A 115,343-nucleotide genomic window follows, 5' to 3' on the forward strand; every position below is an offset into this window, starting at 1 on the left:
ACCAGAAAGCGCCCAAAAACAACGTCGGTATCACGTCAGTATCGTAGAGGTATCACATAGGAGCAGGCTTGGGGAAGTGGCGCTGGCATTTCAGAACAGTGAACACTGCGGGCGAGGCGGGTGGACTCTGTGAATGATGACTAGCCTCCCGTGCAAGCGTACGACCAGACGCACGTGACAAGCGGGCCTTCACAGGGAAGACGCACAGCCAAGCCCAATCAGCCAATGCCTCAAAGGGGCCAATTCGTCACAAACACCCCAATGGTGCGGGCAATGTGAATCAGCCCCGTCATTGAATATGGTGCACTGAGGACGGTGCGCCGCAAGCCCCTCCTCATGGGGTCAAAGCGTGGTGATCTGCCGTGTCCGTGCGAGGCAGCACAGATTGATGTCGATCCGTTCTATCTGCCAGTTGGGCTGGTCGGCGCCACCAAACGACCACGCCCCGGAATGCAACACTATAATGACACAGCCTAACGCGACAGCCCGTGCGCTACCCCAACGACACCCACGCCGCGTTCCTTGCCGAGCTGCGCACGCAGGCATCAATAAACGCCATCCCCAGCAAGCCGTCCTCTATGCCGGGAAGCATTGAAAGCGCGCGCGCTTGTTTCCCCGCTTGCCTGTCCCGAATGCAGGTCGCTGTTTCCAGGTAGATATTGGCAAAGCCTTCCAAATACCCTTCCGGATGTCCTCCCGGAGTGCGGGTGAGATGATCCGGCTGACCAATTGCCCCTGCTCCGGCCCGTGTCAGCAGCCGAGTCGGTTCGCCAAAAGGCGTGTGGCGCATCACATTGGGGGTTTCCTGCTCCCATTCGATGCCGCCCTTGGAGCCGTAGACCCGCAACCGCAGCGCATTTTCGTTGCCGGGTGCCACCTGAGAACACCACAGCATGCCTCGTGCGCCTTCCTTAAAGCGCAGCATCACATGGGCGTTGTCATCCACTTGCCGCCCATCCACAAAGCTCTGAAGGTCCGCACAAAGACTTTCCGGCGTCAGGCCTGTTACGAAACAGGCAAGATTAAAGGCATGGGTGCCAATGTCCCCCGTTGAGCCACCGGCCCCAGACCGGGCGGGATCGGTACGCCAACTGGCCTGCTTGTTGTCATCCGGTTGGGGCTCGGTGAGCCAGTCTTGCGGATACTCGACCTGCACCACGCGGATGTCTCCCAAGTCACCATTGGCAACCATGTGCCGTGCCTGCCGGATCAGCGGGTAACCGGTATAATTGTGAGTTAGAACAAACAGCGCGTCCGATTTCTCAACCGCCTGCGCCATCTTACGTGCATCGGCCAAAGTTGAGGTCAACGGTTTGTCGCAAATCACATGAATGCCGCGCTTTAGAAACTCCCGCGCCGCGGCCATATGGACATGGTTTGGTGTGACAATCGCCACGGCCTCGATGCCATCTTTTAATCGTGCCTCGCGGATCGCCATGGCTTTGAAATCATCATAGCTCCGGTCAGGCGCAAGGCCCAAAGCTTGCCCAGACGCCTGCGCTTTTTCCGGCGTCGAGGACAGTGCCCCGGCTACAAGCTCAAATTGGCCATCAATGCGGGCCGCAATGCGGTGTACCGCACCAATAAAGGCATCATTGCCGCCGCCGACCATGCCCAACCGGATTGGTCTCTCAAACTCACTCATTACAAAATCCCCAGCATGCGTTTGTTGGCGTCTTCATCGGTGCCGCCATCGGCGAAGTCGTCAAAGGCGGTTTCGGTCACGCGAATTATGTGGTCGCGCACGAACGCCGCCCCTTCGCGCGCACCGTCTTCGGGATGCTTTAGGCAGCATTCCCATTCCACCACGGCCCATCCATCAAAACTGTTTGCTGCCATCTTGCTAAAGACCTTGCCAAAATCAACCTGACCGTCACCAAGGCTGCGGAACCGCCCAGCGCGATCGACCCAACTTTGATAGCCGCCATAGACGCCCTGTTTGCTGGTTGGATTAAACTCCGCATCTTTGACATGGAACATCTTGATACGGTCGGCGTAGTCATCGATGTGACCGACGTAGTCCAAGCACTGCAGCACAAAGTGACTGGGATCATAAAGCATGTTACACCGCGCATGATTGTCCACACGCTCAAGGAACATCTCAAACGTCACCCCATCGTGCAGGTCTTCGCCCGGGTGGATTTCATAACATATGTCCACCCCCATTTGATCCGCGTGATCCAGGATCGGTCGCCAGCGTTTGGCCAACTCGTCAAAGGCTGTGTCTATCAGCCCCGGTGGTCGTTGCGGCCAAGGGTAAATGTAGGGCCAAGCCAAGGCACCGGAAAACGTCACGTGGGATGTGATGCCAAGGTTATAGCTTGCCGTAATCGCCAATTTCATCTGCTCCACGGCCCAGGCTTGCCGCGCCTTAGGATTGCCGCGCACTTCGGGGGCAGCAAAGCCATCAAACGCTTCATCATAAGCGGGATGCACCGCCACCAATTGGCCCTGCAAATGTGTGGAAAGTTCTGTGATTGCTACGCCGTTCTCGCGCGCCACGCCGACCAGTTCTTCGCAATAGCTCTGCGAACTGGCCGCACGGGCGAGATCAAAAAGGCGTGCATCCCAGCTCGGCACCTGCACGCCCTTGTAGCCACAATCAGCGGCCCATTTGGTGATGCTGTCCCAGGAATTGTAGGGGGCCTCGTCGCCAGCAAACTGCGCCAGAAACAATGCGGGGCCTTTGATTGTCTGCATGATTTTTCTCCTGTTTGAAGAAGAGGCCCCTTGGGAGAAAGGGCCTCTTCTCGGGTACCCGAATGGCGCTTTAGAACGGCGAATCCGGGAAGTAGAAGCTCGCCGCGTTCTCAGGTGTGATCAGCGTCGCACCCAGGATGTAGCGCCCAGCCACAGGGCCGTTTGATTTGAACGCAGACACGGTCACATCCATCGCGGTGGCAATCATTGCTGGCGGATAGAGCACGTCCACTGGCACCAGTTCGTTGCCATCCATGATGCCTTTGATGGTCTCTTTCATGCCGGCGCCACCAACAACAAACATACCGTCACCATCACGACCTGCCTGTTTCAGCGCGGCAACAACACCAATGGCAATGTCATCATCCTGAGCCCAAACAGCGTCGATGTCAGGGAAGCGCGACAGGAAATCCTGCATCACTTCAAAGCCGTCATCACGGTTCCAGTTGGCGTGCTTGTGATCCAGTACGTTGATGCCGGAGCCTTCGATTTCGGCCATGAAAGCGTCAAAACGTTCGTTGTCGATCAGCGTCGGAATACCGCGCAGAACAACAATGTTGTCGCCATCCTTCAGACGTCCCTTCATGTACTCCGCCGACACACGACCCAGTTCCGGGTTGTTGCCCGCGACATAGATGTCCTCAATGCCTGGCTGGCTTAAGCCACGATCCACAACTGTGATCAGCGCGCCGGATTTTTTGACATTCAGCACCGGATCGGTGAGCGGCTCACTTTCAAACGGCAGCACCACAAGCGCGTCGATCTGATGCACTGATACGAGGTCTTCCAATGCGCTGGCTTGTGCGGATGGATCAGGCGAGTTCACCAGGATCAAATCCACATCTGGATAGAGCGTTTCCAGCCGTTCTTCGGCCTTTTCAGCATGCCAGTTCATACCAGCGGCCCATGCATGGGTTGGGGTTGGGTAACTCACGCCGATCTTGATGGTTTCGGCACTTGCCCAGCCCGTGAGGGCGATGGTGGCCGCCGTGGCCAAAGCTCCAAATTTGGTAAAGGTCTTCATGTTTTCCTCCCTAAAAGTCCAGTGTCTTCCCTGTGTTTTGGACGCACCTCTCCTCTCCGGTGACGCCCGGTTCTTTCGCGCAAAGCTCTGCGAGAAATTCTTCGTGTGGTGTGTGTCGGCGCTTAGTCTGCCGACGTGTTGCGGCCCCAGTCTCCGCGTTGCAGCCAGACGGCCACGATGATGATGAGGCCCTGCATGGTCCCGTTCAGATAGTTGGAGATCATGTCAGTGAAGTTCAGAATGTTGCCAATAGTGGTCAGGATCAGCGCGCCCAGAATGGTGCCTCCAATCCGGCCATAACCGCCCTTGAGCACTGTGCCGCCAATGATCACAGCGGCGATGGCCTCCAGCTCCCACAGCACGCCAGTTGAGGATGACGCAGACCCCAGACGCGGCACATAGATGATGGTGGCCAGCGAGACACATAGGCCCTGGATCACATAGGTCAGCGTTTTTACACGGTCGACTTTGATCGCGGAGTATTTTGCCACGCTCTCGTTGGAGCCAATGGCTGTGCAATAACGGCCAAACGCTGTGCGGTTCATCAGGAACCATCCGGCGACAGCAACGACGATGAACACCCATACCGGGATCGGCAGGCCAAAGAAGCTGTCGTAGTAAACCGGGCGATACACGCCACGGATGTCATAGTTCAGAGAGAGTGTGCCACCGTCCGCAAAATAAGTCACCAACGAACGGTAGATGCCCATGGTCCCTAGGGTGACAATAAAGGCTTCAATCTTGCCCTTGGTGGTCAAAAAGCCGTTCACCAGACCTGCGCCCAGGCCAAGAATAATTGAGCACCCACAACCGATCAGGACTGTGGTGACGCCAGTTCCAAAAGTGTCCACGGCGCTGTTCATCACAATGATCATCACCCCGGCGATGACGGCAGCCATTGAGCCAACTGAAAGGTCAATCCCGCCCGCGGTGATCACAAAAGTCGCGCCTACCGCAATGATGCCAATGAACGCGGACCGTGTGAGCAAGTTGGTAATATTGCCTTCGCTCAGGAACGCCGGATTGAGCAGAAACCCAATCACACAGAGAATGAGCAATGCAATGGCGGGACCCGCAGCCTTAAGGTCAAAGCCGCGCAAAATCGAAGGTTTGGCTGTACTCATGGTTGTCTCGGTCATTACTGGTGCTCCCGCTTAAGTCCTGCGGCGTAGCGCACGATTTCAGTTTCGTTGATATGGTCGCCGGTCACGACTCCGGTGATTTCACCCTCGCGCATCACCACCACGCGGTGGCACAGACCTATGATTTCCGGCATTTCAGAGGACACCACCACAACCGACACGCCTTCAGCTGCGATCGCCGCGATAAAGTGATAGATTTGCTGTTTGGTGCCGACGTCGATCCCCCGTGTGGGCTCATCGATAATCAAGACGCGCGGGTCGCACTCCATCACTTTGGCGAGCAACAGCTTTTGTTGGTTGCCACCGGACAGGTCTCCCACGTTCACATTTGGGTCGCGCGCGCGGATATCAAAGCGGCGAATGGCCCGTGCCAATGCGGCGTCTTCCGCCTTGCGATCCACGCTCAGTCCTTTGACAAACTTCGGCAAGGCAAAGAGGGACAGGTTGGGTCGCATCTTCTGTCCCAGCAACAGGCCTTTCTCTTTGCGGTCCTTGGTCAGGTAAACAACACCTGCATCTCGGGCCTCAGCCACGGATCCGAATTGAGCGGGCGCTCCATCAAAGTTGATGATGCCGTGCGTGCGCGATGTCAGGCCGCACATCGCCTCAAAAACCGCTGTACGCCCGGCGCCGATCAACCCTGAAAACCCAAGGATTTCCCCTTTCCTTAGGTCAAAGCTGACGTTGTGCACGCCGGGCGCCACCAGATCACGTACCTCAAGCACGCGTTCTGCATCCACATCCACTTCGTTCATCGGTGGGTAAAAGTCGCTCAACTCGCGCCCCACCATCATTTGCGCCATCGTATCCGGCGTCACGTCTTTCGCCGCATGGGTGCCAATCCATTGGCCATCGCGCAGCACGGTCACCTGATCGGAAATCGCGCTGACTTCGGCCAGCTTGTGGGACACAAAGACAATCGCGGTGCCGCGCGCCTTCAAGCGGCGCACCTGCGCGAAGAACAGCTCGGTTTCCGCTTCCGTCAGGACCGCGGTTGGTTCGTCCATAATCAGAACTCGCGCATCGCGACTAATGGCTTTGACAATCTCCACCATCTGCTTTTGGGCAATCGAGAGATCGGAAATCCGATCTTCGGGCGAAATGTCGAGACCGATGTCATCCAGATAGCCCCGCACCATGGCGCGCATTGTGGCCCGATCCAACACACCCCGGCTCATGATTTCGCGCCCAAGAAAGATGTTTTCCTCAACCGTCATCTGCTCGGCGAGATTGAGTTCTTGGTGGATCAAAACAATCCCCAAGGTCTCGGACTGACCATTGCCAGGCAACTCTGTGTCCACGCCGTCCAACCGAATGTGCCCTGACGTGGGCTGCAAGAAGCCGGAGAGAATTTTCATGAAGGTGGACTTACCTGCCCCATTCTCTCCAATAAGCGCATGCACCTCGCCAGCGCGAACATCCATGCTGACGCTGAACAGAACCGGGACCGAGCCAAATGACTTACTGATCCCGTCCGCCGACAAAATCGGCACACTTATAGACTGGCCATCCGGCACGGCGTCTCCTCCCTGAATTCCCACCCCACTTTGGGGGCGTTGATTGACTTATGTAAACGTTTTCATCTTTCATGTAAACCTTTACATCACGCACTGTAAACCTTTTCACAATGCCGCATTGCGGCTATAAGGCTCCTAACCGCCTTGCGCGTATAAACAAAAACACCAAACCAACAGGCGCGCCCAACGTGTCATTACCACCCAAGAAATCTGCCACAATCGAGGACGTCGCCAAGCTTGCCGGCGTCTCCATTGCCACGGTCAGTCGCGCGATTCGGAACCCGGAAAAGGTGGCGGAGAGCACGCGCAAGAAGGTGACCAACGCGATTGCGCGCACCGGGTACACCGCCAATGTGATGGCGCAGAACCTGCGCATGAAACGCTCTAAAATGGTCATGGTGCTGACGCCGTCCATTGCCGACCCGAATTTCCCAGGCGTCCTGATCGGCCTGGAGAAAGAAGCACACGCGCGCGGCTACGGCGTGTTGATCGGCAACACCGAGGGCGCGATTTCTCTGGAAGAAAACCACATGCGCTTCTTGGCAACGGGTGTGGCGGATGGGCTTGTTCTGCTAACCGGGCACCTGCCCGTCGCAGGCGCGCCGCAAGATCCGGTCACGCAGCTCCCGCCCCTGGTGGCTGTGGGCCGCCCACTGGAAGCCACCCAAACCGACTTCGTCGGGGTGGACGACGTGGCCGCCTCCAAAATGGCAACCGAGTATCTGGTGTCTCTCGGCCATCGCCGCATCGTGTTTGTCGGCGGCGGCACCGGCGATGTGCTATCCGACTTGCGCCACGACGGCTACCGAAAAGGTCTGGCGGAATGCGCCGAAGAACTGGCCGATTGGCGCATCGAGGGTGATGGCAGCAGCGAAGGCGGCCGCGCTGCCGTGGAACGCCTTTTCATCAAGGATACACTGCCGACAGCCTTCTTCTGTTTCAATGACAACACCGCCATTGGCGTGATTGCCGCCCTGCGCCTGCGTGGGTTTGATGTGCCCGGGGATTTTTCCGTGATAGGCTTTGACGACATTCCCTTTGCCAGCAACATCACCCCAGCCCTGACCACGATCCGCCAGCCGCGCAACAAGATTGGCGAGCGCGCCATGGCGATCCTTCTGGATGGGCTGGAGGGACAAAAGGCCGAAAAGACGAGCGAAAAGTTACACGGCGACCTTGTTGTCCGGGAGAGCTGCGGACCTGCTGGGCGCAAATAGCAAAGCCCGTTACCGATCCACTTTTAATCCACTGGGAACCTCTTCCGGGATGCGGCTTGTTTGTGCTTTGGCCGCTGCCCCGGTCAGACTTTCAAGAAAAGCCACCAATGCCGCAATTTCGGCGTCACTGCGGGGCGGAATGTGAATGTCACGGTGGTTGGCATGCCGCGCCATTTCGATACGGTCCTGCTGGATGACAAAATCGATGCGGCTTAGCCAAGGCACGTCGGGCAATGTCAGATCAGCGACTCTCCAATTGGCGCGCGCCGCTGGGGGATCGAGGTGATGCCGGATCATCCGCTCCAGCGTCGGGTACGCGCCATTGTGCCCGTAAGGTGCTGTGAGTTCGACATTTCTGAGTATGGGGGTCCGGAAGCGATACGCATCCGCAAGGTCGTCCGTTTCCCCCATGCGCCCGACATCCCGCGCATAAGGGTCAAACCTTCGGGTGCGGCCTGGCCCGAAGGCCGGCAGCCCCAAAGCATGAAACTGTTGATTAGAAAACAAGTTTCCGGAGTGACAATTGCTACATCCCGCCTTGCCAAAAAACAGCTCCATGCCTTGAACTTGCACTGCGGATAGAGCCTGATCTTCCCCCGCCAAATAAGCATCAAACGGGCTGTCAAAGGACGTGAAGTCTTGCACCATGAAATGGGCCAAGGCGTCGGCGATTTGGACAATCGACACCTCCTCGGCTGCGCCAATCTCGTCGAATGCCGAGACAAAACCGGCGCCATATCTCGGGATCGTTCTGACTCGTTTTGCGATGATTGGCCAAGCCGCATCAATCCTATCCCGCGTCGCGCCAACAACCTCGTTTTCGCCGACATTCCCCGCCATCTCAAACCCAGATGTCATCGGGAAAAGCGCCTGCGCCGCCAGAACGGACTTTAGCCCATCGGGAAGCCACTCTTCTGCGGGCGTATTGAAGCCATTTCCAAATATGGGGTCCACGCTGACCCGGCCATCATGCATTAACGTGTCAATGGTGTTGGCACCCAGGTTCCATAGCGCGGGCGCATTGCGCGGAATACGTTTTTGGACCTTGTTTGCCCCCATATCGGAGACCCGCTCCGGCCCAAGCCCATGCCCGCCTTCCCCCAATCCGAGCGACAATCCATCAGAGGTTCCAAATCGCGGATGATGGCAGGTTCCGCAGCTGATATTTCTGTTCCCGGACAGGATCTTGTCGTAAAATAACAGGCGTCCCAGTTCGGCCTTTTCGGCATCCACACCCATGAAGTCATTGGCGCTCAACGGTGTTGGCAACGCAGGCAACTCGGCGAAAGACGGGGCGGCAAACAGGATCACGGAGAGCGCATGCGACACCCAACAAAAAAGCTTCTTCTTGCGGCCGCGTTGGTCGTAGGAACGACCCAATGTGGCCTCGCCGAAATTGAAGCCGCGCGCGATCTTATGGAGGCCGGGGATTTTGAAGCCGCGCGTGAAGCGATGTGGCCGGCGGCCCGGTCGGGCAATGCCGACGCCGAGGAATTGATCGGCGTGATGTATGCGATGGGACTTGGCGTTGAGCGGGATGATCAGCGCGCGTTTGAATGGTATCTGCGCAGTGCCATGAAAGGTCATCCCGGCGCGCAATCTGGAATTGGCTGGTACTATGAGGTCGGGCGCGGAATGCCCGCGCCGGATTTGGTCCGGGCCTATATGTGGTACACGCTGTCGGCGATCGGCGGAGACCCCGACGCGGCGATCAGCCTTGAAGAGGTTGTGAAGAAAATGACCAAGGAAGAGATTGATAAAGCGCATATTCTGGTCGAGGACTACCGCGTGTGGATGTATCCGTTCCGGTAACTGCCGGACAAAAGGCGGCGCGAGGGACTGCCCCCGCGCCGTTTGAGCTTAGTTCAGATCTGCGTCACGCGCGCCGTTCACGTCCGCTTCAGCTGCTGCAACCGCATCGGTCAATGCGGTGAACACCTCATCGCCACGGGCCACGTTGGATTTGAACCAGTCATAAACAGGGGAAGCCGCTTGTTTGAACGCGTCTTTCTCTGCTGGGGTTGGGACATAGAGGTCCCCGCCACCGGCAACGAAGTCTTCATAGGCTTGAATCGACTTACGCTTTGGCGAAGCAAAGGTGGCCTGTTGCAGGGCATAGAACCCGTCCACCACCACGCGGCGCATGTCTTCTGGCATATCCATGAACGTCTGGTTCGACATCCACCACAGCGCACCCATGTAGGCGTGGCCATCCAAGGTCACATACTGCAGCCCCGCATCTGGGAACTTCATGCCCATAATATCAGTGATGCCGTTTTTGGAGCCTTCAACAACACCGGTTTGGAAGCTGGTGAACAGTTCAGGCCATGGGATTGGCGTAGGTGACGCGCCAAGCGCTTTTACAAGCTCCTGCGGCAGGTCAGCGACAACGGTCCGGATCTTCAGACCTTCCATATCGGCAGGTGCCGCCACACGGCGTTTGGTGTTGGCAAAGTTGCGCCAGCCACCGGTGTTGCCAATGGTCATCAGGCGGATCGCGTCACCGCTGTCCTCCAACGCCATTGCGCGCATTGTGCGGGTAAAGTCACCGGACAGCACATGTTCCGCAATGCGGTCATCCGCCATCAGATACGGCAGGTCGAGAACTTGCACATACGGGAACAAACCGGACGCGCCGCCAGAGGTTGAGATGTAGACGTCAATGGACCCATCCGCCACGCCCTGAAGGCATTCGGCGCCGTTGGAGCACAGTTGTGTGCCGATAAACAGTTCCACCTCGATGGCGCCGTTAGAGGCGGCTTCGACATAGTTTTTGAAGACAACAAGACCGTCATAGTCTTCATCGTTTTCATTCGAGTTTGCTGTTGCACGGATCGTGTAGTCGGCCGCACTCGCCGTCAGCGCGGTGCCGGCCATCAAGGCCGACAGTGCCACCGTCTTTGCCAGTTTCATAAACATGCGTGTTTCCTCCTGTTGCACGTCGTTTTTTTGGTGTCAGTTCAAGAACCCCGTTAGTTTCGGAACGGTCAGTGAAATTTCAGGCACAAAGGTAATCAGGAAGATCACCGCGACCTCTACCGCCAGGAATGGCAAGATGGCTTTTGCGATGGTCGTCACCCGTTCGTGAGAGACAGAGGCGGCGACAAAGAGCACAAGCCCCATAGGGGGCGTGGCTAGTCCAACGGTCAGATTGACGCACATGATGATCGCAAAGTGTACGGACTCGACTCCGAGCCCTTCAAAGACCGGCGCCAAAATGGGGCCAAGGATGATGATCGCGGGCCCCGCGTCCAGAAACATACCCACCACAAAGAGCAGCAGGTTGATCAGGAACAGCAGGATCAGCGGGTTTTCCGATAAGGTCAGAATGAACTCGGCTAGGATTTCCGGTGCGTGGCTTAGGCTGACCACCGTTTTGAACGACATGGCCGCACCCACCAACAGCAGCACCACAGCGGAGGTGATGCCAGCACGGGTGAAAACCTCCGGCAAGTCTTTCAACCTCATGGTCCGCAGCACCAGAAACCCAACCAACAGCGCATAGGCAACTGCGACAGCTGCGGCTTCGGTGGGTGTGAACACCCCGGCCAAAATGCCGCCCAGGATCAGGATCGGCGTCTGCAACGGCACCACGGCGCGCTTGCAGACAATGCGGAATTCGGGGCTGACCACTCGGCGCAGTCCCAGCATCAATCCATGCGCCAGTAGCACCGCGCCCAGGAATGTCAGCCATTTGGACAGGGTTGTGTCAGCCGCCGGGGCAAATTGCGCCAGCAAAAGCCCGAGGTTCAGTCGCACCAACACAAAGGAAACCCAACTTTCCAAACCGCCGATATCAACGTTCTCAAACGTCACACGGCGCGCCGCGGGCAGATCGTATTTGTCGGCCATGACGCGGACCATTACCATCAGGCCAACGCCCACCAGGATGCCCGGCACAATGCCCGCCAAGAACAACGCGGCGACGCTTTCGCCCATGACGTAGGCATAGATAATCATGATGCCTGAAGGCGGAATGATCGGCCCAATAACAGAACTCGCAGCGGTCACGGCGGCGGCAAATTTCCGGGTATAGCCTTCTCGTTCCATCGCCGGGATCAGCATGGAGCCAAGCGCAGAAGTGTCTGCGACCGCTGAACCAGACAGCCCGGCAAACAGGATCGACGACAGGATGTTCACCTGAGCAAGCCCGCCCCTCAGATGGCCCATCAAGGCTTGCGAGAACTCAACCAGGCGCACGGTGATCCCGCCCCGGTTCATCAGCTCACCCGCCAACATGAAAAACGGGATGGCCATCAGAGGGAAGCTGTCCATCCCGTTGTAAAGGTTGCGGTACAGCAACGTGATGTCGCGCTCTTGCCCGTTGAGCCAAAGCAACGCGCCGGGCGCGGCCAAAAGGCAGAAAAACACCGGCAGACCCACCAGAAGAAGGAATAGAAACAGCGGAAGAAACCAGATCAGCATTACTCAGACCCTCCGACGGGGAGGCCGGACCGCGCAGGCAAGCGGCCGCCCATGCCCAGAAGCCGGACAAAGCGCTCCAACAACAACTCTATGTTCACCAGGATCAGCAGGACAATGCCCACCAGAAGCGACAGCATCATCCAACTGCGCGGGATCCGGTACCAGTCGTCAAACGTCAGAGAAGTCGGCAGATACAAAGACGCGGTGGTGAAACGCCCTCCAAGCCCGGTGACCTCTTTGTAGCCGATCTGCACCCCAACGATCAGGACAATCAGGCTGATCAATAGCAGGACAAGCTGCAGAAGATGCATTGTCTTGCCTTTGATCACCGCATCAATGAAGTCGATCGCCACAAAGCCGCCATTGCGGAACGCTGTGGGCGCCATCAAGCCTGTCATCCACAACATGAAAAAGCGTGCAGCCTCGTCGGGCCAGGGCAATGCGCTGCCCAACACGTATCGAAAGAAGACTTGGATCAGGATCGCCGCGACCATCACGCCAATGGCGAATACGCCCAGCCAACGCCCGACTGCCAGCAGTCCGGAGTTCAATGGACGCAACAGATTCAAGACAGCAAAGACTGCCTTCATCGTGTCTTTCTCCTCCCGTTTTGCATTCTGTCCTCATCAGAACGCGGGCCGCCGATCTTATTGTTTTACGGCAGCAATCTGGCCCATTTGGCCCTTGTAGAAAGTCAAAGCATCTCCGTCTTCGCGCATGGTTGCGTGATCAACATGTCCAAGAACAATCGCGTGATCGCCCCCTTCGTAAATCGCAGAGCGAGTACACTCGAACCGCGCAAGACAATTGTCCAAAATAGGCACGCCCCAATCGTTCACTTGGTGCGCGACATCCGCCAAGCCAAAGGCATCTTTGGCCACCGTCCAGCAAAGATCGTCCTGTTCGGCCGACAGCACGTGGATCGCATAGTGATCTGCGCGCTCAAAATGCGGAAACCGGCGCGAGTTCTTGTCAGGGGACCACAGCACCAAGGGCGGGGTCAATGACACCGAGGAAAAACTGTTGGCGGTGATCGCCACCGGACCGTTTTCCGAGGCCGCCGTGACAATGGTCACCCCGGTGGCAAACCGTCCAAACGCGTCACGCAACAGCCGTGTGTTGTTCGGGTCGGGCACAAAGCTCAGCTTTCCCCCGACAGTGTGCGCAGACATCATGGGACCTCCTTGCCGAGCGCGGCTTCGTAGAGAGAGAACCAGGTTTCGCGGTCCAGTGTGACCTTCTCCGCGTCCGAAATCATCTTGATACGATCTAGATTATTGGTGCCCAATACCGGCAGGATGTGGGCCGGATGGCGCAAAAGGAACGCCACGGCCACGGCCGCACGATCCACGCCCTGCACTGCCGCAATTCGGTCCAAACGGTCCGCCAAATCCCCCGTTCCGGTCATCAGGCCGCCGCCACCGAGTGGTGACCACGCCATGACAGGGTGGCCATGCTGTTGATGAAAGGCCAAGTCCCCATTTGTGAACGGGGACAGTTCCGCCAGCGAAATCTCGATTTGGTTGGTGACCAGCGGGGTCTTCATCGCCGACTGCAAAAGCTTCCAGTCCCACGGGCGGAAGTTCGATACGCCGACGGCGCGCACCTTGCCCGACGCCACCAGATCATCCAGCGCTGCCCCGGTTTCATTGTGATCCATCAAAGGATCGGGGCGGTGGATCAACAGAAGATCCACATGATCTACCCCCATCTCACGCAAAGACCGGTTCACCGAGGCTTCGATGTGGGCGCGTGACGTGTCGTAGTATTTGACCGGCTTGTCCGCATAAATCCCGATGGGCGCGACGATATCGCACTTTGTCACAATCTCGATCTGATTGCGCAACGCCGGGTTGGCTTTTAGTGCCCCGCCCAGCACGGCCTCGGCACCGTAGTCACCATAGATGTCCGCCTGATCAATGGTGGTGATCCCTTGATCCAGACAGGCTTGGATTTTTGCCTCTACGTATTCTGGCGACGTGTCCGCATCATCGGCCACACGCCACATGCCATAAACCAGACGGCTGAAAGTCAGCCCGTTTGCGATCTCGACACGGTTCATCAGCGACGTTCTCCGATACCAAGGGGGGTTTGCGGTGTGGATGCCGGCACGCGCCCATAGGCATGTGGCAGCGATACAGTGTTGAGATGCGGCATCACGCGGGCGCCAAAATGCTTGGCCTCATCCACATGCGGGTAGCCAGACAAAACGAAAGCCCGCATCCCCATCTTTTGATAGGCCTCAAGCTTGGACAAAACCTGATCGGTCGACCCGACCAGCGCCGCACCACAGCCGGATCTCGCCCGGCCCACGCCGGTCCAGAGATGTGGCTCGATAAAGCCATCGTCGTCGGCCACATCGCGGTTCTTTGCCTGATGCGACACGCCTAGAGACTTGGCGTCCAGCGCACGCTCCCGGATGGCGCGCCCCTGCTCGTCATCGAGTTTAGACACAATGTAGTCGGCATATTCACGGGCTTCAGCCTCGGTGTCCCGGACAATCACATGCACACGCAGGCCGTAATCGAGGGTCCGGCCATAGCGTTCCGCCACCGCGTTCACCGCCTTCATACGCCCGGCCAGCTCGTCCATCTTTTCTGGCCACATCAGGTACACGTCGCAATGCTGCCCGCAGAGCTCCAATGCATCCGGCGAATAGCCACCAAAATACAGCAATGGCCCACCGGTCTGATAAGGCACCACAGGATCAGTTGTCAGGCCCTGGAAATTGTAGACCTCACCGTTGTGGTTGATCTCGCCTTGGGTCCAGGCCTGCTTGAGAATCTCGACAACTTCACGCGAGCGCTGGTAGCGATAGCTGCTCTCATCCTTTTCACCGGGAAAGTCGGACGAGATGATGTTCACGGTCAGCCGACCTTCCAACATGTGGTCCAACGTCGCCAGTGTACGGGCCAGCATGATCGGCTGCATCTCTCCACAGCGCACGGCGGCCAGCATGTTGATCTTGCTGGTGATCGGCGCGCAGCCTGCCACGAAGCTCAGCGTGTCCTGCCCCACCTGATAAGAAGACGGGCACAGAATATTGCGGAAGCCTTGCGCCTCAGCTTCTTTCACGATGCCCGAGCAATGCGCCCAGGACGACCGCAGATCGCCATCTGGCACGCCAAGAAATTGGTAGTCGTCTGAGCACAGCGCGGCAAACCACGACACTTCCACAGCATCCAGATCAGCAGATGTCACCGGCACGATGGTCATCGAGTTCCTCCCAAAATCTCGTTTTCCTTACCTCTTGAATAAACTGCGATTTGATGTAGATCAATGGTGTATCAATTTTGCGGGATGATCTATGTCAAATCCAGACCTCTCCAGTTCGGCGCTGCCGCTCTATTTGCAGATCAGCGAAACCCTGATCCGAGAGATCGCGGCTGGCCGTCTGGTGGACGGAGAGCGCTTGCCGCCTGAGCGCGAGCTGGCCAAGCAATACGGAACCACCGTGCGCACACTGCGCAAATCCCTTGCCGAACTGGAGAAGCAAGGCATGCTTGAGCGCGTACAAGGATCCGGCAACTATGTGCGCGCCACGCAAAGCGGGCGCAGCGTCTACTCCATGTTCCGATTGGAGTTGCCGGGGGGGGGCGGATTGCCCACTGCGGACATCCTCTCGGTGCATGACATGGACAAGCCTTCCGGCCTGCCAGCCTTTGGCACCTCGAATCACGGCACACGGATTCGCAGGTTGCGCTATCTGGACGACGTGGTGATCGCGGTCGAAGAAATCTGGCTGGACGGCGACGCCGGCAAAGTGGACCCGGCCAAACTGTCGGAGTCGCTGTACCACTATTATCAAAAGCAGCTTGGCTTCTGGATACGTCGCGCCGAAGATCGCGTCTCCATCGGGCACGTGCCGCACTGGGCGCCAGAAGCCTTCGGCCAACTTCCTGGGGCAGTTTCTGGTTACATCGAACGCCTAAGCTGGTCGCAAGCCAGCGCTCCGGTCGAGTTTTCACGCACCTGGTTTGACCCGGAACACTCTATCTACATCCAACGCCTGACTTAGGAGGCATTATGACGAAACCCACCACCTACGGGATCATCGGCTGCGGCATGATGGGACAAGAGCATCTGCGCAACATTGCACTCCTCCCGAACACGGAAGTTGGGGCCATCTTCGAACCCAACGCCCAAATGCGCACGGAGAGCGCGCGTTTCGCGCCCGATGCGCAGTTTGTCGACAGCCTGGAAGAGCTGCTGGCCGTCGACGCTCTGGACTGCCTGCTGATCGCCAGCCCGAATTTCTGCCATGTAGCCCAACTGCAAGAGATCGCCCGAATCCGCCCCCTGCCGATCCTTGTCGAGAAACCGTTGTACACGGATCCGCAGGACCTGGCCGAAATCGATGAATTCATCGCCAGCTATCCCGCCGCGGCCTGGGTTGCGATGGAATACCGCTATATGCCACCAGTCGCGGCGTTCCTTGAAAACGCAGCAGATGTCACTGGCGGCATCAAAATGCTGACCATCCGTGAACACCGCTTTCCCTTTCTGGAAAAGGTCGATGACTGGAACCGCTTCAACGCCAAATCCGGCGGCACCTTTGTGGAAAAATGCTGCCATTTCTTTGACCTCATGCGCCTGACGCTTGGGTCAGAACCCGTGCGCGTGATGGCCTCGGGCGGGCAGGACGCGAACCATCTGGACGAAAGCTATGATGGGCAAGCGCCGGACATTCTCGACAATGGATATGTCATCGTCGATTTCGAAAACGGCGCCCGCGCGATGCTCGAACTTTGCATGTTTGCCGAAGGCGCCGAATATCAGGAGGAAATCGCAGCGGTCGGTCCAAAAGGCAAAATCGAGGCGCTGGTCCCCGGGCCGGGCCGCTTCTGGCCCGCGCACCTTGGCGCCGCGCCTACCCCCAAGCTCATCCTGTCTCCGCGCGCGCCCAAGGGACCCGTTGAACAGGAAATCCCTGTGGATCCGGACATCCTCGATGCAGGCGACCACAACGGATCAACCTTTTACCAACACAAATATTTCCTGGAGTTGGTGCGCGGCGAGCGGTCCACATCCGAGGTGAGCCTGACCGACGGCAAAATGGCTGTCCTGATGGGCATTGCGGCGCAAACATCCATCCAAGAGAAGCGATCTGTCGAGATGTTGGAGATCACCTAAACGGCTCAGGCGCGTGGCTTCCGTTTGGCACTGCATCGCCAACGCCCACGCGCCGATCACCTTCGTCGAGGGACTGGCAAGGCATAAGGTTGACGCGCTCACAGGCCACCAAGCTGAGTGACACCACATCAGAACCGCAGTATCTCCAAATGCGCTTCCCACTATACTTTCGTGCGCGCCTAGACCTTCAGCAACACCGCCATACTGATCCCATATCAGTAGGAGGTTGAAATGTTCCACATGCTCAAATGTCTCGCGGTAGGCTGTGCCGCTGTCGGTGTGATCGGCCTGCCACAAGCCTACGCAGAGACACCCCCGAAAACGCTCTATAACGAGGCCATGGCATCCCTCGAGGATGCGCCGAAAGAGGCTATCGACATCCTGCAGTCGATTTGTACCCACGGCTATGCGCGGGCCTGTGATCGGTTGGGCTACTTTAGTTTCAAAGGCATCGGCGGAGATCAAGACACCGCGCAGGCCATCTTTTACTATAACCAGGCCGTAGAACTGGGACAAAGCAAGTCCCTTGTGTCCTTGGGCAAAGTGCACCTGTCGTTACAGGACTACGAGGCTGCACAGCGGAGCCTGTTAGCCGCCTCTGCGCACGACCTTCAGAAAGGCGACGCGGTTCTTGCCTGGGCCCATGCAACGGGGAGATTGGGGCCTCTGTCCGATCCCCGTTTGGGAATTCCAACATTGGCCGAGTTGGCAAAGGCAGACAGTCGCGATGGCCAGATGCTGTTGCTGGACGCCTTAACGCGGGACCTTTCGCAACGGGTTGATGTGACCGACACTCTGACCCAGCTCCACGCGCGGCATGCGGATGGCGACCCCAAAGCGGCAGAAGCCTTACTGAAGTACTATCGGGTTGTCGGACATGCGCGCGGCACACTCGCCACCCGTGACAGGCTTCTGCAAACCGAAGGATTGCGCGCAAAAATCCAGGTCGAAGAAGGGTTGTATCTGGCGCGCGATCAAAACCCCGCTCAGTTCTGGCGTGCCTCTGAAGAGATCGTGCGTGCGGCGCCAAATGATGTGTTTGGGCGTGGGCTCTCTGTGGCAGCCAAAATCAACAAAAACGCCTATGTGCGGATTGTGCAGATGGAGCTACGCGATCTGGGTTATGCAGTGGGCCGTGCCAGCCCATATATGAACCGCCCTTTGATCCGGTCCATCAACGCCTTTTGCCGCGATACTGGTCAGGAAAGCGCGTGCCTCTATGGACCATTAAAATCCAAAAGCATCAAAGCTGTCGCGGGAGAATTGGCGCAGGTGCGCACAGAGCTCTGAACCTCTCACAGACACACATGAATGGGCTCACGTTGCGCCCATTCTGCGTTTTAGGGCTGATGTATTTGATCCGGGAACACACGATCAAATTCGAACTGCAAGTGGTGGAGATGTTCACCCCAGTGGTCGTCCGGTGCGTTTTGCACCGCTTGTAACGCGCTCCAGAGGTCCATCCACCCCAAGACCGCTGCGGAACCGGACAATCGGTGCGCCTCTTCTCTTTCCGCTTTGGTCAACGGATGGGAGGCCTGCTTGCCGGTCAGGAACTGCGAGATCTCGCCCTGGGTTTCCCGTACGGCTTCGGTGTAACGTTCGAGACCAAACTGCTTGAGAAATTCTGGGGCGTCCTGCGTCGCTTCGGTGAACTCCGCACCACTGCCTTGCACGCCAAACACGTCAGCCAGAGCGGCTTGGATTTCTGCGCGCCGAACCGGCTTTAGGATCAACGTCTGAAAGTCTTGCGACAGAATAGCCTCATGATCACTTGGCGCGGCGTGTGCTGTGACCGCAATAGCGGGGGTTGCGACATTTGGTGAGGCACCTTTTCTGATGCGCTTCAGCGTTTCCAACCCGTCGATACCCGGCATACTGATATCCAAAAGCAAAACGTCAAAATCCGCAGCCTCACATATCTCAATGGCCTCAAAGCCGTTGCTGGCCGCCTGCGTTTTCCCTCCCAGATCACGCACGATATGCGACAGAATTTCACGATTGATGTCGTTGTCGTCCACAACCAAAGCCCGAAATCCCGCCGGCAGCTCCGGCAGGGATTGCCTGTCAGGATTGGTTGGAAGGCCCACCAATTCCGTCGTGATTGGCAGTGGCAAGCGGAACGTGAACAGGCTGCCTTCGCCCAACAAGCTGTCGGCCTCCAGTTCCCCACCGTTGCGCTCAATCAGGCGCTTGGTGATCGCGAGCCCAAGGCCGGTGCCTGAGTTCTCCCGGTCAAAGGCCGTGTCGATCGTGACAAACTCTTCAAAAATCCGGCTGAGGTTTTCCGGCGCGATGCCCACCCCGGTGTCCGCCACACGAAACTCTACCACATCGCCCGAGGAAAGACGTTCGATTTCAATCGAGACACTGCCATCACGCGTGAACTTCAACGCGTTGCCAACCAGGTTCACCATACAGCGCTGCAGCGAACTGCGGTCGCCTCTGACATCCTGCAAATCCTCCGTCAGAAAATCCACTGTGAGCATATTTGCGTGCTGAGACGCATTGCTTTGCAGACTGTCCACCACGTCCTGCACCAATGCCCTGAGATTAAAAGGCGCGTGCTTCGGGGCCGCGGCCTCGGACGTCAAGGCGGACAAATCCAGCACATCGTTCACATGGGACAGGAGCAGTTCGCCAGAAATGCCTATCGACGCCAGATACCGCCTTTGCGCATCGCTTAGATTTGACTGATCCATCAACTCCAATGACCCCAAAATGCCGTTGAGTGGCGTGCGCATTTCGTGGCTCATCACCGTCAGCAAATTGGATTTTGCCTGCTCACCAACCTGCGCTTTTTCAAGCGCGTCTTTCAGATCCTCTTCGGCTTTCAACTCACTGGTGATGTCGCGCAGAAAAGACACAAACACCGTTTCTCCACTGGCTTCTGACAGCGATATCGAAAGCTCTACAGGAAACACTTCTCCGTTAGCGCGCAGCCCCTGTAGCCGGAGCCGGCCAGCGCCAATCACCTTCTTTGTACCGGTTTTTAGAAAGCGTTTTAGTCCAGCCCGATGAGCCGCGCGCAGGTCCTCTGGCACAATCACATCTGCCATATCGAGCCCAAGGACATCCTTGCGCGCGTAGCCAAACACGGTTTCCGCCGCGCCATTAAACTCCACAATGTGCCCGCGCCGATCTACAACAAGCACCGCATCCAACGACGACGACACGGCCGCCTCAAAACGGGCGCGGGCTTGTTCGCTTTTTTGAGAGGCCCGCTGGCCTAGGCGGAAAAGCTGGATCAGGCTGGCGAGCGCGAGGAACAACACCGCAATCAAGGCCGTCAGCCCGTAAGCCAACCGTTGCAACGTGACTGAGAGGCGGTTTCGACCGGCGGTTTCCTGCGTGGTGAAATGGTCAACACCAGCAAGCGCCAGAGCCCGCATTTTAGGGCGCAAGGCGTCAATGTCGGACAACAGGGTTGGCAGGTAGGCGCTCAACGCCTCATCCGCACCGTCAATCAATGGAACTGTTCGCTCAAGAAAGGCCGTAGCGTCCGCGGTACTTCTGGCGACTGTTTCCTCTTGGGAAATGGGTCTGAAGAACGCGCTTTGGCGGACGTTTGAGACTCGACTGTAAAGAATGTCGAACCTCTTGCGGACGTCGCTCAACGGCAGGGAGGCCTCAGTTGCGGCAGATTGGGCCGCCATTTGCAGCCGCAACAGCTCCACCTCGAGCTGGGACATGCGCCAGCTTACATCATCGTTTTGCGCCGTGGACAAAACCCGCAGGTCCGTGAAAACCGTGCGCCCCAAGCCACCAACTAAAAGCAAGCTTGCCAGAAGCAAGCCTGCGAAGAGGACAAACGGCCATCTGCCATTCATAAGAAGGTGCCTGATGCGCGTGATGGGGGCCTCAAATCACTCATTGGCAACAACCTCAATGCGATCAAGTTGCCAAATACTGCGGGAATAATACTCTTCTGTTTTATAGGCGACGTTGCCTGCGAATGGGTAAACGATCCACAATGGCCCCTTGTCACGCAAGGACATTTTTTCACCGTTGCGCAGATAGGCAATCATCGGGCCATTCTCCACCGCGTCCGACGTGGGGATCGAGACGGTGTAGTCGTTGGCGGCCGTGGCCAACAGATCGCCATCTCTGGCACCAACATGTGTTAAAAGAGCGGTCAAGGACACCCCTTCGAACACCTGTGTCCCTTCGGTCCAAATCGTATCGGTTTCAAACCGCACCAGGGGCAGCGCACGCAGGTCACTTTCTTCAAACTGCCAGGTCCGTCCCGCATCCGACTCTGAGACATCTCCGCTGACGGTCAACAAAGTGTCAGCCATGGCCTGAGACGCCACCATGGCGAGCAAGATGACGCCAGTCAAAAAGCTTGGCGTGGCGGGGGCGGCGAGCAGTTTTTTGAAACGGTACATGGGACACTCCGAATAATTGGTTGGCGTGTCTCTTTCTGACATGCTCGGGTGAGGCGCGTGTTTGGGCATCCGTCTAGGTCCCTAACCTTTGGTATAGTTTGCCTGACCCTTCGCCGGTCGGCGGTCATCTGATGCACCCACGGGTTTTGCCTAAACTATGCGAATTTACCTGCAGTTATCCTGTTGATGCCAACATCGGTTCACCAGGGCACATGGTTGAAAAGGAACTTGGTATGTCGCAAGATTTACAGCAAAGTCAGGGTGTCACGACTGGTTTACACACGCAGGGCCTCGTAGGGTCCTCCCAAAACCCAAGAGTAGGACGCCCCGTTTCTATGCGTATTTTGTTAGCTGATGACCACGGGATGGTTCGCGAAACCATCTCTGCCTACCTCACCTCTGAAGGCCGCGCCGCCGTTGTGGCCGGATCAGATTACTTCGAAGCCATGAAACTTCTGGAACAAAAAGGTCCCTTTGATCTGGTGTTGCTGGACTTCAGCATGCCTGGCATGAACGGGCTTCAAGGCCTTATCGATGCCGTCGCGGCCTATCCAGATCAGGCGTTTGCCATTGTCAGCGGCACCGCCCCCAACAAAGTGGCCCAAGATGCATTGGAAGCCGGAGCCATTGGCTTTTTGCCCAAGACCATGGGAGCCAAGTCACTGGTCAACGCGGTGCGTTTCATGATCGCAGGCGAGACCTTTGTGCCGGCCAGTGTGCTTGCTGCCGGCGGAGAAGCGGAAGAAAGCGATTTTGAGAAACAGCTGAGCCAGCGTGAAAAACAGGTGCTGACCGGGCTGTGCAAAGGTCAGTCCAACAAAGAAATTGCGCGTGACCTCGATTTGCAAGAAGTGACCATCAAGCTGCACGTGCGCACGCTGTGCAAAAAGCTCAACGCAAAAAACCGCACGCAGGCGGCTTTGATCGCAAAAGAGGCAGGCTTTGAATAAGCCCGCCTCTGTGCCGTTTTGCTAGAACACAAAGCTGTCTGAGAGCAGCGCCAGGTCATCCGCAGTGCCCTGCAACAGAAGCGTTGTGTTGTTGCCGAGCTCTACCGTGACATCCTGTCCGCTGACGCTGACATGGCTGGCAAACCAGGCGGCATAGTCACTTTCGCTGTCCCCAAGGTCCAGACCACCCAGATGCAGCCGGTCTCCTTCGGCAACCGTGTAGTCCAGAATGAGGTCTTGCGACCCGTCTAGATCGTCGTTGCGGAAAATGAAGGTGTCGGCGCCGCTGCCGCCAGTGGCTACGTCATCCCCTGCCCCCAGATACAAGCGGTCGGAGTCTGCGCCCCCATCTAGCGTATCATCGCCTGTCGCACCGCTGAGATAATCGCGGCCCGCGCCACCCGACAACTCGTCATTGCCTCTGTCTCCGCGCAGGCTGTCTCGGCCTTCGCCGCCGGTGAGTACATCGTCATTCGCGCCGCCACGAAGGTTGTCGCTTCCCAAACCGCCATCAAGGACGTCATCGCCAGAGCCGCCGCGCAGGTCGTCATCGCCAGCACCACCGTTAAGCGCATCTTGCCCGGAGCCACCAACCAACTGGTCGGCACCTTCTCCACCGTTGAGCGCATCGTTGCCGCTGCCACCGGTCAGCTCATCAGCGCCTCCATCGCCTGACAGGCTGTCATTGCCGGACCCGCCTTCCAATTGATCATCGCCCACGTTTCCGGAGAGGTCATCGTTTCCAGAGCCACCGTGCAAAACGTCAGCTCCAGATCCGCCTGAGAGCACATCGTCTTGTCCACCGCCAGACAGCGTATCGTCACCGGCGCTGCCAAAGAGCATGTCAGACCCCGATCCCCCTCTCAAAACGTCCGAGGCCTCGCCGCCGTCCAACGTGTCATGACCTGCAGAGCCTTCCAACGTGTCGCTGCCTTCACCGCCAAGCAGGAAGTCATCGTTTTCCGGCAAAAGGTTGCCAAATTGATCGTAACGCAGACCGTCGCTGTCGTAGTAAGACACAATCGTGCTGTTGCCATCCGGGCCTGCGCCGCCGTGCAAATAGTCATCGCCGTCACCGCCCAACAGCGTGTCGCCAAGACCACCACCAATCAGCTCATCTTCGCCAATACCACCGTCCAGCGTGTCATTGCCGCCGTTGCCTTCGAGCGAGTCGTCGTAGGTCAGCTCGCCCTCGGTCGTCGCAACGAGGCTCAGGTCCCGGATCAAAACGGAGGACGACAGATCGACCTCGACAAAGGGGCTTTCCGCGGTTGGATCCGCTGCGCCGTCGTTGGAGTAGGAACTGGGCGCTTCGGTCAGCAACACAAGGCTGGCTTCGCCGGTCGCCGGGTCGATCACCACCTGATAGATGCCACCGCTGTTGCCTGTGGCGTTGTTCATGTCATGGTCACCAGAGTTGCCGCCGACAAACAGGTTGCCGTCTGCATCCATGATTGCCGCACCAAAGGTCACGGCCGGCGCGCCGTCCAGAGTGACTCCGTCCACAACCGTCGAGGTTACAGGTACCATAGTGAATTCCGGTGCGCCGCTGGAGATATCGACAACCAACAGGATCGTGTCTGCACCTTCGGATGGCGGACGCGCCACGCCGTAGAAGCTTTGGGTGTTGGCATCAAAAGCCACGTCATAAACACGATGGCTAACAAGATCGCTGGGGATTTTGTGCACTGTCACCACTGGGCTTCCATTGGCGTCCAGCTGGTCGACGTCGATCACCGCAATCCGATCCATGCTGGATTGGAACGACCAAAGGTTGCCTTGGTCATCAAAGTCGCCGGTCCAGGACCGATACGGCGTTTCACCAATCCGGTAGCTGTTGCCTTCGGCATCCAGCATGATCAGGTCGGAGCGCTGCACCGCGTTGCCAAGGCTGTCAACACCGGTCCCAACAGCGATGGCATACAACAGATCGTCCTGCGCATTGTAGCCCATGGAGTTCACGTTCACGGTGCCCGCTGCACCAGCAACCTCATAGGTCTGTGTTTCCACATCAAACACATGCAGCGTACCGTTCAGGACTTGATAGAGGTTGGCCTGTCCGTCTGCAAAGGCGGCCACCTCCACCATTTGTCCGCCGATCTGCATCTCGCGCGCGTAGTGGAAGATTGGGCCGGATGTGTCTACCGGCGGACCTGTGTTAGGGCCGTCAATGGACCGCAATGTGATCTCGGTTTCCCCGCCAACCGCGGTGAAGCTTGTGTCAAAACCATTATAAGCGCCGCTTTCCGTGGAGTACGTCCCCACCACAGCTCCGTTAATGAACACTTCAACCGTGGCGCCGGGCTGTCCCGCGGCAAAGTTGGCCGCCAAGTCGAAGGACAGGCTGTAGACGCCGCCAGCTTCGGTGGTGATGGTTTGGCTCATCTGTTGATGGCCGCCCTCCAGAGCGGACACTGTCCAATTTCCGCTGTTGGCGTAGTCGGTGAACCCGGTCGCGTTGTCGGTGCCATCCAACAGGTTGGCCTGCTCATAGTCGCCATGAAGAGCATCGTTGCCCGCGCCGCCGGTGATGCTGTCATCGCCGGACAGTCCGGCAATGAGGTCACCTGTGCCAGTTCCGTCGAGCACATCGGAGAGGCCCGTTCCAGTGATGAGATTTAGGTTGCTTGGGGGCATGTTATGTCCTCACATATATCTGAAAAGGTTGAGACTTTGGCCGATCACCAGCCGATGCCGTTGATCGCGAGATCCTGCGGCGCGGCATCAAACAGACGCACCACATCCACCACGGACACGTTCTTGTGGCGCTGCACCGCGTCTCGGTAGGTGTCATTGGCGTGGCACACGATCACCACATCGGCCTCTGCCATGACGCTGTCGACATCGTCACGCAGCATGTCGGACAGGCCTTCCGCCAATTTGGCCAGACCTTGGCTGCCGTATTTGGTGTAGCTCGCCAGCCCGTCCAGAGGCGTGTCCTTGGTCACGGCCTCATCATGGGCCAGCAGCTCAACGCCTTGTTGTTGCAACGTCGCCATGGCCTCCAGAATTGGGCTCTCGCGCAGATCGTCGGTGCCGGGCTTAAACGCCAGCCCCAGAATGCCAACCCGCTTGGCGCCGGTTTTCTGCACCATCTCCACAGCCTGTTGGATTTGCTCCGCGTTGGACTGTTCCAGTGCACCGATCATCGGAAGATCAACACCAAGGGTGCTGGCCACATGCTGCACCGCGCGCACCTCCTTTGGCAGGCAAGAGCCGCCATAGGCAAAACCCGGCTTCAGGTAATAGGCGGACAGGTTGAGCTTCTGGTCCTGCGTGAAGATGTCCATCACCGCGTGGCTGTCCACCCCCAACGGCTTGCACAAACGCCCAACTTCATTGGCAAAACACACTTTGGTGGCGTGCCAAACATTGTCGACGTATTTGATGGTCTCAGCCACCTCGATGGTGGTCAGGATCGGCTTGTTATCCACCGGCGCATAAATGCGGCGCATGATCTCTGCCGTGGCAAAATCGGTGGTCCCGATCACGGTTTTGGGCGGGTTGTGGAAATCGTCAATCGCCACACCCTCGCGCAGGAATTCCGGATTGAAACAGATGCCAAAATCGCGGCCAACCACTTTGCCCGACACGGCCTCCAGAATGGGCGCCATGACCTTCATCGTTGTGCCCGGCGGGATGGAGCAGCGCATGGCGAAGACGTGAAAGCCATCTTTGTCGCGCAGACCCTGAGCCATCGCGTCAGACGCCAACTTGATGAAGTTGTAATCACAGCCGCCATCCGCAGCAGTGGGGGTGCCCACTGAGACAAAGGTCACGTCCGTATCGATGACCGCCTGGCGCAGATCATCCGTCGCGCTGATCAATCCGTCTGCAACACCCGCAGTCAGGGTTTCGGCGAGCTGATCTTCGTGAATGGGGCTTTGACCGCGGCCAATTTGATCCACTTTGGTCTGGTCCAAATCCACGCCGATCACCCGATGGCCCAAAGACGCCAGGCACGCGGTTGAAACCGCGCCAACATAGCCGAGACCCACAACACTGATGCTGGATTTTTGGCGTGGGGCTGGGACGACAATCTCTGCGTCCTGTGGTGAAAACTTACGGTATTCCATAATGTCGTCCTCCTGATTGAGTTCAATTTAGAGGATTGTTTTCATCAAATTTTCTGGAAATAGGTCAGCCTGAACGCCCCGAGGGTCAGCCCGCTATTCTTTCGAGAGTCCCTCCTTCTTGGAGCCTCAAAACAACAAAACCTGCATGGAGTTCCATGCAGGTTTGTCGCGTTCGCCAAGCGGGGCAGGCTATGATCTGGCGAACGATCCCGAGGGAAGGGATCAGGCAACTTCGGCGCGGTGATAGATGTCTTCGTAGCGAATGATGTCGTCTTCACCGAGGTAGCACCCTGATTGGACTTCAATCAGATGCAGCGGCAGCTTGCCTGGGTTCTCCAACCGGTGCACCGCGCCAAGCGGTATGTAGGTGCTCTCATTTTCCGTCAGTAGTTTGACGTCGTCGTTCACAGTGACTTTGGCGGAGCCGCTGACCACCACCCAATGTTCAGCGCGATGCACATGACTTTGCAGGGACAGCTTGGCACCGGGTTCCACCATGATGCGTTTCACTTGGAACCGCGGGCCGAGAGACAGCGTTTCGTAGTACCCCCATGGGCGGTAGCAGCGTTTGAACCCATCCGCTTGAGTGGCCCCTTCGGCCCGCAGCGTTTCCACCACTTGGCCGACATTTGCGCTTTCAGAGCGATCGGCGATCAGGATGCCATCATCCGTGGCAACGGCCATGATGTTTTTGAGGCCCAGCCCCACGAGCTTCACATCCGGGTTTTCGGACTTCAGCAAGCTGCCCTCACAGTCAATTGCGGTGGCATTGCCGGCAGTCACCGTGTCTTGGCTGTTTGGTTCGCCAATATCCTTGAGCGCTTGCCAGCTGCCCAGATCAGACCAGCCGCAGGTGAGCGGCAGCGCTGCGCATTGCTGAAGGTTTTCCATGACCGCATGATCAAAGGAGATATCCGAGCAGCGTTTGTAGGCCTCGGCGTTCAGACGGGTGAACCCGAGGTCTTCCCCACCCAGCGCCATCGCCGCCTCCGTAGGGCCAATCAAGTCCGGCGCGTGGGCTTCAAAGGCCCTCAGAGCCGTATCTACGCGGAACAGGAACATGCCTGAATTCCACAGCCAGTTGCCTTCCTCCAGCATCGCGGTGGCAGTGTCCTCATCAGGTTTTTCCGCAAACTGAGAAATCATCAAAGCGTCATCATTGCCGCCCTCGACACGCAGATATCCAAAGCCTGTCGCAGGGTGATCTGGCTTGATACCCAAAGTCACGATCAGACCTTTTTGTGCAACACGCGCTGCCTTTGCAATCACCTGACGAAAAGTGCGATCGTCAGTAATCTGGTGGTCGCTTGGCACCACAAGCAGCACTTTGTCAGGCGTGTCCTTGTGCACCAAAGCGGCGGTCAAAACTGCTGGCGCGGTGTTGCGGCCCTCAGGCTCCACAATCAAGGCACCACAGGTGGCCTGCATCTCCGTCATCTGCTTCTGCGCAATGAAGCGGTAGTCTTCGCCGGTGATCACCGTGGGCTCTGCAAAACCGGGGGCCATAACTCGATCAACCGTGCGCTGAAACAGGCTTGGACCATCAAGCAGATTGGCAAACTGCTTTGGAAAACTCTTGCGCGACACGGGCCACAGACGGGTGCCGGACCCTCCGGCGAGAATGATAGGCGTGATCATAAAAACATCCTTTCGTTGTGTGTTGAGATCAGCCTAGCTGCGCCTGTGACGGTGATTGGGCTGTCGGAGGGGTAAGGAGATGCGCAAAAGGATAGCCGCGCCTCAAAAGGGCAGCTCGATGAGCCCCACATACAGCATCAACAGAGTGAGAAAGGCCGACGTGGCTGTGACCAATTGGAACAACGCGAACCCATTGCGCAAACGATCCAGCACACTCGTGCCTTCACCGGCGCTTTGGTTGCCGCGATTGGACCACTTCTGTTTGGACAGGTGAAAGATCATGTAGATCTTCACAGACGCGTTAATCACCTGATTCAGATAAAGAATAAATGGCCAGGTCATATCCGCCCGGCGGCTGTAGCCGATCAAGAAGAGGCACAGCACCACGCGGGAGAACAACACCCAGATCAGGCAATTCCAGAAATATCCGGGCGCGATCATGCTGCCCAGCACGGCCATGATTGGGCTGACCATCATCGTCCACATGGCGAGGCGCTGATCCACCACACACCACCAAATGAAAAACGGCATCCGGCGCGGGCCCAGCGCGATGGCGCGGCTGCCATTGCGCAGCATGTTGCCAGACCAGCGGCGGAAGTTCTGGATCATCCGCATCAGCCCGTTCTCTTTGATCACCTCAATGGTGTAGACCGTGGCATCCGGCACATAGGTCATCTTCGCGCCCACACTCAGCAAGCGGTACCAGGTTGACTTGTCATCCCCAGACAAGAAGCGGAACCGGCCCCAAAGCCAGTGGTTCAAGTGATCAGCCTCAATGGTGCGGATGAACTTCGGGTCCACGATATGGCGTGCACGAAACACGCTCATGCGACCGGTCAATGTGAGAACACGATTGGACAAGGCGTGGCTCTGCATCGCCAGTCGACGTTGGGCAAACCGCATGTCGAGCCATTTTGCGATCCACTGCGGACCGTAACAGATCACCTCTTCATCGGTGGTGAGCGCCTGCAACTCTGGGTCATAGGCAAACATCGACAATGTTTTCTTGAGCACGTCGTCCCCAAACAAGGCATCCCCATCCATGAAGATCACCATGTCTTCGGGATCGGCTGCCGTGCGGCTGATTGCGCGCAGGATCAGGCCGATGGCCATGCGCTTGCCGGGCTGGTTTTGGCGGATGAACACCAGTTCGGCGAGATCATCGGGGATGTCCTGCGCGTACGTCTCCACAAACTCCCGGATGATCATTTCGTCATAGGCGCTGCCGGTGCCGATATAGAGCGTGGTGGGGATACGTTCACGCCGGATTTGGCCCAGAATGGAGCCGATCACCCGTTTGGTGATCGAAGGCTCTTCGTAATAGGTGGTCATCTGGATATGCAGCCGCTTGGGGCGCCAGCCCGCCTCCCAAAGCGCATCCGCCTGTTGGCGCATGCCGGGCCATTTGAAACGGGCATAGATCATCGCGCGGATGGAGTGGGTGAACCACCAGCCAAACCGCCACAAACCCAAAGTCCCAAGCACCACCGTGATATGGCCTGCATTTGGATCAAGGAACCGGTTGGGCACATTGGCGAGCAGCCAATAAAAGGCCGTGATCACTGCCAAAAGTGCCAGCACATGCGGGAGAGACCATCGTGCCCAATAAGGTTTTATTGGTGTCTGCAGGTCCCGCAACCGGTTTGTCAGATCTTTGTCAAAGGCATATTCGGACTCTGGTTCATACATCGGACGACCACAGTGTTTTGACGCGGTCAATCAGCCGCTGCGCCCAGGGGCGACGTACCTCGAGGTTGACCGGGGCATCGCGGCGCAGGGCCACTTTGGTGTCCGCCGCATTCAGGTCGCGCGGCGTAACGGTGACGATGATGCCAAACTCACCCGGTCGACGGGGATCCGCACCGGCCTGAACATCCGTCACCACGCCCGGCAAAGACTGCTTCTGCCCCATCGCGTTGATCCCAATGCTGGCGGGCATGCCAACAAAGATCGTTTCCGCAAAGCGCTCGCTGACCCAGCCCTGTGCCACGCGCGGCGTATCGCCTTCAAACACCACAGCCATGTCATCATGATCATAGGGCTGACCCTTGCGCACCAGAACCTCATGCACCACACCATCAGAGGGCGCGCGTACGTGACTGAGCGAGATCGCGGCTTTGTGCGCATCCCGCGTTGCCCGCAAACCGCGCACTTTGGCCAATTGCGCGGCCTCCACCTCTCTCAGGCGGGTCACGGCAAACTGAAACGGGTCCAGCGCAATGGCCGCCTGCGGGTTTTTCGCCAGCATCGCCTTCCAACGGTCCCATAGGGTGTCAAAGCCACGATCCCCAACAAACCGCGCATAAGCCTGCCCCACTGCCGCCGCCCGCACCTCCGCCGCAGCAACCGTGTGATAGGCCGTGAGCGCTTCGAGCGTTCCGGTGATCTGAAGCAGCTCGTTTTGCTCCTGTGCCAGCTTCGCTCGCGCCAGGTCCAACTTGCCCTCAGCCAGAGGGTCTTTCAGCCGCACCAGGACTTGCCCAGCGACCACGGCCTCGCCCGGTTCCACAGAGATCGACTTCACGTAACCTTCGCTGGCAGGCAGCTGTTCCGCGATTGGCGCCACCACCCGCCCATGTTGCACATTGATGCGGGTGACGCTGTTAAACACAGACGCGCCAAGAACGGTGGCCACCGTCAGGGCGATCACGCTGTAAATCAAAACATGCAGCGCCACGCGGATTGGCGTGGGCCAACGTCCTTTGATACTGGCCTCTTTCTCTTCTTCGGTCTCGCTCATCGGGACAAGGTCGACCGGCGTGTCCAAACTGGTAATCACATCCCCGCTGCTAGCCATTTGACCAGACAGCAACGCGCGATAGAACAACGCGAGAGTTTCCCTCTGGCGCCCACTCAAACCTTCAAATTCGGACAGATTGTCATCGCTTGATTGGGTCAACCGCACAGGGAAACGCACATCCACCCCCTGAAACGGCACGCTCAACACGCCAGTCTGGGGACACTCCCCAGCCTCTTCTGGCCAGTGCAACCCTGCCAGCGACCACGCCTCAATCCGCACAGCCTCTCCTGCTGGCGTTTCAAACGTCAGCGGGGCTTGCACGGTCCAGCTCATGTCAGAGCCAGCAGGTTGGTGTCGAATTTTCACAGCGACCTCGATTGATGTTCAAGATCAAACTAGCGCCAAGCGTGCAGCCCAGCGCCCGCGCGGCTGTATGGAACGTCGATCTAAAGAGAAATCAACTAACCCAAAGGATAGACCGCCGGTGTTTCGACCCCGCATGGGGCAGTCATTGGTATAGTTTGCGGGCACACAAGCGCGACCGCCCGTTTTCACATGTTCAGGTGCTCAAGCACCCAACGAAGCATTCACCCCAACTTTCAAACAGCCAGAAGAGTAAATCCCACGCAAACAGTCAGATTATTATTGATATGATATAACATATACTATAGGGCGAATTTCATCATAAACTTGGTTCAAGGGAACTCCATAATGTCGATTGTATCGCCGAAATTTGGCCGGTCTTTGTCTGTATCTCTTTTGGCAATTGCCACATCCATTGCCTCCCTTTCCGCCACCCAGCTTGCAGCAGAAGACACCATGGTTGTTGCTGCGCCATTTGGCCCGAAAAGCAGCATTCCTGATCCGCGCGCCCGTCAAAACGGCTGGCTGAGCAACCGCGCCGGTGTGTCTGAAACCCTGATTGGCCTGGGCTATGACATGTCGATGCAGCCGCGCCTCGCTGTGTCTTATGAAAACCTGTCTCCGACAGAATGGCAGCTCACACTGCGTGACGGCGTGACGTTCCACGATGGCACCCCCGTCACCGCACAATCCGTGAAAGACTCCTTTGCCAAACTGGACATTGAAGGCCATGCGGCTCACAATCCGCGCCTGTCCAAACTGCTGGGCATTGCCCACATTCAGACCCCTGACGACAAAACGCTGATCTTCCACACCAAAGAGCCGAACTCCGCATTCCTGTGGTCCCTGACCGAGCCATCTGCGGCTGTGATGAAAGAAGGCACCGACGCGTTGCCTTTGATCGGTACGGGTCCGTTTGTGTTTGTGAAGGCCGAGGCCGAGAAATCGTATGAGGTGAAAGGTTTTGCCGACTATTGGGGCGGCGCACCCAAATTGGACAAGCTAAAGATCGACGCGATTACTGATCCGTCTGTGGCAGCATTAGCACTTCAGGCCGGTGATGTGGATCTAGTCACCAACTACCCAGAGCCGGATTTCGCAAAACTGAAAGAAAGTGGCGAAGGACAGTTATTTGCGGGCGCCACAACCCGTCTATTCTTTTTCCAACCCAACATGACCGATGGCCCATTGGCAAACCCCGCGCTGCGCGAAGCCGTGTCGCTTGGGCTGGACCGTGAAACCATCGTCGCCGCTGCGCTTGTTGGTGTGGGCGGCTCCCCGGCAAACGCACTCTTCCCAGCCAACATGGCGTCATGGGCCAACGCAGACCTGTCTCTGCCCTACGATCCCCCCAAGGCGGCTGACATCCTGGACGAGGCTGGCATCGTGGACACCGATGGCAACGGCATTCGCGAACTGCATGGCAAGGACGTGGTGCTGAAACTGCGCAGCTACGAAGGGCGCGCGGCCCTGCGTCCAACCTTGGAGATCTCTCAAGTGTTGTTGCAACAGATCGGCCTGGGTGCAGAGATCGCCATGGGGGAGTTTGGCGCAAACAATGATGCGCTGAAAGCCGGTGAGATCGATCTGCATTTGCAGGCCTGGGGCTCCGCACCACAAGGAGACCCGGACTATTTCCCAAGCACGCTGGTTGCGACCGGTGCAAGCTACAACGTGTCCGGCTACTCCAACCCGGAGCTGGACGCGCTCTTGGAAAAAGGCCGCAGCCTTTTCACCACTGAAGAACGGCAGCCGATCTACGCGGAGGTACAGGAGATCATCAACCGTGACTTGCCAGTGATCCCCGTGTTCCACAAAACGCAGGTGTCCGTGGGCAACGGTAAAGTGGAAGGCTACCAAATCCACCCGGCAGAGACTTATTTTGCCTCACCGGAGCTGGCGATTGCCAAGTGAGCCCATGGCGCTTTTGACAATTGATGCCCTGTCTGCCGCGATTGGCAGGCAGGGTGTCCTGCATGACATCAATCTCGCGCTTAACGAAGGTGATTGGCTGGCCGTTGTTGGCGGCTCCGGCGCGGGTAAATCGACTTTACTGCGGTTGATCATGGGCCTGCGCAAACCTGCGCGCCCCTCGGCGGGGCATATCACCTTTGATGGGCAACACTGGAATTGCACCGCGCACTTCGTGCCGGATCGCAAAGGGACCGCCCTGGTTCCGCAAAGCCCCGCACATGGGTTTGATCCCTTGCGGCGGCTCGGCTGGCAGTGGCGGCAGGTCGCCAAACGGAAATCGCCGTTAAGCGTCGCGGAGCAAGACACAGTGATCACATCCCTTGGCTTACCTCCGCTGGATGAAAGCTTCCCGCATCAATGGAGCCGTGGCATGCAGCAACGCCTGCTGCTGGCTATGGCATTAATTGAGCAGCCCAAGCTGTTGATTTTGGATGAGCCCACCTCCGCCTTGGATCCGCTGATCGCTGCGCAGGTTCTGGAAGAGGTGCGTCAAATTGCGAAGGTACAGGGGATCTCTGTTTTGATGGTGACCCATGATCTTGGCATGGCCGCCCAATTTGCCAGCCACATCGCAGTGATGGCAGAAGGGCGTCTTGTGGAAACCGGCGCAACTGAAGCCCTGCTGTCCCAGCCCCAAGCCACCTACACAAAAGACCTAGTAGCGCATCGCCATTGGCAAACCACCTCCGAGGACCTGTGCCGTGCAGCAGAATAAGCCGCTGATTTCCGTATCCAACTTGCAAGTGTCTGTGGGCGACAAACAGCTTCTTTCCGGTGTGTCCTTTGACCTGCGCGAAGGCGAGATGCTCTGCATCGTCGGGGAAAGCGGCGCGGGCAAATCCACGTTGGTCAAAGCCCTGCAAGGCATGATGCCCGCACACTGTGATCGCTTCACCTATGCTCCCTCCAGCACCGAGGTTTGTGGGGCAGTTCCTTCCGGGCTGGGATTGGCTCAAGCCCGGTGGGTAATGCAAGATCCACTCGCCGCGTTGAACCCGCGCCAAACCCTTGGACGGTCCATTGCAGAGAGTATTCACAGGGAAAAACTATCAAGGGACCACCTGAGCAAACGTGTGCTCTCGGCATTGGATGACGTCGAGCTGACATCAGATTTCTACGACCGTCTCCCGTCCCAAGTGTCTTTGGGACAGGCGCAACGGGCGTGTTTGGCCCGCGCGCTGATTGCGCGGCCGAAACTGATCTTCTTTGACGAGCCGCTCAGCGCGCTGGATGCCTTAGTACAGAAAAAGATTGCCCAAAGAATGGAAAGCCTGCGCCGGGCCACAAACACCACCTACATCGCCGTCACACACGATCTTGGATTTGCCGCTGCCTATGCCGAAAAAGTGCTGCTGCTGCGCGAAGGCACCGTCTCGGCGTATCAAGCGCGCACGGCATTTTTTGCGAACCCGCAAAGTGACTATGCCAAAGACTTGGTCGCTGCTGCGCAAAGCCTCGGCGCACTACCGGAGGCCGCCGCATGAAAACGCTACTTATTCGATTTGGCGGCCTGTTGGCGGTTCTGTTCGGGATCACCCTGATCACGTTCACCCTCAGTTACTTCGCCCCCGGCGACAAAGCGGAGGCGATTGCCCATGCCCGCTACCCGGGTGATTTTGGCATCGCGCCCGAGGTGCTTCAGGGCATCCGCGAGGAGTTCAACCTCGATGCGCCGTTCTTTTCCCAATACACCCATTGGCTGGCAGACGTGTTGCGCGGAGATTTTGGCATCTCTTACTCATCACGCACCTCGGTTTGGGTGATCTTTGTCGACAACCTTGGTGAGACGGTCACGCTCACGCTGACCTCTTTGGCCATTGGGCTCGCTGCGGCCTTCTTGTTGTCCGCTGTTGCGGTTCGCTATCCAAACACCATTTGGGATCGCGGCGCGGTGATCATCTCTTCCATTGGCGCCGCGATGCCCAGCTACTGGCTTGCTTTGCTGCTTATTCTGGGCGTGTCCGTGCACCTCGGCTGGCTGCCCGCCTATGGCACGGGCACTCTTGCGCATCTGATCCTGCCCGCTGCGACGCTGGCCTTTTGGGTCATGGCCTCGCAAACCCGCCTTCTGCGCACATTCATGCTGGAAGCTTACGACCAACCTTTCATCGAAACCCTGCGCTTGCGTGGCATTCCGGAGCGGGAGATTTTTTCCCGCCATGTCCTGCGACACTCCTTTGTTCCCGCGCTCACGATGATTGGTCTGGATATGGCCAGCCTGCTCGAAGGCGCCATCATCGTGGAACTGACGTTTTCCCGCTCTGGTCTTGGTTCTGTCCTGGCAGGCGCGGTGCTGTCGCGCGATCTGCCTGTTGTGATGTTCCTCGTGATGTTTTTTGCCACCGCTTATGTGGTCATCAACTCCATGATTGATGGGGTTCAACACCTCTGTGACCCACGGAATTTGAAGAAGGTGAAAGCATCATGAGCATGAGCCGAACTTTTGCCATCTCCAGCAGAGAAACCCTGGACCCATTGCGTCGCTTCAAAAGGCGCGTTGCCTTTGCAGCTTTCATCCTTCTTGGCCTGTGGAGTCTCTCCCTTTGGTTGACACCCTATGAACCTGCCGCAGCCGACTTCTTAGACCGCCTGGCCCCGCCAAGCGCAGCACATTGGGCAGGCACAGACCACCTCGGACGCGACATCGCAACGCGATTGCTCTACGGTGCTGGCTGGTCTTTGGGGCTGTCACTTGCCATCTCACTGACAGGATTTGTGGTCGGCACGCTGGTTGGCATCTTTGCCGCCCGCTCTGGCCCGGCGGGCGACTTTGCCGTGATGCGCGTGACCGACAGCTTCTTTGCGTTTCCCGAGTTGATCGCGGCGGTGACCTTCGCGGGCTTGTTTGGTCCCAGCACCACCAACCTTGTGATCGCGCTGATGATGGTCAGCTGGATGAAGTTTGCCCGCCTCGCCCGCGCGCTGACACTCAGCCTTGGCGACAGCGATTTCATCACTCAGGCGCGTTTGAATGGGCTGAGCAGCCCGCTGATCCTGTGGCGGCACCTATTGCCCAATATCCTGCCATCCCTATTGGTGCTTTGGACAAACAGTTGGTCGCGCACCATTTTGTCCGTCTCCGGCTTGAGCTTCCTTGGATTTGGCGTACAACCGCCCTCAGCCGAGTGGGGCGCCATGCTTTTGGATGGCAAAGCCTACATGCAAACCGCACCGCACATCATGATTTTCCCGGGCCTCGCCGTTTTGTTAGCGGTGATGGCGATCAACCTCACCGGAGACCGTTTGCGCGATCTCATGGCAGGCAAAACCTAACCTAAAAAGAGCTCGCTATGGATACGACAGGCATTGCGCTGCGCATTGGCGCCACGTTGTTTTTCACGTTGATGGTTGTCTGCGTGAAGTTTTTGTCAGGCACAGTCCCGCTAGGGCAAATTGTCTTTTTCCGCAGCGCGGTGGCCTTGGTGCCATTGGTGCTGTTCCTCATGTGGACAGGCGACTTCCCCGGCGGGCTGCGCACCAAACGCCCGCTTGGGCATATCCTACGCTGCTTATTGGGCTGCGCTGCGCTATTCGCCTCCTTTGCCTCGTTGGAATACCTTCCCCTCGCGCACGCCTCAATCATCGGATACCTCGCGCCGATCTTGGCGGTGATCCTGGCACAAATGTTCCTTGGCGAACAAATGACACCTGCCCGTTGGGGCGCCGTAGCGCTCGGATTCTTGGGCATGTTGGTATTGGTTGTCCCACAAGCCTCCGCGACCACTGTGGATACGTCTTATCTCATCGGTGCTGGACTGGCCTTAACAATGGCCATCTTCACCGCTGGCGCCAAAGTGCAAATCCGCAGCCTGGCCCAAACCGAAAACGCGGGTGCCATCGCCTTCTATTTTGCCGCGACCTGCTCGGTTGCCGGGCTGGCAACGGTGTTCTGGGGCTGGTCTGCTCCAACACCAATGGCCTGGGTCTGGCTCTGCGGTGCGGGTCTGTCTGGCGGCGTGGCGCACATCATGATGACATTAGCCTTACAGCACAGCGAAGTCTCCAAACTGGCCCCGTTTGAATATTTGTCGCTGGTGTTTGCCGTGTTGGCAGACCTCACGCTGTTTCAGATCGTCCCCGAAGCCGCATTTTACTTGTCTACGGCCCTCATTATTGCGGCACTTTGGCTGAATGTCACAGAAGGAAAGCTCATTTTTAGAAGGCAAACCAACAGAGCTGGCTGAGCAGCATGGTCAAACTAACCTGACTGTAAGTAATCCCAGCACCAAGGCGCGCTTTACTCACTATCAAATCAAAGCCCCTTCCAACACTGTTGGAAGGGGCTGTCTTTTTTAGGATGTTGAGCCGCGGCAAACCAAACGAGCCTATTAAACGGTACCGCCCAGACTGCCTTCCAGCGCCACCAATTCTTGTCCGCCAGCCATCATGTCTTGCAGCTCATCAGGAGTGATTTGACCGCGTTGAGACGTACCCAGCGTTTGGCCTCGGTTCAAAACTGTGAACCGGTCCCCCACGGCCATGGCGTGACGCACATTGTGAGTGATAAATACCACAGCCACACCCTGTTTGCGCACCTTGTCGATGGTCGCCAAAACATTTGCGGTCTGACGCACACCAAGAGCGGATGTTGGTTCGTCCAGAATGAGCACTTTGGCCCCAAAGTGGACCGCACGTGCGATGGCCACAGTTTGCCGCTCACCGCCTGACAAAGTACCAACCGCCTGATCCGGGCCGCGAAGGTTGATGCCCATTTTGCGCATTTCATCCATCGTGACATTATTGGCGTAGTCGTGATCGAAGAAGTTCATCGGACCAATCTTCTTCACCGGCTCGTTGCCCATGAAGAAGTTTCGGCTCACCGACATCAATGGGATCATGGCCAGGTGTTGGTGCACCGTCGCGATCCCGGCAGAAATCGCATCACGCGGATCGGCAAAATGCATCTGCTGACCTTCAAACAGGATTTCACCTTTGGTCGGCTTATGCACACCGGACATGGTTTTGATGAAGGTCGACTTGCCCGCGCCGTTATCACCAAGCAGACAGTGACATTCACCGGGGAAGATATCGACCGAAACACCAGCCAATGCGATCACGCGGCCAAAGTGTTTCTCGATGTTTTTCATCTGGATGATGGGAGCATGTTCAGGGTTCATATCAACGCTCCCCTGTGATGATGCGACGGATGTAGGTGTTCAGGATCACCGCTCCAAGCAGGATCACCCCCAGGAACACGCGGAACAGAGAGCTTTCGACACCGGCGAAGAACAATCCCTGTTGCACCACGCCGAAGATCAAAGCCCCTAGCGCGGCCCCGATGACAGATCCGTATCCACCGGTCAGCAGCGCGCCACCGATGACCACTGCAATGATCGCTTCAAATTCCTTGAGCAAGCCGCGGTCTGCACCGGCAGAGCCAAACTCCATGACCTGACACACCGCAAAAACCGTGGCGCAGAAGGCGGTACACATGAACATCAGGATTTTGACCTTGTTCACCGGCACGCCGGAGTTCCGAGCGGCTTCTGCATCGCCACCAGACGCATAGATCCAGTTGCCAAATTTGGTCTTGGTCAGAATGATATGCCCGACAATCACCAATACGATCGCCCAGACGATCAGCATCGGCAAACCCTCGACCACTGGCTGACCTTTACGGGTGCCGCGCTCGAACACCGCGATGATGCCGTTGTCGCCCATCCACTGGAAAAATCCTGTGAAAATTTTGCCACCAAAGACCGGAGCCAACCAGTCTCCCTCGGCAACATCGCTCACGCCGCCAATGATGGTTTTGCGCTCGATGGTCTGCGGCAGGTAGATCGCAAAGCCGCGTAGGATAAACAGGAAGGCCAAGGTCACAATAAAGCTCGGCAGCCCCGTGCGCACCACAATGAACCCGTTCAACGCGCCAATCGACACTGCAATCACAAAGGTGACAATGATCGCGAGCCAGACCGGCCAGCCAAGCGTAACGCTGAAAATCGCAATCAACATGCCCGCGAAACCGATCATCGAGCCAACCGAGAGATCAAACTCCCCTGCGATCATCAGCAGACAGGCCCCGACAGCAATAATCATGAATTGCGCCGAGATCTGGCTCCAGTTCATGATGCCCTGGCTGTTGAACATGCCACTGTCAAAAGCGAACAGTAGGAAAAAAGTGAACACGGCGATGGTGCCGACAATCCCGCCCAGCTCTGGGCGGATCAGTGCATTGCGGAAACTGGAGATTTCCTTAACGCGTTCGTCGGAATTGGCCGTGGGTTGCGTCGCGCTTGTCATGCGACATCTCCCATTTGATCTGAATTGTAGGATTTGCAGTACAGAGTGCGCGGGGCGCTATTGCAAGCGCCCCGCGCGAAGTGAGTGACGCTTAGCGGTATTCGCCTGCGAACTCTTCAACTTTCTCCAGGCCGTCTGCGGTTACAAAACCAGGACCGGAGTTGATGTTGTTGCCCGGCAGAACGCCATAGCGGTGGTAGTTGGTGAGCACCACAACCGGCAGATAGGCCTGCAGGAACGGCTGCTGGTCGATGCCCCAGTTGATCACGCCGGCCTTAATGCCCTTCACGATCTCTTCGCCGAGGTCAAAAGTACCAAAGTAGATGTCACCCGCCATACCGTTTTCATCCAGCGCCAACAGAGTTGGGTCGGCAGATGTTGGGCCAAGCGTCAGGATTGCGTCGGTTTCCGGGTTGGAATTCAGATACGCCAGAACGCGGTTCTTAATCTCTGCAGGGTCTTGGCCACTGTCGATCATCTGGTTGCCCAGATCCACGCCCAGACCATCTGCAAAGCCCTGGCAGCGCTCGGTAGAAGACGGGGAAGAGATGTAGTGGTTCACGCAGAGGAAGCTGCCCACACCGTCACCTTTGGCCCGTACACCCGCCGCATAACCCGCGTCATACTCAGGCTGGCCCACATACATCAGCGCGCCAACTTCGCGTGCCTGATCTGGTGTGCCAGAGTTCATGATAATCACGTCGACACCGCTGTCCACGGCCGCTCTGATCGGGCCGGACAGAACATCATAATCAGACAGGGTGGTGATGATGCCGTTTGGACCGGAGGCCGCCGCCTGCTCGATGATGCGCGCCATGTCGGCGAGATCACCGGTTGGCGGGTTGCGGTATTCAACCTCAACACCCATCTGATCGCCCGCAAGCGCGATGCCGTTTTTGATTGTGTTCCACCAGCTGTCGCTGTCCGGTGCATGGCTGACGAGAACATATTTCTCACCTTCGGCCACTGCCGAAGTTGCCACGGCAAATGGTGCTGCCACCACGGCAGCGGCCAGAGCCAGCTTCTTTGTAATTGACGTCATGTTTTCCTCCCAAAATCACGTCTTCATGGCACGTGGGCGGCTGATCCCGCCTCTCCGACTCAATTTAAAACACACTCCAACACATTTTGCAACCGGTTGCAAAAATGCCGACACCGTTTCATGCTGCACTTATTGAAAAAACCTTGTAAACAAGCAGTAATAAAGAGCTAAGGACCGACAAAAAATGGCCGTCACTTTGAAAGAGGTTGCAGAACGCGCAGGCGTTTCACGATCAGCCGTATCGCGCACCTTCACTGACGGCGCCTCTGTTTCCGACAAGATGCGGCGTAAAGTCGAAAAGGCTGCCAAGGAGCTGGGTTACAGTCCAAACGCCCTAGCCTCTTCTCTCACCACCGGACGCACCAAACTGATCGGCCTTGTGTCCAACAACTTTCACAACCCAATTTTTCTGGAAGTCTTTGACCTGTTCACCCGCGGATTACAGGACCGGGGACTGCGCCCCTTGCTGGTGAACCTCACCGACGAGACCGATCCGGAAAACTCGGTCCGCATGTTGCGCCAATATTCCGTGGACGGCGTTGTGGTCGCGTCCTCCACGCTTCCCCCAGGATTTGCCAAGGCCTTTCGTGATGCGGGTGTTCCTGTGGTGCACTCTTTTGGACGGGCCTCATCGGCGCCGCAGGTCCACGTCGTTGGGATCGACAACGTCGAATGTGGCCGCATGGCCACCCGCGAACTTATTGGACGCGGGTACTCACATGTTGGTTTCATGGGGGGGCCGGAAGGCGCCACCTCGACCCAAGACCGCTACACAGGCTTTATGTCAGAGATGTCAGCCCACCCGGGCATCAAGGCCAGCTATTCCTTTGCTGACGCCTATTCTTTTGATGCCGGGCGTCGTGAAATGCTCAGATTACTCAAAAACAGCCCTGCACAGGCTTACTTCTGCGGCGATGATGTTCTTTCCATTGGCGCGCTGTCCGCCATTCACGACAGCGGTCTCTCCTGCCCCGACGACATTGGCCTCATTGGCCTTAACGACATGGAAATGGCGCAGTGGGAAAACATCAACCTGACCACGATCCACCAACCAATCCGTCAGATCGTGACCAGTTCGATTGAACTGATGGTGGCGATGCTGGACGACCCGGGGCGCTATCCTGAAACGCGGATTTTCCCGTGCTCCATAGTGGAGCGCGGCACCTTAAAGGCAGAGGCGTGAGGCCACACCAATCGGTGCGGCCTCAGCGTTCCGTCAGCGGAACATAGGTGGCCGCGCGTCCATCCACGCACCACCATCTTTCGCGGAAACCACCGCCGTGTAGACCGCCGCCATCGACCGCACGCCATCCGCGGCATTTGGCAACCCATCACGCACTTCGCCGGAAATGGCATCCGCCAAATCGCAGTAGATATTGGCCACCGCCAGCGGGAAACCCTCGGGGTGCGCAATCGCCACGCGGCTCAATCGCTGCGCATCTTCATGCAGACCACCCTCACCTTTTTCGATGATCTGCGTGCGTCCACCTACGGGCGTGTAGATCAACTGGTTTGGCTGCTCGGAGGCCCAGCGCAGACCGCCGGTCTCACCAAACACCTGAATATCAAACCCGTGCTGCCGCCCGATAGCCACAGAGGACGTCCAGAGCCTGCCTACCGTGCCGCCACTCATGCGGAAATTGACCATGGCGTCATCTTCCAACTCACGGCTGGCGATTGTGGAGGCAAAATCGGCGGACAGGCTTTCAACCTCATCATCAGCAATGAAACCGGCCATGTGCATCGCATGGATGCCACAGTCCGCAAACTGCCCAGACACACCGGCCATCGCCGGATCATAGCGCCAACGCACACGCGGATTATCCGCGTCGGTTGCATCGCCGTGGTGGCCATGGCTGAAGTTTGTGACCACCAAACGGACCTTGCCAATTTCACCCGCCCGTACCATCGCACGCGCCTGACGCACCATTGGGTAAGCCGAATAACAGTAATTTACCGCGCAGATCTTGCCGCTTTTCTCCGCGACCTTGACGATCTCTTCGCCTTCCTCAACGGTCATGGTCATCGGCTTTTCACAAAGCACGTTGAAACCGTTCTCAAGAAACGCTTTGGTGATCTCAAAGTGGGTCGAGTTTGGAGTGGCAACCGTGACCAGATCGATGCGATCGCTGCGGTCTTTCTCTCCGGCCAGCATCTCCTGCCAATCGCCATAGGCGCGATCCGCGGCAACACCCAGTCGCTGTGCATATTCTTTACCCACGTCCGGGCGATGATCCAACGCCCCGGCAGCAAATTCAAATCGCCCATCAGCGAGCGCACCCAGCCTGTGAGCTGGCCCAATCTGGCTGCCTTCGCCGCCGCCAATCATGCCCCATTTCAACTTGGTCATGGCTCTCATTCCTCCTTAGGCACCCGCAATTCGGCACCTCCGCAATACAGTCGTGATACAGACGCAATACCGACGTCCAGATTTAGCTGAATCCGATGGCTTCCAAGTACTCGCGGTTCTTGCGCGCATCGCCCACAGGATCCGGGTCCAGAAGTGGATCGCAGTCTTGCTCAACCGTGCACCAGCCTTCAAAACCGGCATCCAAAAGCACCTGTCGCACCGTTGAGAAATCAACATCCCCGTCGCCGAGATTGCAGAAAATTCCTTGCCCGCAGGCATCATAGAACCCCGTGCGATTGGTGATCACTTCGGCCTTCACCTTTGGGTCGATGTCCTTGAAATGCATATAGGAAATGCGGCCAACGTGCTTCTTCATAAAGGCCACAGGGTCAAAGCCCGCATAGCTGTGGTGCCCGGTGTCAAAGCAGATCTTCAGAATGCTGTCATCAACCTCATTGAGCAGCCGCTCCAACTCTGGCTCAAAGTCCATAAACCCGGCCGCATGCGCATGGATGCCAACGGTCAGGCCATACTCTTCACTCCCGATCCGCGCGGTCTCCGCAATTCGATCCCGATAGGCGGCCCATTCCGCCTTATCCATCTGCTCAGCTTCCCCAGAACGCCCAGCCGTAGGCGCCCGGCGCGGAGAGATTGAATCAATCAAAACAAGATGTTGCGCCCCATGCGCCTTAAGCGCTTTTGCGGTACGGTGGGTGGCATCCAGCACATCGTCCCACGCGTCCGGATCGTGATATGCGCGAAACACCACCCCGCCGATCAGCTCCAGATCATGCTCGGCCAAAGCCTCGCCCAGCACCGCGGGGTCCTCCGGCATGAAACCTACCGGCCCGAGTTCAATGCCCTTATAGCCAGCCTCGGCACATTGTTTTAAAACGGTTTGCCAGGTTGGATTGCGGTCATCCTCCGCAAACTCCACACCCCAAGAACAAGGCGCATTGCCAATCCGAATGCTCATTTCGCTCACTCCAAAGTCAGAAGCTGTTGATATTTGTCCAAGTTTTCGTGCCATTGCTGGCCAGAGCCGCTGCAATCACACGATTCACCTCATGTCCGTCACGGAAGGTCGGGAACACCGCCTCTCCCGTTTCAATCGCCCGCAGGAAATCCCGCGCTTCGATGATGATCTGATCTTGATAGCCCGTTCCGTGCCCTGGTCCCTGGCAGAATGGCTCATAATCAGGATGCGCGGGACCGGTCAGGATTTTCACAAACCCCCGTGTCGCTTCCGGCCCCTCCATGCGATAGAGCCAAAGCGCGTTCTGATCTTCCTGGTCAAAGCGAATTGCTCCCTTTGTACCAGAAATTTCATAGGCATAGCCCATCTTGCGCCCAGTCGCGACGCGAGAAAAATACATATGGCCCATGGCGCCACGCTCAAACCGGCACATCATCTGCGCATGGTCATCGTTGGTCACCCGGCCTCCCGGCCGCTCCGTATGAACGGTCTCAACTTCACCCAGAACCTGAGAAATCGGCCCCATCAACGCCAACGCGCAATTGACCATATGCGGCGCCAAGTCACCCATGGTGCCATTCGCCATACCCTGCGTCCGCCAACTGGCCGGTGTGTCCGGGTCTGCATAGAAGTCTTCAGTGTGTTCGCCGCGAAACCAGGTCACATCCCCGATCTCACCATTGGCGATCAAATCGCGCGCAAACTGCGTTGCAGGCGTCCGCACGTAGTTGAAGCCCACCATATTGGCGACACTTGCAGCCTCTGCAGCAGCCACCATAGCCGCGCCATCTTCCATCGACGCGCCCAATGGTTTCTCGCAAAGCACAGGCTTACCCAATGCAAAAGCAGCCTCAGCAATCTCGCGATGGGTCTCCTGTGGCGAGGCAATGACCACCGCCTCGACCTTCGGATCAGCCACCAATGCGCGCCAGTCACCTGTCGATCGCAAAAACCCGTAGGCCTTTTGATACCGCTGCGCACTCTCGTGAGACGACGCGCAGACCATTTCCAGACGCGGGCGCAGCCCGGTGTTGAACACCGCCCCCACAGAGGCCATCGCAACCGCATGGGCCTTGCCCATATATCCGCCGCCACAAATGCCGATACCAATCTCAGTCACCGCGCAGCCTCCTTTTTGAAATTCAATTTGCAACCGGTTGCAAAACTTGTATCTTGAGATTCGAAAACTCGCAAGCCGCATTCGTTCGGAACCCTCAGTTTCCGCCAAATGCTCCAGAAGGGTCGCGCAAAGATGACGACAGAAAACACCACCATCCGCCTCACCACGGCGCAGGCAATTATTCGCTGGCTTTCCAATCAGTTCATAGAAATTGACGGGCAGGAAATGCGCGTCTGCGGCGGCGGCTTCGGCATCTTTGGCCATGGCAATGTGACCTGCTTGGGCGAAGCCCTGAACGGCGTGCACGAAGAGCTACCTCTGTACCGCGGACAGAACGAGCAAAGCATGGGATTCGCGGCCGCGGGATACACCAAGCAATGGTTGCGCCAACGCTTCATGTTCTGCACGGCCTCGGCGGGTCCTGGCACTGCAAATCTCTTGACGGCAGCCGGATTGGCACACGCAAATCGCCTGCCGATGTTGCTGCTCTGCGGGGATACCTTCCTAACACGTCTGCCGGACCCGGTACTGCAGCAGATGGAGAACTACAACGATCCAACTTTTGGCGTGAACGACGCGTTCAAACCCGTCGTGCGCTACTGGGATCGCATCTCGCACCCAGCACAGGTGATCCAATCACTGCCAAACGCACTCGCAACCATGTTGGACCCCGCCGATTGCGGTCCAGCCTTCCTGGGATTACCGCAGGATGTGCAGGGATGGACCTACGACTACCCGGAAAAGTTCTTCGCCAAGAAGGTCCACCGCATCCGCCGTCAATCTCCAGATGCGGCGGAAATTGCCGATGCAGCGGCAATGCTTGCAACAGCAAAGCGCCCAATGATCATTGCAGGCGGCGGTGTTCAATACTCACAGGCAGCCACTGAACTCACCGTTTTTGCAGAAAAACACAGCATTCCGGTTGTTGAAACCATCGCCGGTCGCGCCAACATGCTTGCAACCCACCCGCTGAACATCGGCCCTATCGGCGTTACCGGATCAGACAGCGCAAATGCGATTGCTGAAAAAGCAGACGTGATCCTTGCGGTTGGCACCCGGTTGCAAGACTTCACCACCGGCAGCTGGACTGCCTTTGATCAAGACGCACAGTTCATTTCGATCAACGCCGCCCGCCATGATGCGTGCAAGCACATGTCCCTGCCGATTGTAGGGGACGCCAAACTGTCAGTGGCCGCACTGGACAGCGAACTCGAGATGAAGACGCCCGCACAATGGATCACTCTCGCTCAAGAAGAGCGCAAAAAGTGGGACGCCTACGTGACTGACAACGTCTCCCACGGCAACCGCCCCAATTCCTATGCACAAGCGATTGGCGTGGTGAACGAGCTGTGTGATGCACGAGATCGAGTTGTGGCGGCCGCGGGTGGCTTGCCAGCCGAAGTCACAGCCAACTGGCGCACGTTGGATGTTGGCACGGTGGACGTGGAGTTTGGATTTTCCTGCATGGGCTATGAAATTGCAGGCGCCTGGGGCGCGCGCATCGCGCAAGCCGAGCGGGAACCGGATCAAGACACCATCACCTTCTGTGGTGACGGCTCCTACATGATGCTCAACTCAGACATCTACTCTTCTGTGCTGAGCCAGAAAAAGATGATTGTGCTTGTATTGGATAACGGTGGTTTTGCCGTAATCAACAAGCTGCAAAACAACACCGGAAACGAGAGCTTCAACAATCTGCTGGAGGACTGCCCGACAATTCCAGAGGCCTTTGGCGTCGACTTCACCGCGCACGCGGCCTCGATGGGGGCAACAGCTGAGAAAGTGGCGAACCCAGCGGAGTTGGCCGAAGCCTTCAAACGAGCCAAGGCCAGCGACAAGACCTATGTCATTGTCATGGACGTAGACCCCTACGAAGGCTGGACCACAGAAGGTCATGCTTGGTGGGAGGTAGGCACCCCTCACATCACCGAAGATGACTCCGTACGCGAAGCGCATATTGAGTGGGAAGCCAGCCGCGTCAAACAGCGTCGGGGTGTGTGATGACCTTGATTGACGCCATCAAAGGCAATCGCTTTGCGGTCTTTGGGCGCGCAGGCATGGACATGTTTGCCGACCCCATTGGAGTAAAAAGCGAGGATGCCACCACCTTCCGTGCGGACCTGGGCGGATCCTCTGCAAACATCTGCGCCGGTCTGGTGAAGCTTAGCTCGGAGGCATCCCTCGTGACATCCGTTTCGGACGACGCAGTAGGGCGGTTTTGTATCAACCGCCTCCACGACTACGGCGTTGGCACGCGCTACGTCCGCTCTGTCGGCGGTGAGGCCCGCACCTCTTTGGCGGTCTATGAAAGCTGTATCGACGACTTCCAGAACGTGATCTACCGCAACGGTGCGGCGGATTTTCAAGTCACAGACGCGGATATGGACGCGGTTGACTACAGCGCTTTCACGGCGCTCATAACCGCGGGAACGGTCTTTGCTGCTGAACCATCGCGGTCCGCAACCTTTCGCGCTTTTGACAATGCAAAGGCCGCCGGCCTACCGGTGATATTTGACATCGACTACCGTCCCTACAGCTGGCCATCTGCAGAAGTGGCCGCTGACGTGCTTTCGCGTGCGGGCGACGCCAGCGATCTGATTGTTGGCAACGATGAAGAATTCGGCTTTATGGCGGGCGGCATTGAAAAAGGCCTCGATAAGGCGCGGGAATTGGCCGCCAGCGGCAAGCTGGTGATCTACAAAATGGGCCATGAAGGCGCCATCACGCTGAGTGCTGGCGAAGAAATCCGCACCGGCATCTACCCCGTCACCGCCGTCAAACCCAACGGTGCAGGAGACAGCTTTATGGCTGGCCTCCTTGCCTCAATCGCCACAGGCCACAGCCTCCGCGACGCCGTGCTGCGCGGCTCCGCCTGCGCCTCAATTGTGGTGTCCCAGCCCGGCTGCGCCAACGCCATGCCCACAACCACCGAGCTTGAGGCCTTTTTGTCCTCGCACTCCGGACCAACTCTTTGAAAGGAGAGGCCAATGCACATTGCGCCCCATGACAACAAAAACAAACCCATCGTTGATGCGAACCATGACCTGGTACCGCTGAACTACTTCAACATCGTGAAACTCAAGCGTGGTGAAGTGTTTGAATACGCTGTGCCAGGCTACGAAACCTGCGTTGTACCGGCCACCGGCACCGTAGATGTCGACGTGGAGGGTGCGGTCTATCCTGACCTAGGAAACCGGACAGAAGATGTCTGGGACGGTGACCCTGAAGGGGTCTATGTGCCGGTTGGGGCGACGGTGCGCATCACATGCAAAACCGATGCAACCGAGACCTTCATTGCAGGCGCCAAATACGATAAGGTTTTGGAGCCCTTTGACGTGCGTGTCCCACATCTTGACCTAGTGCAATACGGCTCTGACGACACCAAAACCCACCGCAAAATCAAGCACATCCTCGGCGCTCACCACCATGACAAGGTCGGTCGTTTGCTGGTCAGTGAACTCTTCACGGTTGGTGAAGGCGGATGGTCCGGATTCCCGTCTCACAAACATGACACCGACCGTCAGGGCGCAGATGGCGAGATGATCGAAACCCGCCACGACGAAACCTACAACTTCCGCTTCAAGCCAAACTACGGCTCCGGCGTTCAAATGCTGCAACGCGAAGACAACAAGCCCGGCGATGCCTATCACATCATGGATGGCTCCACGATCATGCTCGACAAAGGCTATCATCCCTGCGCCGCGCTGCCCGGTTATCAGATGTATTACTTCACCATCCTCGGTGGTCTAAGCCAACGCAGCCTAAAGCAGTATTTCCAGCCAACCCATGAGGAACAGCTGCATACGATACCTGGCATTATGGATATGGTTGCGAAATTCAAATGACCCTGGTGACCTTGAAAGAAGTCCTTCAGCCCGCGCTGAAGGACGGATACGCCGTGGCCGGATTGGTCACTCTGGGATGGGAAGACATGCGCGCTTACGTGGCCGCAGCAGAGGCGGAAAACGTGCCTGTGATCTTGCAAGCAGGACCCTCCTGCCGAGAGCACACACCCTTGCCTGTGCTGGGAAAGATGTTCACGCATCTCGCGGAAAGCGCCTCCGTGCCCGTCGTCGCGCATCTCGACCATGGTTACACAGCAGAGGAATGCCGTGTTGCGATCGACAGCGGCTTCACCTCGGTGATGTTTGACGGGTCGCGCACGCCACTGGCGCAAAATATCGACGACACCGCTGCGATTGCCGACATGGCCCATGCGGCGGGTGTCTCCTGTGAAGGGGAAATCGGCTTTGTCGGCTACTCTGGCGGCGAAGGCTCAGCGGGAACCGATCCAGAGGAAGCCGCACAATTTGCCCGGGACACTGGCGTTGAGGCCATGGCGATTTCCGTCGGGAATGTGCACCTGCAACAAGACAAAGAAGGCGGTTTGGATGTTGAGCGCATCAACGCCATTCAAGCGTTGACCGACGTGCCTTTGGTGATCCATGGCGGCTCCGGTGTACCGGTCACGCAACGGCAAGCCTTGGCGCGCGGCTCCAAGATTTGCAAATTCAACATTGGAACAGAATTGCGTATGGCGTTTGGCGACGCGATGCGCGCGGCGGTGAACGCCGATCGAACGCGCTTTGATCGCGTGCAGATCCTGAAAGAGACCCACGATCCATTGGTGGCCAAAACCCGCCAAGTCTTGCGCAGCTTCAAGGGGGCATAGATGACACGTATCGGACTATTGGGATGCGGCCGGATCGGCCAGGTGCATGCCCGCTCCATTGCACAGATTGACGGCGCCAGTGTAACAGCCGTGGCCGACGCCTTCCCGGCGCCTGCTCAGGACTTGGCCAACCGTGCAAACGCCACGGTCATGGATACAATGGAGCTTATCAACAGCTCAGATGTCGACGCAGTTGTCATTGGCACGCCCACCGACACCCACTACGACCTCATTCACGCCGCAGCCAAAGCGGGCAAGGCGATCTTCTGTGAAAAACCTGTCGACTTGTCCTCCAACAGAATTCGCGACTGCAAAGCCGTCGTCGAAACCGCTGGTGCGCCCTTCATGACGGCGTTCAACAGGCGGTTTGACCCAAGCTTTGCCGACTTGCAGGCCCGCCTGCAGCAAGGCCAGATTGGCGACACAGAAATCATCACCATTCAATCCCGCGACCCTTCCCCGCCCCCGGTCAGCTACATCAAAAGCTCCGGTGGCATTTTCCGCGACATGATGATCCACGACTTGGACATGGCCCGTTTCCTGTTGGGAGAGGACCCCGTTCGGGTCTACGCCATCGGGTCTGCACTCGTGGATCCAGAAATCGGCAATGCGGGTGACGTGGATACCGCCGCTGTCACGCTCTCCACAACCAGCGGCAAAATCTGTCAGATCACCAACTCGCGTCGCGCCAGCTATGGGTACGATCAACGGATCGAAGTGCACGGGTCACGCGGCATGTTGCGTGCCGAAAATGTGCACGAGACAACGGTCGAAATGGCGACCGAAACTGGGTTCGTACGGGCGCCGGTGCAACACTTCTTCTTGGAGCGGTATGAAGCGGCCTATCGCGCGGAAATGGCGCATTTTGTTGCTGCTGTGGAGAACAACACGCCACCGACACCAAGCATTGAAGACGGTTTGCAAGCGCAGTTACTGGCGGATGCTGCAGATCAGTCCTTGAAAAGCGGCGCGCCGGTCGATCTAACTTAACCGCTCCCCTATCGTCAGAGTGAACCGCAGAAGCCATACGGGCCATCGTGTGAATTTCACAATGGCCCTTTCTGTCTTTCTGTCACAAGCTAGACACTCTGATCCGCCTAGGATGCCTGTTTCACAGCTTCCATTTGCTCAAGCCCTGCGCAGAACTGTTCTTGGCTCAGTCCCTCAGCAATAGCCCGCGTAAAGAACGCGGCCTGTGTTTCTGGCGCCAAACCATTCGACGGAGGATCGCGGTCCAGATTTGTCGGGAACGAGTAGCCCTCTGCGGTGGCAGCAATGGCCGCGGAGAGCTCAGCTTGTGTCAAAGCCCCCTCCGCGAAAGCCCGCACGGCATGCGGAAACACCAAACGACACATCCTGTCCCGGTCAACAGTCTCCATAGCCCGCCCAAAAGCTGAAGACACCTGCAGCAGATTCACAAACCGATGGATATCGGCGCTTCTATTCGCTCCTGCCGCGTGAAATAGCGCTGGATTGAAAAAGAGTGCGTCCCCCTTTGAGAGAGGCAATTGCACGCAACGTTCTTCAAACACCTCCCGAAAATCCTCACGCCGCCAGGCAGCATAGCCAGGCTTGTAGGTTTGTGAAAACGGCAGCAGCTTGGTTGGGCCGCTTTCCAGTGGCATATCACAATGGGCGACCGCGCCCTGAAGGGTCAAAATCGGTGACACTTCATGCACATGCGCTGGATATGCCGCGCTCACATCTTCCGTTTGAAACCCAAGATGATAATCGCGATGCGCCTGCTGCGCGGCACCACCGGGATGCACCAAATTGACTTGCGCCGTCATTTGGTAGTTCGGTCCCAGCCAAGCCTCACATAATGCAGATATCGCAGGATTAGCGAAGTATTTTAGAAACACATCAGGGGCAGCCTCACAGAGCTTTTGAAGCGAGTTCCAGATACGATCATTGGCGCCGGAAGCCGCAAAGTGATCTGCGCCTCCACCGGAATTTTGCTTTTCCCGCTCAATGATCCGGTAATACTTCTCCGTGGCCTCATCCAACACGCGAGTGTCACGATATACCCCTTTCAGCACGACAATTCCTGCCCCAGCTCGCAATACTCGCGCCCATTCCGCCATCACGGTTCGGCCGCCCTCACCTTCTAAGGCGGACATAAGGTTGGCACTGTCATAGACAGGGATGTTCTTTTCGATTGCCATCGCCAGCGGCACGCTCTCTGGAGGTGTCACCTGGTCAATAGATGCAACAAAATCTCTCACATTGCATTTTTTGGGATCATAATACCCGGTTAAATCAGCCGCAGTTGTCATGCTGTTTCCTCCTTATTTGTGTTCATCCTACGAGACCGAAGGATTGATTTTCGGCTCAAAACACATCAATGACACATCGCTTTCCCATCAAAGAAATTGCACGGCAAGCTGGCCTTGGCACGGCAACCATTGACAGGGCCCTCAACAATCGCGCCAACGTCAGTGTGTAGACAAAACAACGTGTCACCGCCGTAATCAAAGAGCTGACAGCGCAAGAGGCGCAGCTCTCCGCACGCGTGGACGGCGCATGTTCTTTGACTTTGTGATTGAAGCCCCTGCGCGCTTCAGTCGCGAAGTCAAAACTGCAACCGAAGCAGTCTTGCCGCATATCACTTCGGCAGTCTGTCGATGAGCAGACCCACTTGAGTGGTCCAGTTTGAAAGTTAGTGCATGGTTGGCCTTTGGTCCATCGGGACGATGGCCTCTGGCGCAGGTGGGCGACAGCCTAGGGCACTGTGGGGTCGTATGGTGGTATAGTGTTTCCTCCAGCTTTCGATGATTATCTGAGCCTCCCGTAACGAATAACAGATTTCACCGTTCAGCAATTCATCCCGCATTCGCCCGTTGAAGCTTTCGCAGTATCCGTTCTCCCGAGGGGATCCTGGTTCAATGTAGGCTGCCTTGGCACCAACAGCGTCGATCCAATCTCGGACGGCCTGGGCGATGAACTCCCGACCGTTTTCAGACCTGATGTATCCAGGAACTCCACGCAGGATAAACAGATCCGTCAGTGCGTCGATGACCTCGTTTGCGTTCAGTTTCCTTTTCACTCGGATCGCCAGACATTCCCGGCTGTGCTCGTCCAGAATGTTCAAGGTCCTGAATGCCCTGCCATCATCGGTTCGATGATGCACGAAATCATACGACCAGACGTGATTACAATACTCGGGACGCAGCCGGACACATGATCCATCGTGCAGCCAAAGCCGCCCTTTCTTGGGTTGTTTCATTGGCACTTTAAGCCCCTCACGTCGCAACAGGCGTTCGATACGTTTGTCATTCACTTGCCAACCTGAATCTCTCAGCAGGGCGGCAATCCAGCGATAGCCATATCGGCCGTACAGGCGGGTCAGCTCGATCATATCCGCGACCAAGAGCTCCTCGTCGGCACGTCCCTGCGGCTCTCGCCGCTGTGTGGATCGATGTTGGCCCAAAACACGACAAACGCGACGCTCCGACACCTTCATCTTGCCACGAACCAATTCGATGCAAGCGCGACGACGCGAAGGGCTCAGAAGTTTCCCCGAGCGGCTTCCGACAGGATCAATTTGTCCAATGTCAGATCCGAGACGGCCCGGCGAAGACGCTTGTTCTCTTTCTGGAGCCGCTTCAGCTCCTTGAGTTGTTCGGTGCCCATTCCGCCGTACTTCTTCTTCCAGCGGTAATAGGTTTGTTCAGTCACACTGATCTGTCTGATAGCGTCTATCCGAGGCATACCTTGCCCCATCAAAACTTCAACTTGCCGTAACTTCACGACAATCTCTTCAGGCTTGGGTCTCTTCATCGCCATCTCTGGTCCTCCGTTTCCTAATTATTGGGGCTGACCACTTCTGTGGGGGAGGCTCAATTTCCTTTAGTTGGTTGTTTGAATTGCGTGTTGTAGGGGAGTGGGGTGCTGGGACCGACCAGAGGCCTGTCCTAGCGATATTGCAGAAAGCACGATTGCAGCGCCGATGATCTGCCAAATGGTGAGGGCCTGACCAAGCAACACCCAGCCGATCAGAACGGCGGCCAACGGGCTGAGGAAGCCTAGGGCAGATACCGCGCCCGGTTCGATGCGCGATATGCCTCTGAACCACAGGATATACGTCAGTGCAGCGCCGATGAGGCCAAGATATCCAATACCGAGGATGTTTTGCGCGTCCAACGCTGGCAGGGGCGGCTCAAGCAAAACAGCAAGCGGCACCAGCAACAGTCCGCCCGCGCTCAGTTGCCATGCGGTAAAGGTAAGGAGTGGTACAGGAGGTTGCCATTTGCGTGTCAGCACCGTCCCAGCTCCCATGGAGACTGCCCCGCCAAGCCCCGCGGCCATCCCGACCGGATCCAGACCAACGTTCCCGCCAAGCGCAAGAAAGCCGACACCGACAACCCCCATGGCCGCGGCGGCGATTGACGTGGGGCTTATGGCGGTTCCGAGGGCGATTGAGGCGAGGAACACAACGATGAGCGGCTGAACCGCCCCAACAGTCGCTGCAACGCCACCTGGAAGCCGATAAGCAGCGACAAACAGCAAGGACCAGAACAGAGTGAAATTTAACGCCCCAAGCGCAAAAACACGTGCCCACCAAATCCCTTTGGGCAATTGCCGGGCCAGTACCAGCAGTATCAACCCGGCGGGCAAGGCGCGTAGTGCGGCCATCGTGAGTGGATAGCCTGCGGGCAAATACTCAGTCGTTACATAATAGGTGCTGCCCCAGACCAAGGGCGCGATCGCGGTGATTGCAAGGTCAATGTGTCGGTTCATGTTGAGGCTCCATTTATCTTGACGTCAAGATATATCGATAAATCTTGACGTCAAGATAAAATGTCATTACTCGCTACTTCATGGATCAAGTTGACCGCATCGTCGCGCAATGGAACAGCGCCCGCCCCGACCTTGACGTTGGACCAATGGAAACCATCGGACGGCTGTATCGCCTCGCGGCGATGTTGCGAAGTGAGATGGAAAAAACCTGGAAGGCCCATGGTCTGAACCCCGCCAGTTTTGATGTTCTAGCGACCCTCCGCAGATCGGGGAAACCGGATGGACTATCCCCGGGAGAGCTTCTTGACTTGACGATGGTGACGTCCGGAACAATGACCAATCGCGTCGACCAGCTGGTGAAGGGGGGGCTTGTTGAGCGGGTTCCGAACCCCACAGATAAGCGTGGTTTTCTCATCCGTTTGACCCAAGACGGTATGACACAAATTGAGGCCGCCGTGACCGACCATGTGAAGACACAGCATCGGCTGATGGATGGCTTTTCCCAAAAGCAAAGAGGCGAATTGAACGACCTTCTTAGAATGCTCACTGGATCATTGGAAACCGACGCAGGCTAACTCAAAGCAGCCATTGCCGGGTAATCAAACAACGGTTGCAAAGTCCGCGTTGTTGCCATTCGGCATACTGAAATGCTGCAGGGTGCACGAATGTCTGGTTTGGGGAAGCTGCATCGCAGCGCCCGACGTTGTTGTGAACGACCGCAAAGGGCCGAAAGCTTTACAAATCCACTAGTGATCCTCACCAAACAGACCATCCAGCACAATCCGGATCTTCCCTTCTGTGGAATACTGTTTGCGTGTTGCCCGTTTGATGTCTGTGACGATCTTCTCGCTAGGGCTCTTACTTGTCTTTCTCATCGTCCACTCCTCAGCGGTTACGATGAGCCAGAAACATTCACTAATAAAATATCGCTTTTTGGACCCATAGCCGCTGACGCCAGACAACCAAGGGCGGCAATTCGCAGGAAGTGAGCCTTGCAAAGTATAGCAAACATCTCAGACCAGCCACTCGCGTTATTGGTTTCGATGTCTGCTTTGCACGCTTCATTGAGTGTCTTGTTTCAGGCACCAGACTAACCAGGTGCCTGAGTTTTGACCTTAACGCTTAGGCGTTTGTGTCATGTAGAGAAACTCCTGGACTGCCGCGACAGACTCGGGCCGCAGATTGTCGATGCCCTCATAAGGCATGCCAATGGCAGGGCCTTCACTTGGATAAGCTTCTTTGCGTTGAAGATGCCGATGGATCATGCGCACAAACTTGGCTCCGCCCCATGCTCCGATTTCAGTCGAGACCGGATACTTCTCCTGAGGATCTCGAAACAGGTCGTAGAAATCCGCCAGGATGGCGTTGTCAATGCTCCCACCGGGAATAGCGAGTTTGTACTGCTCCTTAACAACCGCTTCCAGCTTGTCAATATTGTATAGGAATACATAGTCTCGGCGACCGTGCGTGTCCCCGTTCAAAAGCACCGAAGTCTGGTCAATCCCGTCAATGATCCGATCTGTCGGAATCCCCTCCATGGCACCGCCGACGCGGGCAAATGTGGTAAAGAGATCGGTGACGTGGATGATATCGTTGGAGATTGCATCCGCCGCGACCATGTTGGGCCACCGAACAAAGGCGTCTACTCGGACCCCGCCCTCAGTGGTGTCGCCTTTTCCACCGCGATACATCATAGGAGTGTAGCCGGATTGTGGGGAATATTTGGTGAAATGGCCGTTGTCGCCCATTATGACAACAATGGTTTTGTCTGCCACGCCCAGCGTGTCCATCTCCGACATCAACTCGCCGATCCATTGGTCGACCAGCTTCATTTTTTCGACGTAGGTTCCACCGTTTGGTGTGGTGTATTGCTCGGTCGTGGTGCGTGGGCCAACAATTGGATACAGCGGCCAAAATTGCAGGAAAAAAGGCTCGTCCTTGGCGGCCAATTCCTGTAGCTGCTCCCGCGTCTGTTCAAAGTACCGAATGTTCATTTCGTGGTACTTGTCTTCGGTCCAGCGCTCCCCAGCTTCCATGTGCACTTCATTTACGTTTTTGTCGCGCGTGCCCTCGACCCCGGTGACCATAGCGGATGCGTCCGAACGCAGCCAACCATCCAAAGTGTAACGGGCGTCGTAGTTGTTGTTGCCGATGCCAATAGACACCTCTTCGTCCGCCGCATCGTCGTGATAAATCGTAAGTTGACCCTGTTGATGGATCGGAAACGCCGCAAAGTCGAAGCCCTGAAAATTAGGCCAAGACTCTTTGATATCTCCCATATGCCATTTGCCCACGTGGCTGGTGTTGTACCCCACATCAGAGAGCACCTCAGCCAAGGTCACCTCTTTGTCCGCCAAGCCAAATCCAGAGATGTCCACTGCCGTATTGCCCATGCCATTCCGATGAGGCTGGCGGCCAGTCATAAATGCGACACGCGTGGGCGTACAAGAGGGCTCGGTATACATACGCGCCAAGCGCATACCTTCTCGCGCAAACTCGTTTATGGCGGGCGTTTCATATCCGCGCACCGCGTTTAGAGTTGGATTGCCCATATCGCCGAAGCCGATGTCATCAATCAGGATATAAAAGATATTGGGTGGCTTGCCGTCGTTGGCGTTTCGGAATTCGGCTATGGCATTGTCCAACGCCAGATCTTCTGCGCTCCATCGATCCCGGTTTTGTTCTTCGAGGATATAGTACTCAGCATCCCGCACGATTTCTCCGTTGGCATTTGTGCCGGCCCACAGAAACATCGCAGCAGAGGCTCCTTTTAGGAGTGTTAAGAGTGAAATTCTCATGGAACTAATTCTCCTTATTGTATTCAAACTGCAAACAGCGTTAACCACACGAAAAAGGGTAAGGTACTGGTATCTGTTCCAAATATCGGCGCCGGGGAAGCGGCATTAAGCGAAATTTGCCAAAAGCACTGTCCAACAAATCGAAGTCTCCGAAGTGTTTAGAAGAATGCATGTAACGGCCTGCGCCTCAATTGGATTGGTTGACACGATTGATGTCTGTGTGCGGAAAAAATTCGGCCCAAACATGCCAGAACATACCCGGCTTTACGTCTGCAGATCGTTCTAAGTGCGCGTTAGGCGTCTTGCCCCAAAAATCAATCTGCGTCACCGCTTCTCCAGTTTCATTTACCCAAATGTTCAAGCTTTCAAAAATTGGGTCCCAGGACAGCACAAGCGTTTGGCCGCCAACCTCAGCATTCACCACTCCGCCGTTCTCAACGACAAAATCATCGGTCCAACAGCATGCGTCGCCACCAATGTTCACGCCCCAAACGTAAGATTTGGTTGGTAATCTCGGGTCAATTGGCCGCTCAAGATTTTGCATGATCGGCTTGGCTTCGGTGTGGTGCTTTTGGATGGTGGCAGTGAAGGCCAATTCCATTGCCATATCGAGCAAGCATAAAAACGGGTTTGACGGCGGTTTGTTAAGGAAAACTTGCCCGTCCGGAAACGCTTTTTGAAACCCACGAAATGTCATTCGGAAAGTTGGCCATGGCCGCATTGTGAGCGTCGGGCGCAATGGACAGGCCGGTCCATCCGAACTGACGTCCTGGTCTTTAGCTCGGAACCCATAAATTTGCTGAAGCGGCTCGCCAGTATTGTTGTCACGCAAGACGAGGTTATTGCCGTGCTGCGCCAACACTTCCAGCTCCACTTTCTCGCCTTCAACCTCTGGTGTGTAGCCCAATCCCAGGTTCGCGATTGCACAGAAGGTCATCACTACGTTCTCACCAGCGAGCCCTTTCTCGGTTCCAGCCAAATGTGGACGCATAATTTGCGACTGAGGATGGGCACGGGCTACGCCATTGTTCTCGAGCACAATCACCTGAGTGGTCGGGCTGACAAACTCTTTTGCCTCTTCAATCGAAAAAAACTTGGCCTTGTCTTTTTGATTGCGAAGCCCAAGGTGCACGTAAATCCAGGTAAACGCCACCAGTCCAAGGGTGAGAACGGTGCCAATCCAAAACACCCACCCCAATCCGCTCCCAAACCCTAAGTGGGTGACCGCGGAAACGGTCCAAGCGGTTAAGCCGATCGCCAGAAATCGATACTCGTGGCGTATAAATCGATCAACATGTTTGCGTTTTGTTGTGATGAACAACTGTGGGATATCACCCAAATCGCGGAAATAGATAAGTGCGATGAAAAGCGAAATTGCTGACGTGAGATAGAATAGAAGTTCGCCCAATTTAGGCTCCTAATCAGAGTTTCGTACCGTGACACGCGCTCTTAGGTACCGTAGTTCGGCTAGATCATTTAAGGCAACCTCGAAATTACAAGAGGTAGATTGAACACGCATGGCAGCATCCGCTGTTTTTGCGGTCGTTTCTTCGCTGCATTGGCAGGGGGGGCTTGAGCGGCCCAAGATTTTGACGGCGCTGCTGGGTGCGTTTGCCCGCTTCGATGCGAAACCAGCGGAAAGTTCGGTGGAAAAATTTGTCTTTGTTGATCCGGCCAAGATGCCCTTACAGTTGAGGAGATTTTAAAAAATGAATGGAACAAATAAATGGAACGATTTTACCATCGTCATCTCGCGACCGCGACATTGCTGTCACTTGTTCTGGCCATCCCAATTTCTGCAAGCGCTCAGTCATTGCCTGCACGCGGGCAGTCAGAGACGGGCTGGCGACATGCAATCGCAGCCTATCTTTTTGCCCCAATTCGCACCAAGGGAACATCGACGATAAACGGCAATTCCGTACCAATAGATTTGGACTTGGGCGATGTCCTAGACTTACTCGATTTCGCCGCTGCAGGTCGCTACGAAGCGTGGAACAGCGACTTCGGTCTGATTTTCGATGCCAACTATGTCGCGATAGGGACGGATGGAAATTTGCCTGGACCTGGCGGAGCAGCTTTCGATGTCAAAGTGCGGCAAAAATGGTTGGCGCTGCTAGGTGCTTATCGGATCGCAAACGGCACCTATGGCGCCGATTCGAGACAATATGCAATCGACCTACAAGGGGGCGTTCGTTATAATAAGCTCAAACAAAAAGTGAACATCGGGCCTGCGCCCACCGCCGGTGGCGATGAAGGTTGGTGGGAGCCAGTGATCGGCGCGCGCGGTATGTGGCGCTTGAATGACAAATGGACCACAATCGCGTCCATCGATCTGGGAGGTTTTGGGGCGGGCGGCAACGACCTTCAAATTGGCGCCAACTTGGGGTTTGACTACCAGCCTTGGGACAATACAGCGATTACCTTTGGCTACCGTTACTACAGCATGGACTATTCAACCACGCTCTCAGGCGGGGCGTTTGCGTATGATACCACACAGCACGGTCCTTATGTTGGGGTAAAATTCTTCTTCTAAGAGTTCGTTGATGCTGGTTGATCAACCAGCTTTCTGTACAACATGCGTTTTGCCTGTCGCAACTAATGCCAGTTTTCTAGCGGCGGTGCTGATTGACCAAGTCTGCTTTGGGCTGGCAGAAGACATTGGAACAGTTTCCGGCAACGGCAGCAAAGTCCGCATTGGAGCCAGTCGGTACGCTGAATTGCTGCAAGACGCATGAATGTCTGGTCTGGGAAAGCTGCACCGCAGCGCCCGCAATTGTTGTGAACAACCGGTTAGGGCCGGTCGCGTCCTATCAGAGCGAGCCACGGCTCGACTTTGCAAAGGTGACTTACTGCGCGTTGCTGTCATTGATGCCGAGCGCAGCATCCGGTAGTCTGGGCTTGGAGCAGACTTCGAATGCGGTGCAACATCCTGTGATATGGTTGCGAGGTCAACGTCGAGTTGTCGCCGTGGGAGGGAGTGGCGGATCGGAGGATCCACCATGCAAACACCAAACTTACCCGCCATTCGTGCAAGTCGCCCGGCCTGGAACAAAAGTCGAATTGTCGGAAAGAAACGCCCGCTTTTGCCTAAGCATGTTTGGGCGATCCGTGTGCGCCTGGAAATCGCTGAAAGTGACCGCGACCTTGCTCTGTTCAATCTTTCCATCGACAGCAAAATTAGGGGGTGCGATCTGGTCAAATTGAAGGTGGCTGATGTGTTCGCCGCAAGTCAGGTCAAAGAGCGGGCCTCGATCATTCAAAGCACGACACAGAAACCTGTCCGCTTTGAGATTACCGAGGGAACGCGGAAGTCTATTTTGAGGTGGATGGAAGAGCCGCTAATGATCGGCTCCGAACTCCTATGGCCAGGGTGCTTCCATGAACGGCTGCACATTTCGACACGGCAATATGCGCGACTGGTACGAGATTGGGTGATATCAATCGGGCTGGAGCCGAGTGCGTACGGAACCCATTCGATGCGGCGGACGAAAGTTGCGCAGATCTACAGGAAGACCGGCAATTTGCGTGCTGTTCAGCTCCTGCTTGGACACACCAAGATGGACAGTACAGTCAGAAACCTCGGTGTTGAACTGGAAGATGCTATGGCGATTGCCGAGGCGGTAGAAATCTAAATCTCTGGGCCGTCTTCACAGACGGCTCAAAGCCACCGTTGGCCGATTGCCAAAACGCTGCATTGCAGCTTTCTTAAAGCTGTCGTTGGCGCACTGGTGCAGCATTTCGGTGTGTTGGAGGTTAGCAGTTCGAACTAAGCCGCCATTGATCTCAACTTCGGCAATGATCGCTTTCAGCCGAATGCGGACGTGATCCCCACTGTTGCTGGTTCCAATCCATTCCTACCGGTCGGGCGGAAAGGGGAAGTTCTCTGCGCACTACTCCTACGATAGCAATGCGCAACAAATGGACTCTGCATCGTTCTTTATTCGGCTCATTGCAGACCTTCAGCGAGCCGAGTTGTGCGCAACAAATTTTGATGTTCGCTTTCTGGCAAAATTATGGAAAGGGGCACTACCGCCCCATCCAACCGCCATCGACAACCAACACTTCGCCGTTGACATAGTTGGCGGCGTCTGAGGCGAGGAAAACGGATGGCCCAGCGAAATCTTCGGGGCGGCCCCAGCGGCCTTGGGGGATGCGCTCAAGGATCGCTTTGGAGCGGTCCGCGTCGTCCTGCAACGCTTGGGTGTTGTCGGTTGCGATATAGCCCGGCGCGATGGCGTTTACGTTGAGGCCTTTACCCGCCCATTCGTTAGCCAGGGCTTTGGTCAGCTGACCAATGCCACCTTTGGACGCGGCATAGCCCGGCACGGTGATACCGCCCTGGAATGTCAGAAGCGAGGCGGTGAAGATGATCTTGCCGCTGCCGCGCGCCACCATCTGGCGGCCAATTTCGCGCGATAACACAAATTGTGCTGAGAGGTTCACTTCGATGACCTCATCCCACAACCCATCATCATGCTCCGCCGCTGGCTTTCGTTTGATGGTGCCGGCATTGTTGATCAGGATGTCTGGCACAACGCCGCTGGCCTCCAGTTCGGCGGCGAATGCTTTCACCGCAACGCGATCGGAGAAGTCAGATTGGTAAGCGGTGAATTTGCGACCCAGCGCCTCCACTGCCTGCCCCACGGCGCTGCCGTCCAGTTCCAGCGTGGCGCTCACGCCGATGATGTCAGCGCCAGCTTGGGCCAGTGCTTCGGCCATACCTCGACCAATGCCACGTTTGCAGCCTGTGACCAGCGCAGTTTTGCCGGTGAGGTCGAATGTGTTCAGCACGCTCATGCGTCTGCTCCTACTTTGATCAGGCTTTTCATGGCCGTCGGGCTTTTGTCCAGCGCCTCAAACGCGGCTTGAATGTCAGAAAGCGGGCTCACATCGGTGATGACGGTTTCCGCGTCCACGCCGCCTGAGGCCACTACAGCGATGGCTTTTTCGTAGTCTTCAGGCTCATAGACCCGCGCGCCGATCAATTTCAGCTCCCGCCAGAAAAACTGGAACAGGTCGATGGCCGGCTTGCTGGAATGAATGGCGACCATGACAATGCGGCCACGGGTGGCGGCGACCTGTGTCATCGCATCCACACCAGGCTGTGTGCCGGAGACCTCAAACACGACATCGGCGCCTTTGTCATTGGTACGGGTGTCGATGGTGTCCTTGAGATCAGTTTCCAACGGGTTGGTGGTGTCAAAGCCCAGTTTCTGTGCGATTTCCAACCGGTGCGGATTGACCTCGGAGATCACCACATTGCCGCCGGCATCGCGCGCCACCATGGCGACAAGAATGCCAATTGGACCGCCGCCAATAACCACCACGTCTTCGCCCACCTCAAGGCCAGACAGCCGCACGTCATGGCAGGCAACAGCCACCGGCTCAATCAGCGCCGCATGATCGAGCCGCAGATCGGCGGGCAGTTTGTGCAGGGTAAACGCCGGCACGGTCCACAACTCCTGAAAGGCGCCATTACTATCAAGGCCGATGAACTTGAGATTGTGGCTAATGTGATCATGCCCGCGCTCGGTCGCAGGATTGGGCGCGCCGGGATCCAAGGGCCGCACCACAACTGGATCGCCGACAGACCAGCCATCAACGCCATCACCAACGGCAGCAATTGTGCCTGACATCTCATGCCCCAGAATGCGTTCAAACCCGACTCGTGCGTCCATGTTGCCATGGTAGGCATGCAAATCCGTGCCACATATGCCGCAGTAAGCCACCTTGATCTGCACCTCACCCGCTGCCGGTGGTGTGGCAGCAATCTGGGTTACTTCAAAGGTCTTGTCCCCACGGTAATACGCGGCGCTGATCGTTGTCATCGGTGCATCTCCTCATGAGCAGCCTGTAGTTTGTCCCAGTCAAAGGTCACACCGGTTCCGGGGTCATTTGACGCCTTCGCCATCAGATCCTCGACCACAAGAGGGCGGGTTGTGTATTGGTCAATCGGGAACGAATGCACCTCAATCCAGCCGGCATTCGGCTGTCCACTCACCAAGCCGACATGCAACTCCTGCATGCCATGCGAGCAGACCGGCAGCCCATGTTTCTGACTCAGCTGGGCCACCTGAAGCCAGCCGGTAATCCCGCCGCAATTGGAGGCATCGGGCTGCAAAAAGCCAAGCTTGGAATCGGCCACCGCGTATTCAAACTCGTGAATCGTGTGCAGGTTTTCCCCCATCGCCAACGGGATGGATGTGGCCTCGGCTATGGCACCGTAACCTTTGTAGTCATCCGGAATAGTCGGCTCTTCGAACCATGTTAGGTCAAAGGGTTCAAAGGCTTTGGCAGCGGTAATCGCCTCTTTCACTGACATCGAATAATTCGCGTCCACCATAAAGGTGATATCAGGCCCAATCAGTTCCCGTACCGCTTTAATACGGGCGATGTCTTCATCAAGCGTCGGTTGACCGATTTTGATCTTCACACCATCAAAGCCGCGATCGAGGTAGCCTTGGATGGACGCCAGAAGTTTGGGCAGCGGGAAGTTCAGATCAATGCCGCCGGCATAGGCCCGGCACCGGTCGCTGGTGCCGCCCGCCATTTTCCAGAGCGGCAGTCCCTGCGCTTTGCCGCGCAGATCCCAGAGCGCAATATCCACAGCAGAGATCGCAAAAGACGCAATTCCGCCACGTGCCACATAATGCACATGCCACTGCATCGCCTCGTAAAGCGCCTCGACATCGGTGGCATCCCGTCCGATCAAAAACGGGGCCAGATCATGTTCGATCATCGCCGCAATCGCCCGGCCACCTTTACCGCCGGTATAGGTGTACCCGGTGCCTTCGCTTCCGCCGGACAAAACCACCGTGGCTGTCACCAACTCAAAATGAGTGTGATCCCCGTGTTTCGCGTCCGTCAAAACCTCGGCCAAAGGCACGTCAAAAAGCCCGACCTTCACATTTGCAATAGTCGTCATTTAAACAGTTCCCTTTTTGCCGCTCGCCGCTACACGGCTTTGAAAAACGATCACAACAAACAAAAACGCACCGCGGATCACCATTTGCCAATAGGCGCTAAGACTGATCACACCCCGACCGTTTTCGAAATTAAGAATATTGAACACGAGACCGAGCAGCAGGGCGCCGGCAACGGTTGCAGTCACCGACCCCAACCCACCAGTCAAAAGCGTGCCGCCAACGACAACCGAGGCAATGGCGGAAAGCTCCCATCCGACACCCTCCAGGGGTTGGCCCGCTCCAAAGCCGGAGGCAAGAAAGAGACCTGCCAAGCCAGCACACCCACCGCTGAGCATGTAGACAAACACCTTGGCCCTGATCACGCTCAGCCCCATCATGGTGCTGGCGTCTTCGCCGCCGCCAACCGCAAGCACGGTCCGGCCCAGCGAGGTCTTTTCCAAAACAATCCAGAGAGCAACAACCACAATCGCGGCGATCACAATGGTCCACGGAAAAATGCCAAAGGCTTTCTCCATGCCAAGTCTGGTAAAGTTGGATCCCCAATCGATAGAGATCGTCTGAGCGCCCGAAATCACTAGAGCGCCGCCCTTCGCGCCCAGCATGGTTGCAAGCGTTGCGATAAATGGCGGAATGCGCATCGCCACAACAAAGAAAGCGTTGAGCGCGCCAATCGCTACCCCGGCAGCCACGGCACCAGGCAAAGCCACCTGAATGCCATAAGGGGACAGATAGGCGGCAACCACTGACGTAAAGGCCGCAACTGAGCCCACCGAGAGATCAATGCCGCCAGTCAAGATGACGAAACACATCCCCACCGCAATCACGATGAACATCGCGTTGTAATTTAAGAACGACGAAAAATTGTAAGCGCCGCCAAAATTGTCGTAGCGCATCAGGCCAAACAAAAGCAGGACAATCAAAGTAATCCAAACGCCAATCGAATGTGTGTTGCCCTGCAGATACCGACGCAGGTCAAAAGCTGTTGTGTCTAGCATCGCGATTACTCCTTACGTGCCTGTTGCACATAGACGGCCATGATGATGATCCCGGCCTTGGCAATCAGCGCAACCTCGTCGGCAACGCCATTTGCCAGAAGGGTGTATTTCACCAATTGAATGATGACTGCGCCAAGAACGGCGCCAAAAATGGGCGCCTTACCGCCCTGCAAAAGAGTGCCGCCCACAACGGCCGCCGCAATTGCGTCCAGCTCCATAAGGTTGCCAATACGCGCGGCGTCTGAGGCCGAGTTGATGGCAACAACAATCAACCCCGCGATGCCGGACAAACCCGCGCAGATCACATAGGCGCCTATTTTGACACGCCGAACCGGCACACCAGACAGCTTCGCTGCTTTCTCGTTGCCGCCGACCGCCAGCAATTGACGACCAAAGACCGAGTAATTCATCAGCCACCAGATGATGACCGCGATCACCACAACCAGATAACCTTGAAATGGGAAACCAAGGACTTTGCCAGTGCCAAGATAGCTGAACCCGGGGTGTGTGAACGTCTGCAAATTCCCGTTGGTCAGAACCAGCGCGATCCCACGCCCGGAAATGAAGAATATCAACGTTGCGACAATGGGTTGCACATTGAGATAGCTGACCATGAACCCATTGAAGACACCACATACCAACGCCACCAAAACAGGCACCAAGATCGCCAAGGCCAGGCCCAACTCCGGATTCGCTTCCGCAAAAGGGGAGGTAAAGATCAGCGGCGCCAAGGCGCCGGCCAAGGCCATCACCGCGCCAACGCTGAGATCAATGCCTCCGGTGGCAATCACCAGCGTCATACCCACCGCGACAATGGCGATTGTGGCCACTTGACTGATATTCACAAAGAGCGTTTGCGGGTGAAGGAAGTTCGGCGTGACCAAAATGTTGAATGCCAGGATCACAATCAGCGCGACCGTGCCACCGTTGTCGCTGATCCAATTCCAGTCAAAAGAGGGCCGCGGCTTGTTTGCCCCTGCCCCACGCAGGGTTTGTTTGTTTTCAGCGGTCATGACGCGCCTTTCTCATGATGGTGCGCGATTGCCGCAATCAGGCTTTCCTCCGTCACACCCGGGTTTCGCAACTCGGTCACGGAATAGCCATCCTGCAGCACAACGATGCGGTCTGCGCCTTCGACAAGTTCTTCGAATTCGGAACTGATCAACAGAACGCCCAGACCCTTCTCCACATAGTCGCGAATGATTGATTGGATTTCGAACTTGGCGCCAACATCCACGCCCCGCGTGGGTTCGTCCAAAATCAGCACCTTAGGATCAAGCGCCAGCCACCGCGCCAGAAGCACCTTTTGCTGGTTGCCGCCGGACAGCTCTCGAATGGGTTGCTCCATGCCCGCGGTTTTAATGCCCAGCGCGGTGATAAACTGTGCTACCAATTCGGTTTCACGTTTGCGATCTACCCGCCCCATCTTTTTCAGCCGAGGCAAAAGCGCGAGCGTCATGTTTTCCCGCACAGACATGTGCGGAATGATGCCTTCGCTTTTGCGATCTTCGGTTAGAAACCCAATACCCGCCTGAATAGCCTGCGCCGGTGTGCTGATCTGATCCACGCCGGTCTTGTGGCTGATGTCACCGCCGGTGAGGGTGTCCAGGCCAAACAGCGCCCGAGCGGCCTCTGTGCGACCTGATCCAAGCAATCCGCCTAGCCCGACAATCTCGCCTTTGCGCACAGACAACGAAACGTTTTTGAGGCCACGTTTGGTCGAGATGTGTTCGGCTTCCAATAGCAATTCGCCAGGCGCCGCTTTTTCGCCGCCCAAGGCGGTCATACCTGCGGCTTCGATCTCCTCTGGGTCACGCCCCAACATTTCCGAGATCAAACCCAGCTTTGTGGTTGCCTCAATCACATGCTGACCAACAGTCTGGCCATCCCGCATAATCGTCACACGATCACAGACTTGATACAGTTCATCGAGGAAGTGGGAGATGTAAAGCACTGCCACACCTTCCTTTTTCAGCTCACGCACCACGCCAAACAGGATTTCGATTTCTTGATCGTCCAGCGACGAGGTCGCTTCATCCATAATCACCAACTGCGCTTTCATAGACACTGCGCGGGCAATTGCTACAAGCTGTTGGATGGCGGTCGAATACGTCCCCAATTGCGCTCGCACGTCGATCTCAACGCCAAAACGCAGCAGGATTTCCTTTGTATTGCGGTGGGCAGCTTTCCAATCAATCATGCCGAGGCGCGTGCGCGGCTCATACCCCATCATCACGTTTTCCGTGACGCTGCGCAGAGGCACAAGGCTCAACTCTTGATAGATAGTGGCAATACCGGCGTCCTGCGCTTCGCGTGGTGTGCTGATTTTGGTCACCTGACCATTGATCAGCACACTCCCACCGTCCTTGCGATAGACGCCTGTTAAAATTTTGATCAGCGTGGATTTTCCAGCGCCGTTTTGGCCGATTATGGCGTGCACTTCACCGGGTTCAACGTGAAGGCTTGCATCTTGCAGAGCGACCACACCGGCAAAGGCTTTGCGGATGCCCGTCATCTCGATCAAATGGGTCATTGGGACCTACCTTGATACATAGACCAAAAGGGGCGAAGCACCGCTCCGCCCCCCTTGGCACAGGGAGTGATTAGTACGCTTCGTCGATGTGTTCAGCGGCGTTGTCGATGGTAAAGACACGGTCTTCAACTTTGACCCAGCCAGGGATCTCTTCACCGGCAGCGTATTTCTTCATCACTTCGCACGCGAGTGGACCAAAGAAAGGGGAGCTCTCAACAGTAACACCCATTTTGCCATCGATGATCGCCTGCAACGCGTCACGGGTACCGTCGATAGACACGATGGTCACATCAACACCCGGTTTGCGGCCGGCCAGTTCCAGCGCTTGAATTGCACCAATCGCCATCTCGTCATTGTGGGCATAAACCACGTTCACATCAGGGTGCGCCTGAAGCAGGGTTTCCATAACTTGACGGCCCAGATCCCGGGCAAAATCACCGGTTTGGGATGCAACGATCTCAAAGCGATCGTCGGTCAGGATCTGGTCATCAAACCCCTTTTTTCGGTCATTTGCCGGGGACGAGCCTGTGGTGCCTTCCAGCTCAATAATAACGCCCTTGTCACCGTCAAAATTGGCAATCAGCCAGTCAGCAGCGCGCTGGCCTTGTTCAATGAAGTCCGAGCCAAGGAAGGCAACAAAGTGTTCGCCAGCTTTTGCAACATTTGGATCCACAGAGCGGTCAACCAGGAAGGTCGGGATGCCGGCAGCTTTGGCTTTCATCACGGCTGGGATAAGCGGCTTTTCTTCGCGTGGTGGCAGAAACAGAACGTCGATGCCCTGCGCGATCATGCTGTCCACATCAGCCACCTGCTTTGCGGCGGAACCCGCAGCATCCGTCGCGATCAGTTCCCAACCACAGCTTTCGGCGGTGTCATGGAAAGATTTAGTTTCTGCGATCCGCCATGGGTTGTTGCTCTCCATTTGGGAGAAGCCAACCTTATAAGTGTCTTTCACAGCCAATGGTGGTGTTTCTGCGGATGCCAGCGTGGCACCGAGCCCCAACGAGATGGCCATGGCAGAGCCAAGCAAAAAGCGACGTTTCATAGTATTTCCTCCAGTTGAAAAGCGACCTTGTCCTCCCGGCCGCAAATTATCCAGGCTTTACGCCCAGTTGACGTACAGGCTCTGCTTACGCAGGTACCCGTCGAAACCGTATTTTCCGTCCTCTCCCCCAAGCCCTGATTGGCCCCATCCGTTGTGAAACGCGTGAACTTGTTCGCCATTGGCACGGTTGAGGTAAATTTCGCCGAACTTCAGTGCATAAGGTGACTGCATGATCCGGCGGTGATTTTGGGTGAATAAATAGGCCGACAACCCGAATTGCGTGTCGTTGGCCATGGCGATGGCATGATCAAAGTCGTCGACGCGCACGGCTGGAACGACAGGACCAAACACCTCGTTTTCAATGATTGGAGAACTGTTGTCCTCTACTTCCAAAACGGTGGGAGCATACCAATATCCTTTGGCGAATTCGCCTTCAGACAGCGGCCCACCTTCCAAAAGTACCTTTGCGCCCTTGGCCACAGCGTCATCCACCAATCCCTTGACCTTTGAGACTTCGATGTCGCTCACCTTTGGTCCCATGTTTGGGGACTTGGTGGGGTCACCAATTGTCAAGGCTGCCGAACCGGCTACAAACTTTTCGAGAAACTCATCTGCAATTGCACTGTGCAGATACATACGCTCGTTGCATGTACATATCTGACCGCAGTTGGTGTACCGTGCCGTAATCGCCGCTGCGACAGCCTGATCGATGTCGGCGTCCTCCATCACTATAAAGGGCGCCTTCCCGCCCAACTCCAGCCGCAGCACCTTCATGCCATCAGCCGCAGAGCGGAAAATTTCCTGACCAGCACGATTGCTGCCGGTCATCGTGATCATTGCGGTGATCGGATCCTCAACTAAGGCACGGCCAATCTCAGGCCCTTTTCCGGTCACCACATTGAAGAGACCGCTTGGGAGACCAGCCTCTTGAGACAGCGCCGCAAGGAATAAACCTGATAGCGGCGTAATTTCATGCCCCAGCAGCACAAAGGCATTCCCGGCAACCAAAGCAGGACCAAGCTTTCGCGCCGCCAGGGCCGCGGGGTAGTTCCACGCAGTCAAACCTACCACAACACCGTAGGGGTGTCGGCGGATGTGGACTTCTTCGTTCGGACTATCTGAGCTCAGAATATCCCCTTCGATGCGCCTCGCATTTTCTGAGGCATAGAATAAGAACTCAGCGACGGCACCGACCTCACCAAACGCCTGATCAAGCGGCTTTCCCTGCTCCGCGGTGATCAGCTGCGCAAACTCTGCACGCCGCGCAAGCACCAGCTCACCCAACTTGCGCACAACTTTCCCACGCTCTACCGGCGGCACCTTGGCCCAAGAGACTTGCGCCCTCTGGGCTGCCCTCAAAGCCATGGCCGCATCATCAGCGCTCCCTTTGGGTACAGAAGCAATTACGGTTTCATTTGCTGGATTTAAGACGACAGATTGCCCCTGATCACAACTGTCACTCCACACACCATCCACAAACATTTTTGCAGAAACGGGGGATCCACTGGCGAGATCGAAATCCAACACAACTCTTCCTTTTGGTATGACCAAACCTGAATCACTGTCTGATTTATCTCATCCTCAAAGTCAAATATTTTTTGATTTTTCTAAGAAATCAGGGTATTATTGGTAATAACGGCTTCCCACCGCATGGTTTTTGGGTATACCAAAATGGATAAACTCTCCCCCACACCTCAACGGGCGCAACGAAAGCAAGCACATGACCGAGAATTTTGATTACATTATTGTGGGCGGCGGAGCTTCTGGTTGCGTGGTTGCGGGGCGGCTTGCAGCGGAGACACAATCCAGAGTGCTGCTGCTGGAGGCCGGATACTCCAACCGACATCCTCTTCTGGACATGCCTCCTGGCATCTTCAAGATGATCAAGGGCACCAAGTTCATGCGCTATCACAAAACAACACCCCAAGCGCACCTTGGCGGCCGCGTGCACGACATACCGCAAGGCCATGTTTTGGGCGGCGGCTCTTCTGTAAATGCGCAGGTTTATATGCGCGGGCGACCAAGTGACTATGACGGCTGGCAGGCAGAACTACACGGTAGCAATAACGCCGTGGATTGGGGATGGGAGTCGGTCCTGCCACACTTCCGAGACATGGAAGACAACAACCGCTTGAAAAATGACCACCACGGGACTAGTGGAGCGCTGAAGGTTTCCGATCCGGGCCATATCGATTCCCTCTCCCGCCTTTTTGTACAATCGGTCCAAGGGCTCGGAGAGCCATTTTCGGCTGACTTCAATGGCGGCACCCAGCGTGGGGTTGGATTTTATCAATTCATGAACCGGCATGGGCGACGATCCTCCAGCGCCTATGCTTATATCTCCCCACAAGAAAGCAACCCAAATCTCGTGGTTCGCCTTCGCTCAGAGGTCGAAAAGCTTATCTTGGATGGATCCCGTGTCGTGGGAGTCCGATATCGCGATGCCAAAGGCCTGCAACACGAGACCTCTGTAAACAAAGAGGTCATCCTAACGGCTGGCGCATTAATTACCCCAAAAATTTTGATGCTGTCTGGGATAGGACCGGAAGAACACTTGAATGAACACGGCATCGCGCCGCTTCTGAACCTGCCAGGCGTCGGACAAAACCTCGTAGACCACCCGGAAGTCCCAATAACCGCCCGTATTAAGGGACGTGGCGGATACTACAAACAGGGCGAAGGCTGGCGCATGCTCAAGAACGGATTGCAATTCAAGCTGTTTGGAAGTGGACCTGTGACGTCCGCCGGCGTAGAAGCTGGTGCGTTTGTCAATCCAACCGACCCAAATGGGGAGCCAACGATTCAGGCGTTTTGCGTACCCATAGTTTACGTAGACAGAGACACACAGCATTTGGTCGAAAATGGCTACGGGCTCACCGTAACAACTGTGGTTGTGAAGCCAAAATCGCGGGGCTCAGTACAACTTGCCTCTGCAGATCCCAAAGATATGCCATCAGTGTCGCCCAATTTGCTCAAGGAAGCCGTTGACTTGGATACAATGGTGGCTGGGCAACGGTTCTTCTTGCGTGCATTTGACAGCGCGCCGCTCTCTGATCACGTTGAAAAAATCATGCTGCCCGCGGCATCAGAGCAATCTGACGACGCCATGCGTAACTACTGTCGACGTTTTGTAAAAACCAATTATCATCCTGCAGGAACCGCAAAAATGGGGCGCGACAATGACCCGATGGCCGTGCTCGATACACGCTTGCGGGTACGTGGAATGGAAAACTTACGAGTGTCCGACCTTTCCGCCATGCCAGATATCAACGCAGGCAACACACAGGCGCCGGCGATGATGATTGGCGACAGATGCGCAGACATGCTATTGGGCCGCCTGTGAGCCAAGGCAGAACAGAAACCACCCCGCCCCGCAAGACACCGAGGAACGCATACCGTGTCCAGTAACGACAACAAACACAGAGCATCCGACCTGGTGGCCGAGCGTCTAACCGCAAAAATTCAAAGCGGGGAACTTGCTGATGGCCAACCTCTGCCATCTGAGCGCAGCTTGATAGAGGAGTATGGCATCAGCCGCACAGTGGTTCGCGAGGCAGTCCGGACACTCTCAAATCGGGGCTTGATTGAAGCGCGGCCACGATATCGTCCAGTTGTGCGAAAACCCGGAATCGATGCGGCCTTTTCCGCGATCGAAAGCATTGTTGAGCATCTCTTACACGAGCCCGGTGGTGTCAAAAACCTGTTCGATACCCGCATCATCATAGAGGCCGCCCTCGTGCGTCAGGCTGCCGAGGAAGCGAACAAAGATGATATCCTAGCACTTCGAACAGCACTGGCAGAAAACCATGCGGCGATAAACGACAGTGACGCATTTTACCAAACGGATATTGCATTCCACCGGGTCATCTATCAAATCCCCCGTAACCCGGTACTACCGGCAATCCACCGAGCGTACACAAGCTGGTTGGAACCTCATTGGTCTCAAATGCCCCGCCTTCCGGATCGCAATCAATCCAACTTTGAAGCCCATCATGCTATCTTTGACGCTATTCTTGCCAGAGACGGCGACGCCGCAGATGCTGCACTGCGAGAGCACTTGAATTCGGCATGGCAACAAGTTGTAAAAACGTTCGAGGGTCTCTGAGCGCAGCACGCCCTGTTTGGTAGCAAATTTCCCTCGTCTCTTAAATAGAACAGACCGCTTGGTTCGAAACGGCCAAGACAAGGCCGAAGCCCTTCAATAGTTTTAATTCGTTTATCCATTAGATTGGAGAAGTGGATGACTCTTCAGTTGGGGGAAGATCATCTGCTTAGGAGCTGCTTGCAGATGAAAGCCACATCTGCTTTGGGGCTAAACGGGCCTTAGACGAGTTTTGCACTAAGGTCGGCATTGGGCCCTTCGCAACATGTCGGCGCGTTCTGCGGGGGGAACGACATTACAAAGGTCAATAATTACGCATAGTAGACTTTGATGGCCAGCGCAGCATTTCGACTTCGGAGTTCGGGGGGGGGGGGTGAACGACAGCCTTTGCCTGGCTGACACGCCGCCTTCGCGCCTGCAGCGAACTTCCGCTAGCCGCCCAACTGCGACTGCGTGCTTGCAATCGGTCAGCGGGGAGGCAGCCCGACTTGGAGTAGAATCGGCCTTCTTGTTTAGGATGAGCCATCAACAAGGTACGACCGTTTCCCGAAGGCCAGGGAAGAGAGCACTGCCTCACCGATACCGCCCCTATTCCAGCACGGCCTCCCCATCGCGCGCGGCGGCGCGTCAGTCGGCCAGTCGTTTGGCGTAGTTGTATTCTTTGGACCCGCGTTCGAAGCGGCTTTCGTAATAGTCGAGAACCATTGACTGCTCCTTGGCCGTAAACTGGGTTCCAGCACAAAGCCCTTCGATCGTGCTGCGGCGTTGCTCGTCCGTCATTTTGGCATAATAGATTTCTTTGACTTGAGGCCTCGCTTGTCCAAGGTTGAGAGAGAACGCCCTTTCATCTTTCCTTGAGCTCGCCAGTTCATTTCCCAGGTAGACCAGTGTGTCGCGTGCAGAGTGCGGTGTGCAGCAGCGATCAATCAGGGCCGTGGCAGCCTTGAAAGCTTTGCCTACCGCAGCGGATGATTGCATGGGGGCACCGGGACGGCGCCGGGGACGGGATGGCGCAGATCATCTACGCTGGGCAAGACTGCGTCATCCTCGGCAAACCCCAGTCAGCCAATCACCGAGGACCTGCTGGAAGGCTTCCGTGCGAGGGAAGAAGAAACTGCGAAAGCTCTTGCCGTTCTTGGCCCGCATTTCGGTGGCGTCTTGTAGCATTTCCTTCTTCTGCAGGTCGATGTGCTTCAGGCGAAGCGTGGTATCGAAAGACAGCCCCAGCGGCAGGACGCATTCGAATAGCACTTTCGTGATTGCCCTTGTTCTCGATCCTCTTCAGGGGAACCAAAACATCTCGTGCTGTGATTTGGGAGATGGGCATTTGCCCGATATCGGCGCCGAGCAGGCGGTGGAACCATTCGGTTTTGGCAAGTGTAGTTTCTGCCCGGCCTTCAATGCGCTTCTTTTCGAGCAGTTCTGCGGCGATCTTGGCGAAGGCCTCGGTTTGCTCAGCTGCCGCCTTCGCTTTCTGAGCTTTGCGCACGCTCGAGGGATCTTCGTCGTTCGCGATCAAACTGCGAGCCTCATCCCGTTTGCGCCACGCATCGGCCAAAATCACCTCTGGGTATTTGCCCAGCGCCAGAAGCTTCTCTTTCCGCAGCCAGCGGTACTTGAAACGCCAAAGTTTCGACCCGTTCGGCTTGATCAGCAAGTAGAACCCGTCGAAGTCGGCTTGCTTGATGGGCTTCTCCCTAGGCTTCAGAGCCCGGATCCTTGCGTCGCTTAAAACCGGCATGGGGGTACCCTCCAGATGTCTCATGACACGTACCCCAGATCGGAACCCCGCTTTGGGGTAGATCGTAGCGCACGTGGCAGGACATCTCCGGACAAACCAATAGCGAAAATCCTGCGAATACAGGCTGCTGACGGATCAATCTGGATGCAATTGTATGGTAATATGGTGCCCGGGGGCGGAATCGAACCACCGACACGAGGATTTTCAATTAGCCTTGTGTTCCGCACGCACCGTCTCAGGATCACTCAAACCGTATCGTAGCCGATTGAAAACCTTAGCCTTTGCGCTTGGCAGATCGTCTCGCCCTGTCACACACCAAAGCATTCAAGCACGCTACTCCTGCTACCCCAGCGATACCCGAGGTGCTTGAGGAGACCATGCCACTACCGTTTGCGTGTCAGTTCCCGGCAATTGGGCGAAGCCAGCATACTTGAATGCCGGTACTATCCAAACTCCGTCGAAGGTGCGAAACCTATTCAAACCTCACCCAAATCTCTCTAGGGTTGCATCACGCGGCTATAGACCAAACCCAATGTAGCTGTCGTTTGATCCAATTTTCAAGGAACGGCAATTGTACGATTTATCAAACTGGCGACAGCTGTCTGCGGACTACGGTTTTGTGCTTCCTGATGTAGAATGTCCAATCTCGGTGCCTCAGGTTCCGGGATTGCTGGTTGAATTGAACAACCTACAAGCTGCTGCTCAGGCCACATCGTTTGACGAACTCCATCGAGTCAGTGCCACAGTTGCGGAAGAGATCATTCAAGCTCAGGCGAACGCGACCGGCGACGTCGAACGCGTTCTGCTTGAATATGTTCAGTTCGAAGTGTCGATTGCGCCAATGATGGCTGCGATTAAGCGAGGTCGCTTCGATAGTGCATTTGACTGGATACACAACGGCCTAAGTGACAGCATAGAATCTAGTGCTCAACGAAAGTTTTTTGACGGACGACCATTTCGTTTCATCGGAGTTTTAGTTGACATGCTGCCAAACAGCTTTCCGAACACGTTTTTGGAATGGGCGGACGGTTTTTTCTATTATTGCCGTAATCAGTCCGCGCTATTTGCCCCGGCAGCTCAGATTGCTCCGCTCTTAGAGGAGACGATTTTCAAGTTGCCAGCCGATGGAAGCCTAGCAGTTAAAGCTGCTGTGAGCCTGATGTGCTGGGGTAGAGATGTGGGACATCAAAGCGCGGTTGGCGTCGCGACCGTTCTGAGACGCTTGTACGATATCGATGCACTACCCAGAGAAAACAAAGCTCAGATCGCCAAAGCGTTTTCAACACGGAGCTGTGACTTGGTCGGAGATCCACACCACAGGTGGGCAAAGATCGTAGTACGTGATTACGCCGACTTTTTGCTTCAGCACGAACCCTTTCAGTACCACTTCGCTTCATTCGAAAACGTGGGGGATTGGGATGAAAACGTAGTGCGCTTGATTGAAGCCGCCAAAGAATACTCAGATGGAGTTCGCAATAGTTTCCCATCCTACACAGACTGGTTGATTTCTCTCGATCAACGATCCAGCTTATTGAGTCCGGTGGCAAAATTCGCGTTGGACAATGATCGGGCGGCAGACTTCGCAAAAATTCTCGCCGCTTGGTATGCCGGTGAAATTGAAACGGCTTCTGCTGGGTGCAGTGTCGTTTTGCCGACTGCTATTTCCGGTGTTGGGTTTCTCGGGAACGACACTGAAATGGTCAGTTTTCGGGGGAAATTTTCCGGCGAAACCGAAGTAGTGGAAGCGATGAATGAAACTACCAACAATGCACTGGGAACAACGCGAACTGTACAAGCCGGTCCCGAGCTTGATCAAGTTCCGGGGCGTCCCGGGCAGCCCAACAGAGATTCTGCGACCGGGTTTGAGGAGGCTCTGACCGACTTCTACAATGTTCCGGTTTTAGTTGAGAAACTGGCTGGATCGCCTGCCCTTGCATGTTTCCCCCACAACCTTCACCCGCTTCAAGCGCTACTGTCGCGGGAGGCGAATGAATGCTGGCCTTTGAGTTCGAGTCTACGGACTCCGCTTCCAGATCGCCCAATTCGGCGGGCAGCCATCTGGGCTTCATGTAATGATTTGTATTCTGAAATGGAGGCGGTCTCGGCGTCAGAATTTCTGCAAAGGCAAGGTGTCGAAGCACATGTCTATCTTGGACGTGAGCGTGGTCGAGATGACTTCTTAGCGATGTACCGCGATCCTGCCTATGACTTCATCCATGTAATAGGGCACGGAGTTTTCGACCACTGGCAACTCGGTTCTTCAAAAATCCTCATAAATCAAGATGAGGTCGTTGCCGTAGACAACCTAATTGGCCTCCACCCAGAAGATGAAGGGAGGCGTCTTCTTTGTTTGAACATTTGTGATGGCGGCGTTTCAGATGGCTTGGGTGGGATACAAAAACTGGGGCTCGCACCATCATTGACCTCGCCAGCACAAGCAGCTGTTTCACATCTTTGGCCCGTTGAGCCCCGGGTAGCTTCAGCCTTTGGTTTGACAATTTGCTCCGAGTTGGTGGGCGCACGAACTGACCATTTTGGTGCATTTGCTGAAACTCTAAAAAGAGTTCGAGAACCTTGGGAGCAACGTATTCCGGCGCTACGAGACCAGTTCGAAGGCGAAATCATGGAACGCCTTGAAAACTTCAATGCTCCAGGTGACATTTTCGATTGGGCTTCCCCCGTGTTCTTTCAGTAGCAACAAACCGTTGTCATCAGTACCCTTTCCCTTTCGGCTCAGCAGTAGTCATCTATGCAATCTTCATAGCTATCCCCGGTCAGCTCGCAAAACGTCTTTAGCGCGCCTTGCAAAGAGAAATACTGGTGTTCACTGCGATGGTAGAAGAATTCGCCATGAACCGAAATTTGAGCGACAGCCCAGTCTTTGATTGCGTTGGGGCCAGGGTTGTGGGTCAAGACTATCAAGGCATCTGCGACAAGAGAACGTTGAACAACCAAGCTCTGATAAATGTCATTCCGTGCGAACACTTTTCCGAAGACAAGGTTCTCAGCATAGTGCTCCAGTGCATCGTCGCTCACTTCCGATGGGCATTCGGGAAACTCTGTTGGGACACGCCAACGAACTTGGATGACTGATGGAGTAAGAGACTCGTACTCTTCTGGGTCGGGTTCGAAATCCGCTCGTTCAGCCGTGCCGTATAGCCACTCACCAATCGCTCCACCGCTGGGAACCGACCCGCTTTTTGCCCATTTCTCGAAGCGCGATTTTGTTTTGGCGGCCTCGTCCTTCGATACAGTTCGCATCCACGACACGTCTGGGTAGGTAGCCTCACTTTGGAGTTTTGACGGATCAGCTAGGAAGGCTTCGATGGAACCGTAGACCAGTTCGATGCGTCGCGCCGTGATCTCATTCAGCAGAGCGTTTTCCAACCTCGTCAGCCACCGTAGATTCTCCGGTCGGTTGTTTGATCGGTTGGTATCGATGTGATCCACCACGTGCTGATCTGTGGGTGGTTCTCCGTTGAATGCAGAACAAACAATGCGGTGAACGGGGACACCTGCAAGATATTGGTATCCGGTTGTCGGGTTTTGGCGTCCGAAAGTCCAAGTTTTGTCCAACGGACGGGCTCGCTTTCGGTATTCGTTAAATCGAAAAACCGCGCCGTTATCGCGGACGAGATATCTCTCACCCCGATATTCGACTTCGAATTCGTTTTCGTAGACTTCAAGCAAATGATTTTGATCGCCTGCTAGCGAGTTCGTTTGATCCAAAGATGGCATCACACTCTCCAGTGCAAAGTTGCCTCGGCCTTCCCCAGACTACTCGATCTGGTGCCGGTTGTTGTTGGCAGACATGAAACACGGCGTCAGGCGCTGCCTTATGCTCTGAAACGCAACCAAAGAATGTCGTACACATAGACACGAAGTCAACCAAAGATTGAAGCCGTTTAAAAGCATCAAGCTCACCGGACCGCCAGTGCAGAGCGATCCATCTCGCCTCAACGCATCTAGGATTGTCCCTGACGTGGCATTTCCTGGTCTCTTATCATGACACTATGAAACAGAAACTCACCACAAAGTTCATTGAGACCAGAAAGCCTGATCCTACCAAGCGCGTTGATTATCGCGACACGGTTGTGCCCGGCTTGGTCCTTCGCGTGAACAAATCCGGCACCAAGACCTTCAGCTTTCACAAGCGCATAAACAGGAAAATGAAGCGACTGACCATCGGCCAGTTTGGGCCGTTTTCTCTTAACGACGCCCGGGAACGAGCGCGGCAAGTCCTTTATGAAGTGGAAACAGGCAAGTTCGAACAGAACACCGGCATAGACGTCCAAGCGAAACCGACACTGGGTGAAGTGATCCCAGATTACATTGAGAAATACGCCGAAGTTCACAACCGAGATAGCGACCGCAAGGCAGCACAGCTTGCCAAGTTTACAGCCCTACTCGACATGCGAATTAACGAGATAAAACGTGCAGATGTGGTGAAAGCATGCGACGAGATCCAGAAATCTGCACCAATCGGCGTGAACCGCGCATTGGCCCATCTCAAGCATCTAATGGGCTGGTGCGTAGAGCGGAGCTTGATCGAAGTTTCACCCATTGCCGGGATGAAGCCACGCGCCAAGGAACAGCCTCGCAATCGTGTATTGAACGACGAGGAGCTAGCCGCTCTTTGGACGGCCTGTGACGCTGAGGGTTACCCTTTTGGGGATTGCATGAAGCTTCTAGCCCTCAGCGGCCAGAGACGCGCCGAGGTTGCCGAGATGCGCTGGTCGGAACTCGACCTTGAAAAACGCCTTTGGACCTTACCTGCCGAACGAGCCAAGAATGGCAGGCAACACACAGTCCCGATAACGGATGCCATGTTTGATGTTCTGCGCAAGGTCCCCCCTTTTCTTGGGTCAGATTATGTCTTCACGACGAAAGGTGTTACGCCGATCTCAGGATTCGGTCGCTTGAAAGAACGGCTCGATCATGCATTGCCCGAAGGCACTGAACCGTGGCATATCCATGACTTGCGTCGCACAATGTCCACCAACATGGCGCAAATCGGTATTCCGCAAGCTGTGACCGAGGCGCTGTTGAACCACAAGACGGGTGTAGTCTCAGGCGTTGCAGCCATCTACAATGTATATTCATACGCGGACGAGAAGCGCGAGGCGCTGGACAAGTGGAATGAGCATATCGAAAAGATCACAACGCCCAAGAATGCTCAGCAAGTTGAAAGGCGACATCACGCCTGAACGCTGGGTTGGGTACGCGAGCAAGAAGTTTCCACCCGGCCACAATCCGTGGTCCGAAATTTATACTAACGATGCTGCGCTCGAGATCGCAGAGACGATACGCCTTGAGAATCCAGCGGGCATTGAAGAGCTTCGGCTTCAACTTGCTGCAACCGCCGAATACCTCCTGTCCGTTTTCGACTTCGTGGGCGGTGCCGCGACACCGGCACAAAAACTCGCTTGGGCCGCAAAGATCGATGATTTGTCCCGCCGTTTGATTGCAGGATTGGCCAACTCTGACGACCTATTGTCATCTGTGGTTGTCCGCCCCGAGAAAGGACAGTCCTCCCGTTTTGTACCTGCTTCGGAAATGCGGAAACGCATTGAGGAAACCGAAACCGCAGTGTCGAACCTATTAGAGCTGGTTCAAGCAGTCAGCGGTGTGCCGAAAGATGTGGGGTCAGCAACGGCCCATTCAGAAACGATGCAGGCAGTTGTCAACGGTATGACCGAAGTCTTCATCGATATCCGGAGCATTGAGTATGTGAAACGCTCCGCCTCGTACGGCCATATCGATGGCGAATATCCCGAGTTCATTCGGGCGTCAGCGCGCCCGCTCCTCGCCGCCTATTACTCAAAATTCGCTAAAGACCCCACTAAGCTCGAAAACCTAAACAGGCAAATTCAAACAGCGGTTTCCGACTATCGTTTAGACGATTGAACAGAACATCTCATTTTGCCCCGGTTTTGTTCATAGCATTGAAATGACAAGGTAAAAATATCACGCCACTACTGTCTCAGGAACCGGTTCCTTTCAGCAACGAAAGGTAAAATCATGACAGACAGTATAGCGAACAAGATGCTTGTCACCCGCGAAGACCTGAAGCGCATGGGCATCAACGTTTCGAATACCACGAAACTGCGCTGGGAGGCCCAAGGGCGCTTTCCCCGTCGCATCAGAATGGGCGGGACCACCGTCGCGTGGCTCATGTCGGAGATCGAAGACTGGCTCGCCGAACGCGCCGAGGAGCGCACCCGAACCCACTACGCTGAGTACTGATTGGGGGCTTTCCAGCCTCTTTTCCCCCAGAAGAAAATCAAAGGAAACACCATGCGACAACAATTTCGCGTGTCAAAACAGATGCGCTCTCCCAAAACACTAGCTGCCGCCAAGGCCCAGATCGCCGCTGGCCGAAAAGTTGTTCTGACATACGGCATTCACGAGGGCGGGCAATGTACCTGCAAGCGTGACGGCTGCCCGTCACCCGGCAAGCACCCCTTGTCCAAGTTCTTTCCGAACGGAGTAAACAGCGCGACCGATGACATCGATTTGGTGCAAAAAGCACTCAGTCGGCATCCTAAAGCCAATCTTGCAATATCACTGGCTGGTCTAACCGTTGTTGATGTGGACGGGAAAGCAGGCAAAGAGGCAGTTGAGGGTCTTGATCTGCCGGAAACGGTTAAGGTTTTTACAGGGCGAGGCCAGCACCTTTACTTCGAAGGTGGGTATATCGAAGGTGCCTTTAAAGCCGAGGAAGTCGACGTTCTGACCGGCGAGAACAGGATGGTGATGGTGCCGCCCAGCACCCATCCCTCGGGCAAGCAATATCGGTATTCCACTCGGTCACCCTCCCGAATGGCCTCCTTGCCAAACAACCTGAGCAATCTCAGACCTAAACGAACACGACAAAAACAAAAACGTTTGCAGCCGGGGTCAACAGACCTCGTCATCAAAAGCGGTGGCCGAAACGATTACTTCTTTCGCACGGCCTGCTTCTTGCGCCGAAGGTTCGATGACGAAGATGTGGTTGAGGCCATGCTGGAAGCTTTGAACGATGATTTCACTGAAGCGCCGTTGTCGCCAAACGAATTGCGCTCCGTGGTCCAAAGCAGTGGAAATTACGTCGAGGATACTGCCGCGCTGTTTGGCCCACCAAAGACGACTGAGCCTTTGCCGATGGAATTCCTGTACTACCCGTACATCCCGTATTTCGGCGTAACCCTTCTTGCGGGCAATCCCGGTATGGGCAAGTCGCTGTTGGTGACCAAGCTGATCGCCGCCGTGACCACGGGTAAGCCTTGGCCACTCACCGATGAGTGCGCACCGAAAGGTAAGGTTCTGATGCTGTCCGCTGAGGACAACTGGCAGAGAGTCACATTGCCCCGATTGCTGGAGAACGGAGCGGACATCGGCCAAATTCGCGTCATGACCCGGTTTAAGATTCTATCGCCAGAGAACCTTGAGGCGATGGCGCGTTACATCGAGCAGGAGCGGCCCAAGCTGGTCGTCATAGATACGCTGACCGCCTACATGGGCAGCGGGCGTGATATGAACCGTCAAAATGAGGTGGGCGAGTTTCTGGGACGTCTTACTGAGATCGCTGAAGATGCCGGATGTGCGGTACTGGCTATTGGTCACTTGAATAAACAGTCAGCAGAGCACCCGCTGTATCGGATTGTCGGCTCTATTGGTTTCGCGGCCAGTATTCGATCCGCGTTATTTTACGGGACAGACCCAACAGATCGCTCGCGCTTCGCTTTGGCGCATGGCAAGGCCAACGCCAGCGAGCTTGGCAAGACAATCATATTCGAGCGTTTCGGAGGTGGTCGAGACGGGACGCCTGTGCTGCACCCGGTCGAGTTTTCAGATGCGAACGAAGCCGAGGTTTGCAGGGTCGAGACAAATTCAGTTGGCAGGCCTGCATCAGCCACCGACGCCGCGCGAGAGTTCATACTCGAATTTCTTTCCGATCAGCCGGTCAGATGGGAGAAAGTTGAAAGCGCAGTGACAGGCCGCAGCCTTGCGTCTGTCGGCACCTTGAACGCGCTTAGAGCAGAGATGGCGAAGTCCGATGAGATCGTGCAGGTAGGGAAGGGAAAAAGCACCCGCTGGAAACTCGGAAAGCCCACTGCCGACGAGTGATCGTTATAATATTTCATGTACAATAATTTTTATATCGAATGATGGGCGGGCTTAAGTCCGTCCTTCACTTTTTTGGAGGCCAGCGTGGGCTTGGGGTGCGGAGCGGCTGGGAGCCGGAAATCTTGGCAGTATGTATGACCCCTTGTCCGTCCACTGGGCGCGTGCCGTTAAAAAAACGCCTCCCTCCATACCACTCGCCAGCACCTCATTGGGTGTCCGCCAGTCCTGTCTAGGGCGACACGAGGACTATGTATCAGGCTATCGGGCACGAGCCGGAGCTAAATCGCTGATTCTTTTCAAAGAGTCCGTGCTTGCATCGGGTATCATGCCGGTGTCTGGGGTTCCACTTGGGTAGCAATCTGCCCGTTTCGGCGCTCTTGCGATCATTCCTGCACCCAGCCTTTGCGGTGGAAATGGCGAAGTACGATGGACCGGTTGTAGAGTGGGAAGCCAATCCAAAGTCCATTGAGGGTGAAGAACGATATGATCGCCCACAACCACATGCCCTTGAACACGTAATACAGTGGGCCGAATAGCAGGCACCAAAGCCTATGCCAGTTGCCGAGTATTACCTTGCTTTCGCCGTTGAAACCCCATTTTGCACTGATTGCCATTTCAAATATCTCCTCGTTAAGGCTGATGATGAATATCTCGATAAGAAACATGCGGACTTTGGTCAGGCTTAATCCCGGCCTGCCGTGCAGCGGCTGAATGAAGTTTATTTGTGGGGTGCTGTGCGAGTAGCATTGGCTCGCTCAGAGAGCTGTAGAGCGTCCCCAGCCTGAATTCGCAGGGTGTGATCGGAAAATGCCCATGCTGGCGCTGCTGGCTCATTGTAACGCCGCCGCGCACGCGTTTAACTCCACCTGCTGGGGATTTGTTGCAGATCATTCCGAGTTGCATACCGGCAGCGCCCCGTGTGCCTCGACATGCTCCCAGATCAGTCGCCGCTCGGCGTAAGCGATGTAGGGATGAAGAATGTGGTCAGCTGCATCGATCCCATCTGGAAGATGTACCGAGACCCAAAGGTTGGATGTATCGCCATTGAACACGCGGTGAAAGGTAACGCCGCCAGCGTGGCCCTTCTTGCCAGTCGTTGCTGATCGGTGGAACTGCCGTATCCGGTTCCTGATCCCTTTCGCCGCCCATGTCCGACCTATGTAGACAGTGTTGGTCGGATGGCCCCTCGCGATCACATAGATGCCTGCCTGCTGCGGCAAAGCCGTTCTGCCTGCCCATTCGAGTGGTCCAGTGAGATGAAGCCCCATAGCGCCCCGATCTGCGAGCGCCCTCGCGGTTGACTGGTGATCGGGGTGTTAGAAAACCGCGGTGACACGGTCCCTGTGCCTTTAGCCGGAGCCTGTTGTATAACACAGGCACCCCGACCATAGGGTCAAAGGTATTCAACCGCCGAAGCGGTCTAAGTCACCGAGGGGTTTCTAAGCCCCAACGCAGGTGCGTCTCCTGCGTCGAGATCAGTGGTAGCAGCAATTCGAGAAAAGCTAAAGATGCGCTGGGGTTATCCCTGACAGGATAGCAGCCTGCGTCTTATCGATCTCCATCAGAACCAAAGGAGACTGACATGGCTGATATCGTGACACTTAAAGACCTGTGCGAAGAACTGAAACTCGACCCGCGCGAAGCACGTGAACGCCTGCGCGCCGCCGCCAGCGACGCCAAAACGAATCCCGAACTGTCGAAGGCCCGCAAGCCGCGTTCTCCGTGGCAGTGGGTAAAAGGGTCGGTCGCAGAGATAGAGGCGCGTCGGGTATTGCAGACCAATACATAGGCGTTTTGTCAGGGGCTCAGTTAGTTCTAAGACTATGTTGATCCCCAACAGCCAATATCCAAAAAGTTGCGATGGTAGATATGTTGACGGTGGTCGGCTTTTGTCGATGCTCATCACACCTTCAACACCTATTGTTCAACACGGAGCGAGCCAAACATATCAGAGACACCCCGGGCACTTGCACGCTCGTCGCGGGAACGTTCTTTCCACTCGTCCTGCATGTGATCTGCCCAAGCCTCTTCATTGGCCTCAAACTCAAATTTGGCTTCCTCGACCGTATCGAGCATTGCGGCTATTTCTACGCCTAGTTCATCTCGGAAAAGTTCGAGGTCCTCGATCAATTCATCAAATTGTTCACCAGATTTGCATTCGCCAACTTCATCGGCAAATTGCAAACGCCTGTATGCCTCAAAAGCAGCTTGGGCTGCTTTCTTGGTCCCACAATGATCAGTTAAATCCAAAACACCGATCAGTTCGCGCAACTCATCAGAGCGACACCCAGTCCCTATTTCTTTGAGAAGCACTGGCTTAATGATGTTCAACATTCGGTCGGCTTCATCTTGCGAAACCGATTTGCAAGCTTGCAGTGTCCGCACCAATTCAACGGCATCGTTAATCTCCGGGCTTTCTGAAAGCCACTCGTGCTCCAGTCGAGAGAACAGTACGGGAACTAGCGAGGTGATATTGTCACTTCCCAATTTTTCCGCAATGTCTAGCAATACTGCCAATCGGCGTTCAAACGTTGATCCGCGATAACTTACGCTGCCATTTCCATGATCGAACCTACGCCTTTTCAGCATCTGAATAGATATCGGATCAGCAATTTGATTTGCCTTCATTCGAAATGCTTCAAGAATAGATCTTCTGCTTTTCGATTTGGCGAAGGACCAAATGCGTTTGATCTGATCAAAACTCGCAGCGCCAGTCATAATGTCGATGGCGTTTTCTGGATCAACAAGTACCACAGAGTTCAATAAATCAAGAACAGATGGATCAATGACTTCAAAGCCATGTGAGCCAATGGGTTTGATGAAAGTGCCAGCAATTTCTCGCAAAGCTGTACGAAAATCTTCGGGGCCACTGGAGAAGCCATAGCGGTTAGCACGATGTTCGTGCAATGTAGTAAAAGCAGCCTTCAGGATGGCTCCGTTAGCCCTGCCTTCCAGCGAGAAAATTGCCAGTAGCATCGAACGCCCAGCATCTGAGATTTCGTTCTCGAAGGCGTGCCGCCAAATTTCCGATGGATCGCGAAGTAGGTTTTCAACAAATGAGCGGTACTTATCCACCGGGACGTTTCGCAATCGGCGAAAACTAGAAAGCCATTCAATGAGGCGCGGGTTGAATTTCTCATGTTTGATGATGCTCATGTAGAATTCATCACGCAATAATTCACCCTGATACTCCGGCGGTAAATCACTGAAGCAGAGGTGGTTGTAAAGAATGCGCGCCTTTTGGCTGAATGAGTAACTCGGCATTCTCAAGAAAACTCGAAGATCATCCAAATCAGAGTGCCGAAGGCGCTCAGATCGACCCATTGCGTGCGAGTATATGTGCTCACGCGTGGTCAATATTAGTTTGGCGGTTGGTGTTGCGCGAACCATATTAATGAATTCAAGTAACGCTTTGTCATTCGACCCTGCAAGAGCTGCGGATCCGTCACCCAAAAAAGTAGCCCCCATAAAATCATCGAAATAGAAGACTTGGGGCGTCCCTGGCTGAAACAACTTCAGACCTTCATCTATGTCTCGCTGGATCAGGACAGCCTGATAACCACCCTCTAAGTGTGCGTAGAGGAGCAGGTTTGCCAACGTCGTTTTGCCCACACCCGGCGGGCCCGCAATTACCACAACCCGGCTATTGTTAAGCATTTGCATCGCTTGTGGATACGCTTCGCTTTGAACATAGCGCCGCGCCTCCTCGTAAACTTGGCGTACTTTGAATTCGCTACGGGTTTTCTCGGCATTGTGCAGTACACCATCGAGGACCGCGCGACTAGCAAGCCAGAGCTTGTAGTGATTACGTTCGATTTCTGGGTGTTGACCAAGCAGGTTGTTAAGATCTTCATGTCCAATTACATCGCTGGCCTTAAGCATGCCCGGATCGAATAGATCGACGATGGAGTCTTTGTTAGCCTTCGATAAGGGGACTGAGGTTACCAGAAGATACCGAGACGGATTAATTAACCGAACCTTTTCAACTTCCTTTTTGACCTCCCTCATTAGCCCCGCAAGACCAGTTTTCAGGTAGTGTTTAACTTGGACAATGAGCCGGTTGGTGCCCACGGCATATCGGAGGTCGACGCCGCCATCCTTTCCAGATTTAAAACTCTCAATCGTTACGCCCCAATGCGCTTGCAGGAGATCCCTTGCAAGAATCTCGAGGTCGAATGGAGAAAGCTGTTGGAAGTCGTACTGTGGCATTGACTACATAATCCATACTTGGCGATAGCGAGCCAAGAAAATCTCAAGAAGCTATCTGGCAAACAGACCTCAATTTTCCGCGAACATGTCGATCTGTTCAGGTTCTTCACGCTCCGCTTCGTCTTCAAACGAAAGGCCGGACATAGCGGCGAGGTCGTGAACAACGCGGGTGATATGGTGGGCCATGTTCCACTCGCGCCACATGCTCGCGCTGCCCGGTGTGGCATGACCATTGGCCGCGTCCCACATCCTGCGATCCGCATACGAGAACATTTTGCCCGCGAAGTCAGGCCGTGCAACAAGGTCCTTCAGAACCGCCTTCATCACCTCAGATTGCTTTCCGCCTGACTTGCCTCGAATGACAACCGTATCCGTTTTGGTCGTATAGCGAACGTGCGGGATGGGAATTGCGCCACCTTTCTTTGTCGGAAATTTGATTTGGCCACAATCTGCGCCAAAGTCGCTGAACCCAAGCCGTTCCGTAGGGATGTCGCAATCCCGAACCGCAGCGTTAAAGACTGTCCACTCGTGGCGTGGAACCAACTGCGTTTTTCCAGCGTCAGCCGGGTTGGTTGTCGGGAAGTTCGACCCTTGGAAGACAATGCATCCCCAATTTGCAATCTCGGACAGTTCATTGAACGTACCGTCGACAACTTCGGTGGCGATCTCTGGGTCCAGTTCGAGCCCTGCGAAGTCGACGAAGATTTCACACTCAGAAGCGGAAAGACCAAGCGCCTGCAACCCATCACGCAGAACGTCGCCATCCAAGTCTTCGGCCCGCAGATGAATCGCTGCACGGGGGAATGTGCCGAGCAGCAATCCGCGCCACAAGCTATTACCCAGATCAGACGCTGGAATAACCGCAATAAGGTTTGGATTTCTCGCCCGAGCGACTTGGAAAAGCCGATTGATATCCTCGTCTTTGGGCTCTCTCATTACGTATTGAGTGTCCATGTAAGCGGGAAAACGTGGCCAGTGTTTACCGATACGTTCACCTGTTACATACGCGATCTCGTCATGCGTCAGAACCTTTTGAAGTTCTGGGTCCTTTTCGATCAATGGCGGCAGGACAAAGTAAGGACGCACATGCTTCTGCATGGCCGGGCGAATACGCCCCGCCGCGTTGTATTCACCTTGCTTAAACCTTAGTGCCGGACGATATGGCAGCATCGTTGCTCTCCTCGGGTTGCTCAATAAGTACCTTCCTCACGGTGTTCCTCCCGATCTTTTTTGAGAACAACGCGTAGTTGTTTCTCTCTTTTTGAATCCTGCCAAAAACGATGGCCGGATTAATCCCCAGTTCTTTTGCCAGCTTCTCTGCGGGCTGCGCTGTTTTGGCGATCCGAGCAGTGGATTTCCGCCAACGTTCTTCTGGAATCAGCATGTTAGAAGCAAAAGCATCCGCTTCCGCTTCCTGTTCGTCAACTGACGCTGCATCAAACTGATCAAAAAAGCCACTAGTGAGGCCTGTCAAACGGTGCAGAACGACATGACCGACTTCATGGAGCAGACTAAACCAAAAGTTGCCCGTATCGTCTTTTCTAAGTGTAAGGCCAATAACCGGCACACCCTCTTCAATAAACGCGGCACCGTCGATGGTAAGGCCCGGGATTTGCCTCTCCGCGATGAGGACGATACCTGCCTCAAAGAGCTGCTGTTGGGCGCGGCGCGGGCCATCTGGAAACACACTCAGCTTAGGAAGTTGATTCAGCCAACCCGTATTCACGGGGTCATAGCTTGGAACTCCTTTACGAATGATTTCTTTAGCGCGCGTCACCACCCGAGCTCGCCACGCGTGAAGCAAAACATCTTCGCTGTGGTCCTGAACGTTCAGCCCCGTCCGCAACAAGGTTGGGCTGCCAAAATCAATTCTGTTTTCTGCGATGTATTGACGGAGCTGCGACTCGTCCATGTCATCCGAAAACCAGCCGTTTACGCGGCCATGTTTCAGGATCTTCCTGATTCCCTCTTTGGAGACATCATCAATGACTTTATCCAGCCCCCGAAACTGAGGGTTTGGCTCGATGGTCGCGCTTAAACGAACTCCCACCAGAGCCGCGACGCGTGCGTAGTTTTTGACGCTGATGGAATTGTAGCGGTCAGCTTCATATCGCTGGACCTGCTGCTCCTTTACCCCCAAGCGCCAAGCTAGATCACGCTGCGTATAACCTTTGGCAATCCGCGCTACGATCAACATCAAGCCCGGATCACTTTCCGCACGGCGCTCAAGAGGCGTTGGCTTCCCAGTCCCCTTGGCAAGATCATACGCATCGATAGCATCATTCAAGTCGTCACGTTCGGCTTTCATAGTCGCGGAGAGTTGCTTCACAACTTCCGGCGGCAAACCCTCAACAACTCGCTTTAGGGATTCATCTGTCGCCAGCGCCTCATCAAGTGCGGCCACGCGCGAGCGAGCTTCGCGCAGTTCTTTTTCATTTAGGATGATGCCTGTATTCATACGCCTTATCTACCCAACAAAAATGTTGTGGTCAAGAGGCCCAACAAAAATGTTGTGTTACTGCTAACTTGTCGCCGAGACCGTCAGTCTCAGTTCGAATCTTCCAGCTTCTCTCAGAGCACATTTGGCGCGCTTCGCAGTACAAAAGCGCGGCATGCACCAGTTCAGGATTTGTTGGATTCACGAAACATACGCAGTAGCACTGTCATCTAATCGATTGGGTTGGCCGAGCAGGTCATTGGCGTCAACCGCTACCCCAGTGATACCCGGCAGGGAAACGGCAAGCATGAGCGGCAAGCGCCACGCTTCTAACATATTGATATTTTTTATTTAAATGGTGCCCGGGGGCGGAATCGAACCACCGACACGAGGATTTTCAATCCACTGCTCTACCCCTGAGCTACCCGGGCATGGGAAGGCGTCTCGCCTTGGGTGCTGGCCTTCTATGTCAGCCAATCGGGCCTGTCCAGAGGAAAAAGACAAAAAAGTCAGTGCAAACGTGAACTTTGTTTTTGCATCTCTTCGAGCGCCTCAATGGCCTCTTCCGGATCCTGTGAAGGCACTGCGTAATCTCCGCCAAACCACTTGCCCAAATCAATGTCCGCACAGCGTTTGGAGCAGAACGGACGGTAGGTTTGCACCGTGGCTTTCTTACAGATCGGACAGCTCATTTGAGCACCTCCGCAAGCGGCACACGGGCGTTTTTTCGTTGCAATTCAAAGTGCCCCAGCGGAGTCCAGCCCACCAAGGCGGTGTCGATGGTGTCCCGCTTGAAGGCCGCCCGCAGGGCGCTCTCAAAGCCACGGCGGTCTTTTTTCGGCATGGGCGCCAGGTCGAGCACAATCTGCCCGCCAAGGCCGCGCACGCGCAACGCCCGCGGCAGCGCTTTGGCCACCGCAAAGTTGGTTTTTGTCCCCGCCGCAGGGGAGGTGTCTTTGCCGGTGTTCACGTCCACCGCAACAAGCGCACGGGTCGGTTCGACATACATGGAAGCCCCGCCGCCCAAAGGCACGTAGGCGCCCTGCGCCGCGTCCAGCGCGTCCAGCACGCCATGGCTTTCAAAACTGCCGGCTTCGGTCACCACCTCCGCAGGCTCGGACCAATCCCGCCACGCCGCAACATGTGGACCATCGCCGTCGATCAGCTTTTCAGCAGGACCATCCGCATCGGCCAAAACCTGCTCCGCCAGATCAAGCATGGCCGCGATATCTTCAGCCACATCCGCGTCATCCGCCTCGGCACAGGCGGAGCGTAGGATGATCCCCGCATCGGGCGTTTCAACCACCCCATGGGCCACTCCGAGGAGCGCATCCCGGCGCTCATCATCACGGATTGAGCGGCTCACATTCACCCCCGGTGCACCCGGGGTGACAATGGCATAGCGGCTTTTGAACAGCACTTTTTGCGTGACCGGGATCGCCTTGCCGGCCTCGGCCAATCCGGTCACCTGCACCAGCAACACATCGCCCGGTGCAAGACCTTTGACCTGGCGCAAGAAAGCCATGCCATCCGGGGTTTTCAAGAACATGCCGCCCTGCCCTTTGACAGGCCGGTCCGCCACTGCGCGGTAGATGGTGCCGGGACGCGGCATGTCGCTGTCAATCAGCAGGTCATCGAGCTGGCCATCCACCATCAAGGCGGCGGCTTCGCGGCCGTCGATGTGGTCCAAAATGATCTGATTTCCGTTCATGTGCGTTCCTTGTAAAGCGTGTAGCCGGCCGCGCGCAGCAGGCCAGCGGTTTCGGCCACAGGCAGACCTACAATGCCGGTAAATGATCCCGAAATCCACGGGATGAAGGCGCCTGCCGGACCTTGGATGGCGTAGCCGCCCGCCTTGCCCTGCCAATCATTGGTGGCCAGATAAGCGTCAAGCTCTTCATTGGACAGGCGTTTCATTTTCACCGCACTGACCACATCGCGCTCAAACAGCTGATCGCCCTTGCGCAGCGCAACCGCGGTGATCACCCGATGACGTCGGCCTGACAGCGCCTTGAGAAAGGCGGCGGCTTCGTCGACATCCTGCGGCTTGCCCATAATGCGACGCCCAAGCGCCACCGTGGTGTCTGCGCACAGCACAACATCGGTGGCTGCGGCCTGAACCGCCAGCGCCTTCTCACGCGCGATTCGCACACAATAAGGCCGCGGCAATTCATTTTTATGGGGGTCTTCGTTGATGTCAGGGGGGCAAATGTCATCTGCCACCACACCAATCTGCGCCAACAATTCTTTGCGGCGCGGACTGCCAGAGCCAAGTATCAGCCGCATGCCGGACCTCTTAAATGCGAAAAGGCGGCCCGCTTGGGGCCGCGCAATGTCTTGATGTAGATCGCTTATTTGAAGCGGTAGTTGATCCGACCCTTGGTCAGATCATAAGGTGTCATCTCGACTTGAACCTTGTCGCCAGCCAGAACACGGATGCGGTTTTTGCGCATCTTGCCTGCCGTATGTGCGATGATCTCATGGCCGTTTTCCAGCTCGACCCGAAACGTCGCATTCGGCAGGAGTTCCTTCACGACACCGGGAAATTCGAGCAGTTCTTCCTTCGCCATGGTCTCTCCTTTGATTAGCACCTGCAGCATTTTGCAGGACGTGCGCTTAAATGAGGGCTTTTTCCCTTTTTTTCAAGGGCCAAAACCAAAAGAAGCCGATTTATCCAAAGATAACCCGACATATCCTCCCCTTAGCCACCAATTGGCTGATGGTCCGGCAGTCGGCTGAGCCAGCCGCCCGCTTGGGCTTCATACTTGCGCCAGCCATCGGCGCTGCCCTTATAAATCTTCTTACGCACCTGTTCTTGCGAGGCGGTGCGGACCACATTGGCGCTGTCCTCCGGCGCCAGGCAGGCTGCTTGCCAGTCCAATCCAAGAGATTGAATAAGCGTCGGAATTTGGACGTCAGGATCGGCCACAAGCGCCTCATAGTCGACATCAATGATGCGATCGGGGAAGCGCTCATGCCAAAACGCCATCAGGTCCTGATAGAGTTCAAAATAGCGGATCAGACTGTCCATATCATTGGTGAAACCCAAACTGTTGCTGGCATAGAAATGGCGGAAATTGGACCAGCAGCAAGCCTTGGGGTCCCGATGCACATGCACGATTCGGGCCTGTGGCAAGGCTGTCGCGATATGCCCGATCAGACGGAAATTCTGCGGCATTTTGTCGGTGATGAACGCCCCGCTGCCCGTTTGCGTCAGGCGCGTCAGATAGGCTTGTCGCAGCTTGGCCGCCTGCGCCGTATCAAGGGGAGATCCCACCAAACCAAGCTGTTTCACCATAAGCGCGAAGTAGTCGAGCTCACCCTTTTGAACCACCTGCGAGTGACGCCCGATGATGGTTTCGGTCAGAGACGACCCCGACCGTGGCATTCCCAAGATAAAAATGGGGGTGGGGTCCTCCTCCGCCGCAACCACCTCCAGCGCAGGCTGTTCTGTAAACTGCCGCTTTAAAGCGTCAAACAACCGGGCCTCGGTTTCAATGTCAAAACCCGTTTCTTTGAATCGCAACGCGTTGGCCGCCAACAGGTTGCGATAGGCATCCGCGTATTCCTCACGCTCCTCCTGGGCCGCCACCTTGGCAAACCCAAACTTGAGCGCATCTGAGGCGGGCGGATCGCGCCGCAACTGCGCCGCAATACGGTCGTCAAAATCAGCAATCCGTGAGGGTTTTTGGCTGTTTGCAAAATTACAGTAGGCAATGCTGTAGGCAGGCGCGACATCCATCACCTTCTGCCACTGCGCCAAAGCCTCATCCTTGCACCCCAGAGCGTTGAGCACCGAGGCATAGTTTCCAAGCAAAGCTGCATTTTCCGGCCAGAGGGAGAGACCAGCCTCAAGCAGGTTCCGCGCACCGTCAAGCTCGCCGAGCGCGTACATGAGTTTTGCCGCCTTAAGCAGCGGCTGCACGTCATTCGGCGCCAGCTTGCCGGCTATGTCATAACATTCCAGCGCCAAAACCTGTTGACCTGACGCCTCAAAGGCCTCCCCAAGGTCCATAGGATAGCCGGGCTGATCAGCCCCGTATTTCAGCGCATCACCCAAAACAACAATCGCGTTGTCCACATCCCCCATGGCCAACAAAGCCCGGCCAAGGCCATTGAGCGCAACAGCATGTCTCGGTGCTGCTTTCAGAAACGCCACAAAAAGCGGTACCGCAAGTGCCGGACGCCCAACTTGAGTAAGCCCCAAGGGCAGCTCCAATGACGCCTCTTCTCTCTGCGCCAAATGTGCCGCTTTACTGAGGAAGCTATCTGCTATTGCTGCATCGCCCAACTGTTGTGCAGAAAACCCCGCCAACGCGTGTAATCCGACGTGCGTAGGCTGCGCCTTGATCGCCTTTTGGGCGCGGAACATCACTTTGCGAAATTCGCCTTTGTCATAAAGCGATTGAATCACACCCAAATCAGAGGATGCGATTTTTGAAACGCCTTGTACCTTTTGCGGCATGATGAGTCCCTTGCTGAAATCACCGCAAATGTCTCAAACTATGGCAAACAAATGGTTAGCATTTGCGCGTTATTCAGAGATGCTACCCCAGCGCGCGCGCAGGTACGCCAAGATCTCATCGCGCGCCGTACGATAAGCTGCCAATTTGGCCTCCCGCCCGTCGCCCGCCTGCGCCCCACTGGGATCAGACACCGGCCAATACTCCAGCTCCAGATGGTCAAATCGCGTCAACTCTTCTGCCTTGCTGCGGCTGGCCGGGGTCAGCGCCACCACCATGTCAAAACTGGACAACTCATCACCCAGCTTCTCCATCTCTTCAAAACTGCGGGTGCGGTGCCGGTCCAGTTCCACGCCGATCTCGGAACAGACCGCAATGGCAAAGCCGTCAATCTCCAGATCGCTGCGGATGCCAGCCGATTGCACATAGACGTCCTGACCATAGAACTTCTTCATGATGCCCTCCGCCATGGGGGAGCGCACCGCGTTCTGGTCACAACAGAACAAAACCGATTGTGGCAAAACCTGCTTCTGATCGGAATCCGCCACGTAGCTCAGCCCCCGAAGTGCAGGACACAGATCAACGTAAACAGGCGCCGGGCGGTATCGGTGTCGATGTCCGCCTTACCCTCCAACCGTTCCTGCAATACCCGCGCACCTTCGTTGTGAATTCCACGGCGCGCCATGTCGATGGTCTCGATCTGGCTCGGCGGCAGGTTTTTCACCGCATCAAAGTAGCTCTCACAAATCGCCCAATAGTCTTTCACCACCTGCCGGAACGGCGACAGGCTCAGGTGGAACTCCGCTGCTTTCTCACCACCTTCGCTGGTCACATCAAACACCAGCCGCTTTTCGCGGATCGACAGATCCACAGAAAACGGCCCATCCGGGATCACCCGATCGTCGCGCTTGGGCAAAGCAAAACTGTTCTCTTCCAACAGATCAAAAATCGCCACCTTACGCTCCTGATCAATCTCCGGTGTGGGAGGTGGCAGGTTGCGGTCATCAATTTGGATGTGGCTGATCCGGGACATGGGAAGCTCTTGTCTTTTTGCGATGCAGCATGAGTAGCGCACCGCCCCCCGTCTTGTCCATCGGTTGCAACTGTCGCAGCCATTGACAGCACCCCCAAGGCTGCGCAATCCAATCCGCACCCACAAGCGAGGACTCCTTATGTCACAGCCCCTGCCCATCTTTGACCTCACAGGCCAAAACGCCTTAATCACCGGCAGCACGGATGGGTTGGGCAAAGCCGCCGCAGCGCTTTTGGCCCAAGCAGGCGCGCATGTCTGGATCAACGGTCGCAACGCTGAGCGCTGTGACGTCGTTGCGCGTGACTTCCGTGCTGCAAACCTCAACGCCACCGCTCTGCCGTTTGATGTGGCGGACGAAACCGCTGCGAAACACGCCTTTGATACCGTGGCCACCGCCGGCGGCCTCTCCATTTTGATCAACAACGTCGGCCAACGCGACCGCCGCCCTTTACCAGAATTCACTCGCAACGACCTGCAAACGCTTTTAAACGTCGACCTGATCTCGCCCTTCCGTCTGTCCCAACGCGCCGCAGAGCAAATGCGCGCAAAAGGCTACGGGCGGATTGTGAACATCTCATCGATTGCCGGCCTGATCGCGCAATCCGGCGACGCGGCCTATACCTCCGCCAAAGCGGGTATCAACGGCATGACCAAAGCGATGGCGGCTGAACTTGGCAGTGATGGCATCAACGTCAACGCCGTGGCACCCGGCTTTTTTAAAACCACGCCCAACGCCGCCGCGGCGCAAGACCCTCGACTTGCCGAGAAACTGCAAAACGCCACGGCGCTCAAACGCTGGGGCAACCCCGAAGAGCTGGCACCCGCCATCCTTTTCCTCGCCAGCCCCGCCGCCAGCTATGTGACCGGACAGGTCTGGGCCGTGGATGGCGGCTATACCAGCCACTACTAACGCCCTTTTGCACATTCTCATTCCCCAAATATCCTAGGGAGTCGCAGCCTGCTGTTACGGGGCAAAGCCTCTTACTTGTTTAACGCATCCAAGCGCGCACGCACGCTCAAACCATGTGCTTCAAGGCTCTCGGAAATCGCCAATGCCTCCGCCGCCGGACCAATCGCCTTCAAGGCTTCCGGCGTCATCTTCGACAGCGTGGTGCGCTTGATGAAATCCATTACCGACAGGCCAGAGCTGAACCGGGCTGAGCGTGCGGTGGGCAATACGTGGTTTGGTCCACCCACATAGTCACCGATTGCTTCAGGCGTATATTGACCGAGGAAAATCGCTCCAGCGTGGGTGATCTTCTCACACAGCGCATCCGGGTCGGCCACGCATAGCTCCAGGTGTTCCGGTGCAATCCGATTGGACAAAACCGCCGCCTGATCCAGATCTGCCACAGTGATCACGGCCCCAAAGTCTCGCCAGCTGACGCCGGCAATCTCGCGCCGCTCCAGCGTTTCCAAACGTTTGTCCACCGCGTCTGCCACAGCTTGGCCAAAGGCAGCGTCATCTGTGATCAAGATCGACTGCGCGCTCTCGTCATGCTCCGCCTGGCTCAGCAGATCCAGCGCAATCCAATCCGGATTGTTGTCTCTGTCAGCAATCACCAAAATTTCGCTGGGTCCGGCAATCATGTCGATGCCCACCTTGCCAAACACCCGGCGCTTGGCCGCCGCCACAAACGCATTGCCCGGTCCGGTGATCTTATCCACCGGCGCGATGGTGTCAGTGCCATACGCCAGTGCCGCCACAGCCTGCGCGCCGCCAATGCGATAAACTTCATCCACACCCGACAGCCGCGCCGCCAACAACACCAGCGGGTTGGCCACCCCATCTGGGGTTGGCACCACAATTGCCAAGCGCTCCACACCCGCCACTTTCGCCGGGATTGCATTCATCAGCACAGAAGATGGATAGCTTGCCAAGCCACCTGGCACATACAACCCCGCCGCAGAGACCGGCGTCCAACGCCAGCCCAGCGTGGCGCCGCTCTCATCGGTCCAGCTTTCGTCACTTGGCATCTGCCGCGCGTGATAGGCTGTCACTCGTTCTGCGGCCAGCTCCAACGCCGCGCGGTCTTCGTCCGTCACCTGCGCGCAATAGCTATCAATCTCTGCCTCAGAAAATCGCAGCGTCTCTGGGGTCAGCTCCAAACGGTCAAACTTCGCCGTCAGGTCTATAACCGCCGCGTCCCCGCGATGGCGCACGTCTGCAATGATGTCGGCCACAACGGCGTCCACATCCGGGCTGTCTTCACGTTTGGCCCCCAAAAGGGTGGTGAAGGCGGCTTCAAAATCAGCAGCTTGCGCATCAAGAAAAACGGGCATTTGGTCTCTCCGTAAAGGTCACGCCTTCTTAGACCGCACCATTTGGAGGCTCAAGCGTCAAGCTGTCTCAGCATCAGAACATCGTCACGGGGCTGGCCATCGACAATCACAGAACGCGGACGCAGGCCAATTTGCTGAAAGCCGCAAGCTTGATACAGCGCCTGCGCGCCCAGGTTCTGATTGTCCACGCAAAGCTCCAGCTGCAACACGCCCATTTGCAGCGCCGCCTCCACAGCAGCATCCATCAAAGCCCGAGCAAGGCCGCGTCGACGTGCGGAGGGATGCACATATAAGGGGCCGATGTCAGCCATATGGCGCATCTGTTCTGGACCGCCCCGCCGGAGCGCGACAAAGCCCACCAATGTTTTGTCGTCAAAGGCGCCAATCACCTCACCCGCCGTCAGCTTTGCCACCAAGGCACTGTCCGGCGTTGCCACCGCCTCCGCCGCCGTCAGCAAAAACGCTGACGGATCGGCACTCAGCCCATGTAACCACAGCCCGCGATAGGCCTCCAGATCATCCGCCGTCAAGATGCGGATCATGCCGGATGGCTTGGGGTGGATTTGGACGGCGCAATGTAGGGGCGTGTCACGTCTTTCAACGACACTTCCAGTGCTTCCACCTGCAAGCGAATCGCCCCGTCACCAGCCAAGGTCAGAATCACCGCGCCGTCAGCATCTTCACCCGGCTCAAAGGACACCGACAACACAGACAGGATGGTGTCGGCATCGCCCCGTTCCACACCTTGGGACGCCACACGCACAACATTGTCGACCACCAACAGGCTTTGCACCCGCTCCACCGAGCGCTTGCGGCGCTCCGCGGCGGTCTGATCTTCCCAGCGGAACCGGTTCAGCAACACGGCAAAGCGGCGATCTTTGGCCAGCCACTGCATCTCGGACGCCGGAAAAATTGCGTCCTGCGCCAGCGTTGAGAGAACTTGCAAGTCCTCCGCATCCAACGCGCCGAGATTTAGCGGGCGATCGCCGCCGTCTTCAAACCGTGCATCCTGTTGCGTCACTGTTCCTGTACCCTTTCAATATGGGCACCCACGCCGCCCAGCTTTTCTTCGATGCGTTCATACCCGCGATCCAGGTGATAGACTCGGCTCACGATAGTCTCGCCTTCCGCTGCCAATCCGGCAAGGATCAACGACACAGACGCCCGCAAATCGGTCGCCATGACCCGCGCACCCTTGAGCTTCTCCACACCATGCACTGTTGCGGTGCCGCCGTGCACCTCAATATTGGCCCCCATGCGAATAAGCTCTGGCGCGTGCATGAAGCGGTTCTCAAAAATCTTCTCTTCCAGCACCGAGGTGCCCTCAGCGGTGCACATCATCGCCATGAACTGCGCCTGAAGGTCGGTTGGGAAGCCCGGGAACGGCTCTGTGGTCACATCAACCGCTTTCACCCGGCCATTTTTGCGTGCCACTTTGAGACCCTTTTCGGTCTCTTCCACATCAATGCCCGCCTCGTGCAGCTTGGCCACAAAGCTCTCGACCAAATCCAGACGCCCACCGAGCAGCTCCACTTCGCCACCACAGAACGCCGGTGCCAACATAAAGGTACCCAGTTCAATGCGGTCGGTCACAACCGGATGGGTCGCGCCGTGCAGGCGGTCCACACCCTGAATGGTGATGTCAGACGTGCCATCCCCCTCAATCTGCGCGCCCATCGCGCGCAGGCAGGTGGCGAGATCCACAATCTCCGGCTCCCGCGCGGCGTTTTTGATCACCGTAGTGCCTTTGGCCAGCGTCGCCGCCATCAAGATGTTTTCGGTGGCGCCCACAGAGGCAAAGGCCAGCTCAATCACCGCACCCTTAAGGCCGTTTGGTGCCTTGGCGTGCAGGTAGCCGTCTTTTAATTCAATCTCTGCGCCCAGCTTCTCCAGACCAAAGATGTGCAAATCCATCGGACGTGCGCCAATCGCACAGCCGCCCGGCAGCGACACAACCGCATGGCCCAACCGCGCCAGCATTGGACCCAACACCAGATTGGAGGCACGCATCTTACGTACAATGTCATAATCCGCGATGTGGTTGTTGATGTCATGGCTCGACATCGCCAGCACTTTGCCGTCCTGCAAGCTGGTCACTTCCGCGCCCAACGAGCCCAGCAATTCGCTCATGGTCTTGATGTCACTCAAACGCGGTGCGTTGGTCAGCGTCAGCGGTTCTTCGCTCAAAAGCGTGGCCGGCATCAGCGTCAGACAGGCGTTTTTGGCCCCCGCAATTGGGATCTGCCCCTTAAGCGGCCCGTTGCCGCGTACAATAATCGAATCCATTTAATCCTGCCCTTTACTCTTCACCGCCTCACTTGAGTCGGTTGTCTCACTCTGCGCACGTGCTTTGGCCTGCGCTTTCCGGCGCCCCATGTTGGCTTTTAACGCTGCCTTGAGCCGATCTTCGCGACTGTTGGCAGTTTTTTTGGCTTTATTTACAGGGGTCGATTTGTGTTCCATGCAGTTTCTTTACATGAGGCGCAAAAAAGGGTCCAGATTGCGCTTGCACATGTTGAAGTTTGGTCCTAAACACCGCGCCACGGTAATGCTGTGGTAGCTCAGTGGTAGAGCGCACCCTTGGTAAGGGTGAGGTCGGGAGTTCAATCCTCCCTCACAGCACCACCGGACCTCCTGAAATTGTATGTATACACGCAGTGAGTGATCCGCGTGGGTGCCACCACCCAAGAAAACGGGGCGCGGCCATCGCCATTTTATGTGCTTTTTCGACCACCTGCACCATCTTATTCTGAGCGGGCGCAGGCACACAGAATCACACGCGGCCAGATTCGGCGCAAACCAGCCCAAACTCTGCAAAACTTGACCGTCGATTCGCCAAGCATCGTTCGCAAGATGAGGTCAATTCACCCAACCCCGCCCGCTTGTCGCCAAATTGCAAACAATCACCACCCCCCGCTTGTGGCGGGATCACCACAACCAAGTTAACCTTCCACCACCTGCAATTGGTTCACAGTTGGAAACGACCACACCCACAAATACGTGACGCAAGGAAAGCCAAGGCAAAAAAGGCCTAATTTTGACCATGCCACACACTGGATCGCCACATTTCCCGCCCAAATTGCGCCTCTTTTCGGAAACAATGACACAGGAAGCCCTGCGCGCATTAACCAAAACTTAAGACCCATTGCCGCCGTATTTTCCGCGCTTTTCGTCAAATTTTGCAGGTTTTTGTTTCTTCCTCGCCTCGATTGCATCATATTTAAGGGCAAGTCCAACTGGGGGACGAGTTCTGGCTAGGGGCAGCCAAACGAAATGTAGAGGGCATCAAATGATGCCGCGTAACTCACGCCAATCGGCGCATTGAATCCAATTCTGCGGGTTCAAAGCGGGTGATGGCGGCTGACGCGGCTTGTGCGATGAGAAAGAGGGTACAATGGCTGATCCAAACGGTCCTGGAATTGTAGACGGCACGCAAAACGACGACGAAATCTCCATCGGCTATGTCGATGTAGACGGCGATACAGTGGACAACTCCGGCAATGTCATCAGTGCCCAAGACGGCAACGATGGCATCTCTGCTGGCAATGGCGACGACACAATTTATGCGGGTGACGATGACGACGTTGTCAGCGCAGGTGGCGGCGACGATGTTGTGTACGGAGACGAAACAGACCACGCTGAAGGTCCGGTCGACGGCAGCGAACCTGGCGACGACCTCATTACAGGCGATGCCGGCAACGACACCATCTACGGCGGCGGCGGCAACGACACCATTTATGGTGACTTCGGCGACGGACCAACCGCTACCGGCGCTCGGGAAAGCTTCAACTGGAGCGAAGTGACCGGCTTTGCGGATGGCGCAGCCGTGCCAACCGGCTATTCACAAGACACCGGCTCTGTGAGCGTCTCTGTGTCGACCACCACTTCCGGTGGCGGCGACTCCAGCTTTGCAACAGCGACACAACTGCTGACAGACGTAGACACCGGCGACGAAGACGGCGACGTCAACTCCGGCGCGACCTTGACCACCGGCACCGGCACCAATGCCAGCGTGACCAAAGGCGTCGACTTCTCCGAGCCTGTCGACAATGTGGTGTTCCGCATCAGCGACATCGATGAAAGCGCCGTTGTAAAAGTCCGCGCATGGGACGAAGACGGCAACGAAATCGAAGTGACCATGTTTGCCAGCGGTGACAGCAACCTGCACCTGGTCGACATCAACGGAGACGGCACCACCGAGGCGGCTATCTCTGACGGCACCAACCCTGGTGACGCCGAAGACATCGACAACTCCGTACTGGTGGCCATCCCTGGTCCAGTGGCGCGGATGGAAATCATCAACGTCAATCTTGACGGTGAACCTTCTGACATTGTTGTCTCTGACGTGTTCTTTGACAGCGTTGCCCCTACTGCGATCTTTGACGCAGATGACTCGCTGATGGGTGAAGATGGCGACGACGTCATCTACGGCCAGCAGGGCGACGACACCATTGACGGTGGTGCTGGCTCTGACACCATGGAGGGCGGCGCAGATGCCGACCGCTTTGTTATCGGTACGGCTTGGGAAGGCGTGGACGATGTTGTGCACGGCGGATCCGAAGGCGACGACCATGACGTGCTGCAACTTGATGGAGTCGAAGGGGTCGATTGGCGGCTGGTCGATTCATCTACCGACAGCGATGGCAATGGTATCGACGGCACAATCGAACTGATCGACACTACAGGTGACGGTCCCTACGTGACCGGCACACTGACCTTCGAGAACATCGAAGAGATTGTCTGCTTCACACCTGGCACTCGCATCCTGACCCCAATGGGCGAAGTGGCGGTGGAAAACCTGAGCGAAGGCGATCAGGTTGTGACCCGCGACAACGGTCTACAGACCATCCGCTGGGCAGGCCGCAAGCACGTGTCTGGCCGTGACCTGATGGTGCGTCCGGAACTGCGTCCGATCCTGATCAAGCAGGGTGCACTGGGTCCAAACCAGCCAGAGCGCGACATGATGGTTTCCCCATCTCACCGCATGCTGCTGGTGTCTGAGCAAGCCGAACTGCTCTTTGAAGAGCGCGAAGTTCTGGTTGCAGCCAAGCACCTGACCCACCTTGATGGTGTGGAACAGATTGACGTGGTTGGCGTGGACTACATTCACTTCCTCTGTGACAACCACGAAGTGGTGCTGGCAGACGGCGCATGGAGCGAAAGCTTCCAGCCGGGTGAATACTCCATGAACGGCATCGGCAAAGAGCAGCGCGACGAAATCTACGCCCTGTTCCCGGAGCTGCAGCAACGTGAAGGTCTGGCCGGCTACACCGCCGCCCGCTTGTCGCTGAAGCGCCACGAGGCCAAACTGCTGGGCTAACCCCCCACAGTCACAAGTTCGCTATGGGATGGGTCGGCCTTCGGGTCGGCCCGTCTCGTTTTTACACCATCCCGCCTTTAACCTGCCTCAATCTGTGACACGAATGTCTTGAGAGCGCCGAAGGCGCGGCAGAACATTCGTGTCCCAAATTAGGGCGGGGCGCTTTAGGCCCGAAATCCAAGGCTGGACAGTTGCGCCGGAATGCCGTCAGTTTGCTTAACACGCAAAGTTCTGACCGGAGCCAACCATGCCAGCGCCTCACAACCCTTTCAAAGCCGCTCTTGCCAACAAACAGCCTCAGATCGGCTGCTGGATGTGCTTTGGCGAAACCGTCGCAGCCGAGTTGATGAGCACCACCGGCTTTGACTGGCTTGTGGTGGATGGCGAGCACGGCCCCAATGACATCCGCTCAATCACCGATCAGGTCCGCGCTTTGGAACCCACAAACAGCCACGCAGTGGTGCGGGTGCCAATTGGCGAAGACTGGGTGCTCAAACAAGTGCTGGATGCCGGCGCGCAAACCGTTCTGGTGCCAATGGTCGACACCGGCGCACAGGCCGAGGCCATTGTGCGCGCCTGCCGCTATGCACCCGACGGTGTGCGTGGCATGGGCGGCTATGGATCACGGGTAACCCAATTTGCCGCCATTCCAGACTACGCCACCACCGCCAACGCGGAAATTTGCGTGCTGGTGCAGGCTGAAACCCGCACTGCCATCGAAAACCTCGACGACATTCTCGCTGTAGACGGCGTGGATGGCGTCTTCATTGGACCGGCAGACCTTTCCGCCGACATGGGCTTCCCCGGTCAACCCGAAGCGCCCGAAGTGCAGACCGTCATCAAAGACGCCATCACCCGTATCTCCGCCGCAGGCAAAGCCCCCGGCATCCTGACGTTTTCTATGGAGGCGGCCAAAACCTACCTCGATCTGGGCGCCACCTTTGTCGCGGTGGGCATCGACACTGTGGTGCTGGCGAACGCCGCCCGCGCACTCAGCAAAGATGCCAAAGCGCTGATCAAATAGCAAAAAGGGCGCCATCCCTGGCGCCCCGTTGGGTCAATTGGAAAGCGGTCACCCCTTCGGCGGTGTGTACCAGATCGGCGAGGAATAGGCCCGCTCCTGATGGATCAACTGCGCCTCCGCTGGCAGTTCAATGCCGTAGCGCAGCTTGTCGTAGACCACCCAGCGTGGGGTCGGGATTTCCAACACCCGCACATAGTAGAATGCCGGTTCTGCCGGATCAAAGTCCGGGTCCGTCCATACAGAGGTCAACTCAGACGCGCCAATGGTGTTGGCCCAGCTTGCGCTTTCCAGATCCACGGTATTGCCCACAGCGGGCACCTTGCCATCGGCATCCATCTCGCGCCCGTCCGACCAAGCCACGTCATAGACCTTCTCGTGCAAACCACCATCCGCATCCATCCAGCCTTTGATCACCTGCATCCGGTCGAGGTTGGCGCCAATCGGATCCCGCAGCGCCGCCAGCAAGAAACTGGGCGCACCGTCGCCTTCATTGGCTTGCAGATCACCACCCATCGGCACGCCTTTGGCATAGCCTACCACAGCTGGGTTGCGGGTGCGTAGGTCGTCTTCGCCAAATTCCCAACCACCAAAGAACCGCAGCCCCATGCGTGGCCCGGTGGTGGCATAGGTCTCACGACGTTTGAAGGCGTCAAAAATTGCCGAACGGGTGTTTTCCGTTGCCCATACCGCCGTGTAGCCAGACGCCACAAGCTGGTGCCCCTCAATCCGCCCCAGATCGCTGGCAATAAACGGATGCTCAATCCGCGTCGGCGACGGTTCCACGCTCACCGATTTGGAGAAGAAGTTCTCTTCCTCCGCGGTGGCCAAACCGGTATGGCTGTCTGTGGCGCCACCAATGCCAAATTTATAGGGGTTCACACCCAGCTTTTTCTCAAGCGCCAACCCTTGTTTGAGCGCTTCACGGGCATATTCCCCCGCCAACATTTCTTCGGTTTTCAACTCCGTCAGATCCAGGTTACCCGCATCCCAATTTTCATAATCGGCAAACTCATCATCCGGGCTCAGGAAGGGGTGCGCCTCGCCATCACCTTTGATCTGGGTGATCTCATAATGCGGCTCCCATTTGGCGCGCAGCTGCACATATTGCTCGTCCACTTTGCCACCGTGGTAGGTGTCCTCGGTGGGGAACATCCAGCCGTTGGACAAGTTGCCATTGTGGGCAAAAGCCACCGCGCGACCGCCGGTCTTTTCCTGATACTCTTCCAGCCAATTCCACAGATGATAGGGATCGGTATCGCCATAGGGCGGCTGCGTCACCGGCGGCACCACTTGCAGCGCCCGCATCGGGCCATCGCGCAGCATCACGTTGCGGTGCAGATTGAAGCCCTTGGGCACAGAGGTCCATTCAAATCCGATAAACGCGGTGAACCGCCCCGGATCATTGTGCGCCTCTGCCGCGTTCACAATCTTCTCCCAAGTGAAGGAGAAAGGGTCAGCGCCGGGGCTGTAACTCTCGACCAACAACTCCGGCAACGTCATCTGCGAGAAATTGGTGATCAGGTCAAACGCGGTTTTCCCAGCCTCTGCCCCGCCTTTCTTGTAGCCTTCATACCACTCGCGTCCCTTTGGATCGGCCAAAACGCCTGGCTTGCCCGCCTGCAAATCCGGCGCAAACCCCATCAGGTCAGTGTGATCGGTCAACACCATCCAGTCCAAAGGACGGCTGAGTTTCACCGGTTGCCCCGTGGAGGACACCACCTGTTCACCCTTGGCAAATCGCCAGGCATCATCCGGCCCCAAGATATTGCCAAAGGCCCCCGCATCCAGCGACAGACCGGTGTGCAAATGGGTTTCGCCCCAAAGGGGAAACGTAGGGAAAGATCGATTGGCATAGGGCGAATAGGGCGCATCTGCAAACCCGCTTTCGGCGGCTTCTTCTGACGGCACAACCTGCGCCACACTCTGTGTTGCCATCAGCAGGGCAGCAGCCCCAAATGCAGCGGCACATAGGTTAATGCGAGACGGTGTTTCGGGGTAAACGGCGGAACAAACAGGCTTCATTCAACTACTCCCAAATGGAATGAGAAACGGTCCCGAACCGCAGGACCGCATCAATTGAAAAGTGATCGGCGATATATGCCCCCACGCTACCTTAAATCAGCTGAAAACCAAGAGAATTCGACTCTGAGAATCCCCCTTCATTGCAGTTGGAGCATATCAAACGATGCAAAAACCGCGAAAATTTCAGGCAATTGCTTGCCGTTCAGCCCTGCAACTCTTTCTACAAAACATTGAAAATACTCTGGCCTACCCCTTAAAAACCAAGGATATGGAGCTTGGCCGACCTTCACCGCGTATGTCGTTGGTCCCCTGATCCGGCAGGGCCGTCGAAGTTTACCTTGCAAGCACGGCAAGCCAGTTTCTAGGGTGAGTACGCCAGAATTTAAGCGGTTTTGCGCTTTTGACCCAAACGCAAAATACGCAGCCAGGGGGACAGACATGAGCACACCACTACTCTCCATCAAGGGGTTGACCAAAACCTACCCCGGCGTGGTGGCCAACGATGATGTCTCGTTCGACATCGGCACCAACGAAGTACACGCCCTGCTTGGTGAAAACGGCGCCGGCAAATCCACGCTTGTAAAAATGATCTACGGCCTGGTGAAGCCCGACAGCGGCACCATGACCTGGAACGGCCAACCCTTTGCCCCGCCCGAACCCAAAGCCGCCCGCGCCTCCGGCGTCGCAATGGTGTTTCAGCACTTTTCGCTGTTTGACGCGCTCTCGGTGGCGGAAAACGTCGCGCTTGGCATGGAAAACCCTCCCGCCATGCGTGATCTCGCCCGCCGCATCCGCCGTGTGTCTGAAACCTATGGCCTGCCGCTGGACCCCAACCGCACCGTGGGTGATCTTTCTGCTGGGGAACGTCAGCGCGTGGAAATCATCCGTTGCCTGTTGCAAGACCCCAAACTCCTGATCATGGACGAACCCACCTCGGTTCTGACCCCGCAAGAGGTCGAGATTCTGTTTCAGACGCTGAACAAGCTGAAGTCTGAGGGCACCTCGATCCTCTACATCTCCCACAAGCTCGAAGAGATCCGCACGCTCTGTGACCACGCCACCATTTTGCGCCTGGGCAAAAACGTGGGGGAATGTGTGCCTGCCGAAACCTCAGCCCGCGATATGGCGGAAATGATGGTCGGCGACACCTTGCAGACCCCAACCCGCACCACCGAACAGGCGGGCGAGGTTGTTCTGGACGTGTCCGGCCTCACACTGGAGCCCACCAACCCGTTTGGCACCACGCTCAAGAACATCCACTTCACCGTGCGTGCCGGTGAAATTCTTGGTATTGGCGGCGTGGCGGGCAATGGCCAGGACGAGCTGCTATCCGCGCTTTCCGGTGAATCCCTCACCTGGCCGGACTCCATCAAAGTCAAAGGCCAAGACGTCGCCAATCTCGGCCCCAATGCGCGGCGAGAGATGGGCATTCTTGCCGCGCCCGAAGAGCGCCTTGGCCACGCCGCCGCACCTGACCTGAGCCTGACAGAAAACGCCTTGCTTACCGGTGCGATCCGCGAAGGCCTGACGAACAACGGTTTTGTGAACTGGGCCAAGACCAATGAATTTGCCGACACCATCATCAAGAAATTCGACGTGCGCACGCCAGGCAACCACGTCGCCGCCCGCGCGCTCTCTGGCGGCAACCTGCAAAAGTTTGTGATTGGCCGCGAAGTGCTACAGCGCCCCGAAGTGCTGGTGGTGAACCAGCCGACATGGGGCGTGGACGCCGCCGCAGCTGCCTCGATCCGACAGGCGTTGCTGGATCTGGCCGCAGGGGGCGCCGCGATTGTGGTGATCTCACAGGACCTCGACGAGTTGATGGAAATCTCTGACCGCTTTGGCGCGCTAAACGAAGGTCGCATGTCCGACATCCGCCCCGCCGCCGGTCTCTCGATTGATGAAATTGGCCTGATGATGGGCGGTGCCCACGGCATGGAAGTTGCCCATGTGGGCGAAGATGACAAAGAAGGAGCAAGCGCATGATCGCGCTGGAGAAACGCCCCACCCCGTCCCGCGCCCTGTCGCTTTCGACACCGCTGATCGCGGTGATCATCACCATGATCATGGGCGGCTTGTTGTTTTCTGTTTTGGGCAAAAACCCGTTTGAAGCCATCCGCACCATCTTCTGGGATCCGGTATTTGGTGAATTTGCCTTCTACTACCGCCCGCAGCTCTTGGTGAAAGCCGCGCCCTTGGTGTTGATCGCCATTGGCCTCTCGCTAGGCTTCAAAGCCGGCATCTGGAACATTGGCGCCGAAGGCCAATACATCATGGGCGCGATCTGTGGCGCCGCTGTGGGGCTGGCCTTTTATCCCACCGAAACCCGCTTGATCTTCCCGCTGATGATTGTCGCTGGCGCGCTGGGGGGCTGGGCCTGGGGCATGATCCCCGCGCTTCTGAAAGTCCGCTTTGGCACCAATGAAATTCTTGTCTCGCTGATGCTGGTCTATGTCGCAGACCAGCTCTTGGCCTCCATGTCGCTTGGCCTGCTGCGCAACCCCGAAGGCATGGGCTTCCCTGGCTCACGTAGCTTCACCAGCTACCCAGCGGGCAACAGCTGGATCAACGAAGAGATTGGCCTGCACTGGGGCATGGCCTTTGCCTTCATCGCTGTGATCTTCTCTTACATTCTACTGAACCGCCACATCCTGGGCTTCAATATCCGTCTGACCGGCGAAGCCCCACGGGCCGCTCGATTTGCAGGGGTGAACCCCACCCGCCTGATCCTGTTCTGCCTTGGCACCTCCGGCGCACTGGCGGGGTTGGCTGGTCTGTTTGAGGTCTCCGGCCCGTCCGGCCAAATCAACATCGACTTCGCATCGGGCTACGGCTTCACCGCCATCATCGTCGCCTTCCTCGGCCGCCTGCACCCCGTCGGCATCCTGCTCGCAGCCCTGCTGATGGCGCTGACCTACGTGGGCGGCGATCTGGCGCAGGGCAACCTCGGCCTGCCCTCCGCTGCTATTCAGGTGTTTCAGGGTATGCTCCTGTTCTTCCTGCTCGCACTGGATCTGCTGACCAACTACCGCGTCGTGCTAAAGAAAAAGGGGGGGGCGTGATGAGTACCGCTTTTCAAATTTTTCAGGGTGCCCTCGGCGGCCTCATCGCGTTCTTCTTTGCCATACTCTTGATGGATTCAGGTTTGAGCGCCTTTAAGGAAATCGTCCTGTTTGTTGTCATCGGCGCAGCAATCTATGGCGCTGTTTGGTTCTTGCACAGAGCAGTGGACGGTACCAACAGAGCAAATCAAAATTCCGTCTCAAATAGCCTCCCACTCAAAGTCGGCGCAGGCTTCTTCATTTTTGCCTCAATTAAAGCTGTGGGAGTGCACGCATAATGGACCTTTCCGCAATCAATCCCGTCCTGCTCATTGCCTCTCTGATGGTTGCAGCCACCCCGCTCCTGCTGGCCGCAATTGGTGAACTTGTGGTCGAACGCGCAGGGGTTCTGAACCTCGGTGTCGAAGGCATGATGATCATCGGCGCCATCGCCGGCTTTGCCATCGCGGTAGAGACCACCTCTCCGATGCTGGGTCTCGTGGCCGCTATGGTCGCAGGCGCTGTTTTGTCTCTCCTCTTTGCCTTCTTGACCCAGTTTGCCCTCGCTAACCAAGTCGCCTCCGGTCTGGCGCTCACCTTGTTTGGCCTTGGCCTCTCCGCGCTGATGGGACAATCCTACGTGGGCATCAAACCCCCCGCCATGGCCAAGCTCGACATCCCGGTGTTGTCTGACCTGCCGGTGATCGGCCCGATCCTGTTCAGCCACGATCCCGTGCTCTACATCGGCATTGGCCTCACCGCCGCAGTTTGGTGGTTCCTGAAGAAATCTCGTGGCGGTCTGATCCTGCGGGCGGTTGGCGAAAGCCACGACGCCGCCCACGCGCTTGGCTACAACGTCATCCGCGTGCGCATCCTTGCCATCATGTTTGGCGGCGCCTGTGCCGGCCTTGGAGGCGCCTATATTTCCCTGATCCGCGTCCCACAATGGACCGAAGGCATGACCGCCGGGATCGGCTGGATCGCTCTGGCGCTGGTGGTCTTTGCCAGCTGGAAACCATGGCGCGTGTTGCTGGGTGCCTATCTTTTTGGCGGAATCAATGTTTTACAGCTCAATCTACAGGCGGCAGGTATTGCCATCCCAGTCGAATACTTGGCAATGTCGCCCTATCTGATAACCATCCTCGTTCTGGTTATTATGTCGGCTGACAAAAGTGGCGCACCCGCCTCGCTTGGCCGCACTTTCCACGCCTCGCAATGAGGCACCAATTAAAAAACTGCCACCAACAGGGGGACTACCCGAAATGAAACTGACCAACCTTTTGACAAGCGCAGCTGTCGCGCTCGGTCTGGCAACCACCGCCATGGCCGACACCACCAAAGTCGGCTTTATCTACGTTGGCCCCGTGGGCGACGGCGGCTGGACCTATGAGCACAACAAAGGCCGTTTGGCTGTGGAAGAGCACTTTGGCGACAAGGTCGAAACCACCTTTGTTGAGAACGTGCCGGAAGGCGCCGACGCTGAGCGCGTGATCACCCAAATGGCGCTGCAGGGCGCTGACCTGATCTTCACCACCTCTTTTGGCTACATGGACCCAACCATCAACGTTGCCAAAAAATTCCCAAAGGTGAAGTTTGAGCACGCCACCGGCTACAAGCAGGCTGACAACGTGTCCGTTTACTCCGCACGCTTCTACGAAGGCCGCGCGGTTCAAGGCCACATCGCGGGCAAGATGACCAAAACCAACAAAATTGGTTACATCGCATCCTTCCCGATCCCAGAAGTGATCCGCGGCATCAACTCCGCCTACATCCACGCCAAGAAAGTAAACCCAGACGTCGAGTTCTCCATCATCTGGGCCTACACCTGGTTTGATCCTGCCAAAGAAGCTGACGCTGCCAAAGCTCTGATCGAGCAAGGCGCGGACGTGATCCTGCAGCACACCGATTCCACCGCACCTCAGGCCGCTGCGCAAGCCGCTGGCAATGTTGTGACCTTTGGTCAGGCGTCTGACATGGGCGAATACGCCCCATTCCCACGCGTGTCCTCGATCATCGATGACTGGGCACCTTACTACATCGCCCGCACCCAAGCCGCCATGGACGGCACCTGGGAATCTGTTTCCACTTGGGACGGTATCGGCGCAGGCATGGTTGGCATTGGTGAGATTTCCGACGCGGTTCCAGCAGACGTAAAAGCAGAGGCTCTGGCTCTGGTTGAGTCTCTGGCAGACGGCTCCTACCACGCCTTCACCGGCCCGCTGAACAAGCAGGACGGCACCCCATGGCTGGCAGAAGGTGAAACCGCGCAGGACTACGGCGACGACGGTCTGGCTGGCATGAACTTCTACCTGGAAGGCATCACCGCCGAGATCCCGAACTGATCTGACCGATCAGTCAGCACTCAATTCAAAGGCCCGTCCATTTGGCGGGCCTTTTTTATTGAACTATCCTCGTTTTTTACACCCGCCACAGTCCTCGTGCGACCTGAACCCGGAGTCAGAACGAGATATGGTAACTCGCGTGCAATCCATAGTCGCGTGTATTTTCCAGCACGTGCCCAGCATCCACATCAAACCGCAATGTCCCGATACCCGCCTCCCGAGACACACCAAAGCCAAACCGCGGCTTTGTAAAACGACTGGTGTCATTGACACCATCCTCCACAACCGAATGCTCCAATGCCAAACTTGCATAGGGTGCATATCCGTCCAATGTTGCCGGGCGCAGCTTCACCCGCGTGCCCAAACTGGCTGTGCGCGCTGAAATCGAGCGGGCCGACACGAAAACCCCATTGGCAAAATGATCCGGTTGGCTTTCATGAAAACTGCTGATCTGGGCAAATGGCGACAGATCAAAACGCCCCATCTCAACGTCCCCATGCAACGAGATGCCACCACTCCACCGAGTTGATTGAAACCCGTCAGCGCCAATCTCATATTCCGGCTCTGAATAGGTCAGATGCCCTTCCAATGTTAGGTTCTGGGTCAATCGCGTCGCAAAGAAAGGCCCCACACTATAGGACCGGTCCTTGATGTGTGTTCCCTCACTGTTGTCCACATTCAACCGCCCTGCATGCACGACAACACCGAGCAATGCATTGCCATCCGCAATCAAGCGATCCACGCCCAGCGCGACATTGTCATGGGTTCCGTCAATCCCCCCGTCCAAAAAGCGCCGCTCCGCCGAGAGCCATGCATTCCATACGGCGCCGGCACCTTGGTTCAACGAGTCGGTTGAAAGGAAAATGTCGTTGCGGCTTACAGCGTCAAACCCGCCCCCACCAAACCGACCGGCGCTATTGGCCAGCAGCGCCTTTGACACACTGCTCAATTGCGCGCTTGCAGCCCCATTAACGGCCTGACCAAACTGCGCTTTCCACGCACCGACTCTCGCAGCGCTCACGCAGCTGACATCGACAATGGTGGTCGCATTATCCGATTCCACGTACTCAAAGGTGAGGTCATGATTATCAGTACTTTCGGCGATGAAGGAAAAATAATCGTCGTCGTTCAAGCTCTGATAGGTGAATTCGATTTCATGCCCCACCTCGTCGTTGGCAGTAAACTCAAATCGCGTTAGATAGGGACCCACAAACTGGAAGTTCACCTGATCGTTTTCTGACAGGGCGCCACTGAAACGAGCTGTGCCTTTTTGCTCTGAACCAGGGGCGTTCTCCCCTAAAGTGTACCGCCGGGCCTCTGTATCTGTGTAGCAATCCAAAACATGAGCCACGTTCCAGTTCTCGGCCTGCGCCCGCGATGGCCCCAAAGCCAGGGTCGCGAGCCAAACACAGAATGCTTTTCCCAAATACGTTTTTGAATGTTTCAAGACCATGCGGCACAATCCAAGGTAAATTTGTGAACACAGTAGTCGCGCAATCTTTATTTTCTGTAATGACGTGACATGGCCTTAAGAAACAAAACGGCCCACCAAAATGGTGGGCCGCATAAGATTGTTGCTTCGTAAAAGCCACTAGCCAGAGATCAGGCCCAAGCTTTCCAGCTTCAGGATCACCTGATGGGCACAGTTGTCCACATCAGCCCCTTCGGTTTCAACGCTCAGCTCTGGGTTGGCAGGCACGTCATAGGGGTCAGAAATACCGGTGAACTCTTTGATCTTGCCTTCGCGCGCCAGCTTATAAAGCCCTTTGCGGTCACGACGTTCACATTCCTCGATCGACGTCGCCACGTGCACTTCAACAAAGGCACCAAAGGCTTCAATGTCTTCGCGGACAGCGCGACGGGTGGTGGCATAAGGCGCAATTGGCGCACAGATCGCGATACCACCGTTTTTGGTGATCTCAGAGGCCACATAGCCGATACGACGAATGTTCAGATCGCGGTGCTCTTTGGAGAACCCCAGCTCTGAGGACAGGTTTTTCCGCACAATGTCGCCATCCAGCAGCGTCACGGGGCGGCCACCCATTTCCATCAGCTTGACCATCAAAGCATTTGCAATGGTGGATTTGCCGGAGCCGGAGAAGCCCGTGAAGAACACAGTGAAACCTTGATTGGCACGTGGTGGGCGGGTCTTGCGCAGCTCTTTCACCACTTCGGGGAAGGAGAACCACTCAGGGATTTCCAGACCTTCTGCCAGACGACGACGCAGCTCTGTGCCGGAAATGTTCAGGATGGTGACGTCGTCTTTGTCCTGAATTTCATCCATTGGCTCATACTGCGCGCGCTCCTGCACCCACACCATGTGTTTGAAGTCGACCATGGTGATGCCGATTTCTTCTTCATGGGCGCGGAACAGCTCCTGCGCGTCATAAGGACCGTAGAAATCCTCGCCGGCGGAGTTCTTGCCGGGGCCAGCGTGGTCACGACCAACGATGAAGTGGGTGCAGCCGTGGTTGGCGCGGATCAGACCATGCCAAACCGCCTCACGTGGGCCTGCCATACGCATCGCCAGGTTCAACAGGGACATGGAGGTGGTGGACTGTGGGTATTTGTCCAGAACCGCCTCATAACAACGCACGCGGGTGAAGTGATCCACGTCGCCCGGCTTGGTCATGCCGACAACAGGGTGGATCAGCAGGTTGGCCTGCGCTTCTTTCGCGGCGCGGAAGGTCAACTCTTGGTGCGCACGGTGCAGTGGGTTGCGGGTTTGGAACGCAACCACTTTGCGCCAGCCCATTTTGCGGAAGTAGGCGCGCAGCTCGTTTGGCGTGTCGCGACGGGCGCGGAAGTCATAGTGCACAGGCTGTTGAATGCCAGTCACCGGACCACCGAGGTATACTTTGCCGGCGTGGTTGTGCAGGTAGTTCACCGCAGGATGCGCATCGTCATCCGCACCAAACACTTTTTCCGCTTCAACGGCTTTGTTGGGCACCCAGTTGTCGGTCACGGTCATGGTGGCAAGGATCACGCCTTCCTGATCGCGCAGCGCAATGTCCTGACCTTCTTCCAGACCCGCGGCAAATTCCTCGGACACATCCAGGTTGATCGGCATTGGCCACAGGGAGCCATCCGCCAAGCGCATGTTCTCGACCACGCCGTTGTAGTCTTCTTCGGTCAGGAAGCCTTTGAGCGGGTTAAAACCACCGTTCATCAGCAGTTCAAGGTCGCAGATCTGGCGTGGGGTCAGATCCCAGCTGACCAGATCAGCCGCTTCGACTTTCAGCTTCTGGGCGCTTTCATAAGAAACGTAGAGCTCAGGAATAGGAGCCAGGTTGTTTTGCATTGGATGTGTCCTGTGTTTGATAGGGACCAGGCCGCTTGCCGAGCCTGTCAGTTCCGCATGCAGCGCATTGTATTCTGCGAGCTTGCGGGCGAGAAATTGGTCTGTGAGCCGCACTTTCTCCGCCGCACCACGCGCGGTGAGCGAATAGGCAAACCTTTGTCGCTTGTCCGGGCCCGCGCGATCACTAATGGTAATCAGCCCGGCTTCTGCCGCAGCGCGCAGTTGTGCATTCAAACGCCCCAAAGAAATCCCCACCGCCGCCGCTGTGGCGCGCTGAGATGCTTCTGGCGCCTGATCAAGCTGGCGCAGAAGGCGGAAGAGCACGTCTTCCTCATCTGATGTGGGTTTGGCGGTCTGAAACGACATTACAAACGACTCAAAGTGTGTTCACGCGTGAACACATAGGGCGGTTTGGCAAAATCTCAAAGCCCTATTTGGCTTTTGCATAGCAAACATGCCGCCGTTGCAATGCTGCAACGCAGCGCGATCTCACACCGTTTCGACCTGCCTGGACAGCACCGCAGGCAAGGTCGCCGCCCGCTTCAGCGCCAATGCCCGCACCGGCTGCGCCACCCCCCGCAGCTCCAACACTTCAAGGCTGTGCGCTTCGGGATCATGCCCCGCCGCTGCCAGCACGGCTTCTGACACCAACACCTCCACGCCCAGCGCTTTGGTCTGCCCTTCCAGCCGGCTAGCCGCATTCACCGTGTCGCCAATGATGGTGCGTGGCGCGAGGTTCACCGCGCCAATCTCACCCAACACCAAATCCCCCAAATGCAGCCCCATGCCAATCGCCACCGGCTGCGCATTCTCCGCCTTCAAGGTCTGGTTAAACACCTGCAACGCCGAACTGATCCCCGCCGCCGCCTCAATCGCCGCTTTGGCAGACGCCTCCTCACTGTCGAGCTCAAACACCGCCAGCAGCCCGTCGCCAAGATACTTGTCGACCGTGCCACCCGCACCGGTGATTGAGGGTACAATCGCATCAAAGAACCGGTTCAACAGAAACACCACATCATAAGGCAGCTGCCCCGTGGTGCGCGCAGTGAAACTCCGCATATCCAGAAACAAGATCGCCAGCCGCCGCTCTTGCCCCAGGCTCTGATGCGCCCGTGCCTGCTGCCCGTCACTGCGAAACACCCGCAATACCGTCGCAGGTTCCTTGGGCCGCAACTGACAGGCCAGCCGC

Annotated in this window: 100 protein-coding genes, 2 tRNA genes and 1 pseudogene (1 of these 103 running past the window's edge); 40 read left to right on the forward strand and 63 right to left on the reverse strand. The window is 56.4% G+C overall.

The features are described from left to right. Positions 1-493: 493 nt before the first annotated feature. The 5 genes from JXR15_RS18780 to JXR15_RS18800 all read right to left on the reverse strand — a co-directional run bounded on the left by JXR15_RS18780 (position 494) and on the right by JXR15_RS18800 (position 6,365). Positions 494-1,645: a Gfo/Idh/MocA family protein gene (locus JXR15_RS18780; RefSeq protein WP_422054730.1), complete on the reverse strand. Its 1,152-nt coding sequence runs from the start codon at positions 1,643-1,645 to the stop codon at positions 494-496. After that, positions 1,645-2,700: a sugar phosphate isomerase/epimerase family protein gene (locus JXR15_RS18785; protein ID WP_422054731.1), complete on the reverse strand. Its 1,056-nt coding sequence runs from the start codon at positions 2,698-2,700 to the stop codon at positions 1,645-1,647. Before JXR15_RS18785 ends, JXR15_RS18780 begins: the two co-directional genes overlap by 1 nt. 70 nt (positions 2,701-2,770) lie before the next feature. Continuing rightward, a complete protein-coding gene (locus JXR15_RS18790; protein ID WP_422054732.1) occupies positions 2,771-3,724 on the reverse strand; it encodes a substrate-binding domain-containing protein in 954 nt (317 codons plus the stop codon). Positions 3,725-3,846: 122 nt separating this feature from the next. Further along, positions 3,847-4,863 carry an ABC transporter permease gene (locus tag JXR15_RS18795; RefSeq protein WP_422054733.1) on the reverse strand — a complete coding sequence of 339 codons (1,017 nt, stop codon included), beginning with the start codon at positions 4,861-4,863 and terminating at the stop codon, positions 3,847-3,849. After that, complete coding sequence (locus tag JXR15_RS18800; RefSeq protein ID WP_422055030.1) at positions 4,863-6,365, reverse strand: sugar ABC transporter ATP-binding protein; 1,503 nt, start codon at positions 6,363-6,365, stop codon at positions 4,863-4,865. The genes JXR15_RS18795 and JXR15_RS18800 overlap by 1 nt, the downstream gene beginning before the upstream one ends. A 206-nt stretch (positions 6,366-6,571) precedes the next feature. On the opposite strand from JXR15_RS18800, the gene JXR15_RS18805 reads away from it, so the two are divergent. Beyond that, complete coding sequence (locus JXR15_RS18805; protein ID WP_422054734.1) at positions 6,572-7,600, forward strand: LacI family DNA-binding transcriptional regulator; 1,029 nt, start codon at positions 6,572-6,574, stop codon at positions 7,598-7,600. A 9-nt stretch (positions 7,601-7,609) separates the two neighbouring features. On the opposite strand, the gene JXR15_RS18810 is transcribed toward JXR15_RS18805, so the two are convergent. Next, on the reverse strand, positions 7,610-8,929 hold the full coding sequence (locus JXR15_RS18810) for a cytochrome-c peroxidase (RefSeq protein ID WP_422054735.1): 1,320 nt from the start codon (positions 8,927-8,929) through the stop codon (positions 7,610-7,612). 87 nt (positions 8,930-9,016) lie between these two features. Here JXR15_RS18810 and JXR15_RS18815 point away from each other — a divergent pair, with 87 nt between their 5' ends. Beyond that, complete coding sequence (locus JXR15_RS18815) at positions 9,017-9,412, forward strand: tetratricopeptide repeat protein (RefSeq protein WP_283425464.1); 396 nt, start codon at positions 9,017-9,019, stop codon at positions 9,410-9,412. A 48-nt stretch (positions 9,413-9,460) separates the two neighbouring features. On the opposite strand, the gene dctP is transcribed toward JXR15_RS18815, so the two are convergent. The 6 genes from dctP to JXR15_RS18845 are packed head-to-tail and all read right to left on the reverse strand — an operon-like array spanning position 9,461 to position 15,241. Next, entirely contained in the window at positions 9,461-10,519 is a 1,059-nt protein-coding gene (gene dctP / locus JXR15_RS18820; RefSeq protein ID WP_422054736.1) for a TRAP transporter substrate-binding protein DctP, read from the reverse strand. A 36-nt stretch (positions 10,520-10,555) separates the two neighbouring features. Then, positions 10,556-12,025, reverse strand: coding sequence for a TRAP transporter large permease (locus JXR15_RS18825; protein WP_422054737.1), 1,470 nt, complete (start codon positions 12,023-12,025; stop codon positions 10,556-10,558). After that, on the reverse strand, positions 12,025-12,615 hold the full coding sequence (locus JXR15_RS18830) for a TRAP transporter small permease (RefSeq protein WP_422054738.1): 591 nt from the start codon (positions 12,613-12,615) through the stop codon (positions 12,025-12,027). The genes JXR15_RS18825 and JXR15_RS18830 overlap by 1 nt, the downstream gene beginning before the upstream one ends. A 57-nt stretch (positions 12,616-12,672) precedes the next feature. Further along, positions 12,673-13,197 carry a flavin reductase family protein gene (locus JXR15_RS18835; protein ID WP_422054739.1) on the reverse strand — a complete coding sequence of 175 codons (525 nt, stop codon included), beginning with the start codon at positions 13,195-13,197 and terminating at the stop codon, positions 12,673-12,675. Continuing rightward, on the reverse strand, positions 13,197-14,087 hold the full coding sequence (locus JXR15_RS18840) for an aldo/keto reductase (protein ID WP_422054740.1): 891 nt from the start codon (positions 14,085-14,087) through the stop codon (positions 13,197-13,199). Before JXR15_RS18840 ends, JXR15_RS18835 begins: the two co-directional genes overlap by 1 nt. After that, positions 14,087-15,241, reverse strand: a complete 1,155-nt coding sequence (locus tag JXR15_RS18845; protein ID WP_422054741.1) for an LLM class flavin-dependent oxidoreductase — start codon at positions 15,239-15,241, stop codon at positions 14,087-14,089. The genes JXR15_RS18840 and JXR15_RS18845 overlap by 1 nt, the downstream gene beginning before the upstream one ends. Positions 15,242-15,332: 91 nt before the next feature. On the opposite strand from JXR15_RS18845, the gene JXR15_RS18850 reads away from it, so the two are divergent. From JXR15_RS18850 to JXR15_RS18860, 3 genes are all read left to right on the forward strand, one after another. Beyond that, on the forward strand, positions 15,333-16,043 hold the full coding sequence (locus tag JXR15_RS18850) for a GntR family transcriptional regulator (protein ID WP_422054742.1): 711 nt from the start codon (positions 15,333-15,335) through the stop codon (positions 16,041-16,043). An 8-nt stretch (positions 16,044-16,051) separates the two neighbouring features. Further along, positions 16,052-17,158: a Gfo/Idh/MocA family protein gene (locus tag JXR15_RS18855; protein ID WP_422054743.1), complete on the forward strand. Its 1,107-nt coding sequence runs from the start codon at positions 16,052-16,054 to the stop codon at positions 17,156-17,158. A gap of 231 nt (positions 17,159-17,389) precedes the next feature. After that, positions 17,390-18,448 (forward strand): hypothetical protein, encoded by a 1,059-nt coding sequence (locus tag JXR15_RS18860; RefSeq protein WP_422054744.1) that lies wholly within the window; start codon positions 17,390-17,392, stop codon positions 18,446-18,448. A 50-nt stretch (positions 18,449-18,498) separates the two neighbouring features. On the opposite strand, the gene JXR15_RS18865 is transcribed toward JXR15_RS18860, so the two are convergent. Continuing rightward, complete coding sequence (locus tag JXR15_RS18865) at positions 18,499-20,988, reverse strand: ATP-binding protein (RefSeq protein ID WP_422054745.1); 2,490 nt, start codon at positions 20,986-20,988, stop codon at positions 18,499-18,501. Between the two features lie 36 nt (positions 20,989-21,024). Next, positions 21,025-21,546 (reverse strand): molybdopterin-dependent oxidoreductase, encoded by a 522-nt coding sequence (locus tag JXR15_RS18870; RefSeq protein WP_422054746.1) that lies wholly within the window; start codon positions 21,544-21,546, stop codon positions 21,025-21,027. A gap of 335 nt (positions 21,547-21,881) precedes the next feature. Between JXR15_RS18870 and JXR15_RS18875 the strand changes: the two genes are divergently transcribed. Continuing rightward, on the forward strand, positions 21,882-22,496 hold the full coding sequence (locus JXR15_RS18875; RefSeq protein WP_422054747.1) for a LuxR C-terminal-related transcriptional regulator: 615 nt from the start codon (positions 21,882-21,884) through the stop codon (positions 22,494-22,496). A 21-nt stretch (positions 22,497-22,517) separates the two neighbouring features. Here JXR15_RS18875 and JXR15_RS18880 read toward each other — a convergent pair whose 3' ends face one another. The 5 genes from JXR15_RS18880 to JXR15_RS18900 all read right to left on the reverse strand — a co-directional run bounded on the left by JXR15_RS18880 (position 22,518) and on the right by JXR15_RS18900 (position 31,316). Beyond that, positions 22,518-25,133, reverse strand: a complete 2,616-nt coding sequence (locus JXR15_RS18880; protein WP_422054748.1) for a DUF6923 family protein — start codon at positions 25,131-25,133, stop codon at positions 22,518-22,520. Positions 25,134-25,177: 44 nt separating this feature from the next. After that, positions 25,178-26,572 carry a nucleotide sugar dehydrogenase gene (locus JXR15_RS18885; RefSeq protein ID WP_422054749.1) on the reverse strand — a complete coding sequence of 465 codons (1,395 nt, stop codon included), beginning with the start codon at positions 26,570-26,572 and terminating at the stop codon, positions 25,178-25,180. 222 nt (positions 26,573-26,794) lie between these two features. Beyond that, a complete protein-coding gene (locus JXR15_RS18890) occupies positions 26,795-28,210 on the reverse strand; it encodes a mannose-1-phosphate guanylyltransferase/mannose-6-phosphate isomerase (RefSeq protein ID WP_422054750.1) in 1,416 nt (471 codons plus the stop codon). A 102-nt stretch (positions 28,211-28,312) separates the two neighbouring features. Beyond that, positions 28,313-29,899, reverse strand: coding sequence for a glycosyltransferase (locus JXR15_RS18895; RefSeq protein WP_422054751.1), 1,587 nt, complete (start codon positions 29,897-29,899; stop codon positions 28,313-28,315). Further along, a complete protein-coding gene (locus JXR15_RS18900) occupies positions 29,892-31,316 on the reverse strand; it encodes an HlyD family efflux transporter periplasmic adaptor subunit (protein ID WP_422054752.1) in 1,425 nt (474 codons plus the stop codon). The genes JXR15_RS18895 and JXR15_RS18900 overlap by 8 nt, the downstream gene beginning before the upstream one ends. A gap of 345 nt (positions 31,317-31,661) precedes the next feature. On the opposite strand from JXR15_RS18900, the gene JXR15_RS18905 reads away from it, so the two are divergent. The 6 genes from JXR15_RS18905 to JXR15_RS18930 are packed head-to-tail and all read left to right on the forward strand — an operon-like array spanning position 31,662 to position 37,471. Continuing rightward, positions 31,662-33,227 (forward strand): ABC transporter substrate-binding protein, encoded by a 1,566-nt coding sequence (locus JXR15_RS18905; RefSeq protein ID WP_422054753.1) that lies wholly within the window; start codon positions 31,662-31,664, stop codon positions 33,225-33,227. 4 nt (positions 33,228-33,231) lie between these two features. Beyond that, positions 33,232-34,002, forward strand: a complete 771-nt coding sequence (locus tag JXR15_RS18910) for a dipeptide/oligopeptide/nickel ABC transporter ATP-binding protein (RefSeq protein WP_422054754.1) — start codon at positions 33,232-33,234, stop codon at positions 34,000-34,002. After that, a complete protein-coding gene (locus JXR15_RS18915) occupies positions 33,989-34,771 on the forward strand; it encodes an ABC transporter ATP-binding protein (RefSeq protein ID WP_422054755.1) in 783 nt (260 codons plus the stop codon). Before JXR15_RS18910 ends, JXR15_RS18915 begins: the two co-directional genes overlap by 14 nt. Then, entirely contained in the window at positions 34,768-35,715 is a 948-nt protein-coding gene (locus JXR15_RS18920) for an ABC transporter permease (protein WP_422054756.1), read from the forward strand. The genes JXR15_RS18915 and JXR15_RS18920 overlap by 4 nt, the downstream gene beginning before the upstream one ends. Next, positions 35,712-36,560 (forward strand): ABC transporter permease, encoded by an 849-nt coding sequence (locus JXR15_RS18925; protein WP_422054757.1) that lies wholly within the window; start codon positions 35,712-35,714, stop codon positions 36,558-36,560. Before JXR15_RS18920 ends, JXR15_RS18925 begins: the two co-directional genes overlap by 4 nt. A 17-nt stretch (positions 36,561-36,577) precedes the next feature. After that, positions 36,578-37,471, forward strand: coding sequence for a DMT family transporter (locus tag JXR15_RS18930; protein WP_422054758.1), 894 nt, complete (start codon positions 36,578-36,580; stop codon positions 37,469-37,471). A gap of 144 nt (positions 37,472-37,615) precedes the next feature. Here JXR15_RS18930 and JXR15_RS18935 read toward each other — a convergent pair whose 3' ends face one another. The 3 genes from JXR15_RS18935 to JXR15_RS18945 all read right to left on the reverse strand — a co-directional run bounded on the left by JXR15_RS18935 (position 37,616) and on the right by JXR15_RS18945 (position 40,572). Then, complete coding sequence (locus JXR15_RS18935; protein ID WP_422054759.1) at positions 37,616-38,404, reverse strand: ATP-binding cassette domain-containing protein; 789 nt, start codon at positions 38,402-38,404, stop codon at positions 37,616-37,618. 1 nt (position 38,405) lies between these two features. Then, positions 38,406-39,530: an ABC transporter permease gene (locus tag JXR15_RS18940; protein ID WP_422054760.1), complete on the reverse strand. Its 1,125-nt coding sequence runs from the start codon at positions 39,528-39,530 to the stop codon at positions 38,406-38,408. A 91-nt stretch (positions 39,531-39,621) separates the two neighbouring features. Then, the gene (locus JXR15_RS18945) at positions 39,622-40,572 is read right to left on the reverse strand and encodes a sugar ABC transporter substrate-binding protein (RefSeq protein WP_422054761.1); all 951 of its coding nucleotides are present in this window, start codon (positions 40,570-40,572) and stop codon (positions 39,622-39,624) included. A gap of 184 nt (positions 40,573-40,756) precedes the next feature. Between JXR15_RS18945 and JXR15_RS18950 the strand changes: the two genes are divergently transcribed. Then, positions 40,757-41,755: a LacI family DNA-binding transcriptional regulator gene (locus tag JXR15_RS18950; protein ID WP_422054762.1), complete on the forward strand. Its 999-nt coding sequence runs from the start codon at positions 40,757-40,759 to the stop codon at positions 41,753-41,755. Between the two features lie 33 nt (positions 41,756-41,788). Here the strand turns inward: JXR15_RS18950 and JXR15_RS18955 are convergent, their stop codons facing one another. From JXR15_RS18955 to JXR15_RS18965, 3 genes are all read right to left on the reverse strand, one after another. Beyond that, on the reverse strand, positions 41,789-42,922 hold the full coding sequence (locus tag JXR15_RS18955; protein WP_422054763.1) for a Gfo/Idh/MocA family protein: 1,134 nt from the start codon (positions 42,920-42,922) through the stop codon (positions 41,789-41,791). An 82-nt stretch (positions 42,923-43,004) separates the two neighbouring features. Beyond that, complete coding sequence (locus tag JXR15_RS18960) at positions 43,005-43,898, reverse strand: TIM barrel protein (RefSeq protein ID WP_422054764.1); 894 nt, start codon at positions 43,896-43,898, stop codon at positions 43,005-43,007. 16 nt (positions 43,899-43,914) lie between these two features. Continuing rightward, positions 43,915-45,018 (reverse strand): Gfo/Idh/MocA family protein, encoded by a 1,104-nt coding sequence (locus JXR15_RS18965; RefSeq protein ID WP_422054765.1) that lies wholly within the window; start codon positions 45,016-45,018, stop codon positions 43,915-43,917. 132 nt (positions 45,019-45,150) lie between these two features. On the opposite strand from JXR15_RS18965, the gene iolD reads away from it, so the two are divergent. Genes iolD through iolG form a run of 5 tightly spaced genes read left to right on the forward strand, consistent with a single transcriptional unit; the run spans position 45,151 to position 50,680 of the window. After that, positions 45,151-47,019 carry a 3D-(3,5/4)-trihydroxycyclohexane-1,2-dione acylhydrolase (decyclizing) gene (gene iolD / locus JXR15_RS18970; RefSeq protein ID WP_422054766.1) on the forward strand — a complete coding sequence of 623 codons (1,869 nt, stop codon included), beginning with the start codon at positions 45,151-45,153 and terminating at the stop codon, positions 47,017-47,019. Continuing rightward, on the forward strand, positions 47,019-47,993 hold the full coding sequence (locus JXR15_RS18975) for a PfkB family carbohydrate kinase (protein ID WP_422054767.1): 975 nt from the start codon (positions 47,019-47,021) through the stop codon (positions 47,991-47,993). The genes iolD and JXR15_RS18975 overlap by 1 nt, the downstream gene beginning before the upstream one ends. 12 nt (positions 47,994-48,005) lie before the next feature. Continuing rightward, positions 48,006-48,863: a 5-deoxy-glucuronate isomerase gene (locus tag JXR15_RS18980; RefSeq protein WP_422054768.1), complete on the forward strand. Its 858-nt coding sequence runs from the start codon at positions 48,006-48,008 to the stop codon at positions 48,861-48,863. Next, complete coding sequence (locus tag JXR15_RS18985) at positions 48,860-49,690, forward strand: class II fructose-bisphosphate aldolase (protein WP_422054769.1); 831 nt, start codon at positions 48,860-48,862, stop codon at positions 49,688-49,690. The genes JXR15_RS18980 and JXR15_RS18985 overlap by 4 nt, the downstream gene beginning before the upstream one ends. Further along, on the forward strand, positions 49,691-50,680 hold the full coding sequence (gene iolG, locus JXR15_RS18990; protein WP_422054770.1) for an inositol 2-dehydrogenase: 990 nt from the start codon (positions 49,691-49,693) through the stop codon (positions 50,678-50,680). A gap of 107 nt (positions 50,681-50,787) precedes the next feature. Here iolG and JXR15_RS18995 read toward each other — a convergent pair whose 3' ends face one another. Then, a complete protein-coding gene (locus JXR15_RS18995) occupies positions 50,788-51,966 on the reverse strand; it encodes a phytanoyl-CoA dioxygenase family protein (RefSeq protein WP_422054771.1) in 1,179 nt (392 codons plus the stop codon). Between the two features lie 68 nt (positions 51,967-52,034). Here JXR15_RS18995 and JXR15_RS19000 point away from each other — a divergent pair. Next, positions 52,035-52,315: pseudogene (locus tag JXR15_RS19000) on the forward strand (helix-turn-helix domain-containing protein); the annotation flags it as partial. Between the two features lie 34 nt (positions 52,316-52,349). Here the strand turns inward: JXR15_RS19000 and JXR15_RS19005 are convergent. Further along, positions 52,350-53,476, reverse strand: a protein-coding gene (locus JXR15_RS19005; protein ID WP_422054772.1) for an IS3 family transposase whose coding sequence is annotated in 2 segments (ribosomal slippage) — positions 52,350-53,212 and positions 53,212-53,476 — 1,128 coding nt in all. Because the reading frame shifts where the segments join, the coding sequence is not laid out codon by codon here. Between the two features lie 63 nt (positions 53,477-53,539). Continuing rightward, positions 53,540-54,430, reverse strand: coding sequence for an EamA family transporter (locus JXR15_RS19010; protein WP_422054773.1), 891 nt, complete (start codon positions 54,428-54,430; stop codon positions 53,540-53,542). Between the two features lie 80 nt (positions 54,431-54,510). Between JXR15_RS19010 and JXR15_RS19015 the strand changes: the two genes are divergently transcribed. Beyond that, positions 54,511-55,005 (forward strand): MarR family winged helix-turn-helix transcriptional regulator, encoded by a 495-nt coding sequence (locus JXR15_RS19015; protein WP_422054774.1) that lies wholly within the window; start codon positions 54,511-54,513, stop codon positions 55,003-55,005. 171 nt (positions 55,006-55,176) lie between these two features. Here JXR15_RS19015 and JXR15_RS19020 read toward each other — a convergent pair whose 3' ends face one another. The 3 genes from JXR15_RS19020 to JXR15_RS19030 all read right to left on the reverse strand — a co-directional run bounded on the left by JXR15_RS19020 (position 55,177) and on the right by JXR15_RS19030 (position 58,636). Next, positions 55,177-55,305 carry a hypothetical protein gene (locus tag JXR15_RS19020; RefSeq protein ID WP_422055037.1) on the reverse strand — a complete coding sequence of 43 codons (129 nt, stop codon included), beginning with the start codon at positions 55,303-55,305 and terminating at the stop codon, positions 55,177-55,179. Between the two features lie 240 nt (positions 55,306-55,545). Then, positions 55,546-57,228 (reverse strand): sulfatase-like hydrolase/transferase, encoded by a 1,683-nt coding sequence (locus tag JXR15_RS19025; protein ID WP_422054775.1) that lies wholly within the window; start codon positions 57,226-57,228, stop codon positions 55,546-55,548. Positions 57,229-57,415: 187 nt separating this feature from the next. Beyond that, the gene (locus JXR15_RS19030) at positions 57,416-58,636 is read right to left on the reverse strand and encodes a DUF3179 domain-containing (seleno)protein (protein WP_422054776.1); all 1,221 of its coding nucleotides are present in this window, start codon (positions 58,634-58,636) and stop codon (positions 57,416-57,418) included. 109 nt (positions 58,637-58,745) lie between these two features. On the opposite strand from JXR15_RS19030, the gene JXR15_RS19035 reads away from it, so the two are divergent. The 3 genes from JXR15_RS19035 (at position 58,746) to JXR15_RS19045 (ending at position 60,860) form a co-directional block, all read left to right on the forward strand. Further along, the gene (locus JXR15_RS19035) at positions 58,746-58,934 is read left to right on the forward strand and encodes a hypothetical protein (protein ID WP_422054777.1); all 189 of its coding nucleotides are present in this window, start codon (positions 58,746-58,748) and stop codon (positions 58,932-58,934) included. 20 nt (positions 58,935-58,954) lie between these two features. Further along, positions 58,955-59,761, forward strand: coding sequence for a hypothetical protein (locus JXR15_RS19040; protein ID WP_422054778.1), 807 nt, complete (start codon positions 58,955-58,957; stop codon positions 59,759-59,761). 466 nt (positions 59,762-60,227) lie between these two features. Beyond that, positions 60,228-60,860: a tyrosine-type recombinase/integrase gene (locus JXR15_RS19045; RefSeq protein ID WP_422054779.1), complete on the forward strand. Its 633-nt coding sequence runs from the start codon at positions 60,228-60,230 to the stop codon at positions 60,858-60,860. A gap of 394 nt (positions 60,861-61,254) precedes the next feature. Here the strand turns inward: JXR15_RS19045 and JXR15_RS19050 are convergent, their stop codons facing one another. The 8 genes from JXR15_RS19050 to JXR15_RS19085 form a co-directional block, all read right to left on the reverse strand. Continuing rightward, the gene (locus tag JXR15_RS19050) at positions 61,255-62,019 is read right to left on the reverse strand and encodes an SDR family oxidoreductase (RefSeq protein ID WP_422055031.1); all 765 of its coding nucleotides are present in this window, start codon (positions 62,017-62,019) and stop codon (positions 61,255-61,257) included. A 2-nt stretch (positions 62,020-62,021) separates the two neighbouring features. Further along, positions 62,022-63,056: a zinc-dependent alcohol dehydrogenase gene (locus tag JXR15_RS19055; RefSeq protein WP_422054780.1), complete on the reverse strand. Its 1,035-nt coding sequence runs from the start codon at positions 63,054-63,056 to the stop codon at positions 62,022-62,024. After that, a complete protein-coding gene (locus tag JXR15_RS19060) occupies positions 63,053-64,153 on the reverse strand; it encodes a mandelate racemase/muconate lactonizing enzyme family protein (protein ID WP_422054781.1) in 1,101 nt (366 codons plus the stop codon). Before JXR15_RS19060 ends, JXR15_RS19055 begins: the two co-directional genes overlap by 4 nt. Beyond that, positions 64,154-65,149: an ABC transporter permease gene (locus JXR15_RS19065; RefSeq protein WP_422054782.1), complete on the reverse strand. Its 996-nt coding sequence runs from the start codon at positions 65,147-65,149 to the stop codon at positions 64,154-64,156. A gap of 5 nt (positions 65,150-65,154) precedes the next feature. Then, on the reverse strand, positions 65,155-66,162 hold the full coding sequence (locus tag JXR15_RS19070) for an ABC transporter permease (RefSeq protein WP_422054783.1): 1,008 nt from the start codon (positions 66,160-66,162) through the stop codon (positions 65,155-65,157). Beyond that, positions 66,159-67,682 carry a sugar ABC transporter ATP-binding protein gene (locus JXR15_RS19075; RefSeq protein WP_422054785.1) on the reverse strand — a complete coding sequence of 508 codons (1,524 nt, stop codon included), beginning with the start codon at positions 67,680-67,682 and terminating at the stop codon, positions 66,159-66,161. Before JXR15_RS19075 ends, JXR15_RS19070 begins: the two co-directional genes overlap by 4 nt. 70 nt (positions 67,683-67,752) lie before the next feature. Continuing rightward, positions 67,753-68,727, reverse strand: coding sequence for an ABC transporter substrate-binding protein (locus JXR15_RS19080; RefSeq protein ID WP_422054786.1), 975 nt, complete (start codon positions 68,725-68,727; stop codon positions 67,753-67,755). Positions 68,728-68,784: 57 nt separating this feature from the next. Next, a complete protein-coding gene (locus tag JXR15_RS19085) occupies positions 68,785-70,209 on the reverse strand; it encodes an aldehyde dehydrogenase family protein (protein ID WP_422055032.1) in 1,425 nt (474 codons plus the stop codon). Between the two features lie 238 nt (positions 70,210-70,447). Between JXR15_RS19085 and JXR15_RS19090 the strand changes: the two genes are divergently transcribed. After that, a complete protein-coding gene (locus tag JXR15_RS19090) occupies positions 70,448-72,070 on the forward strand; it encodes a GMC family oxidoreductase (protein ID WP_422054787.1) in 1,623 nt (540 codons plus the stop codon). Between the two features lie 54 nt (positions 72,071-72,124). Beyond that, positions 72,125-72,832, forward strand: a complete 708-nt coding sequence (locus tag JXR15_RS19095; protein WP_422054788.1) for an FCD domain-containing protein — start codon at positions 72,125-72,127, stop codon at positions 72,830-72,832. A gap of 624 nt (positions 72,833-73,456) precedes the next feature. Here JXR15_RS19095 and JXR15_RS19100 read toward each other — a convergent pair. Beyond that, the gene (locus tag JXR15_RS19100; protein WP_422054789.1) at positions 73,457-73,807 is read right to left on the reverse strand and encodes a hypothetical protein; all 351 of its coding nucleotides are present in this window, start codon (positions 73,805-73,807) and stop codon (positions 73,457-73,459) included. Positions 73,808-73,898: 91 nt separating this feature from the next. Next, positions 73,899-74,570, reverse strand: coding sequence for a tyrosine-type recombinase/integrase (locus JXR15_RS19105; protein ID WP_422054790.1), 672 nt, complete (start codon positions 74,568-74,570; stop codon positions 73,899-73,901). Positions 74,571-75,141: 571 nt separating this feature from the next. Here JXR15_RS19105 and JXR15_RS19110 point away from each other — a divergent pair. Continuing rightward, positions 75,142-77,265 carry a CHAT domain-containing protein gene (locus JXR15_RS19110; RefSeq protein ID WP_422054791.1) on the forward strand — a complete coding sequence of 708 codons (2,124 nt, stop codon included), beginning with the start codon at positions 75,142-75,144 and terminating at the stop codon, positions 77,263-77,265. Positions 77,266-77,303: 38 nt separating this feature from the next. Here JXR15_RS19110 and JXR15_RS19115 read toward each other — a convergent pair whose 3' ends face one another. Then, positions 77,304-78,308, reverse strand: a complete 1,005-nt coding sequence (locus tag JXR15_RS19115) for an HNH endonuclease signature motif containing protein (RefSeq protein ID WP_422054792.1) — start codon at positions 78,306-78,308, stop codon at positions 77,304-77,306. 275 nt (positions 78,309-78,583) lie between these two features. On the opposite strand from JXR15_RS19115, the gene JXR15_RS19120 reads away from it, so the two are divergent. The 4 genes from JXR15_RS19120 to JXR15_RS19135 all read left to right on the forward strand — a co-directional run bounded on the left by JXR15_RS19120 (position 78,584) and on the right by JXR15_RS19135 (position 82,679). After that, positions 78,584-79,777 (forward strand): tyrosine-type recombinase/integrase, encoded by a 1,194-nt coding sequence (locus JXR15_RS19120; protein WP_422054793.1) that lies wholly within the window; start codon positions 78,584-78,586, stop codon positions 79,775-79,777. After that, positions 79,743-80,477, forward strand: a complete 735-nt coding sequence (locus JXR15_RS19125) for a hypothetical protein (protein WP_422054794.1) — start codon at positions 79,743-79,745, stop codon at positions 80,475-80,477. The genes JXR15_RS19120 and JXR15_RS19125 overlap by 35 nt, the downstream gene beginning before the upstream one ends. Positions 80,478-80,591: 114 nt before the next feature. After that, entirely contained in the window at positions 80,592-80,816 is a 225-nt protein-coding gene (locus tag JXR15_RS19130) for a helix-turn-helix transcriptional regulator (RefSeq protein WP_422054795.1), read from the forward strand. A gap of 51 nt (positions 80,817-80,867) precedes the next feature. Further along, positions 80,868-82,679 carry an AAA family ATPase gene (locus JXR15_RS19135; protein WP_422054796.1) on the forward strand — a complete coding sequence of 604 codons (1,812 nt, stop codon included), beginning with the start codon at positions 80,868-80,870 and terminating at the stop codon, positions 82,677-82,679. Positions 82,680-83,062: 383 nt separating this feature from the next. On the opposite strand, the gene JXR15_RS19140 is transcribed toward JXR15_RS19135, so the two are convergent. Beyond that, entirely contained in the window at positions 83,063-83,344 is a 282-nt protein-coding gene (locus tag JXR15_RS19140) for a hypothetical protein (protein WP_422054797.1), read from the reverse strand. Positions 83,345-84,261: 917 nt separating this feature from the next. On the opposite strand from JXR15_RS19140, the gene JXR15_RS19145 reads away from it, so the two are divergent. Further along, a complete protein-coding gene (locus JXR15_RS19145) occupies positions 84,262-84,468 on the forward strand; it encodes a hypothetical protein (RefSeq protein WP_422054798.1) in 207 nt (68 codons plus the stop codon). Positions 84,469-84,596: 128 nt separating this feature from the next. On the opposite strand, the gene JXR15_RS19150 is transcribed toward JXR15_RS19145, so the two are convergent. The 11 genes from JXR15_RS19150 to JXR15_RS19200 all read right to left on the reverse strand — a co-directional run bounded on the left by JXR15_RS19150 (position 84,597) and on the right by JXR15_RS19200 (position 94,821). Further along, on the reverse strand, positions 84,597-86,888 hold the full coding sequence (locus JXR15_RS19150; RefSeq protein WP_422054799.1) for a restriction endonuclease: 2,292 nt from the start codon (positions 86,886-86,888) through the stop codon (positions 84,597-84,599). 69 nt (positions 86,889-86,957) lie between these two features. Next, the gene (locus JXR15_RS19155) at positions 86,958-88,058 is read right to left on the reverse strand and encodes a beta family protein (RefSeq protein ID WP_422054800.1); all 1,101 of its coding nucleotides are present in this window, start codon (positions 88,056-88,058) and stop codon (positions 86,958-86,960) included. Next, the gene (locus JXR15_RS19160; protein WP_422054801.1) at positions 88,027-89,346 is read right to left on the reverse strand and encodes an ImmA/IrrE family metallo-endopeptidase; all 1,320 of its coding nucleotides are present in this window, start codon (positions 89,344-89,346) and stop codon (positions 88,027-88,029) included. Before JXR15_RS19160 ends, JXR15_RS19155 begins: the two co-directional genes overlap by 32 nt. A 335-nt stretch (positions 89,347-89,681) precedes the next feature. Then, positions 89,682-89,756, reverse strand: a tRNA-Phe gene (locus JXR15_RS19165). Between the two features lie 78 nt (positions 89,757-89,834). Beyond that, positions 89,835-90,017, reverse strand: a complete 183-nt coding sequence (locus tag JXR15_RS19170) for a DNA gyrase inhibitor YacG (protein WP_422054802.1) — start codon at positions 90,015-90,017, stop codon at positions 89,835-89,837. Then, a complete protein-coding gene (locus tag JXR15_RS19175) occupies positions 90,014-91,036 on the reverse strand; it encodes a ribonuclease E/G (RefSeq protein ID WP_422054803.1) in 1,023 nt (340 codons plus the stop codon). Before JXR15_RS19175 ends, JXR15_RS19170 begins: the two co-directional genes overlap by 4 nt. Beyond that, positions 91,033-91,611, reverse strand: a complete 579-nt coding sequence (locus JXR15_RS19180; RefSeq protein ID WP_422054804.1) for a Maf family protein — start codon at positions 91,609-91,611, stop codon at positions 91,033-91,035. The genes JXR15_RS19175 and JXR15_RS19180 overlap by 4 nt, the downstream gene beginning before the upstream one ends. A 65-nt stretch (positions 91,612-91,676) precedes the next feature. Further along, the gene (infA, locus tag JXR15_RS19185) at positions 91,677-91,895 is read right to left on the reverse strand and encodes a translation initiation factor IF-1 (protein ID WP_007205486.1); all 219 of its coding nucleotides are present in this window, start codon (positions 91,893-91,895) and stop codon (positions 91,677-91,679) included. Between the two features lie 131 nt (positions 91,896-92,026). Beyond that, positions 92,027-93,790 carry a tetratricopeptide repeat-containing sulfotransferase family protein gene (locus JXR15_RS19190; protein WP_422054805.1) on the reverse strand — a complete coding sequence of 588 codons (1,764 nt, stop codon included), beginning with the start codon at positions 93,788-93,790 and terminating at the stop codon, positions 92,027-92,029. 69 nt (positions 93,791-93,859) lie between these two features. Then, on the reverse strand, positions 93,860-94,258 hold the full coding sequence (locus JXR15_RS19195) for a low molecular weight phosphatase family protein (protein WP_422055033.1): 399 nt from the start codon (positions 94,256-94,258) through the stop codon (positions 93,860-93,862). Between the two features lie 83 nt (positions 94,259-94,341). Next, a complete protein-coding gene (locus tag JXR15_RS19200; RefSeq protein WP_422054806.1) occupies positions 94,342-94,821 on the reverse strand; it encodes a UPF0262 family protein in 480 nt (159 codons plus the stop codon). A gap of 139 nt (positions 94,822-94,960) precedes the next feature. Between JXR15_RS19200 and JXR15_RS19205 the strand changes: the two genes are divergently transcribed. Next, entirely contained in the window at positions 94,961-95,731 is a 771-nt protein-coding gene (locus JXR15_RS19205) for an SDR family oxidoreductase (RefSeq protein ID WP_422054807.1), read from the forward strand. 71 nt (positions 95,732-95,802) lie between these two features. Here JXR15_RS19205 and hisD read toward each other — a convergent pair whose 3' ends face one another. The 5 genes from hisD to JXR15_RS19230 are packed head-to-tail and all read right to left on the reverse strand — an operon-like array spanning position 95,803 to position 99,567. Next, positions 95,803-97,104: a histidinol dehydrogenase gene (hisD, locus tag JXR15_RS19210; protein ID WP_422054808.1), complete on the reverse strand. Its 1,302-nt coding sequence runs from the start codon at positions 97,102-97,104 to the stop codon at positions 95,803-95,805. A 50-nt stretch (positions 97,105-97,154) separates the two neighbouring features. Further along, on the reverse strand, positions 97,155-97,646 hold the full coding sequence (locus tag JXR15_RS19215; RefSeq protein WP_422054809.1) for a GNAT family N-acetyltransferase: 492 nt from the start codon (positions 97,644-97,646) through the stop codon (positions 97,155-97,157). Beyond that, positions 97,643-98,125 (reverse strand): DUF2948 family protein, encoded by a 483-nt coding sequence (locus JXR15_RS19220; RefSeq protein WP_422054810.1) that lies wholly within the window; start codon positions 98,123-98,125, stop codon positions 97,643-97,645. Before JXR15_RS19220 ends, JXR15_RS19215 begins: the two co-directional genes overlap by 4 nt. Next, positions 98,122-99,390: a UDP-N-acetylglucosamine 1-carboxyvinyltransferase gene (gene murA / locus JXR15_RS19225; protein ID WP_422054811.1), complete on the reverse strand. Its 1,269-nt coding sequence runs from the start codon at positions 99,388-99,390 to the stop codon at positions 98,122-98,124. Before murA ends, JXR15_RS19220 begins: the two co-directional genes overlap by 4 nt. Beyond that, positions 99,391-99,567, reverse strand: a complete 177-nt coding sequence (locus tag JXR15_RS19230) for a hypothetical protein (RefSeq protein WP_299424844.1) — start codon at positions 99,565-99,567, stop codon at positions 99,391-99,393. A gap of 87 nt (positions 99,568-99,654) precedes the next feature. Here JXR15_RS19230 and JXR15_RS19235 point away from each other — a divergent pair. The 3 genes from JXR15_RS19235 to JXR15_RS19245 all read left to right on the forward strand — a co-directional run bounded on the left by JXR15_RS19235 (position 99,655) and on the right by JXR15_RS19245 (position 103,448). Then, positions 99,655-99,729 (forward strand) — tRNA-Thr (locus JXR15_RS19235). A gap of 769 nt (positions 99,730-100,498) precedes the next feature. Beyond that, positions 100,499-102,424: a Hint domain-containing protein gene (locus JXR15_RS19240; RefSeq protein ID WP_422054812.1), complete on the forward strand. Its 1,926-nt coding sequence runs from the start codon at positions 100,499-100,501 to the stop codon at positions 102,422-102,424. Positions 102,425-102,671: 247 nt separating this feature from the next. Beyond that, positions 102,672-103,448, forward strand: a complete 777-nt coding sequence (locus JXR15_RS19245) for an HpcH/HpaI aldolase family protein (RefSeq protein ID WP_422054813.1) — start codon at positions 102,672-102,674, stop codon at positions 103,446-103,448. Between the two features lie 48 nt (positions 103,449-103,496). Here JXR15_RS19245 and JXR15_RS19250 read toward each other — a convergent pair whose 3' ends face one another. Continuing rightward, positions 103,497-105,470, reverse strand: a complete 1,974-nt coding sequence (locus JXR15_RS19250; RefSeq protein WP_422054814.1) for a DUF3604 domain-containing protein — start codon at positions 105,468-105,470, stop codon at positions 103,497-103,499. A gap of 438 nt (positions 105,471-105,908) precedes the next feature. On the opposite strand from JXR15_RS19250, the gene JXR15_RS19255 reads away from it, so the two are divergent. Genes JXR15_RS19255 through JXR15_RS19275 form a run of 5 tightly spaced genes read left to right on the forward strand, consistent with a single transcriptional unit; the run spans position 105,909 to position 110,853 of the window. Beyond that, entirely contained in the window at positions 105,909-107,456 is a 1,548-nt protein-coding gene (locus JXR15_RS19255) for an ABC transporter ATP-binding protein (RefSeq protein WP_422054815.1), read from the forward strand. Beyond that, positions 107,453-108,532 carry an ABC transporter permease gene (locus JXR15_RS19260; protein WP_422054816.1) on the forward strand — a complete coding sequence of 360 codons (1,080 nt, stop codon included), beginning with the start codon at positions 107,453-107,455 and terminating at the stop codon, positions 108,530-108,532. Before JXR15_RS19255 ends, JXR15_RS19260 begins: the two co-directional genes overlap by 4 nt. Then, a complete protein-coding gene (locus JXR15_RS19265) occupies positions 108,532-108,810 on the forward strand; it encodes a hypothetical protein (RefSeq protein WP_422054817.1) in 279 nt (92 codons plus the stop codon). The genes JXR15_RS19260 and JXR15_RS19265 overlap by 1 nt, the downstream gene beginning before the upstream one ends. Beyond that, on the forward strand, positions 108,810-109,730 hold the full coding sequence (locus JXR15_RS19270) for an ABC transporter permease (protein ID WP_422054818.1): 921 nt from the start codon (positions 108,810-108,812) through the stop codon (positions 109,728-109,730). Before JXR15_RS19265 ends, JXR15_RS19270 begins: the two co-directional genes overlap by 1 nt. Before the next feature lie 43 nt (positions 109,731-109,773). Next, positions 109,774-110,853 carry a BMP family ABC transporter substrate-binding protein gene (locus JXR15_RS19275; protein WP_422054819.1) on the forward strand — a complete coding sequence of 360 codons (1,080 nt, stop codon included), beginning with the start codon at positions 109,774-109,776 and terminating at the stop codon, positions 110,851-110,853. A gap of 115 nt (positions 110,854-110,968) precedes the next feature. Here the strand turns inward: JXR15_RS19275 and JXR15_RS19280 are convergent, their stop codons facing one another. From JXR15_RS19280 to JXR15_RS19290, 3 genes are all read right to left on the reverse strand, one after another. Next, a complete protein-coding gene (locus JXR15_RS19280) occupies positions 110,969-112,204 on the reverse strand; it encodes an autotransporter outer membrane beta-barrel domain-containing protein (RefSeq protein ID WP_422054820.1) in 1,236 nt (411 codons plus the stop codon). Positions 112,205-112,444: 240 nt separating this feature from the next. Further along, positions 112,445-114,520 carry a bifunctional sulfate adenylyltransferase/adenylylsulfate kinase gene (locus JXR15_RS19285; protein WP_422054821.1) on the reverse strand — a complete coding sequence of 692 codons (2,076 nt, stop codon included), beginning with the start codon at positions 114,518-114,520 and terminating at the stop codon, positions 112,445-112,447. Between the two features lie 123 nt (positions 114,521-114,643). After that, a protein-coding gene (locus JXR15_RS19290; protein ID WP_422054822.1) for an adenylate/guanylate cyclase domain-containing protein crosses the window boundary here: on the reverse strand, positions 114,644-115,343 show its 3' portion. The gene runs 983 nt beyond the window's last position; the window shows 700 of its 1,683 coding nt (coding positions 984-1,683); its start codon lies off the right edge, out of view — the gene reads right to left on this strand; the stop codon is at positions 114,644-114,646.

The sequence above is a fragment of the Shimia sp. genome, assembly GCF_049116215.1.
Lineage (GTDB): Bacteria > Pseudomonadota > Alphaproteobacteria > Rhodobacterales > Rhodobacteraceae > Shimia.

Coding starts and splice junctions, on each gene's coding strand:
- JXR15_RS18865 (WP_422054745.1), bottom strand. CDS start 20,988: ATGAATGGCAGATGGCCGTTTGTCCTCTTCGCAGGCTTGCTTCTGGCA.
- JXR15_RS19285 (WP_422054821.1), bottom strand. CDS start 114,520: ATGTCGTTTCAGACCGCCAAACCCACATCAGATGAGGAAGACGTGCTC.
- JXR15_RS18830 (WP_422054738.1), bottom strand. CDS start 12,615: ATGAAGGCAGTCTTTGCTGTCTTGAATCTGTTGCGTCCATTGAACTCC.
- JXR15_RS19155 (WP_422054800.1), bottom strand. CDS start 88,058: ATGCTGCCATATCGTCCGGCACTAAGGTTTAAGCAAGGTGAATACAAC.
- iolG (WP_422054770.1), top strand. CDS start 49,691: ATGACACGTATCGGACTATTGGGATGCGGCCGGATCGGCCAGGTGCAT.
- JXR15_RS18885 (WP_422054749.1), bottom strand. CDS start 26,572: ATGGAATACCGTAAGTTTTCACCACAGGACGCAGAGATTGTCGTCCCA.
- JXR15_RS19135 (WP_422054796.1), top strand. CDS start 80,868: ATGCGACAACAATTTCGCGTGTCAAAACAGATGCGCTCTCCCAAAACA.
- JXR15_RS19195 (WP_422055033.1), bottom strand. CDS start 94,258: ATGGCGGAGGGCATCATGAAGAAGTTCTATGGTCAGGACGTCTATGTG.
- JXR15_RS18790 (WP_422054732.1), bottom strand. CDS start 3,724: ATGAAGACCTTTACCAAATTTGGAGCTTTGGCCACGGCGGCCACCATC.
- JXR15_RS18980 (WP_422054768.1), top strand. CDS start 48,006: ATGCACATTGCGCCCCATGACAACAAAAACAAACCCATCGTTGATGCG.
- JXR15_RS19070 (WP_422054783.1), bottom strand. CDS start 66,162: ATGACCGCTGAAAACAAACAAACCCTGCGTGGGGCAGGGGCAAACAAG.
- JXR15_RS18920 (WP_422054756.1), top strand. CDS start 34,768: ATGAAAACGCTACTTATTCGATTTGGCGGCCTGTTGGCGGTTCTGTTC.
- JXR15_RS19060 (WP_422054781.1), bottom strand. CDS start 64,153: ATGACGACTATTGCAAATGTGAAGGTCGGGCTTTTTGACGTGCCTTTG.
- JXR15_RS18890 (WP_422054750.1), bottom strand. CDS start 28,210: ATGATCACGCCTATCATTCTCGCCGGAGGGTCCGGCACCCGTCTGTGG.
- JXR15_RS19065 (WP_422054782.1), bottom strand. CDS start 65,149: ATGCTAGACACAACAGCTTTTGACCTGCGTCGGTATCTGCAGGGCAAC.
- JXR15_RS19120 (WP_422054793.1), top strand. CDS start 78,584: ATGAAACAGAAACTCACCACAAAGTTCATTGAGACCAGAAAGCCTGAT.
- JXR15_RS19260 (WP_422054816.1), top strand. CDS start 107,453: ATGATCGCGCTGGAGAAACGCCCCACCCCGTCCCGCGCCCTGTCGCTT.
- JXR15_RS18785 (WP_422054731.1), bottom strand. CDS start 2,700: ATGCAGACAATCAAAGGCCCCGCATTGTTTCTGGCGCAGTTTGCTGGC.
- JXR15_RS19145 (WP_422054798.1), top strand. CDS start 84,262: ATGGCTGATATCGTGACACTTAAAGACCTGTGCGAAGAACTGAAACTC.
- JXR15_RS18950 (WP_422054762.1), top strand. CDS start 40,757: ATGGCCGTCACTTTGAAAGAGGTTGCAGAACGCGCAGGCGTTTCACGA.
- JXR15_RS18895 (WP_422054751.1), bottom strand. CDS start 29,899: ATGTATGAACCAGAGTCCGAATATGCCTTTGACAAAGATCTGACAAAC.
- JXR15_RS19275 (WP_422054819.1), top strand. CDS start 109,774: ATGAAACTGACCAACCTTTTGACAAGCGCAGCTGTCGCGCTCGGTCTG.
- iolD (WP_422054766.1), top strand. CDS start 45,151: ATGACGACAGAAAACACCACCATCCGCCTCACCACGGCGCAGGCAATT.
- JXR15_RS18835 (WP_422054739.1), bottom strand. CDS start 13,197: ATGTCTGCGCACACTGTCGGGGGAAAGCTGAGCTTTGTGCCCGACCCG.
- JXR15_RS19150 (WP_422054799.1), bottom strand. CDS start 86,888: ATGCCACAGTACGACTTCCAACAGCTTTCTCCATTCGACCTCGAGATT.
- JXR15_RS19140 (WP_422054797.1), bottom strand. CDS start 83,344: ATGTTTCTTATCGAGATATTCATCATCAGCCTTAACGAGGAGATATTT.
- JXR15_RS19175 (WP_422054803.1), bottom strand. CDS start 91,036: ATGAACGGAAATCAGATCATTTTGGACCACATCGACGGCCGCGAAGCC.
- JXR15_RS18935 (WP_422054759.1), bottom strand. CDS start 38,404: ATGAACCCTGAACATGCTCCCATCATCCAGATGAAAAACATCGAGAAA.
- JXR15_RS18985 (WP_422054769.1), top strand. CDS start 48,860: ATGACCCTGGTGACCTTGAAAGAAGTCCTTCAGCCCGCGCTGAAGGAC.
- JXR15_RS19040 (WP_422054778.1), top strand. CDS start 58,955: ATGGAACGATTTTACCATCGTCATCTCGCGACCGCGACATTGCTGTCA.
- JXR15_RS19045 (WP_422054779.1), top strand. CDS start 60,228: ATGCAAACACCAAACTTACCCGCCATTCGTGCAAGTCGCCCGGCCTGG.
- JXR15_RS18855 (WP_422054743.1), top strand. CDS start 16,052: ATGACGAAACCCACCACCTACGGGATCATCGGCTGCGGCATGATGGGA.
- JXR15_RS19270 (WP_422054818.1), top strand. CDS start 108,810: ATGGACCTTTCCGCAATCAATCCCGTCCTGCTCATTGCCTCTCTGATG.
- JXR15_RS19115 (WP_422054792.1), bottom strand. CDS start 78,308: ATGCCATCTTTGGATCAAACGAACTCGCTAGCAGGCGATCAAAATCAT.
- JXR15_RS18875 (WP_422054747.1), top strand. CDS start 21,882: ATGCGTATTTTGTTAGCTGATGACCACGGGATGGTTCGCGAAACCATC.
- JXR15_RS18840 (WP_422054740.1), bottom strand. CDS start 14,087: ATGAACCGTGTCGAGATCGCAAACGGGCTGACTTTCAGCCGTCTGGTT.
- JXR15_RS18845 (WP_422054741.1), bottom strand. CDS start 15,241: ATGACCATCGTGCCGGTGACATCTGCTGATCTGGATGCTGTGGAAGTG.
- JXR15_RS19015 (WP_422054774.1), top strand. CDS start 54,511: ATGGATCAAGTTGACCGCATCGTCGCGCAATGGAACAGCGCCCGCCCC.
- murA (WP_422054811.1), bottom strand. CDS start 99,390: ATGGATTCGATTATTGTACGCGGCAACGGGCCGCTTAAGGGGCAGATC.
- JXR15_RS19100 (WP_422054789.1), bottom strand. CDS start 73,807: ATGCAATCATCCGCTGCGGTAGGCAAAGCTTTCAAGGCTGCCACGGCC.
- JXR15_RS18905 (WP_422054753.1), top strand. CDS start 31,662: ATGTCGATTGTATCGCCGAAATTTGGCCGGTCTTTGTCTGTATCTCTT.
- dctP (WP_422054736.1), bottom strand. CDS start 10,519: ATGTTTATGAAACTGGCAAAGACGGTGGCACTGTCGGCCTTGATGGCC.
- JXR15_RS18995 (WP_422054771.1), bottom strand. CDS start 51,966: ATGACAACTGCGGCTGATTTAACCGGGTATTATGATCCCAAAAAATGC.
- JXR15_RS19245 (WP_422054813.1), top strand. CDS start 102,672: ATGCCAGCGCCTCACAACCCTTTCAAAGCCGCTCTTGCCAACAAACAG.
- JXR15_RS19240 (WP_422054812.1), top strand. CDS start 100,499: ATGGCTGATCCAAACGGTCCTGGAATTGTAGACGGCACGCAAAACGAC.
- JXR15_RS19105 (WP_422054790.1), bottom strand. CDS start 74,570: ATGCCGGTTTTAAGCGACGCAAGGATCCGGGCTCTGAAGCCTAGGGAG.
- JXR15_RS18780 (WP_422054730.1), bottom strand. CDS start 1,645: ATGAGTGAGTTTGAGAGACCAATCCGGTTGGGCATGGTCGGCGGCGGC.
- JXR15_RS18975 (WP_422054767.1), top strand. CDS start 47,019: ATGACCTTGATTGACGCCATCAAAGGCAATCGCTTTGCGGTCTTTGGG.
- JXR15_RS19075 (WP_422054785.1), bottom strand. CDS start 67,682: ATGACCCATTTGATCGAGATGACGGGCATCCGCAAAGCCTTTGCCGGT.
- JXR15_RS18860 (WP_422054744.1), top strand. CDS start 17,390: ATGTTCCACATGCTCAAATGTCTCGCGGTAGGCTGTGCCGCTGTCGGT.
- JXR15_RS19055 (WP_422054780.1), bottom strand. CDS start 63,056: ATGACAACGATCAGCGCCGCGTATTACCGTGGGGACAAGACCTTTGAA.
- JXR15_RS19200 (WP_422054806.1), bottom strand. CDS start 94,821: ATGTCCCGGATCAGCCACATCCAAATTGATGACCGCAACCTGCCACCT.
- JXR15_RS19230 (WP_299424844.1), bottom strand. CDS start 99,567: ATGGAACACAAATCGACCCCTGTAAATAAAGCCAAAAAAACTGCCAAC.
- JXR15_RS19010 (WP_422054773.1), bottom strand. CDS start 54,430: ATGAACCGACACATTGACCTTGCAATCACCGCGATCGCGCCCTTGGTC.
- JXR15_RS19205 (WP_422054807.1), top strand. CDS start 94,961: ATGTCACAGCCCCTGCCCATCTTTGACCTCACAGGCCAAAACGCCTTA.
- JXR15_RS18870 (WP_422054746.1), bottom strand. CDS start 21,546: ATGTACCGTTTCAAAAAACTGCTCGCCGCCCCCGCCACGCCAAGCTTT.
- JXR15_RS19125 (WP_422054794.1), top strand. CDS start 79,743: ATGCTCAGCAAGTTGAAAGGCGACATCACGCCTGAACGCTGGGTTGGG.
- JXR15_RS19035 (WP_422054777.1), top strand. CDS start 58,746: ATGGCAGCATCCGCTGTTTTTGCGGTCGTTTCTTCGCTGCATTGGCAG.
- JXR15_RS19250 (WP_422054814.1), bottom strand. CDS start 105,470: ATGAAGCCTGTTTGTTCCGCCGTTTACCCCGAAACACCGTCTCGCATT.
- JXR15_RS19020 (WP_422055037.1), bottom strand. CDS start 55,305: ATGAGAAAGACAAGTAAGAGCCCTAGCGAGAAGATCGTCACAGACATC.
- JXR15_RS18795 (WP_422054733.1), bottom strand. CDS start 4,863: ATGACCGAGACAACCATGAGTACAGCCAAACCTTCGATTTTGCGCGGC.
- JXR15_RS18945 (WP_422054761.1), bottom strand. CDS start 40,572: ATGACGTCAATTACAAAGAAGCTGGCTCTGGCCGCTGCCGTGGTGGCA.
- JXR15_RS18850 (WP_422054742.1), top strand. CDS start 15,333: ATGTCAAATCCAGACCTCTCCAGTTCGGCGCTGCCGCTCTATTTGCAG.
- infA (WP_007205486.1), bottom strand. CDS start 91,895: ATGGCGAAGGAAGAACTGCTCGAATTTCCCGGTGTCGTGAAGGAACTC.
- JXR15_RS19190 (WP_422054805.1), bottom strand. CDS start 93,790: ATGCCGCAAAAGGTACAAGGCGTTTCAAAAATCGCATCCTCTGATTTG.
- JXR15_RS18815 (WP_283425464.1), top strand. CDS start 9,017: ATGGAGGCCGGGGATTTTGAAGCCGCGCGTGAAGCGATGTGGCCGGCG.
- JXR15_RS19130 (WP_422054795.1), top strand. CDS start 80,592: ATGACAGACAGTATAGCGAACAAGATGCTTGTCACCCGCGAAGACCTG.
- JXR15_RS18880 (WP_422054748.1), bottom strand. CDS start 25,133: ATGCCCCCAAGCAACCTAAATCTCATCACTGGAACGGGCCTCTCCGAT.
- JXR15_RS18825 (WP_422054737.1), bottom strand. CDS start 12,025: ATGCTGATCTGGTTTCTTCCGCTGTTTCTATTCCTTCTTCTGGTGGGT.
- JXR15_RS18925 (WP_422054757.1), top strand. CDS start 35,712: ATGAGCATGAGCCGAACTTTTGCCATCTCCAGCAGAGAAACCCTGGAC.
- JXR15_RS19080 (WP_422054786.1), bottom strand. CDS start 68,727: ATGAAACGTCGCTTTTTGCTTGGCTCTGCCATGGCCATCTCGTTGGGG.
- JXR15_RS19090 (WP_422054787.1), top strand. CDS start 70,448: ATGACCGAGAATTTTGATTACATTATTGTGGGCGGCGGAGCTTCTGGT.
- JXR15_RS18955 (WP_422054763.1), bottom strand. CDS start 42,922: ATGACCAAGTTGAAATGGGGCATGATTGGCGGCGGCGAAGGCAGCCAG.
- JXR15_RS19170 (WP_422054802.1), bottom strand. CDS start 90,017: ATGAGCTGTCCGATCTGTAAGAAAGCCACGGTGCAAACCTACCGTCCG.
- hisD (WP_422054808.1), bottom strand. CDS start 97,104: ATGCCCGTTTTTCTTGATGCGCAAGCTGCTGATTTTGAAGCCGCCTTC.
- JXR15_RS19160 (WP_422054801.1), bottom strand. CDS start 89,346: ATGAATACAGGCATCATCCTAAATGAAAAAGAACTGCGCGAAGCTCGC.
- JXR15_RS19255 (WP_422054815.1), top strand. CDS start 105,909: ATGAGCACACCACTACTCTCCATCAAGGGGTTGACCAAAACCTACCCC.
- JXR15_RS18930 (WP_422054758.1), top strand. CDS start 36,578: ATGGATACGACAGGCATTGCGCTGCGCATTGGCGCCACGTTGTTTTTC.
- JXR15_RS18960 (WP_422054764.1), bottom strand. CDS start 43,898: ATGAGCATTCGGATTGGCAATGCGCCTTGTTCTTGGGGTGTGGAGTTT.
- JXR15_RS19085 (WP_422055032.1), bottom strand. CDS start 70,209: ATGTTTGTGGATGGTGTGTGGAGTGACAGTTGTGATCAGGGGCAATCT.
- JXR15_RS19180 (WP_422054804.1), bottom strand. CDS start 91,611: ATGCGGCTGATACTTGGCTCTGGCAGTCCGCGCCGCAAAGAATTGTTG.
- JXR15_RS19025 (WP_422054775.1), bottom strand. CDS start 57,228: ATGAGAATTTCACTCTTAACACTCCTAAAAGGAGCCTCTGCTGCGATG.
- JXR15_RS19265 (WP_422054817.1), top strand. CDS start 108,532: ATGAGTACCGCTTTTCAAATTTTTCAGGGTGCCCTCGGCGGCCTCATC.
- JXR15_RS18910 (WP_422054754.1), top strand. CDS start 33,232: ATGGCGCTTTTGACAATTGATGCCCTGTCTGCCGCGATTGGCAGGCAG.
- JXR15_RS18940 (WP_422054760.1), bottom strand. CDS start 39,530: ATGACAAGCGCGACGCAACCCACGGCCAATTCCGACGAACGCGTTAAG.
- JXR15_RS19215 (WP_422054809.1), bottom strand. CDS start 97,646: ATGATCCGCATCTTGACGGCGGATGATCTGGAGGCCTATCGCGGGCTG.